106 protein-coding genes, 5 pseudogenes and 1 CRISPR repeat array are annotated in these 115343 nt (G+C 55.0%); of the genes and pseudogenes, 29 read left to right on the top strand and 82 right to left on the bottom strand.

Features of this window, described 5'->3' with window-relative positions; genetic code table 11:
• Window positions 1-691: 691 nt before the first annotated feature.
• The 27 genes and pseudogenes from KQI26_RS15685 to KQI26_RS03980 form a co-directional block, all read right to left on the bottom strand.
• Window positions 692-781, bottom strand: coding sequence for a putative holin-like toxin (locus KQI26_RS15685; protein ID WP_345941594.1), 90 nt, complete (start codon window positions 779-781; stop codon window positions 692-694).
• A 167-nt stretch (window positions 782-948) separates the two neighbouring features.
• Entirely contained in the window at window positions 949-1905 is a 957-nt protein-coding gene (locus KQI26_RS04105) for a radical SAM protein (RefSeq protein ID WP_216503330.1), read from the bottom strand.
• Window positions 1902-2579, bottom strand: coding sequence for a ribonuclease III (rnc, locus tag KQI26_RS04100; protein WP_216503329.1), 678 nt, complete (start codon window positions 2577-2579; stop codon window positions 1902-1904). The genes KQI26_RS04105 and rnc overlap by 4 nt, the downstream gene beginning before the upstream one ends.
• Before the next feature lie 81 nt (window positions 2580-2660).
• Window positions 2661-2897 carry an acyl carrier protein gene (acpP, locus tag KQI26_RS04095; RefSeq protein ID WP_216503328.1) on the bottom strand — a complete coding sequence of 79 codons (237 nt, stop codon included), beginning with the start codon at window positions 2895-2897 and terminating at the stop codon, window positions 2661-2663.
• Window positions 2898-3025: 128 nt separating this feature from the next.
• Window positions 3026-4057 carry a phosphate acyltransferase PlsX gene (gene plsX, locus KQI26_RS04090; RefSeq protein WP_216503327.1) on the bottom strand — a complete coding sequence of 344 codons (1032 nt, stop codon included), beginning with the start codon at window positions 4055-4057 and terminating at the stop codon, window positions 3026-3028.
• Window positions 4054-5382 (bottom strand): methylenetetrahydrofolate--tRNA-(uracil(54)-C(5))-methyltransferase (FADH(2)-oxidizing) TrmFO, encoded by a 1329-nt coding sequence (gene trmFO, locus KQI26_RS04085; RefSeq protein WP_371744074.1) that lies wholly within the window; start codon window positions 5380-5382, stop codon window positions 4054-4056. Before trmFO ends, plsX begins: the two co-directional genes overlap by 4 nt.
• Window positions 5379-7772: a type I DNA topoisomerase gene (gene topA / locus KQI26_RS04080; RefSeq protein ID WP_216503326.1), complete on the bottom strand. Its 2394-nt coding sequence runs from the start codon at window positions 7770-7772 to the stop codon at window positions 5379-5381. Before topA ends, trmFO begins: the two co-directional genes overlap by 4 nt.
• Window positions 7773-7871: 99 nt before the next feature.
• Window positions 7872-9011 (bottom strand): DNA-processing protein DprA, encoded by a 1140-nt coding sequence (gene dprA / locus KQI26_RS04075; RefSeq protein WP_216503325.1) that lies wholly within the window; start codon window positions 9009-9011, stop codon window positions 7872-7874.
• A gap of 27 nt (window positions 9012-9038) precedes the next feature.
• Window positions 9039-9785 carry an RNA methyltransferase gene (locus tag KQI26_RS04070; protein WP_216503324.1) on the bottom strand — a complete coding sequence of 249 codons (747 nt, stop codon included), beginning with the start codon at window positions 9783-9785 and terminating at the stop codon, window positions 9039-9041.
• Between the two features lie 2 nt (window positions 9786-9787).
• Window positions 9788-10435 carry a TrkA family potassium uptake protein gene (locus KQI26_RS04065; RefSeq protein ID WP_118746632.1) on the bottom strand — a complete coding sequence of 216 codons (648 nt, stop codon included), beginning with the start codon at window positions 10433-10435 and terminating at the stop codon, window positions 9788-9790.
• Between the two features lie 13 nt (window positions 10436-10448).
• A complete protein-coding gene (locus KQI26_RS04060; RefSeq protein ID WP_216503323.1) occupies window positions 10449-11861 on the bottom strand; it encodes a TrkH family potassium uptake protein in 1413 nt (470 codons plus the stop codon).
• Window positions 11862-12037: 176 nt separating this feature from the next.
• A complete protein-coding gene (lysS, locus tag KQI26_RS04055) occupies window positions 12038-14008 on the bottom strand; it encodes a lysine--tRNA ligase (protein ID WP_216503322.1) in 1971 nt (656 codons plus the stop codon).
• A 63-nt stretch (window positions 14009-14071) separates the two neighbouring features.
• Window positions 14072-14548, bottom strand: coding sequence for a transcription elongation factor GreA (gene greA, locus KQI26_RS04050; RefSeq protein WP_118427023.1), 477 nt, complete (start codon window positions 14546-14548; stop codon window positions 14072-14074).
• An 81-nt stretch (window positions 14549-14629) separates the two neighbouring features.
• The gene (locus KQI26_RS04045) at window positions 14630-15418 is read right to left on the bottom strand and encodes a hypothetical protein (protein ID WP_118746639.1); all 789 of its coding nucleotides are present in this window, start codon (window positions 15416-15418) and stop codon (window positions 14630-14632) included.
• A gap of 401 nt (window positions 15419-15819) precedes the next feature.
• Window positions 15820-17022, bottom strand: coding sequence for a S41 family peptidase (locus KQI26_RS04040; RefSeq protein ID WP_216503321.1), 1203 nt, complete (start codon window positions 17020-17022; stop codon window positions 15820-15822).
• 32 nt (window positions 17023-17054) lie between these two features.
• The gene (locus tag KQI26_RS04035) at window positions 17055-18344 is read right to left on the bottom strand and encodes a murein hydrolase activator EnvC (protein WP_216503320.1); all 1290 of its coding nucleotides are present in this window, start codon (window positions 18342-18344) and stop codon (window positions 17055-17057) included.
• A 25-nt stretch (window positions 18345-18369) separates the two neighbouring features.
• Entirely contained in the window at window positions 18370-19257 is an 888-nt protein-coding gene (ftsX, locus tag KQI26_RS04030; protein WP_253292666.1) for a permease-like cell division protein FtsX, read from the bottom strand.
• Window positions 19244-19960 carry a cell division ATP-binding protein FtsE gene (ftsE, locus tag KQI26_RS04025; RefSeq protein WP_118427035.1) on the bottom strand — a complete coding sequence of 239 codons (717 nt, stop codon included), beginning with the start codon at window positions 19958-19960 and terminating at the stop codon, window positions 19244-19246. The genes ftsX and ftsE overlap by 14 nt, the downstream gene beginning before the upstream one ends.
• A gap of 121 nt (window positions 19961-20081) precedes the next feature.
• The gene (locus tag KQI26_RS04020; RefSeq protein ID WP_118427037.1) at window positions 20082-21167 is read right to left on the bottom strand and encodes a CdaR family transcriptional regulator; all 1086 of its coding nucleotides are present in this window, start codon (window positions 21165-21167) and stop codon (window positions 20082-20084) included.
• 192 nt (window positions 21168-21359) lie between these two features.
• On the bottom strand, window positions 21360-21839 hold the full coding sequence (locus KQI26_RS04015) for a DUF4830 domain-containing protein (protein ID WP_216503318.1): 480 nt from the start codon (window positions 21837-21839) through the stop codon (window positions 21360-21362).
• A gap of 803 nt (window positions 21840-22642) precedes the next feature.
• Window positions 22643-23446: pseudogene (locus KQI26_RS15260) on the bottom strand (stage 0 sporulation family protein); the annotation flags it as partial.
• A complete protein-coding gene (locus tag KQI26_RS04005) occupies window positions 23418-24374 on the bottom strand; it encodes a DNA polymerase III subunit delta' (RefSeq protein WP_216503316.1) in 957 nt (318 codons plus the stop codon). The gene KQI26_RS04005 and the pseudogene KQI26_RS15260, both read right to left, overlap by 29 nt.
• Before the next feature lie 6 nt (window positions 24375-24380).
• Complete coding sequence (locus KQI26_RS04000) at window positions 24381-24704, bottom strand: cyclic-di-AMP receptor (RefSeq protein WP_118746647.1); 324 nt, start codon at window positions 24702-24704, stop codon at window positions 24381-24383.
• Window positions 24705-24829: 125 nt separating this feature from the next.
• The gene (gene alr / locus KQI26_RS03995) at window positions 24830-25924 is read right to left on the bottom strand and encodes an alanine racemase (protein ID WP_216503315.1); all 1095 of its coding nucleotides are present in this window, start codon (window positions 25922-25924) and stop codon (window positions 24830-24832) included.
• A 22-nt stretch (window positions 25925-25946) separates the two neighbouring features.
• Window positions 25947-27077: a peptidoglycan bridge formation glycyltransferase FemA/FemB family protein gene (locus tag KQI26_RS03990; RefSeq protein ID WP_216503314.1), complete on the bottom strand. Its 1131-nt coding sequence runs from the start codon at window positions 27075-27077 to the stop codon at window positions 25947-25949.
• Between the two features lie 157 nt (window positions 27078-27234).
• Window positions 27235-27669, bottom strand: a complete 435-nt coding sequence (locus KQI26_RS03985) for a CBS domain-containing protein (protein ID WP_216503313.1) — start codon at window positions 27667-27669, stop codon at window positions 27235-27237.
• A gap of 94 nt (window positions 27670-27763) precedes the next feature.
• Entirely contained in the window at window positions 27764-28603 is an 840-nt protein-coding gene (locus tag KQI26_RS03980) for an epoxyqueuosine reductase (RefSeq protein ID WP_216503312.1), read from the bottom strand.
• Window positions 28604-28681: 78 nt separating this feature from the next.
• Between KQI26_RS03980 and KQI26_RS03975 the strand changes: the two genes are divergently transcribed.
• On the top strand, window positions 28682-29215 hold the full coding sequence (locus KQI26_RS03975; protein ID WP_216503311.1) for an AAA family ATPase: 534 nt from the start codon (window positions 28682-28684) through the stop codon (window positions 29213-29215).
• Window positions 29216-29228: 13 nt separating this feature from the next.
• Window positions 29229-29507: a hypothetical protein gene (locus tag KQI26_RS03970; protein WP_216503310.1), complete on the top strand. Its 279-nt coding sequence runs from the start codon at window positions 29229-29231 to the stop codon at window positions 29505-29507.
• 240 nt (window positions 29508-29747) lie between these two features.
• Here KQI26_RS03970 and KQI26_RS03965 read toward each other — a convergent pair whose 3' ends face one another.
• The 3 genes from KQI26_RS03965 to KQI26_RS03955 are packed head-to-tail and all read right to left on the bottom strand — an operon-like array spanning window position 29748 to window position 32892.
• Window positions 29748-31058: an amidohydrolase gene (locus KQI26_RS03965; RefSeq protein WP_216503309.1), complete on the bottom strand. Its 1311-nt coding sequence runs from the start codon at window positions 31056-31058 to the stop codon at window positions 29748-29750.
• 18 nt (window positions 31059-31076) lie between these two features.
• Window positions 31077-31874, bottom strand: coding sequence for an NYN domain-containing protein (locus KQI26_RS03960; RefSeq protein WP_216503308.1), 798 nt, complete (start codon window positions 31872-31874; stop codon window positions 31077-31079).
• A 16-nt stretch (window positions 31875-31890) separates the two neighbouring features.
• A complete protein-coding gene (locus tag KQI26_RS03955; protein ID WP_118746656.1) occupies window positions 31891-32892 on the bottom strand; it encodes a GntR family transcriptional regulator in 1002 nt (333 codons plus the stop codon).
• A gap of 302 nt (window positions 32893-33194) precedes the next feature.
• On the opposite strand from KQI26_RS03955, the gene hutH reads away from it, so the two are divergent.
• The 5 genes from hutH (at window position 33195) to KQI26_RS03930 (ending at window position 39634) form a co-directional block, all read left to right on the top strand.
• Window positions 33195-34718 carry a histidine ammonia-lyase gene (gene hutH / locus KQI26_RS03950; RefSeq protein WP_216503307.1) on the top strand — a complete coding sequence of 508 codons (1524 nt, stop codon included), beginning with the start codon at window positions 33195-33197 and terminating at the stop codon, window positions 34716-34718.
• Between the two features lie 12 nt (window positions 34719-34730).
• Window positions 34731-36752, top strand: a complete 2022-nt coding sequence (locus KQI26_RS03945) for a urocanate hydratase (protein ID WP_216503306.1) — start codon at window positions 34731-34733, stop codon at window positions 36750-36752.
• Between the two features lie 92 nt (window positions 36753-36844).
• Entirely contained in the window at window positions 36845-37741 is an 897-nt protein-coding gene (ftcD, locus tag KQI26_RS03940) for a glutamate formimidoyltransferase (protein WP_118427067.1), read from the top strand.
• 12 nt (window positions 37742-37753) lie between these two features.
• Window positions 37754-39001: an imidazolonepropionase gene (hutI, locus tag KQI26_RS03935; protein WP_216503305.1), complete on the top strand. Its 1248-nt coding sequence runs from the start codon at window positions 37754-37756 to the stop codon at window positions 38999-39001.
• Between the two features lie 6 nt (window positions 39002-39007).
• Window positions 39008-39634 (top strand): cyclodeaminase/cyclohydrolase family protein, encoded by a 627-nt coding sequence (locus KQI26_RS03930; protein WP_216503304.1) that lies wholly within the window; start codon window positions 39008-39010, stop codon window positions 39632-39634.
• A gap of 60 nt (window positions 39635-39694) precedes the next feature.
• Here the strand turns inward: KQI26_RS03930 and KQI26_RS03925 are convergent, their stop codons facing one another.
• From KQI26_RS03925 to KQI26_RS03905, 5 genes are all read right to left on the bottom strand, one after another.
• On the bottom strand, window positions 39695-40513 hold the full coding sequence (locus tag KQI26_RS03925; RefSeq protein ID WP_216503303.1) for a PHP domain-containing protein: 819 nt from the start codon (window positions 40511-40513) through the stop codon (window positions 39695-39697).
• A 2-nt stretch (window positions 40514-40515) separates the two neighbouring features.
• Window positions 40516-41664: an adenylyl-sulfate kinase gene (locus tag KQI26_RS03920; RefSeq protein ID WP_216503302.1), complete on the bottom strand. Its 1149-nt coding sequence runs from the start codon at window positions 41662-41664 to the stop codon at window positions 40516-40518.
• Between the two features lie 12 nt (window positions 41665-41676).
• Entirely contained in the window at window positions 41677-43662 is a 1986-nt protein-coding gene (locus KQI26_RS03915; protein WP_216503301.1) for a hypothetical protein, read from the bottom strand.
• A 117-nt stretch (window positions 43663-43779) separates the two neighbouring features.
• Entirely contained in the window at window positions 43780-44982 is a 1203-nt protein-coding gene (locus tag KQI26_RS03910) for a flagellin (RefSeq protein WP_216503300.1), read from the bottom strand.
• Between the two features lie 117 nt (window positions 44983-45099).
• Window positions 45100-45336 carry a carbon storage regulator gene (locus KQI26_RS03905; RefSeq protein WP_118746664.1) on the bottom strand — a complete coding sequence of 79 codons (237 nt, stop codon included), beginning with the start codon at window positions 45334-45336 and terminating at the stop codon, window positions 45100-45102.
• Between the two features lie 259 nt (window positions 45337-45595).
• Here KQI26_RS03905 and KQI26_RS03900 point away from each other — a divergent pair, with 259 nt between their 5' ends.
• Entirely contained in the window at window positions 45596-46201 is a 606-nt protein-coding gene (locus tag KQI26_RS03900) for a recombinase family protein (protein WP_216503299.1), read from the top strand.
• Between the two features lie 177 nt (window positions 46202-46378).
• Window positions 46379-47098, top strand: a complete 720-nt coding sequence (locus KQI26_RS03895) for a ThiF family adenylyltransferase (RefSeq protein WP_216503298.1) — start codon at window positions 46379-46381, stop codon at window positions 47096-47098.
• A 55-nt stretch (window positions 47099-47153) separates the two neighbouring features.
• Here the strand turns inward: KQI26_RS03895 and KQI26_RS03890 are convergent, their stop codons facing one another.
• Genes KQI26_RS03890 through KQI26_RS03880 form a run of 3 tightly spaced genes read right to left on the bottom strand, consistent with a single transcriptional unit; the run spans window position 47154 to window position 50495 of the window.
• Window positions 47154-49238, bottom strand: a complete 2085-nt coding sequence (locus KQI26_RS03890) for a DUF6449 domain-containing protein (protein ID WP_216503297.1) — start codon at window positions 49236-49238, stop codon at window positions 47154-47156.
• Complete coding sequence (locus KQI26_RS03885) at window positions 49213-50112, bottom strand: ABC transporter ATP-binding protein (RefSeq protein WP_216503296.1); 900 nt, start codon at window positions 50110-50112, stop codon at window positions 49213-49215. The genes KQI26_RS03890 and KQI26_RS03885 overlap by 26 nt, the downstream gene beginning before the upstream one ends.
• Window positions 50109-50495 (bottom strand): GntR family transcriptional regulator, encoded by a 387-nt coding sequence (locus KQI26_RS03880; RefSeq protein WP_216503295.1) that lies wholly within the window; start codon window positions 50493-50495, stop codon window positions 50109-50111. The genes KQI26_RS03885 and KQI26_RS03880 overlap by 4 nt, the downstream gene beginning before the upstream one ends.
• A 180-nt stretch (window positions 50496-50675) precedes the next feature.
• On the opposite strand from KQI26_RS03880, the gene pepD reads away from it, so the two are divergent.
• From pepD to KQI26_RS03865, 3 genes are all read left to right on the top strand, one after another.
• Window positions 50676-52130 (top strand): beta-Ala-His dipeptidase, encoded by a 1455-nt coding sequence (pepD, locus tag KQI26_RS03875; protein WP_216503294.1) that lies wholly within the window; start codon window positions 50676-50678, stop codon window positions 52128-52130.
• Window positions 52131-52299: 169 nt separating this feature from the next.
• The gene (gene cls / locus KQI26_RS03870; RefSeq protein ID WP_216503293.1) at window positions 52300-53799 is read left to right on the top strand and encodes a cardiolipin synthase; all 1500 of its coding nucleotides are present in this window, start codon (window positions 52300-52302) and stop codon (window positions 53797-53799) included.
• Between the two features lie 33 nt (window positions 53800-53832).
• Window positions 53833-54120: a hypothetical protein gene (locus KQI26_RS03865; RefSeq protein ID WP_216503292.1), complete on the top strand. Its 288-nt coding sequence runs from the start codon at window positions 53833-53835 to the stop codon at window positions 54118-54120.
• 274 nt (window positions 54121-54394) lie between these two features.
• Here the strand turns inward: KQI26_RS03865 and KQI26_RS03860 are convergent, their stop codons facing one another.
• The 5 genes from KQI26_RS03860 to KQI26_RS03840 all read right to left on the bottom strand — a co-directional run bounded on the left by KQI26_RS03860 (window position 54395) and on the right by KQI26_RS03840 (window position 61313).
• Window positions 54395-55585, bottom strand: a complete 1191-nt coding sequence (locus tag KQI26_RS03860) for a M20 family metallopeptidase (RefSeq protein WP_216503291.1) — start codon at window positions 55583-55585, stop codon at window positions 54395-54397.
• 667 nt (window positions 55586-56252) lie between these two features.
• The gene (locus KQI26_RS03855) at window positions 56253-57761 is read right to left on the bottom strand and encodes an S-layer homology domain-containing protein (protein WP_216503290.1); all 1509 of its coding nucleotides are present in this window, start codon (window positions 57759-57761) and stop codon (window positions 56253-56255) included.
• 128 nt (window positions 57762-57889) lie between these two features.
• Window positions 57890-59818 carry a clostripain-related cysteine peptidase gene (locus KQI26_RS03850; RefSeq protein WP_216503289.1) on the bottom strand — a complete coding sequence of 643 codons (1929 nt, stop codon included), beginning with the start codon at window positions 59816-59818 and terminating at the stop codon, window positions 57890-57892.
• 13 nt (window positions 59819-59831) lie between these two features.
• Window positions 59832-60779 (bottom strand): SHOCT domain-containing protein, encoded by a 948-nt coding sequence (locus KQI26_RS03845; protein WP_216503288.1) that lies wholly within the window; start codon window positions 60777-60779, stop codon window positions 59832-59834.
• Between the two features lie 171 nt (window positions 60780-60950).
• Window positions 60951-61313: a hypothetical protein gene (locus KQI26_RS03840; RefSeq protein WP_216503287.1), complete on the bottom strand. Its 363-nt coding sequence runs from the start codon at window positions 61311-61313 to the stop codon at window positions 60951-60953.
• A 73-nt stretch (window positions 61314-61386) separates the two neighbouring features.
• Between KQI26_RS03840 and KQI26_RS03835 the strand changes: the two genes are divergently transcribed.
• Both KQI26_RS03835 and KQI26_RS15680 read left to right on the top strand, forming a co-directional pair.
• Window positions 61387-62433 (top strand): hypothetical protein, encoded by a 1047-nt coding sequence (locus KQI26_RS03835; RefSeq protein WP_216503286.1) that lies wholly within the window; start codon window positions 61387-61389, stop codon window positions 62431-62433.
• Window positions 62434-62475: 42 nt separating this feature from the next.
• A pseudogene (locus KQI26_RS15680) lies at window positions 62476-62637 on the top strand (transposase); the annotation flags it as partial.
• 93 nt (window positions 62638-62730) lie between these two features.
• Here the strand turns inward: KQI26_RS15680 and KQI26_RS03825 are convergent.
• Window positions 62731-63060 carry a hypothetical protein gene (locus KQI26_RS03825; RefSeq protein WP_216503388.1) on the bottom strand — a complete coding sequence of 110 codons (330 nt, stop codon included), beginning with the start codon at window positions 63058-63060 and terminating at the stop codon, window positions 62731-62733.
• On the opposite strand from KQI26_RS03825, the pseudogene KQI26_RS15255 reads away from it, so the two are divergent.
• Window positions 62965-63180 (top strand): annotated as a pseudogene (locus KQI26_RS15255) (transposase); the annotation flags it as partial. The gene KQI26_RS03825 and the pseudogene KQI26_RS15255 overlap by 96 nt on opposite strands.
• Before the next feature lie 156 nt (window positions 63181-63336).
• Here KQI26_RS15255 and KQI26_RS03820 read toward each other — a convergent pair.
• From KQI26_RS03820 to KQI26_RS03795, 6 genes are all read right to left on the bottom strand, one after another.
• Window positions 63337-63987, bottom strand: coding sequence for a hypothetical protein (locus KQI26_RS03820; protein ID WP_216503387.1), 651 nt, complete (start codon window positions 63985-63987; stop codon window positions 63337-63339).
• A gap of 32 nt (window positions 63988-64019) precedes the next feature.
• Window positions 64020-65690 carry a DUF2207 domain-containing protein gene (locus tag KQI26_RS03815; RefSeq protein ID WP_216503285.1) on the bottom strand — a complete coding sequence of 557 codons (1671 nt, stop codon included), beginning with the start codon at window positions 65688-65690 and terminating at the stop codon, window positions 64020-64022.
• A gap of 4 nt (window positions 65691-65694) precedes the next feature.
• Window positions 65695-66243, bottom strand: coding sequence for a LemA family protein (locus KQI26_RS03810; RefSeq protein ID WP_118748356.1), 549 nt, complete (start codon window positions 66241-66243; stop codon window positions 65695-65697).
• Window positions 66244-66335: 92 nt separating this feature from the next.
• Window positions 66336-66662: a hypothetical protein gene (locus KQI26_RS03805; protein ID WP_216503284.1), complete on the bottom strand. Its 327-nt coding sequence runs from the start codon at window positions 66660-66662 to the stop codon at window positions 66336-66338.
• Window positions 66663-66789: 127 nt separating this feature from the next.
• A complete protein-coding gene (locus KQI26_RS03800) occupies window positions 66790-68061 on the bottom strand; it encodes a sensor histidine kinase (protein ID WP_253292658.1) in 1272 nt (423 codons plus the stop codon).
• Entirely contained in the window at window positions 68058-68792 is a 735-nt protein-coding gene (locus KQI26_RS03795; RefSeq protein ID WP_216503283.1) for a LytTR family DNA-binding domain-containing protein, read from the bottom strand. The genes KQI26_RS03800 and KQI26_RS03795 overlap by 4 nt, the downstream gene beginning before the upstream one ends.
• Before the next feature lie 161 nt (window positions 68793-68953).
• Between KQI26_RS03795 and KQI26_RS03790 the strand changes: the two genes are divergently transcribed.
• Window positions 68954-69754: a MerR family transcriptional regulator gene (locus KQI26_RS03790; protein ID WP_216503282.1), complete on the top strand. Its 801-nt coding sequence runs from the start codon at window positions 68954-68956 to the stop codon at window positions 69752-69754.
• A gap of 94 nt (window positions 69755-69848) precedes the next feature.
• Here the strand turns inward: KQI26_RS03790 and KQI26_RS03785 are convergent, their stop codons facing one another.
• Window positions 69849-70628 (bottom strand): S-layer homology domain-containing protein, encoded by a 780-nt coding sequence (locus KQI26_RS03785; protein ID WP_216503281.1) that lies wholly within the window; start codon window positions 70626-70628, stop codon window positions 69849-69851.
• Between the two features lie 169 nt (window positions 70629-70797).
• Between KQI26_RS03785 and KQI26_RS03780 the strand changes: the two genes are divergently transcribed.
• Complete coding sequence (locus tag KQI26_RS03780) at window positions 70798-71541, top strand: GntR family transcriptional regulator (protein ID WP_216503280.1); 744 nt, start codon at window positions 70798-70800, stop codon at window positions 71539-71541.
• A gap of 147 nt (window positions 71542-71688) precedes the next feature.
• On the opposite strand, the gene KQI26_RS03775 is transcribed toward KQI26_RS03780, so the two are convergent.
• Window positions 71689-72036: a DJ-1/PfpI family protein gene (locus KQI26_RS03775; RefSeq protein WP_216503279.1), complete on the bottom strand. Its 348-nt coding sequence runs from the start codon at window positions 72034-72036 to the stop codon at window positions 71689-71691.
• Window positions 72037-72218: 182 nt separating this feature from the next.
• Here KQI26_RS03775 and KQI26_RS03770 point away from each other — a divergent pair.
• A pseudogene (locus KQI26_RS03770) lies at window positions 72219-72350 on the top strand (sporulation transcriptional regulator SpoIIID); the annotation flags it as partial.
• A gap of 127 nt (window positions 72351-72477) precedes the next feature.
• Window positions 72478-73735: direct repeats of the CRISPR family, unit length 32 nt; unit sequence ATTTCAATTCACGCCCCTGCGTGAGGGGCGAC.
• A gap of 173 nt (window positions 73736-73908) precedes the next feature.
• Here KQI26_RS03770 and cas2 read toward each other — a convergent pair.
• From cas2 to KQI26_RS15675, 8 genes are all read right to left on the bottom strand, one after another.
• Window positions 73909-74199, bottom strand: a complete 291-nt coding sequence (gene cas2 / locus KQI26_RS03765) for a CRISPR-associated endonuclease Cas2 (protein WP_216503277.1) — start codon at window positions 74197-74199, stop codon at window positions 73909-73911.
• A gap of 3 nt (window positions 74200-74202) precedes the next feature.
• Window positions 74203-75210 carry a type I-C CRISPR-associated endonuclease Cas1c gene (gene cas1c / locus KQI26_RS03760; RefSeq protein WP_216503276.1) on the bottom strand — a complete coding sequence of 336 codons (1008 nt, stop codon included), beginning with the start codon at window positions 75208-75210 and terminating at the stop codon, window positions 74203-74205.
• On the bottom strand, window positions 75207-75872 hold the full coding sequence (gene cas4, locus KQI26_RS03755) for a CRISPR-associated protein Cas4 (RefSeq protein ID WP_216503275.1): 666 nt from the start codon (window positions 75870-75872) through the stop codon (window positions 75207-75209). Before cas4 ends, cas1c begins: the two co-directional genes overlap by 4 nt.
• Window positions 75862-76851, bottom strand: coding sequence for a type I-C CRISPR-associated protein Cas7/Csd2 (gene cas7c / locus KQI26_RS03750; protein WP_216503274.1), 990 nt, complete (start codon window positions 76849-76851; stop codon window positions 75862-75864). The genes cas4 and cas7c overlap by 11 nt, the downstream gene beginning before the upstream one ends.
• A gap of 3 nt (window positions 76852-76854) precedes the next feature.
• The gene (gene cas8c / locus KQI26_RS03745) at window positions 76855-78654 is read right to left on the bottom strand and encodes a type I-C CRISPR-associated protein Cas8c/Csd1 (protein ID WP_216503273.1); all 1800 of its coding nucleotides are present in this window, start codon (window positions 78652-78654) and stop codon (window positions 76855-76857) included.
• On the bottom strand, window positions 78648-79298 hold the full coding sequence (gene cas5c / locus KQI26_RS03740; RefSeq protein ID WP_216503272.1) for a type I-C CRISPR-associated protein Cas5c: 651 nt from the start codon (window positions 79296-79298) through the stop codon (window positions 78648-78650). The genes cas8c and cas5c overlap by 7 nt, the downstream gene beginning before the upstream one ends.
• Before the next feature lie 146 nt (window positions 79299-79444).
• On the bottom strand, window positions 79445-81667 hold the full coding sequence (cas3, locus tag KQI26_RS03735; RefSeq protein WP_216503271.1) for a CRISPR-associated helicase Cas3': 2223 nt from the start codon (window positions 81665-81667) through the stop codon (window positions 79445-79447).
• Window positions 81668-81835: 168 nt separating this feature from the next.
• Complete coding sequence (locus tag KQI26_RS15675; protein WP_216503270.1) at window positions 81836-82984, bottom strand: DUF6076 domain-containing protein; 1149 nt, start codon at window positions 82982-82984, stop codon at window positions 81836-81838.
• Window positions 82985-83138: 154 nt separating this feature from the next.
• On the opposite strand from KQI26_RS15675, the gene KQI26_RS03725 reads away from it, so the two are divergent.
• From KQI26_RS03725 to KQI26_RS15670, 6 genes are all read left to right on the top strand, one after another.
• Window positions 83139-83369, top strand: a complete 231-nt coding sequence (locus KQI26_RS03725; protein ID WP_371744073.1) for a helix-turn-helix domain-containing protein — start codon at window positions 83139-83141, stop codon at window positions 83367-83369.
• Complete coding sequence (locus KQI26_RS03720) at window positions 83359-84378, top strand: AAA family ATPase (protein WP_216503269.1); 1020 nt, start codon at window positions 83359-83361, stop codon at window positions 84376-84378. Before KQI26_RS03725 ends, KQI26_RS03720 begins: the two co-directional genes overlap by 11 nt.
• Before the next feature lie 182 nt (window positions 84379-84560).
• Window positions 84561-84866, top strand: coding sequence for a hypothetical protein (locus KQI26_RS03715; protein WP_216503268.1), 306 nt, complete (start codon window positions 84561-84563; stop codon window positions 84864-84866).
• Between the two features lie 110 nt (window positions 84867-84976).
• Window positions 84977-86239, top strand: coding sequence for a relaxase/mobilization nuclease domain-containing protein (locus tag KQI26_RS03710; protein ID WP_371744079.1), 1263 nt, complete (start codon window positions 84977-84979; stop codon window positions 86237-86239).
• 44 nt (window positions 86240-86283) lie between these two features.
• A complete protein-coding gene (locus KQI26_RS03705; RefSeq protein ID WP_216503266.1) occupies window positions 86284-86448 on the top strand; it encodes a hypothetical protein in 165 nt (54 codons plus the stop codon).
• Between the two features lie 265 nt (window positions 86449-86713).
• Window positions 86714-86956 (top strand): transposase, encoded by a 243-nt coding sequence (locus tag KQI26_RS15670; protein ID WP_371744072.1) that lies wholly within the window; start codon window positions 86714-86716, stop codon window positions 86954-86956.
• Window positions 86957-87337: 381 nt separating this feature from the next.
• On the opposite strand, the gene KQI26_RS03695 is transcribed toward KQI26_RS15670, so the two are convergent.
• The 12 genes from KQI26_RS03695 to KQI26_RS03640 form a co-directional block, all read right to left on the bottom strand.
• The gene (locus KQI26_RS03695; RefSeq protein ID WP_216503265.1) at window positions 87338-87979 is read right to left on the bottom strand and encodes a corrinoid protein; all 642 of its coding nucleotides are present in this window, start codon (window positions 87977-87979) and stop codon (window positions 87338-87340) included.
• A gap of 29 nt (window positions 87980-88008) precedes the next feature.
• Entirely contained in the window at window positions 88009-88848 is an 840-nt protein-coding gene (locus tag KQI26_RS03690; RefSeq protein WP_216503264.1) for a uroporphyrinogen decarboxylase family protein, read from the bottom strand.
• A gap of 32 nt (window positions 88849-88880) precedes the next feature.
• Entirely contained in the window at window positions 88881-90629 is a 1749-nt protein-coding gene (locus KQI26_RS03685; protein WP_216503263.1) for an ASKHA domain-containing protein, read from the bottom strand.
• Window positions 90616-91653 carry a uroporphyrinogen decarboxylase family protein gene (locus tag KQI26_RS03680; protein ID WP_216503262.1) on the bottom strand — a complete coding sequence of 346 codons (1038 nt, stop codon included), beginning with the start codon at window positions 91651-91653 and terminating at the stop codon, window positions 90616-90618. The genes KQI26_RS03685 and KQI26_RS03680 overlap by 14 nt, the downstream gene beginning before the upstream one ends.
• A gap of 58 nt (window positions 91654-91711) precedes the next feature.
• On the bottom strand, window positions 91712-92119 hold the full coding sequence (locus tag KQI26_RS03675; RefSeq protein WP_216503261.1) for a DUF4418 family protein: 408 nt from the start codon (window positions 92117-92119) through the stop codon (window positions 91712-91714).
• An 8-nt stretch (window positions 92120-92127) separates the two neighbouring features.
• Window positions 92128-92841 carry an ABC transporter ATP-binding protein gene (locus KQI26_RS03670; protein ID WP_216503260.1) on the bottom strand — a complete coding sequence of 238 codons (714 nt, stop codon included), beginning with the start codon at window positions 92839-92841 and terminating at the stop codon, window positions 92128-92130.
• Window position 92842: 1 nt separating this feature from the next.
• Window positions 92843-94042, bottom strand: a complete 1200-nt coding sequence (locus KQI26_RS03665; RefSeq protein ID WP_216503259.1) for an ABC transporter permease — start codon at window positions 94040-94042, stop codon at window positions 92843-92845.
• 24 nt (window positions 94043-94066) lie between these two features.
• Window positions 94067-95155 (bottom strand): uroporphyrinogen decarboxylase family protein, encoded by a 1089-nt coding sequence (locus KQI26_RS03660; protein ID WP_216503258.1) that lies wholly within the window; start codon window positions 95153-95155, stop codon window positions 94067-94069.
• A gap of 108 nt (window positions 95156-95263) precedes the next feature.
• Window positions 95264-96025, bottom strand: a complete 762-nt coding sequence (locus KQI26_RS03655; RefSeq protein WP_216503257.1) for an ABC transporter permease subunit — start codon at window positions 96023-96025, stop codon at window positions 95264-95266.
• Between the two features lie 106 nt (window positions 96026-96131).
• A complete protein-coding gene (locus KQI26_RS03650; RefSeq protein ID WP_216503256.1) occupies window positions 96132-97268 on the bottom strand; it encodes an ABC transporter substrate-binding protein in 1137 nt (378 codons plus the stop codon).
• Between the two features lie 102 nt (window positions 97269-97370).
• Window positions 97371-98174, bottom strand: coding sequence for an ABC transporter ATP-binding protein (locus tag KQI26_RS03645; RefSeq protein WP_216503255.1), 804 nt, complete (start codon window positions 98172-98174; stop codon window positions 97371-97373).
• A 562-nt stretch (window positions 98175-98736) separates the two neighbouring features.
• A complete protein-coding gene (locus KQI26_RS03640; RefSeq protein WP_216503254.1) occupies window positions 98737-99420 on the bottom strand; it encodes a Crp/Fnr family transcriptional regulator in 684 nt (227 codons plus the stop codon).
• Window positions 99421-99902: 482 nt separating this feature from the next.
• Between KQI26_RS03640 and KQI26_RS03635 the strand changes: the two genes are divergently transcribed.
• Window positions 99903-101438, top strand: a complete 1536-nt coding sequence (locus tag KQI26_RS03635; protein ID WP_216503253.1) for a recombinase family protein — start codon at window positions 99903-99905, stop codon at window positions 101436-101438.
• A pseudogene (locus tag KQI26_RS03630) lies at window positions 101425-101577 on the top strand (sporulation transcriptional regulator SpoIIID); the annotation flags it as partial. The gene KQI26_RS03635 and the pseudogene KQI26_RS03630, both read left to right, overlap by 14 nt.
• Before the next feature lie 60 nt (window positions 101578-101637).
• Here the strand turns inward: KQI26_RS03630 and KQI26_RS03625 are convergent.
• From KQI26_RS03625 to KQI26_RS03580, 10 genes are all read right to left on the bottom strand, one after another.
• Window positions 101638-102606, bottom strand: coding sequence for an ABC transporter ATP-binding protein (locus KQI26_RS03625; protein ID WP_216503252.1), 969 nt, complete (start codon window positions 102604-102606; stop codon window positions 101638-101640).
• The gene (locus KQI26_RS03620) at window positions 102603-103625 is read right to left on the bottom strand and encodes an ABC transporter ATP-binding protein (protein WP_216503251.1); all 1023 of its coding nucleotides are present in this window, start codon (window positions 103623-103625) and stop codon (window positions 102603-102605) included. The genes KQI26_RS03625 and KQI26_RS03620 overlap by 4 nt, the downstream gene beginning before the upstream one ends.
• On the bottom strand, window positions 103625-104521 hold the full coding sequence (locus KQI26_RS03615; protein ID WP_253292656.1) for an ABC transporter permease: 897 nt from the start codon (window positions 104519-104521) through the stop codon (window positions 103625-103627). Before KQI26_RS03615 ends, KQI26_RS03620 begins: the two co-directional genes overlap by 1 nt.
• Window positions 104522-104532: 11 nt before the next feature.
• Window positions 104533-105483: an ABC transporter permease gene (locus KQI26_RS03610; protein WP_216503250.1), complete on the bottom strand. Its 951-nt coding sequence runs from the start codon at window positions 105481-105483 to the stop codon at window positions 104533-104535.
• A gap of 223 nt (window positions 105484-105706) precedes the next feature.
• Complete coding sequence (locus KQI26_RS03605; RefSeq protein ID WP_216503249.1) at window positions 105707-107302, bottom strand: ABC transporter substrate-binding protein; 1596 nt, start codon at window positions 107300-107302, stop codon at window positions 105707-105709.
• Window positions 107303-107662: 360 nt separating this feature from the next.
• Window positions 107663-108640 (bottom strand): ABC transporter ATP-binding protein, encoded by a 978-nt coding sequence (locus KQI26_RS03600; protein ID WP_253292655.1) that lies wholly within the window; start codon window positions 108638-108640, stop codon window positions 107663-107665.
• Window positions 108633-109622, bottom strand: a complete 990-nt coding sequence (locus tag KQI26_RS03595) for an ABC transporter ATP-binding protein (RefSeq protein WP_216503248.1) — start codon at window positions 109620-109622, stop codon at window positions 108633-108635. The genes KQI26_RS03600 and KQI26_RS03595 overlap by 8 nt, the downstream gene beginning before the upstream one ends.
• 8 nt (window positions 109623-109630) lie before the next feature.
• Window positions 109631-110554, bottom strand: a complete 924-nt coding sequence (locus KQI26_RS03590; protein ID WP_216503247.1) for an ABC transporter permease — start codon at window positions 110552-110554, stop codon at window positions 109631-109633.
• Window positions 110555-110566: 12 nt separating this feature from the next.
• Window positions 110567-111529, bottom strand: coding sequence for a nickel ABC transporter permease (gene nikB, locus KQI26_RS03585; protein ID WP_216503246.1), 963 nt, complete (start codon window positions 111527-111529; stop codon window positions 110567-110569).
• Window positions 111530-111620: 91 nt separating this feature from the next.
• Window positions 111621-113282 (bottom strand): ABC transporter substrate-binding protein, encoded by a 1662-nt coding sequence (locus tag KQI26_RS03580; RefSeq protein ID WP_216503245.1) that lies wholly within the window; start codon window positions 113280-113282, stop codon window positions 111621-111623.
• 307 nt (window positions 113283-113589) lie between these two features.
• Between KQI26_RS03580 and KQI26_RS03575 the strand changes: the two genes are divergently transcribed.
• The 3 genes from KQI26_RS03575 to KQI26_RS15665 form a co-directional block, all read left to right on the top strand.
• Window positions 113590-114483, top strand: coding sequence for a MurR/RpiR family transcriptional regulator (locus tag KQI26_RS03575; protein WP_216503244.1), 894 nt, complete (start codon window positions 113590-113592; stop codon window positions 114481-114483).
• 299 nt (window positions 114484-114782) lie between these two features.
• Window positions 114783-115136: a transposase gene (locus KQI26_RS03570; protein ID WP_216503243.1), complete on the top strand. Its 354-nt coding sequence runs from the start codon at window positions 114783-114785 to the stop codon at window positions 115134-115136.
• 89 nt (window positions 115137-115225) lie between these two features.
• A partial coding sequence (locus tag KQI26_RS15665; protein ID WP_216503377.1) for an IS3 family transposase occupies window positions 115226-115343 on the top strand: 118 nt, incomplete at its 3' end.

The following is a 115343-nucleotide window of genomic DNA, read 5'->3' as shown; positions in this document are numbered from 1 at the left end:
CTTCACAATCCCCCCGGCATGGCAGCGGGGCCACCACCGGGGCCAAGTGGATCGAATGGGCAACAGAGCACGGTTTCTTGCAAAAAAAGTCGCATTATGCTATATTGAGATCAGGCACTACCAGTAACGGTAGGCGGTTAACCCCCTGACACAGGGGACAGCTTCTTTGCCCCCTGACCCTATTCAGGAAGGGGGGATGACCATGGTTACATATTCTGATTTGATTCAAATCGGCATTTTGACCGTAGCCATTATCAGCCTGTTTTTTCAGGTTAATGATAAAAAGAAGTAACCGCCTCGGCTCCCAACTGATGCGGTTACTTCCGTAATCTAGTAAGGGGCTAACCGTCTACCGGTAGTGCCCTTTTTCTATCTCTATTATATCTCCCTGCGCTTCCCCTGTCAAGCAGCGTGACGCTGCACCCATACTGTGCTCCCGCACCCGGTCATGCAGCCTGGCTAACTGGTGCGCTGGGCTTCACAATCCCCCCAGCATGGCTTTGCCACGCTGTCCCCCCTTTGCACAAGGGGGGCTTTTCTTTGCCCTGCGGCATACAACGGACTTGGGGCATTGACACAGCACGGCAAAGGGTTGTATAATATAACATAGAAAAAGGGCGCTGCCGGTAAGTCGGTCAGTTCCCTTGTTGGTTACGAAGAAGTAACCGCCAAATGTGGGGACATGGGGCGGTTACTTCTTTTTATTATTGACCTGAAAAAACAGGCTGATAATGGCTACGGTCAAAATGCCGATTTGTATTAAATCAGAATATGTAACCATGACCATCCCCCCTTCCTATACACAGGGTCGGGGGGCAAGAAGTTTCCCCCCTTTTTTGAAACAAGGGGGACTAACCGCCTACCGTTACTGGCAGCGCCTATTTGCAGTATAACATATTATGACATTCTCCGCAATAGACAAGCCCCGGCCAAATGGCCGGGGCTTGTCTATTGCGGAAGTTCTTCAATATTGACAATCCTGTCGGGGTAGTGTTCTTTGAAATACCGGAGATTTTCATTTTTTTGGCCTTGGAGCGTGGAACGCTGGCCCTTCCTATAATATAAGGTAACCGGGCCGGGGGGTGCATGGCGGAGAACTTCCTCGCACCGGCGGCGCAAAATGCGGCTTTGCACCAGCTGGCCCAGGGCCGGGTGATAGACCCCGGCGAGAGCCTGCTCTTCCAGCTCCCGGCTGGGGTTCAGCCCCAGGCGTATGACGGGGATCTCCTTTTCCTGAAAAACCTCCAGGGCGTCGGCACTCCACTCCACCCCCTCTTCCAGGGTGAGCGGGGTGTATTCCCCCCGCTCCATCATGGCAAAAAGGGGCGTGCCACGGAGCACGCAGACGGGATAGAGCCGCACCCCCTGGGGGCCCAGGGCCGCCACCGCCCGGGCCGAGCGCAAACTTTTTTCCCGGCTGTCTCCCGGCAGACCCACCATCAGCTGCAAAATCAGCTCAAAGCCCTTTTCCTGCACCAGGCGGGCTGCCCGAAGGGTGTCCTCCGCGCGGTGGCCCCGGCCGGAAAGACGCAGCACTTCATCGTCCATGGACTGGGCCCCCAGCTCGATGGTCCGGACGCCGTATTTTTTCAAAAGGGCCAGCCCTTCCTCTGTGATGCAGTCGGGCCGGGTGGACACCCGCACCCCCTGGGCCTGCCCCTGCTGCACATATGGAAAAGCCGCCTCCAGGTACTCTTCCTGTAAGGCGGCGGGTATGGCGGTGAAGCTGCCTCCATAAAAGGCGATCTGGGGGTTCTTCCCCAAGCGGAGCCCCTCCTTTAAGATACGCTCCACTTCCCGGCCAGTGGGGGCTTTCTGCCCGGTGATGGCCTTTTGGTCGCAGAACACGCACTGGTGGGGACAGCCCACATGGGGAATGAACACCGGCAGGATGTGCTTTGTCACTGCCCCATCAGCTCCAGCGCCTGCCGGGCCGCCTCCTGCTCCGCTTCCTTCTTGCTCCGCCCTTCCCCTTGGGCGATCACATTGGAATTGATCAAAAGCTCGATGAGAAAACGCTTGTCATGATCCGGCCCGCTTTCGCCCTTGAGCCGGTAAGTCAGGGTCTCCTCCCGGTTCTTCTGCACGATCTCCTGGAGGGCCGTCTTATAATCCAGAGGGTGCCGGGTGCGGGACACCGTCTCGGCCTTTTCCTTGATATAGTCCAGGATGAACCCCTTGGCCGCTTCCATGCCGCCATCCAGGTAGATGGCCGCCAGCATGGCCTCCACCGCGTCGGCCAGCACCGAGGCCCGCTTCCGTCCCCCGCCGCTCTCTTCTCCGTGACCCAAAAGCAAGTGCTCTCCCAGGTTCAGACGCTGGGCATATTCATACAGCGACTTCTCGCACACGATGGACGCACGCAGCTTGGTCAGCTCCCCCTCCGGCATATGCCGGAAGTGACTATAAATATATTCCGCACAGATGAAGCCCAGCACCGCGTCTCCCAAAAATTCCAGCCGCTCATTGCTGCGCACGCCCTTCTCCCGGTTCTCGTTGGCATAGGAGCTGTGGGTCAGCGCGTTCTGCCGCAGCTGATCGTTGTGAAACCGATATCCCAGCTTGAGCTGTGTTGCCATGGATTCTCCCTCCTTCTTCCCTTCCAGCAGAAAAGGGCCGGGACACAGATGCCCCACGCCCCTTTCTTCCGGTTTGCTCGATCATTCCCCGATCCGCTCTTTGATGAAATTCACCACATCGCCTACGGTCTTGACATTCTCCAGGGTGTTGTCCTCCACCTGGCCCAGTTCAAAAGCCTCTTCCACGCTCATGATGAGCTCCACCAGATCCAGGGAATCAGCGCCCAGGTCGCCCACAAATGTGGTCTCCTCGGTGATCTCGTCCTGATCCACCCCGAACTGCTGGGCGATGATGCCCTTCAGCTTCTCCAGTACCATCTTTGCCACCTCCTGCTGATCGAGATTTTCTATCGATCTCATTATATACTTTTTCCCCGGCGAGAGCCTGCCCCCGCCGTACAGTCAGTGATTATAGCAAACCCCTAAAGCCTTGTAAAGTGGCAGTTTCAATTTTTTCCCGGGGCCGATACCGTCATGTGCTCGATATTCTCGGTGATGTCCCGGATGATGCCGCTTTCGGCGTACTGCACCGCCTGGCGAATGGCGCTCTTGAAGGCCCGGGGATCGCTGGAGCCGTGGGCCTTGATCACCGGCTTGCAAATGCCCAGAAGGGGTGCGCCGCCCACTTCCTTATAGTCCATCTTCTTTTTCAGCGCGCCCAGACCGTTCTTCACCAGCAGCGCCGCCAGCTTGGTGCCCAGGTTTTTGAAGAAGATCTTCTTCAGCTCGCCTACAAAGTACAGGCCCACGCCCTCATAGGTCTTGAGCAGCACATTGCCGGTAAAGCCGTCGCACAGAATCACATCGGCCATGCCGAAGGGCACATCCCGGCCTTCGATGTTGCCGACGAAGTTGAGCCGGCCCGCTTCCCCGGCCTGCTTCAGAAGGCCGTAGGTCTCTTTGATCATGGGAGTGCCTTTGCTCTCCTCAGCACCGTTGTTGATCAGGCCGATGCGGGGCGAGGCGATCTTCATCTGCTTCTGGCAGTAGAAGGAACCCATATAGGCAAATTGCAGCAGATATTCCGGGGTGCATTCCACATTGGCACCGCAGTCGATGAGCAGCGCGCCGCCCTTGTCGGTGGGCAGAATGGGGGCCAGCGCCGCACGGCGGATGCCCCGGATACGCTTGACATACATGGTGGAGCCCACCAGCACTGCGCCGGTATTGCCGCCGGAGACCATGGCGTCCCCTTTTCCTTCGCTCAGCAGCCGCAGCGCCACGCCCAGGGAGGAATCTTTCTTCTCCTTGGTGACGCTCATGGGGCTGTCACACATATCGATGACTTCCGGGGCGTTGACCACTTCGATCTTCCCCGCCACATCATCGCTCTTCACTTTTTCCAAACAGGACAAGATGGCTTTCTCCTGTCCCACCAGAACGATCTCCACGCCCAGTTCCCGGGCGGCCAGCACGCTGCCTTCTACCGTGCTCTGAGGGGCGTTGTCACCGCCCATGGCGTCTACAATGATCTTCATTCCGTTGTCCCCTCCATTACTGTGTTCCGATATGCTTCGATTTGTTCCAGAGAGCGCCGGGAGATCTCCATGTACCGCTCCCGCTTGCCCTTGACCCTTCTGTCCAGCCCGTCGATCAGGCCGAAGTTGATGTTCATGGGCTGAAAATTCTTGCCTTCATAACAGCTGATGTGCCGGCTAAGGGCGCCGATGGCCGTCTGGGTGGAAAACTCCAGCAGCGGCAGGCCCAGCATGCTCCGGGCCATATTCAGACCGCAAGCAAAGCCGGAGGCGGTGGATTCCACATACCCTTCCACCCCGGTCATCTGCCCGGCAAACATCACCCGGGGATCTTTTTTCGCCCGGTAGAACCCATCCAGTACCCGGGGCGAACACAGATAACTGTTGCGGTGCATCACTCCATACCGGAGAAATTCCGCTTTTTCCAGTCCCGGGATCATGGAAAACACCCGCTTCTGCTCGGGGAAGCGAAGATGGGTCTGGAAACCCACCAGGTTGTACATGGTGCCCTGGCTGTTTTCCCGCCGCAGCTGCACCACGGCATAGGGCTCCTTCCCCGTCTTGGGGTCGGGCAGGCCGATGGGCTTCAGAGGGCCGAAGCGCAGGGTGTCCTCTCCCCGCCGGGCCATCACTTCCACCGGCATACACCCTTCAAAGACCCGCTTGTCCTCAAAGCCGTGGACCGGAGCTTCCTCGGCCTGGCACAGCTCCTGCCAGAAAGCCAGGTACTGCTCTTTGTCCATGGGGCAGTTGATGTAGTCCAGGCCGGTGCCCTTGCCGTAACGGGAGGCAAAATAGGCCTTGTCCATATCCAGGCTTGCTCCCGAAACGATGGGAGCCGCGGCGTCATAGAAGCTGAGGGCCTCTTCCTCCCCCAGCCATTCCATCATGTTCTGGGCCAGGGGACCTTCGGTGAGCGGGCCGGTGGCCACGATCACATGGCCGCTTTCCGGGATGGCATCCACCCGCTCTTCCTCAATGTGTATCCGGGGATGCTGCCGCAGCCGCTGGGTCACCAGGTGGGAAAAGGCCTGCCGATCCACCGCCAGCGCCCCTCCCGCGTCCACCTGGGTGGTGTCGGCACAGGCCACGATCAGGCTGCCCAGCCGCCGCAGCTCTTCTTTCAGAAGCCCGGCGGCATTGGTCAGTTCCCCCGAACGGAAGGAGTTGGAGCACACCAGCTCGGCAAAGATATCCATTTTGTGGGCCGGGCTCTTCTGCCGGGGCTTCATCTCCAGCAGCCGTACTTCAATCCCCCGGCAGGCCAGCTGCCAGGCTGCTTCACTGCCGGCCAGACCCGCTCCGATCACTGTGGCTTGCATCATTCTTTGTTTTCCTCTTCCGCTTCCGGCTTTTCTGCCGCCTTTTTGGCAGCTGTTTTCCGGGTGGTCTTCTTTTTGGGTGTTTCTTCCCCTTCACCGGCGGCCTTTTTGGTGCTCTTCCGAGTGGTCTTCTTGGGCTTTTCCTCCCCGGCTTCCTCCTGGGCCTTGGCTTTGGCCGTCTTGGTGGTCTTGGCAGCCTTTTTGGCCTTGGTGGCTTTTGCAGTCTCCGGGGTCTCCGCTGCATTTTCGGCAGCCGTCACCACATTCTGCTCTGCCGCCGGAGCTTCTTCATCCTTTTTCTTGCTCTTCCGCTGAGGCAAATCTTCCTCATAGCCGCACCCCGGCTTGTAGCACACATACTTTTTCTCTGCCTTGGTATAGCGCTTATAGAGAGGCTCGCCGCAGTTGGGGCACTTTTTGTTGGTGGGCTTATCCCAGGTCATAAAGGTACAGGTGGGATTTTTCTCGCAGCCGTAATAGTAATAGCCGCTGCGGGACTTTTTCTTCACCACCTTGGCTCCGCACAGGGGACACAGCACGCCGGTGTCCTCGGTGATGGGCTTGGTGTTTTTGCACTCGGGATAACCGGGGCAGGCCAGGAACTTTCCGAACCGGCCGGATTTGATGACCATCTTCCGGCCGCACAGCTCGCAGACCACATCGGTCTCCTCGTCCTTGATCTTGATGCGCTTTTTCTCCAGGTCCTTTTCCGCCTTCTCCAGCTCGCCCGAGAAACCGGTGTAGAACTTGCGCAGGATATCCACATAATTGGTGTTGCCCTGTTCCACTTCGTCCAGCTGCCGCTCCATACCGGCGGTGAACTTGATGTCGATCACATCGTGGAACTTGTCGATCATCAGATCGGTGACGGCCTCACCCAGTGGGGTGGGACGCAGGGACTTGCCCTCCTTCACCACATAATCCCGGCCCAGAACCACCGAAATGGTGGGGGCGTAGGTGCTGGGACGGCCGATGCCCTTTTCCTCCATGGTGCGGATGAGGGAGGCTTCGGTATACCGGGCCGGCGGCTGGGTGAAGTGCTGCTTGGGCTCGGTCTTTTTGTGCTTGGGCTCGTCGCCTTCGCTGAGGGGCGGCAAAGGCGCCAGCTCATCGTCGCTGCGCACTTCGTCCAGTCCCTCTTCGTACAGGGCCAGGAAACCGGGGAATGCCACCGTCTGACCAGTGGCCCGGAAAATATAGCCGTTGCAGCCAATGTCCACCGATGTGGTGTCCATCATGGCATCGGTCATCTGGCTTGCGGTGAACCGGGACCAGATCAGCTTATACAGCTTATACTGATCGGCAGACAAACTGCTGCGGATGCTCTCCGGGTCCAGCAGAGGATTGGTGGGACGCACCGCTTCGTGGGCGTCCTGGGCGTTCTTCTTGGTTTTGTAATGCCGGGGTTTGGCGGGGAGATAGTCATTGCCAAACCGGCCGCCGATGTAATCCCGGGCGGCGGCCAGGGCGTCATCGGAGACGCGGAGGGAGTCGGTACGCATATAGGTGATCAGACCGGTGAGCCCCTGGCCCTCGATGGACACGCCTTCATACAGCTCCTGCGCCACCATCATGGTGCGCTTGGCCGTCATGGACAGCTTCCGGGAAGCCTCCTGCTGCAAGGTGGAGGTGATGAACGGAGGCGCAGGCGTCCGCTTCTTTTTGGCCTTCTTCACCTTTTCCACCCGATAGCCCGCCCCGTCGATGGCGGAGAGCACCTTTTCGGTCTCCTCCTGGCTGGAAAGCTCCATTTTGCCCTCTGCCGTTCCATAAAAACCGGCGGTGAAATTCTTCCGCCCGGCGGTGAGGGTCACATCAATGGACCAATATTCCTTGGGCACAAAAGCCTGGATCTCCCGCTCCCGGTCCACGATCAGACGGGTGACCGCCGACTGGACCCGGCCGGCCGACAGCCCGGCCCGCACCTTCCGCCACAGGAAGGGGGAGAGCTGATAGCCCACGATCCGGTCCAGAATCCGCCGGCCCTGCTGGGCATCCACCAGATTCATATCGATGTCCCGGGGATGTTCCACCCCGGCGAGCACCGCTTTTTTCGTAATTTCGTTGAAGGTGACCCGCTTGGTTTTGCTGTCGGGCAGATGGAGCATCTCCTTGAGATGCCAGGAAATCGCTTCCCCTTCCCGGTCCGGGTCGGTGGCCAGGTAGACGAAATCGCTTTCCTCCGCCGCTTTTTTCAGCTCGTCGATGATTTTGTCCTTGCCCTCGATGGGCTCGTATTGGGGGGTAAAGTCCCCGTCGATGTCGACGCCCATCTTCTTTTTGGGCAGATCCCGCAAATGCCCCATGGATGCCTTGACCACATAGTCAGCCCCCAGGTATTTGCCGATGGTTTTCGCCTTGGCCGGCGATTCCACAATGAGTAATTTTGACATTGCGTTCCTCCCGGCGGCTCCTGCTGCGGGCCGCCCATTTCTTTGGCCTCCCCCATTCTGGGGCAAGGCCCATCTATCTACAATATGATACTATGGTTTTCATATGATTTCAAAATATTTTGCGCCCCGCTCCCGCACCACACCCCGGATCTGGAGCATGGTCAGGCTGGTGAGCACTTCCCCTGTGGCCAGACCGGTGTTCTGACAGATCACATCGATGTGGGTCAGGCCGTCCATGCTGTCCACAATGAGCTTTTCCCGGCCGGTCAGTCCTGCTGGCGCCGGTTTTCTCTTGCCGGAAGCAGACTGGGGCATCTCCTGCTCAGGCTCTTTCTCCTGGGCTTTCTCTTCCAGCCCCATCACAATTCCAGGAAAGCGCCCGGCATATTCTTCACAGATTTCCACCGGGTTTGTGCACAAAATGGCCCCCGAGCGGATGAGCTGATTGCTGCCTTCGTACTCCGGCCTGTCGATGGAACCGGGAACGGCAAACACATCCCGCTCCTGTTCCAATGCGGTGGCCGCCGTGATCAGACTGCCGCTTTTCCTGGCCGCTTCCACCACCAGCACCCCCAGGCTCAGGCCGGAGATGATCCGGTTGCGCCGGGGAAAATAGCCGGGATAGCCCCGACGGCCCGGAGGATACTCGCTGAGAACGGCGCCCTCTTTCTCCAGAATCCGCCGCAGCAATCCGTTGTGGGAAGCGGGATAACACTGGTCAATGGCCGTGCCCAGCACAGCTACCGTGGGAGTGGGACCTTCCAGCGCCCCTTGGTGAGCCGCTCCATCCACACCCTGGGCCAGGCCGGAAACGATGAGAAAGCCATGGGCCGACAGCACCTGGGCAAAGCGGCGGGCGGTCTCCAGCCCCAAAGGGCTGGCCTTGCGCTTTCCCACAATGGCCAGGACCGGCATCTCCTCCCACTGGGGCATGGTGCCCCGCAGATAGAGCACCGCCGGCGGATCGTAGATCTGCCGCAACGCCTCCGGATATTCCGCCTCTTCAAAGCAAATCGCCCGGGCCCCTGCCTTCTGGCAGTTCTCCAGCACCTGCTCCGCTTTTTCCCAGACGGCTTTGGCTCCCTGCTCCCGCTCCCGGGGCGTGAAAAAGGGATCGCCCTCTTTCAAAGCACGGCAGGCTCCCAATGCTCCTCCGAAACGCTCCCGGGCCTCCCGGATGCGGCGGGTGGGCAGCCTGGCCTCTTCCCGCAGCCAGATATGGACCAGCACAGCTTCCATCGGTTTTCCTCCTAACGGCCTAACGGCCTAACGGCGCATCTCCCACATACACAGGGCAGCCGCCACTCCGGCATTGAGGGACTCGGCCCCCTGGATGGGGATGATCACCTGGCCCCGGCTGTGCTCCAGAAGCTCCGCACTGACGCCGTGAGCCTCGTTGCCGATGGCCACCGCCGCCCCTTTCAGATCCACCTGCCGGATGTCCTGAGCGCTTTCGCTCAAGGCGGCGGCATACAGGGGGATGTTTCTTTCCTCCAGCGCCTGCCAAAGCTCCGGCCGGGACAGGCGGAACACTTTGCACCGGAACACGGAGCCCATGGTGGAGCGAACCACCTTGGGGTTATACAGTTCGGCACAGTTTCCCGTCAGCACCACCGGCAGGGAAAAAGCCTCGGCCGTGCGCAAAATGGTGCCCACATTTCCCGGGTCCCGCACATCTTCCAGCACCAGACAGGCTCCTTCCGGCAGATCCTTCCGGGGGGCGGGAATACGGCAGACAAACAGCACGCCCTGGGGGCTTTCCACGCCGCTCATCTGGGCCATGAGAGAGGGTGGCACCAAAAAGGTGGGCACGCCTCTGTCCCGCTGCTGCTCCAAAGGCAGGTCCCGGCTGAGAAAGACCTGAACCACTTCCACGCCCGCCGCCAGGGCCTCCCCCAGCAGCTTTTCCCCTTCGCAGCAGAACAGCCCTTCCTTTTCCCTTGTCCGTTTGCTGTCCATCAGGCGGCAGACCCGGCGGATGCGGGGATTGTCCCGGCTGGTTATCTCTTCCATAATTACCCCAATTTCTTGATATCGTCGTTGGCGCCGATGACCACCAGCGCATCTCCCCGGCGGATCACATAATCCGGCTCGGGAGAAACATGGATGGTCTCGCCGTTGTGGGTCTTGACTGCCAGGATGTTGATGCCGTAACGGGCCCGCACATCGATCTGACGGATGCTCTTGCCGCCCCACCGGTCGGGGGCCGCCACTTCCACAATGGAATAATCCTCAGAAATATCGATATAGTCGATGATGTTGTTGGAGGCCACCATCTGGGCGAACCGGGCGCCCATATCGGCCTCGGGGAAGACGATCCGGTCGGCGCCGATGCGTTTGAGCACCTTAACATGCAGATCGTCGTTGCCTTTGGCAATGACATTCTTCACCCCCAGCTCCTTGAGCATCAGGGTGATGAGGATGTTGTCCTGGATGTTGTCGGCAAAGGCCACCACCGCATGATCGAAATTCCGCACGCCGATGGATTTGAGCACCTGCTCATCCCGGGCGTCGGCGGTGATGGCATGGCTCACCGAGTCGGACACCCGGTGCACCGCTTCTTCGTCCTTGTCCACCGCCAGCACTTCATGGCCCAGGCGGTACAGTTCCCTGGCCAGGGTCATGCCGAAACGCCCCAGGCCGATGACCACAAACGATTCCATCTTGTTTCCTCCTTTAGCCGATCATCACCCGTGCTTCGGGGTATTTGATCTTGGCGTCCTTTTTGCCGCGCATCATGGCGGCCATGCCGATGGTGATGATACCCACCCGTCCCATATACATCAGCGCCGCCAGCACCAGAAGCGAGGGGGTGGAAAGCTCCGTGGTGATGCCCAATGTGAGGCCCACCGTGCCGAAAGCCGAAGTACATTCAAAGAGGGCCGAGCTGAGGGTGACTCCGTCAAAGGCCGACAGCAAAAAGGTACCGACGGCCACCGAGCAGATGCCCAGCAGAAACACCGACAAAGCATCCATCACCAGCTTATAGGAAATGGACCGGCCGCCCACAGTGGTCTGGTAAGTGCCCCGCAAAGAGGACAGCGCCGCCATGAGAAGCACGGCCAGTGTCACCGTCTTGACACCGCCTGCCGTACTGCCGGGGGAACCGCCCACAAACATCAGCGCCACACTCATGGCCTTGGAGGCCCCGGTGAGATAGGCCTGGTTCAGCTGGGCAAAGCCCGCCGTACGGGTGGTGGTGGATTGGAAAAAGGCGGACAGCAGCCGGCCGAAAAAGCCCTGATTGCCCATGGTCTGGGGATTTTCGTATTCTGCGATGAAGAAGAACACCGTGCCCAGCAGCAACAGCAGGGCGGTGGAGCGCAGCACGATCTTGCTCTGGGTGTGGAGCCGGCCCTTGTTGTCCCGGGCCGAATAGATGTCGCTCCAGACAAAAAAGCCCAGGCCGCCCAGAATGATCAACAGGCTGATGGTCACCGTCACCGCGAAATCCCCGGTATAGCCCCCCAGGGAAATATAGGCGCCCTGGTCGCCCAGAATATCAAACCCGGCGTTGCAGAAGGCCGAGACCGAGTGAAAGATCCCTCGGCCGATTCCGCCCAGGATTCCATAGTCCCGGGCAAAGCGTACCGACAGAATCAGCGCTCCCATGCCTTCAAACAGCAATGTGCCGCAAAGCACCCGCTTCACCAGACGCACCATACCGGAAAGCCCGTCCATATTCAGCGAGGTGCTCACCAGCCGCCGCTCCCGCAAAGAGATCTTCCGCCGCAGCAGCAGGGACAGGGCGATGGCAATGGTCATAAATCCCAGCCCGCCGGTCTGGATCAGGCAGAGGATGACCGCCTGACCAAAGGGACTCCAGAACAGATAGGTATCTTCCACAACCAGCCCTGTGACACAGGTGGCCGAAGTGGCGGTGAACAGCGCGGTGACCGCACCGGCGCTTTCCCCGCTGCGGGTGGCAAAGGGCAGCATCAGCAGCAGGGTGCCGATCAAGATCACGGCGGCAAACCCCACGGCCATCACCCGCACCGGTGCGGCCCGGCGCACCGCGGCGTTGCGCCGCTGAATGCTTTTCAAATGCTCTCTGCCAAAACGCTTTAGCTTGCTTTTGAATGACTGCATATTGGTCTCCCTCCGGGACCTGCGTCCCGTCGATCCTTTGGACTTTTCCCAAAATCCGGCTTTCTGGAAAAGCGCAGACAGACCTGACGCCATTGGCGTCAGGCCCGCTTGCGTTCTTCGTCCAAAAGGGAAAGAAAGGTTTCTTCCTGTTTTCCCCCAGCGAAAGCTGCGTTTTTTTAATACAGCTTGGCGCCGGCGGGGATATGGCTGTCCACCATCAGGCAATGGAGCTTCTCCACGCCATTTTCATGATGAACCGCCGAAATGATCATACCGCAGGAATCAATGCCCATCATCTTGCGAGGGGGCAGGTTGGTGATGGCGATCAAAGTCTTGCCCACCAGTTCCTCCGGCTCATAGGTATCGTGAATGCCGCTGAGGATCACCCGGTCTTCTCCCGAGCCATCGTCCAGCACAAACTTCAGCAGCTTCTTGCTCTTGGGCACCGCAGTGCATTCCTTTACCTTCACCGCCCGAAAATCCGACTTGGCAAAGGTTTCAAAGTCCACAAAATCGGCAAACAGAGGCTCTACTTCCACCTGGGAGAAATCGATCTCCTCCACCTTCTGCTCTACTGCGGGAGCAGCAGCGGCGGGCTCCTCTTCCTTCTTCTGAGAATCGTTCTTGTTGTCCAATGGCTTCATTGTGGGGAAGAGCAGCACATCCCGGATGCTGGCAGAATCGGTGAGCAGCATCACCAGCCGGTCCAGGCCAAAGCCCAGGCCGCCGGTGGGAGCCAGGCCATACTCCAAAGCGTTGATATAATCGTAGTCCACCTGGCTGGTGTCCTTGGGGTTGGCTGCTTTCCGCAGGGCCACCTGCTTTTCAAAGCGCTCCTTCTGATCGATGGGATCGTTCAGCTCGCTGAAGGCATTGCCGAATTCCATGGCGTTGATGAAATACTCAAACCGCTCGGTGAAGGCCGGCTCGTCCTTCTTCCGCTTGGCCAGGGGGCTGTTTTCCACAGGATAGTCGTAGATGAAGGTGGGCTGGATCAGCTTCTCTTCCACAAAGGCATCGAACAGCTCCACCAGCACAGCGCCCTTGGTGGCATTGGCAGGCACCGGCACATTCTTCTCCTTTGCGGCCTTCCGGGCGTCTTCGTCGGTCTCCCAGGTATAGTAGTCGCAGCCGGAATACTTTTTCACCGCTTCCACCATGGTCAGACGCTCCCAATGGCTCATATCAATGGTCTGACCCATATAGGGGATGGTCAGGCTGCCGCAGACGGTCTTGGCCAGGTGCTTATACAGATCTTCCACCAGGTCCATCATGCCCTTGTAATCGGTGAAGGCCTGGTACAGCTCGATGCTGGTGAATTCCGGGTTGTGCTTTGTGTCCATGCCTTCGTTGCGGAAGATACGGCCCACTTCATACACCCGGTCAAACCCGCCCACGATGAGCCGCTTGAGGGCCAGCTCGGTTTCGATGCGCAGGTACATATCCATATCCAGTGTGTTATGATGGGTGACGAAAGGACGGGCGGAAGCACCGATCTCCAGAGGCAGCAGAATGGGGGTATCCACCTCCAGGAAGCCCTGGCCGTCCAGGTAAGCGCGGATCTCCCGCAGGATCTGACTGCGCTTGATGAAGGTGTCCTTCACCTCGGGATTGACGATGAGATCCACATACCGCTGGCGGTAGCGCAGGTCGGTATCCTTCAGGCCATGCCACTTTTCCGGCAGAGGACGCAGGCTCTTGGACAGCAGCTGGATCTTCTCCACCTTGATGCTGATCTCGCCCATTTTGGTGCGGAAGACTTCACCTTCCACGCCTACCACATCGCCGATATCAAACTTTTTGAAGGCGGCATATTCTTCTTCGCCCACATTGTCCCGGCGGACATAGAGCTGGATGTCTCCGGTGGAATCCCGCAGATCGGCAAAGCTGGCTTTGCCCATCAGCCGCTTGCTCATCAAACGGCCGCCCAGGCGGACGACCTTGCCGGTCTCCTCCTCATTGGCGATGCCGGCAAACTCTTCCTTGATGTGGGCGGCGTAATGGTCCACAGGGTACTTGGTGATGGCAAAGGGGTTCTTGTCCTCCTGCTGCAAAGCGGCCAGCTTGTCCCGGCGGATGCGCAGCAATTCCCCCATTTCCTGCTGAGCGGCCTGCTCGGCTGCCACAGCGCTCTTTTCTTCCTTCATAATCTTCCTCCATATCAAAAGACAGCCGCAGCCATTTCCGCTGCAGCCGTTTTTTCTTCCTTTTTACCGATCGATGGCCACGATCCGATAGGTGATGGCGCCGTCGGGAGCTTCCACTACCACGGTATCGCCCACGCCATGGCCATAAAGAGCCTTGCCCAGCGGGGACTCATCAGAGATGCGGCCCTGGACAGGGTTGGCCTCCTGGGAGCCCACGATGGCATATTCCTCAGGCTCATCCTCAAAGCCCTCTTCCACCACGGTGACCCGGGTACCCATGCTCACATGCTGGGTGGTGATGGAGTCCTCGTTGATGATCACCGCGCCGGCGATCACATTCTCCAGCTCGGCGATGCGGGAATACAGCTTGCCCTGTTCGTTTTTGGCCTCGTCGTATTCACTGTTCTCCGAAAGGTCGCCGAAAGAACGGGCTTCCTTGATCTGCTCGGCCACTTCTTTCTCCCGGACGGTCTTCAAATATTCCAGCTCATCTTTGATCTCTTTGAGCCTTTCTTCGGTCAGCATAAATTGCTTTTGCATAGTTTCCTCCCCTTTGCCCCTGGAAATGGGCATAGATATTCAGGATAATACTTCACATTATATGGTGCTCGTTCCCATGTGTCAAGCGTGGTTTTCCCCAGGATGGGGGAAAGAGGCCTGGGTTTCCCCCTCCTGGCTGCCTTCTGCTCCCAGATCTTCCGGACGGCACAGGCCGCTTTCCAGCAGCATGGCTGCATACAAAGTATCCCCCATCCCAGACGGTTTTTGCTCCCTGGCCCACTGGGGGGATACAAACCGCAGCCCCGGCCAGCCGCCAGGGGCCAGCATCAGCAGATCCTCCCCTGTCTCCCCCTTCTCTCCCGGCTGGGGAAAACAGATGCGCAGGCAGGGGTATTCCGGCGGTGCACTTTGCTGGGGGGCAATGCCGAACTGTTCATACAGCGCCTCCTCCAGCTCCTGCTGTCCCACTTTGACGCTCACCGACAGATACCGCACCTTTCCCCCCAGAATTCTGGCGCAGCGCACCACATCCCGATCACATCGGGCGGCCTCCAGACGGCAGAAGGCCTGCTCCAAAGGAATCCCCCGGCTGTGAAGGGCCCACAGTGCCCCCAGTCCGGCCCCCTGCCGCCAGGCCGTCCCTTCTTCCACCGCCAGCATCCCCATTTCCAGCGCCTTGTTCCGCCACTTCTCCCCTGTGGCCAGGCGGTGAACCCCTCTTTTCTTCATCTGTTCCATGGCCCATTCCACCCGTTTTTCCACTTTATGTTCTCCCGTGCCGGAGGGCACCGGCAAGCGGACCGTCAGGAAAGAAGCCCTCCCCACCGGCCGCAGCTCCGTCTCCAGATGTTTTTTCCAAAAAAGGCCCCGCTTCTTTTCTTCCTCCACCGTTTCAAAATATGCGATCATATCCGGCACCCTCCCCTTTTTCATTATATTTATGTTCCGGGAGGGGCTGCTATGTCCGGCGCAGCAAAACGGGCAGCCATGAAAGGCCGCCCGTTTTTGAGCGTGTCGAAAAAGTGGCTTAGGCCACTTTTTCGAGTTTTTGCAAGGGGCTGGCGGAGTGCCTCCGCTCCCATACTGCGCTCCCGTGCTGGGCAGGTCCGATGCAGAAAGGCAAAGAAAGTATGGCCGTCCGGCCACCGGACCAGCGGGGCGCCCCGCCCTTGAGAAGTGCAAAAAGCCACGCACAGGTCGCGGCTTTTTGCGGATTTATAGGGGTAGGGCGGACGACCCTTTTCGTTATATAGGTTTTTCGACAGTCTGAACGGGCGGCCATGAAAGGCCGCCCGTTTTTATTGCTTCATTTAATTTTCGCTCATCTGCTGCCGCAGCACTTCCAGAGCTTTTTGGAGCTGGTCGTCCTCTTCCGGCTGGAGAGTATAGAACCGGTTGAGCTTGTCCTCGCTGAGGGAGGACTCCACATCCGGGGTAATACCCACACCGGCCAGGCTGACGCCCTTGGCGGTGTAATACCGGCTGGTGGACAGATTGAGAGCTCCGCCACCGGTGAGGGGAATCATGGTCTGGGCATAGCCCTTGCCCAGGGTATGCTCGCCCACCACAGTGGCCACGCCATATTCCTGCAAGCTGGCGGCGAAAAACTCCGCAGCGCTGATGGAATACTCATTGCACAGCACAGCCATCGGCAGCTTGACGCACTCTTCATCGGAAGAATAAGTGGTGCTCTCTCCGGCCTTGTCGGTGATGCTGATGACAGTACCCTTGGGCAGAAGCTCATCCAGCATATTCACCAGCACATCCACAAATCCGCCGGGATTGAAACGCACATCGAACACCAGAGCCTGGGCCCCGTCATCCAGCAGCTGCTGGAGCTTCTGGGAAAACTCCTGTTCCACATTTTTGGAGAAGGACTCGATGCGTATCAGGCCGATGTTGCCTTCCAGCATCTGAGCCTTGACCCCAGGGGTCTGCACCTCTTCCCGCTGGAGGGTGTATTTCTGCTGCACCCCTTCCCGCAGAATGGTGAGGGTAACTTCGCTGCCCGGCTCTCCTTTGACCCGGTCGCTCAGATCGTCAAAGGACATTTCGGCAGCGCTCTCCCCATCCACGGCCACCAGCAGATCCAGGGGCTGGATACCGGCCTTCTGGGCGGGAGAATCCTCGGTGACAGCAGTGATCACATAATAGCTTCCGTCGGTAGCGGTGGAAATGGTGATGCCCACGCCGGCATACACCCCTTCCCGCTTTTCCATCACCGCTTTGTATTCTTCTTCGGTGAGATAGGAGGACCACTGATCCCCGGTGCCCTGGATATAACCTTTCAGGGCCTGATCCATCATTTCCTGCTTATCGTATTCTCCCACAAAATATTTATCTACCAGCTGGGAGACCTCTTTCAGCTGCTGGTATTCCCCTTCCATCTCCTCGAAGTTGCCCAAGCGGGCGTTATAATACTCCGAAGCCACATAGAAGGTGATATTGAAGGTGGTCACCACCGCCAGCATCAGGAGCATCAGGGTGGAACCCAGGGTGAATCTTTTCTTCATGAACAGGGCTTCTCCTTGCGATGATTTGTTGCTTAGTACAGGCCCAGGATCCGGCCGCCATCCTGGTAGCTGCCATTCTGGCGCACCTCAAAGTGCAGATGGTTGCCGGTGGAATAACCGGTGGAACCCACCTTGCCGATCTGCTGGCCGGCGCTGACTGCGGCGCCCTTGGTGGTGAGGATCTTGCTCATATGGGCATAGAGGGTGGTAATGCCATTGCCATGGTTGATGACCACATAATTGCCCCAGGCGCTGCTGTAACCGGCGATGATGACGGTGCCCGACTGAGCGGCATAAATGGGTGTGCCGTTGGGGGCCGAGATATCCACACCGGTGTGGAGCTTATATCGCCCGGTCACCGGATGGTTCCGGTAGCCGAACCTACTGCTGACAGTGCGATAGCCCGAAGGCAGAGGATAGGTGTAATTTCCCACCTGGGTGGTGCCGGAAGAACTAGAACCGCCGCCACCCCGGGCCGCCTCTTCCCGGCGCTTCCGCTCGGCCTCTGCTTCCCGGCGCTTCCGCTCGGCCTCTGCTTCCATCTCCTTGACGATCTTATCGATCTGGGCGTTGATGGAATTCTCTTCCGCTTCGATTTCCGCAAAAGAGGCCTTCACTTCTTCTGCGGCACTCTCCAGTTCCTTCATGGCCTGGGAGCGATTGGCCAGCTGGGTATCCAGCTCGCTCTTGGACACTTCCAGCTCTTTGCGGGCATTTTCCGCCTGCTGACGGTCCTCTTCCAGCTCAGCCTTGGTCTGGGCGATCTCCTCTTTCAGGGCCTTCAGCTCTTCAAACAGGTTTTTATCGTATTCCGCGATCTGGCTGACGATCTCGTATTTGGACAGGAAATCCGAAAGGTCATCGGCAGAGAGCAGCACTTCCAGATAGCTGGTCTCTCCCTGCTCATACATCACCCGCACACGGGTCTTGAACTTTTCGTACTGTTCTTCTTCCTTCTGCCGAGCCTCGACCAATTCCTCTTCCTTCTGGGCGATCATCTCTTCCAGACTGTCGATCAGGTCGTTTTGCAGTTCGATCTGTTCTTCCGTGCTGTTGATCTGGGCGTCCAGCGCTTCGATCTGCTCTTTCACGGTGGCTTTTTCGCTGTCGATGCTGTTCAGTTCAGCTTGCAGCTCCTTCTTTTCCGCCGCCTGCTCCTCCAGCTTGTCTTTCAAAGCATCCACATCGCTCTGGGATGCCGCCGAAGCGCTGACACGGAAAAACAGATCGGCCACAAGGCCGAAGAGCATCAGCCCGGCCAGAAGTCCGGCAATGGCGCCGGCCACCACCCGGGTGATTGTTTTTTTCTTGGCTCGTTTCATCTTCCTATCCTTCCTTTCTGGTCCGTTACACTTTCAGGAATTTGCGGATGGTGAGCACGCTGCCCCCGGAGCCCAACACCAACCCTGCCGCCAGCATCAGCAGCAGCAAAGGCAGGGCGAACTGGGGAAAGGCCACCATTTCCATCAGGCCGGTGCTGCCCACCACGCCTTCCGCGATATAGTCATAGATCAGCCATTCCAAACCAAAGGCCACAAGGGCTGCGATCTCTCCCAGCACCAGACCTTCCACAATAAAAGGGGAGCGGATAAAGTGATTGGTGGCGCCCACCATGCGCATGATGGCGATCTCCTCCCGCCGGGCAAACATGGCCAGCTTGACGGTGTTGGAGATGATAAAGATGGACACTGCTCCCAGCATGGCGATCAGTGTATAGCTGATGGCGTTGACCACGCTGCGCATCTTTACCAGTTTATCGGAAAATTCCTTTTTGCTGGTGGTGCTGGCGATGCCGTCGATCTTTTCCAGGGCATCCACTGTCTCCTGGTGGAGAGACACATCCTTCATAACGATCCGGTAACCATCCCGCAGGGGATTGTCGTTTTCCAGACCTTCCAGTATGTAGGCGTCGTCTCCCATCTGCTCCTTATAATCCTCCAGGGATTCTTCCTTGGGGATAAATTCCACCGTCTCCACATTGTCCACTTGTTTGATTTCCTCTTCCAGGGCCTGGGCCTGGGGACGGGTGTAGGTCTCATCCACCCACAGCATGATTTCGCTCTGGGTCTCCAGATCGGCCACCTGGATTCCCAGGTTGTAGGCCACCAGGCTGAAGCTGGAGGTGATGAGCAGGCAGGCGGCAATGACCGTGATGGCCGCCACCGACATCAGCCGATGGGAAAAGAAATTGCTGATGCCCTCTTTCAGATAATATCTCAGATTAAAACGCTTCATCAATTTGATACCCGCTTTTCTCCAAATCGTCGTAATAACCGCCGGTGTGGTCCCCCACTACCTGGCCCCTGTCAATGCTGATGACCCGCTTGCCGAACTGATTGACCAATTCTTTTTCGTGGGTGACCACCAGCACAGTGGTACCCAGGGCGTTGATCTTGCCCAGGAGGGTCATAAGCTCCAGAGAACGGGCCGGGTCCAGGTTGCCCGTGGGCTCGTCGGCGATGATAACACTGGGGTTATTCACCAACGCCCGGGCGATGGCCACTCTCTGCTGCTCACCGCCGGACAGCTCATCGGGATGGCGCCGGGCCTTGTGGAGCACGCCCACCAGGTCCAGCACATAGGGCACCCGCTTTTTGATGATCCGGGGAGGTGTGCCCACGGCCCGCATCACAAAAGCCACATTTTCAAACACTGTCTTTTTATCGATCAGGCGAAAATCCTGAAAAACCACGCCCACCGTCCGGCGCATATAGGGCAACTGCCGGTTCTTGATGGTGGTCAGGTCGAAATCGTTTACATACACCTTGCCGCTGGTGGGACGGATCTCCCCGATGAGCAGCTTCATCATGGTGGATTTGCCCGAGCCCGAAGGGCCCACAATAAAGGCGAATTCCCCGTCTGCTATCTCCAGATTCACACCGTTCAGGGCTTTGGTGCCGTTGTCATAGGTCTTGTAAGCATCCACTAACTTAATCATGGTCCGGCCTCCGCCTCCCCTCTTTCTTTTTTGCCCCTTTTGGGCAGCATAAGGACAAGGGCCGTCTCGTCCCCCTCCCCCTCAGAGGGGAAGGGGGACAAAGCGGTCCCTGTGATTTTTTTTACGCCATGGTCTCCCGGGAGCGGAGGTACTGCTTGACCATCAGGGCCACTTTGAGCACGATGGCGTTGTCAAACTCCCGCAGATCCAGCCCGGTGAGCTTCTTGATCTTTTCCAGCCGGTAAACCAGGGTATTCCGGTGGACAAACAGCTTCCGGGAGGTTTCGGAGACATTCAGATTGTTTTCAAAGAACTTCTGGATGGTGAAGAGAGTCTCCTCATCCAGAGAGTCGATGGAGCCTTTTTTAAAGACTTCGGACAAGAACATTTCGCACAAGGTGGTGGGGAGCTGGTAGATCAGACGGCCGATGCCCAGGTTTTCAAAGTTCATCACCGTCTTGTCCTCATTGAACACATGGCCCACATCCACGGCGATCTGAGCTTCCTTGAAGGAGCGGGCGATGTCTTTCAGCTGGCCCACCACCGAGCCGATGCCGATCACATGGGGAATACCCACCTCTTCGTCCAGAGCCTTGTCCATCTGTTCGGCAATGCGGGAGACCTCCCGGGCATCGCCGTTTTTCAGCTCTTTGATCAAAGCGATCTCGCTTTCACTGATAGTGATGACGAAATCCTTCTGCCGGTCGGGGAAGAGCTTGACCAAGGCCTCCATGACGGCGGCATCCTGCCGGTCCTCCATGCGCACGCTGTAAGCCACCCGCTTGCAGTCGCTGACGAAATGCATCTCCCGGGATTTGATATAGATATCCCCGGGGAGGATGTTGTCCAAAATAATCTTTTTGATAAAGGTCACCTTGTCATGCTTTTCATCGTACTGGGTCTTGCTGTTCTTGATGGCTACCGCAGTGAGGGCGCACACCAAGGTGGCCCGCTCTCCGATACTGCCGGCAAAAACAGCGTTTTCGGCCCCGGCTTCATACCCGCCGATCATATGGAAAGTATAGCCGCCGGCCTGGCCTTCTTCCAGGCCCATTTTGAAAAATTCCACGGCGGCTTCGATGCTTTCGCCGATAAATTTCAGTTCAGTGCAGGCGGTGATCACACCGGTGTTGTCCACCACTCCGAGGATAAAATCCACATTGTCCTTCACTTCCAGCAAGATGCTCTGAAACAAGCGTGCTGCCATCAAAACCACCCTTTGTCTAATTTCAATAAATTGCGAGAAAGCGCTATGTCTATTTTAATGTATTTTTCTATGAATTTCAACAATTATTTGCAAAATATTTTATAGAACTTTTCTCCAGCTGCTTTGTTTCCGTCATTTGTAAGGGAAAGGGCAGGCAAAAAAGGGGAAGCGGGCCATGGCCCGCTCCCATTTTCACGGATTGGAAGAGCTATCCTGAGCGTCCGATACCGGGCGCAGCCCGTGCATAAAACCGTCCAGAGCGGCGGAATACACTGATCCGCCCACCACCTTCTCCCCTTTCAGAAGCACATCGGCCATGGCCTCCGGCTCGCCGGGGTAGTTTGTCAGGCGATAGGTGTACAAAGTGAGATTCTTCCCCTTATAGGGGGAAAGATCGAAGCCGCATTCCTTTTGCAGGTTGTTGTATTCCTCATAGACCGAGTCAAACTTCTTGGGCAAGGTGATGTCCTCCTGGCGCACCGGCTCCTTTTCCAGTTCGTACCCCAGGGACTGGAGATAGTTCCCCGCTCCCTCCAGACTTCCCATACTGGAAACAGGAGCTCCCTCCTCCTTGTGGGGCCACAGCAAAATCACCGCTCCTATCAGGACAAAGGCCCCGATCACCAGGGCGAGCAGCTTCTTTTTGTTCAGCTTGGTGGTGAAAATCAGCATAAAGCACCTCCATGTGTTCCTCATTGTGCTTTATACCTATGCCCCTGTCCCACTTCTTATGCCTGATCCATGGAAAAGCGCCCTGGCATATTTCCGAGGCGCTCAGACTGTCGAAAAACCTTGTTATGTAAGAGGGCTTTTCGCTCTTCCCTTCATCCATCCGCAAAAAGCCGCGACCTGTGCGCCGGTTTTTTTACACTCCTCAAGGTGCTGGGTGCCTCCGTAAGCAAATATTTTTTGCCCTGCCTCATACGCCCTACCTGGGTAAAGAAAAGAATGGGAGCGGCGGCTCGCCGCCAGACCCTTGCAAAAACTCGAAAAAGTGGCCTGAGCCACTTTTTCGACATACAAAGCGCCCCGGCGTATTTCCGAGGCGCTGTGAATCAATCTTCAGTTTTGCCCTCCGGCTTTCCTTCTCCGTTTTTCCGGGGGCGGCGAGGGGGATAGCGGCGAGGCGGACGGCTGCGGTTTTCCCGATTCTCCCCGTTTTCCCGGCCTTCCCGGTTCTCACGGCTCTCACGGTTATTGCGGCCCTCCCGCTTTTCTCTGTTCTCTCTGCCCTCCCAGTTCTCCCGCTTCTCCCGATTTTCACGATTTTCACGGTTCTCCCGGGGACGGCGAGGCTGGGGCCGCTGAGGCTTTTCCCGGCTTTCTCCCCGTTCCTCTTCCACTTTGAGGGCAAGAGCGGGCTCCGCCTTCTGGGAAACCGGTTCCGGTTTGGGGCCGGTCTCCTGGGCCTTGGGGGAAGCTTCCCCATGGTCTGCCGACTTGTTCTTGGGGCGGCGGGCCCGGATGCGCCCGGGGCGCAGCACCGTCAGCTCATCCTTGCGATAAAGCCGGGGCGCTTCGTTGCTGTCCTCCAGCCGGACCTTGCAGAATCCCCGCAGCAGGCTGATCTCGGTGACCACGCCCTGGCCGTTGGGAGTCTCCACCAAAGAATCCACCGGCGGCGTGGTGCGCAGCAGATCCTGATATGCCTCGTTTTCATATTTCAGGCAGCACATCAACCGGCCGCAGCTGCCGGAGATCTTGGAAGGGTTGAGGGACAAGCCCTGGTCCTTGGCCATGTTGATAGACACCGGGGCAAAATCATCCAGGAAGGTGGCGCAGCACAAGGGGCAGCCGCACACACCCAGTCCTCCCAGCATTTTGGCTTCGTCCCGCACGCCGATCTGCCGCAGCTCAATACGGGTGCGGAACACCGACGCCAGATCCTTCACCAGCTCCCGGAAATCCACCCGGCCGTCAGCGGTGAAATAGAAGAGGATCTTCCCCCGGTCAAAGGTGTATTCCACCTCCACCAGCTTCATTTCCAGCTGATGGGCCCGGATCTTCTTTTCGCAGATGGCGAAGGCCTCTTTCTCCAGGCGCTGGTTTTCCTCCACCGTTTTTTTGTCCTCTTCGGTGGCGGCCCTGAGCACCCGGCGCAAAGGTTTGACGATCTGATCGTCCTCCACTTCGTGGTTGGGCGTGGCCACCTGACCGTACTCCACCCCTCGGGCGGTTTCCACGATCACATAGCTGTCCTTGTCCACCTTCAGATTCACCGGGTCAAAATCATATACTTTTCCTACTTTTTTAAAACGAACTCCGATAACTTCCGTCATATTTCCTCCCTTGGGGCCCGGCAAAGAGCAGCTGGCCGCAAGTGGCAGCCAGTCCCCCGCTCATGGCGGACACCGAAGCGTTCCATTGGACGCGGGCCGAAAGGCCCCGCACATATTCATACAAGGACAAAATCCAGTCTTCCCCGCCCTTTTCCCGGGCCAAATGCCACAGGCCCACGCAGGCCTCATCGCAGAAAAGGGCAAACTCCTCCCGATTCAGGCTCCCTGCTTCCACACAGGCGGTGAGCACCTGCCATTCTCCCTGGTGCAAAGCCGCGAGAAAACGGCGGGCCACAGCGCTTCCCTTGCCCTCGGCTCCCTCCAGAAGCTGAAGGGCCCGGCCCAGAGATCCGCCGCAGTTTTCCGCCGCCTGGCGTCTTGCTTCCGGCTCTTTCTCCGGCTGGCGCTTTTCCAGTTCCTCTTCCACCACCTGCCGGGGCAAAGGCTCCAGAGCATAGCGGACACACCGGGAGCGCACCGTTTCCAAAAGCTCCTCGGCCTGACGGCACAGCAGGATAAACACCGTCTCCCTGGGCTCTTCCAGCACCTTGAGCAAAGCGTTCTGGGCCTGGGGATTCATTTTGCCGCTGTCGTTGAGCACAAAAACCTTCTGGCTGCTTTCACTGGGGCGGATGAAGGACAGACGGCGGATCTCCCGCACATCGTCCACCTTGATCAGCCCTCCCTCCGGATTAAACAGCCGGTAGTCCGGATGGGAACCGGCCTCCATGCGCACACAGGGGCCGCAATGGCCGCAAGGCCCGTCTTTTTCCTGGCACATCAGGGCTTTGGCCATAGAAAAGGCGGCGGTGCGCTTTCCCAGGCCCTCCGCCCCCTCCAGAATCACAGACTGAGGAAAATCCTCTTTGAAAAGGGGAGCGAGCGCCTCTTTGAGACGCTCGTTCCCCAACAAATGCGAAAGACGCATAATCGATCAGACTTTCTTGAACTGTTCCACATCCAGCACGAAGATGGTGGCGCCGCCCACAACCACTTCCACAGGCATGGAAGGATAGAAGCTGATGCCGGCTTCGGCGCTGCTGGGAATGAGCTGCTTGCGGCTCTTGGAGTACTTGCCGATGATCTCCAGGCAGTGCTCCAGCTTGTCGTCCTCCACGCCGATGAGCACCGTCACATTCCCGGCCCGGAGAAAGCCGCCGGTGGTGGACAGTTTGGTGATCTGATAACCTTCCTTCATCAGGTTATGGATGACGGTGGAAGCATCGTCCGAATTGAGGATCGCAATAATCATTTTCATATGTAGCCGCCTCCTTGGTGGTTTTTATTAAAAATATTGGTGGAATCCCCCTTTGGATTGTTCTTATTATACCCCATCTGGAAAAAAGATTCAATGGATATTTCGTGAACGAGCGTCCTTTTTCCTCACCGGTAGACCCGGAGAATGGAGGGGGGCACGAACATGGGGGATACATCGAACAAAGCGATTTCCCCCGGCTGGCAGTCGATGTCGGTCACATCCACCGTGGTATGGTTGAGACCCACATGCCCCAGCACCCGCACCCGGCGATTTCCCACCGTTACATAGAATTTTTTCCGCCGCAGCCATTTGGCCATATCTCCAAGGGCATAGCGCAGGCTGTCCCGGAATCGGAAGGCGTCCCGGCCCTTTTCCACCATGAATCCGTCGGAATAGCCCACCGGGATGACGGCGATTCTGGTGGGACGCTTTGTGACAAAGGCCGGGCCATAACCCACTCCGTGGCCTACCGGAAGCCAACGGACTTCGGCCACCTGGCTTTCCAGCCGTCCGGTCTTCTGCAGCCCGGTGTCTCCCTTGGCCGTGGTGCGGCCGCCGATGGCCGAACCGATGCGCACCCCGTCCAGAGAGGGCAGGTCACAGCGGAACAAGGCGGCGCTATTGGCGGCGTGGAGCATCCCTGGGTCAAAGCCCGCCTGGCGCACCTTGGCCGCCATTTCCACCAATTTGTCATACTGGGCCCTGGTAGCCTTGGGGCTGGCAAAGGCCGAGGGGAAATGGGTGAACATACCGGTGACATGGAGATTTCCCATAAAGCGGAACACCGAAAGCACCCGCTCCAGTTCCGAAGGCTCGAAGCCATAGCGGCCCATGCCGGTGTCGATCTCCACATGGACATCCACCACCATTCCCGCTTCTTCCGCCATGCCGTTTACCGCCACGGCCGCATCATAGGAACCGATGGCCGCTGTGGCAGTGGAGGACAGAATCTTCTCAATATCCTCCTTGACGGCGGTGGAGCGGAGCATGAGAATTTCCTCATCCAGAAATCCTCCGTCCCGCAGGGCCACGGCATCTTCCGGCTCGGTGACGCCGAAGCGCTTGACTCCCTGACGGCGGAGCAGGTCGGCCATGGGAAGCATCCCCAGGCCGTAGGCATTGGCCTTGAGCACAGCGATCAGCGGGGCCCCGCCGGATTTTTCCCCGATGACCTCCAGATTGTGTATGATCTTTTCTTCTTCGATCACAAGCCGTTTCATCTGTTATCCCCTTCCCCAAGGGCTATTTGTTTTCCTGTTTTTCTTCCTGCTTCTCTGTCTCTTTGGCGTTTTCCTGGGGCTTGTCCTTCTTGGTTTTCCGCACATAGGCGGCATGGCGCAGGGTGCGCACCATTTTCATTCCGGCGCCCACGGCCAGATTGACCACAGGCTTATAGATGTATTCCAGCTCCCCGCAGAACTCCACCAGCTCTCCGCTGAAGCCCTTTTTGAACAGGTACAGGCCATAGAGGGGGTTTTCCGGGGTCAAATCTCCGGAGACGCCCCGGAAATCATAAATATCGCAGCCTTCTTCCACGGCCCACTGGATCATGTTCCACTGGAGCAGATAGTTGGGCATTACATTCCGGTACTGGTTGGAGGAAGCGCCGTAGAGATACCAGACTTTGTTGCCGAAGTGGATGGCCAGGGTGCCGGCCACCGGCTTGTCGTTATAGATGGCCATATACAGCCGGGCGTCCTCTCCCATCTCCCGCAGCAGCTTTTCAAAATAGCTCTGGGGTCTTGTGATGAAGCCGTCCCGCTGACCGGTCTCTTCCATGATCCGGGCAAAATGGGGCAGCATCTCTTTCACCTGCTCCTCGTTGCAGCAGATGACCTCCACCCCTTTCCGCCCGGCCAGGCGGATGTTATAGCGGGTCTTCTGGTGGAAGGCGGCCATCAGCTCATCCAGGCTCTTGCCCGCCACATCCAGGCGGAACACATAGTTGGGCTGCACCCCTTCAAAGTTCTTGCCGCTCTCTCTGTGCTTGTAGCCCAGCTCCTTCATGATGGAGATGAACTCCTTATCCTCGCTTTTGATGTCCGGGTCCATCATGAGAGAATAGGCATGGTATTTTTTCGCCAGCTCTTTGGCCCCCTGGGTCAGTTCGGCCAAAGTCTCCTTGTCGTGGCTGTCGCACACCGGGCCGCGGCCAGCGTACATCAGGGTATAGGGCGCGGCGGGAACCTTGCGGATGAGCACCGCCAGGCTGCCCCGGATCTTGCCTTCTCCATCCCGGCTGACGATGGCCTCCCACTTCCAGCTGTCCTTCAGCCGTCCCCATTTGGAGGACTGGAGGAAATGGCCCTTGGGATGCCCCTTGATAAACCCTTCGTATTCGGCCAGGGTAGCCGTTGTCACTGTTTCGATCATTGTATCATCCATCCTTTTTCTGAAAGGGCGAAAAAACCGCCCCGGTGATGCCGAATCCTACTTTTTTCCCAAAGGGAAAAGATATATGGATTCAGTATAGCACCCCTTCCAGGCGGGTGTCAAAATGATTCTGCTTTTTCCCGGTTTTTAAAGTGCTTCACCCTTCCCCCGGCGCTCCCTCCCGGCAGATCTCCTCCAAGGCCCGCAGGGTCTCCAGATGGCAGGCCTGGCATCTGGCCACATCCCCCAGGGAGATCACCCCCTGCAAAACACCATCCTCCACCACCGGCAGTCGGCGCACCTGCCCCTGGGCCATGAACTGGGCAGCCTGACGGGCGTCGGCCCCCGGCGGGATGGTGAGCACATGGCGGGACATGATCTGCCCCACCGCCGTTTCCTCCGGGCTTTCTCCCAGAGCCACGCAGCGCACCGCCACATCCCGGTCGGTGAGGATGCCCTTGACCCTCCCCTCTCCGTCACACACCGGCAGGGCCCCCACGCCGTGACGCTCCATCAGCCGGGCCGCTCTGGCCACCGACTCCTCCGGCCCCACCGTCACTGCACCAGGGCTCATCAAATGCCAAACCTCCATGGCTTCCTCCTTTTTCCACACCCTTTTCTCCCTCTGTCCAGGCCCGGATTCTAATTTTGAGCTTTGGCATTAGTTTCACTCCCCCAGGGGGAGATTATTCCTTCTTTTCCTTCAGTTCCAGGTTCCGTTTCAGGGGTTTGATCCCCCGGAAAGAAAAGGCCTTCCCAGCATATTTTTTCCGGAAGGCCCGGTCAGAAAGCCCCTCCAGATCCTGTTTTTCTATACTTTTCGTAATATTCTCTGTAAATTCTGCAATATAGCTGGTTTTTACCCCTTTGTTTTCCGGGCACACCTGCTGGCAGATGTCGCAGCCCCATATTCGTTTGCTGCGGGCAATCAGATCTTCCTGCCAGGGGGACAGCTCTCCCCGGCTTTGGGTGAGGGCGGAAAGGCACCGGCTCTCCATGAGCTTTCCCTCTTCCGTCAGGGCCCCACCAGGACAAGCGGCCCGGCACAGGCCACAGCCCCGGCAAGGCTCCGGCTCCTTCCCCCCTGTGAGAGGCAGGTCACAGGCGATCAGACAGCAGAACACATAGCTTCCCCACTGGGGCGTGATCAGCAGGCCGTTTTGTCCGATTTTCCCCAGCCCACTCCGGGCACAGGCATAGACCTCGGGATAGGGGGAAATATCTGCATAGCCCCGGAATGTATGGCCGGGAAACAGCTCCTCCAGCTGCTTGCAGCTTTCTTCCAGATAACGCCCCGCCACCTGGTGATAGTCTTCCCCCCGGGCATACAGAGACAGGTTCCCCTCTTCTTCTCCGGCGTAATAGGGCAGAACGCAGCACAAAAGAGCGGAAAGGCCCGGCATCTGCTCCAGGGCCTTTTTCCGTTTTTCCTCCCTCATGCGCCCCAGCACCGGCTGTGCCTCGGTGATGCCCCAACCCCCGCTCCAGCTTTCCAGTATTTCCTTGATTTTTTCCACGCCGTCCATCTGCACCCCTCCTTGTTTCTCCCCTGGCCTTATGATAAAATATCCCTATCCAAATTGCAACGGAAAGGGGGAAACACCATGATCCTTCAGCTTTTGGGGGCCTCCGGGGCGGGGAAAAGCACCCTGGCCAAAGCCCTCTCTCAAAAAACCGGCCTGCCCCATCTGCAAAGTGACCACTATCTGTGGCCCGATGAGAAGTTTGACATTCCCCGGCCGGTGGAAGAGCAGCGGCGGATGCTGGAAGAAGATCTCAGGCAGTTTCCCTCCTTTATCCTGGATGGGGATGTGACCCGCTGGTTTCCCGCCCCTCCCTTTACCCCCGACCTGCTGGTGCTGCTGCGCTGCCCGGAAAAGAAACGGATGGAGCGGCTGCGCCAAAGGGAAACCCTGCGCTATGGTCAGTGGGAAGACCCCCGACACCCTCACCACCAGCTGACCCAGGAGTTTCTGGAATGGGCCGCCTGTTATGACACCGCCGGGGAAGAAGAACCCAACTCCCTGTGTTCCCATCTGAAAAAGATCGCCCAGGCTCCTTGTCCCGCCCTTATTTTATGGCCGGAAAGCACCGAAACCCTTCTTCGGCGGGTGCTGGGAGCGGCCAACCTGTTGTGAAAGGAGAATGGATATGCTGTCCAAATGGAAAGAGCAAATCAACCAGAAAAACCTGGGCCGGTTTTCCTCCCTTGCCAATGTGGTGCTGTTTTTGTGCATGGCCGGGCTTCTGCCCTCGGGAGCAAAACAGTTCACCCTACTCACCATCCTTGTGTACATCCTTCTGGGGCTGTGGGCCGTCTTTACCCTTCTGTATTTTGCTATGAAAAAACGGTATGTCAGCCTTATACTGTTCCTTCTGTTCTTCCTCTTTTCTGTCGCCTATTTTACCGCTCCGTTGTGGTCCAATTAACCCATTCCAGACAACAATCCCCCATCTCTCCATGAGAGATGGGGGATTGAGCGTGTCGAAAAAGTGGCCAAAGGCCACTTTTTCGAGTTTTTGCAAGGGGCTGCATACACGCCTACGGCGCACACTTGTCCCTTGATCGGTGCAAAAAGCCGCGCACAGGTCGCAGCTTTTTGCAAATTCATATGGATAGGGCAGAATCCTTTTTCCCTATGCAGGTTTTTCGACAGTCTGGAATATTTTTCATTCTGTCCGTCCGGCCAGGCGCAAAGCGCAGCTGGCAAAGACCTTGGCGCTGAACACCAGCACATCTTCTCCAAAATCAAACCACTCGTTGTGGGCCGAACCCCAACGGCGGGTGCCCAGGAACATATGCATGGCCTTGCCTCCATGCCCCTGCACGGTGCGCATCATATAAGTGAAGTCCTCCGAACCGCCCAGATCCTGGCGAACGGTGTCCGGCTCCATCCCCAGGCTGTCCCGCACCACCTGCTCCACCACCTGGCGCAGGCTCTCATCGGACTGGGCGCTGGCCGCGCCGCCCATTTTTGTCACTTCATAGGTGCAGCCGTACATCTTGGCCGCCCCTTCGATGCTGTCCACGGCATGGCGGTAGATGTCCTGAGCAATCTCACTGGTGGAGCCCCGGGTCTCGGCCTTCAGGGTGGCCTGGGCCGGAATCACATTCCGCCCGGTGCCCGCCGTCAGCAGGCCCACATTGCACCGGCCCATGCCCCGGCCGTCCTGCACCTGGGTCTGCATTCCCAGGGTGGCCAGTGCCGCCGCCAGCAGAGCGTTGCGGCCCTTTTCCGGCGATCCGCCGGCGTGGGAAGCTTCTCCTTTGAAGGTCACATCGAATTTGTCGGTGGCCAGGTATCCGCCGGTGTTGGTGCACACCTGCAAGGAACCGTCCGAGGTCTCGGCGATGTGCCCACCCAGCACAAAGTCCACATCGTCCAGAATGCCCGACTTACACACCGACAACGCGCCCCGCACTCCTTCTTCCGCCGGCTGGAAGATCACCTTCACCTTGCCCTGCAGCTGTTCACGGATGCGGTAAAGGGACAGGGCGGTGATCAGGCCGATGACCGCATGGCCGTCGTGGCCACAGGCATGCATGGCCCCTGCGTTGCAGGAAGCAAAACCCTCCTTCTGAGGACGGTGAGCATCGGTGCGGTTTTCTTCCACATCGTTGCTGTCAATGTCCATGCGGATGGCCACCACCGGCCCTTCCCGGCCGGTGTCGATCACGGCGCACAGACCGGTATAGCCCTCGGTGCGCTGCACATAAGAGGGGTCGGCCCCCTGCTCCACCGCCCGCTCCATGGCGGCCTTGATCACGCTTTCTTCCGGATAGCCCATGGCGTATTCCGGGCAGACCACCTGCTTGCCCATGAGCACAGGGACCCCCGCTTCCTCCAGCGTCTTGGCCAGAAAAGCGGTGGTGCGGAACTCCGTCCAGGCCGGTTCCGGGTGCCGGTGCAGATCCCGGCGCCACTCCACCGCCTTCTGAGCATATTCCTCACAGATTCCATTGAGTGCCTTGTAATCCATTTTCTTTCTCTCCTTTGCTCATTTTCCCCGCCGGTTCCGGTTGCCCGGGCGGGTGCGCACATAGATCTTCTTGGTGTTTCTGTCTATGGGACTGGGTACTTCCCGCACCTCAAAGGCATCCAAAGCCTTGACAAAGGTGGTCAGTTTCCGGTGGCCGTAGTTGCGCACATCGAATTCGGGGAAGCGCTTGATCAGAGTATCTCCCACAATGCTGAGAGGCACCCACTGATCGTCGTCTTCGCTGCTGTCGTCGATGATGGTGCGCACCGCCCGACGGATCTCCCGCAAAGAAGTGCGGGCGGTGTTCTGGCCCCCTGCGGCGGAGTCATTTTCCATGACCTCTTTCCGCTCGGGGCACTCAGGAGCCTCCGGCTCGGAATTTTGCAGGACTTCCAGGTATTTGAATTTATTGCAGGCCGCGATAAAGGCAGACGGGGTCTTCCGTTCCCCCATGCCCACCACGATCTTCCCCGCTTCCCGCAGGCGGGAGGCCAGGCGGGTAAAGTCGCTGTCGCTGGAAGCCAGACAGAACCCCTCCACATTGCCGGCATAGAGGATGTCCATGGCATCGATGATCATGGCGGAATCGGTGGCGTTTTTGCCGGTGGTATAGCTGTATTGCTGAATGGGCGTCACGGAGTTTTCCAGCAGCACATCCTTCCACCCCTGCATATTGGCGCTGGTCCAGTCCCCGTAGATCCGTTTGTAGGTGATGACCCCTTCGTTGGAAAGTTCCTCTAAAATGCCTTTGATGTATTTGGCCGACACATTCTCCCCGTCGATGAGCAGGGCGAAGCGCTTGTCTTCTTTTTCCATCCTTTTCTCCTCTTCCTTACAGCGTCTCCGGCAGGTGATATTTTTCCTCCATCAGAGCGCCCACCTGTTCCTCCAGGTGGATCAGGCTGCCCCGCTCGATGAGATAATCAAAGGGGATCACCCGTCCCCCCTGCTGCCGGTATCGGTCCAGTGCGTCCCCGGCCGCCTGCTTGTCAAAGAGCAGGGAATCGGGGGAAACCACAATGGCTCCATACCGGCCCATAAAGCCGATGGTGCTCTGCAGGTCTGTTTCAAAATTCACCGGATAGCTTTTTTCTTCCTCCCGGAAATAACACAGCTGCTCGGTAATGAGATTAGCAAACTTGTTGCTGGAGCAGATGATGCCGATGGGCGTTTCCCGGGGCAAGGTGGTGATGCTGACGATGGTATGCCGCGAAGGGGCCATGGCCACTTTCAGAAGTTTTTTCCCAAAACCGGCCAGGCTCTGGGCGATCTGGTCATAGTGGGTCTCGGTGGTGACCACCAGATCGAAATCGGCCAGAAGGGCCCGGGGATCGTCGTCCAGAATGATGCTGTCCACCATAAAGAGGGACAGGGAAACCCCGGGCAGGTACAAAAGCTGCTTTTTGAAAATGGCCAGGCTCTCCGGGTTGCAGTCGATGACGGCCAGGCGGAGGGTCTTTTCCCCCGGGCTGGCCTTGTCCAGCACGATGCGCATCATGTTCAGGCTCTCCTCCGGCGAAAAGCCCCACAGGTCCAGCCGGTCGGCGGTCTCCTCCAGAAGGGCCATGGCCAGCTTCCGCTTCTCCCCTTCCGCCCCCTGGCGGTGGGAATGGACATAGGTACCGCTGCCCTGGATGACTTCCACCAGGTTGTTGTCGGCCAGTTCCCGATAGGCCTTTTTCACCGTGCCCCGGGCCACCCCCAACTGGGCCGCCAGCTCTCGCTCGGTGGGCAGCCGGTCCCCCGGGCGCAGCTTTCCCTCTTTGATGTCCTGCAAAATCTGCTGGGCCACCTGCTGATAAATGGGTTTGTTTGGATCCAGATTGAAGGTCATAGCTCCTCCTTCCGGGGAAATTGGTTCATTCTCTCTGTTGTTTTACCAGATTGAACCGTTGGCACAGCCTGCTCCCCGGCAAATTGGTCTAGTCAAAAGCATACCATATCTTTGGGGAAATTGCTAGTTTTTTTCTCATTTTTCGGTGAGAATGTACCAATTCTTTCGGGAGTCATTGACTTTGCGTTTTGTTTTTTATACAATGACCCTGTACCTTTATGATTTTTAGTGTACCAATTTGCCAAAGATCGTCTTTTTACGAAAAATTTTTCATCCCTACGGAGAGAAAGGAAGGAACAGATATGGCTCTTATGATCGACGGCAACCATCTGACCATCGAAGATGTGATCCAGGTGGCCCGCCATGGGGAAAAGGTGGAACTGACCGAGGAGGCCAAGGCCAAGGTCAACAAGGCCCGGGCTTATGTGGACCAGAAGCTGGAGGACGGCGCTGTGATTTACGGCCTGACCACCGGTTTCGGCAAATTCAGCGATGTGCTCATCTCCGCTGACGAAACCAAGGAACTGCAGCGCAATCTGATCATCAGCCACAGCTGCGCCATGGGCGAGCCTCTCAGCGAGGAGATCAGCCGGGCCGTGATGCTGCTGCGGTGCAATGCGCTGAGCAAAGGCAACTCCGGCATTCGCCTGAGCACCATCCAGACCATGATCGATATGCTCAACAAGGGCGTTCATCCGGTCATCCCCCAGAAGGGCTCCCTGGGCGCCAGCGGCGACCTGGCTCCCCTGAGCCACATGGTGCTGGTGATGCTGGGCGAAGGCGAAGCCTGGTACCAGGGCGAAAGAATGCCCGGCGCCGAAGCCATGAAAAAGGCCGGCATCCCGGTGGTGGAACTGGCCGCCAAGGAAGGCCTGGCCCTGATCAACGGCACCCAGATCATGACAGCCATCGGCTGCTTCGTGGTGGACGGCGCCGTCAAGCTGATGAAAACCGCCGACATCTGCGCCGCCCTCACCGGCGAAGCACTCCTGGCCATCAAAAAGGCCTATGATCCCAAAGTCCATGCCGTGCGCGGCCACCAGGGCCAGATCGACTGCGCCGCCAATATGCTCCGCCTGCTGGAAGGCAGCGGTCTTGCCGCCGATGTGCAGCCGGGTAAGGTGCAGGACGCCTATTCCCTCCGCTGCGTGCCTCAGGTGCACGGCGCCTGCCGGGACAGCATCCGCTATGCTTACGATGTGATCTCCCGGGAGATCAACGCCGTCACCGACAACCCCCTGATCTTCCCCGATGAGGACGATGTGATCTCCGGCGGCAACTTCCACGGCGAGCCGGTGGGCCTGGCCATGGACTTTATCGCCATCGCCATTTCCGAGCTGGCCGACATCTCCGAGCGCCGCACCGAGCGCCTGGTCAATCCCCAGCTGTCCGGTCTGCCCGCCTTCCTCATCGAGCACGGCGGCGTCAACTCCGGCCTAATGATCACCCAGTATGCCGCCGCCTCCATGGTGTCGGAAAACAAAGTGCTGGCCCATCCCGCCTGCGTGGACAGCATCCCCTCCTCGGCCAACCAGGAGGACCATGTGTCCATGGGCACCACCGCCGCCCGCAAGGCCCTGTCCATCCTGGACAACAGCCAGAAGGTGCTGGGCATCGAGCTGTTTGCCGCATCCCAGGCCATGACCTTCCGGGACGAAAGCAAGCTGGGCAAGGCCATGAGCGCTGTGTACAAGCACATCCGCAAGAGTGTCCCCGCCTGGGAGCACGACCAGATTTCCTATATTGAAATGAACAAATTTGACAAGATGGTCAAGTCCGCCGAGCTGAATGAGCTGGTGGAAGAAACCATCGGCGCACTGAAATAAGGAGGAACACCCATGCTGAGCAACAAAGAGATCGGCCAGGCCATGCAGATCAAGCTGGATGCCACCTTGCCGGAATATCCCGCTTTTGTAGAGGGCATCCGCCGGGCCCCTGACCGCGGCTATCGCCTCACCGAGGCCCAGACCAAGCTGGCCCTGATGAACGCGCTGCGTTATGTTCCCGAAGAGCTGCATGAAACACTGGCTCCCGAATTTCTGGAGGAGCTGAAGACCCGGGGCCGCATCTATGCCTACCGTTATCGTCCCGAAGGCCGCCTGTCCGGCAAGCCCATCGACGAATACAAGGGCAACTGCATCGAGGGCAAGGCCTTCCAGGTGATGATCGACAACAACCTGGATTTTGAAGTGGCCCTCTATCCCTATGAACTGGTGACCTATGGCGAGACCGGCAGCGTCTGCCAGAACTGGCTCCAGTACCGTCTGATCAAAAAATACCTGGAAGAGCTGCGGGACGACCAGACCCTGGTCATCGAATCGGGCCATCCTGTGGGCCTGTTCCCCTCCAAGAAGGACGCTCCCCGGGTTATCCTCACCAACGCTCTGATGGTGGGTATGTTCGACAACATCGACGATTGGGAGATTGCCGAAGAAATGGGCGTGGCCAACTACGGCCAGATGACCGCCGGCGGCTGGATGTACATCGGGCCCCAGGGCATCGTCCACGGCACCTTCAACACCATCCTCAACGCCGGACGGAAATTCCTGGGCATTCCTGCCGAAGGCAACCTGGCCGGTAAGCTCTTTGTCTCCTCCGGCCTGGGCGGCATGAGCGGCGCTCAGCCCAAGGCGGCGGAAATCGCCGGGGCCGTGGGTGTGTTCGCCGAAGTGGACGAAAGCCGCATCAAGACCCGTCACGATCAGGGCTGGGTCAGCCAGGTCAGCGACAACCTGGATCAGGTATTCCAGTGGGCCAAGGAGTACATGGAGAAGAAAGAGCCTATCTCCATCGCCTACCACGGCAACATCGTAGATCTGCTGGAACACTGCCTGGCAAAGGACATCCACATCGACCTGCTTTCCGACCAGACCTCCTGCCACAACGCCTATGACGGCGGCTACTGCCCGGTGGGCATCACCTTCGAGGAGCGCACCCATATGCTCCACAACGACCGGGAGAACTTCCACAAGATGATCGACGCCACTCTGCGCCGTCATTTTGAAGCCATCAAGGCTCTGGTAGCCAAGGGCACCTATTTCTTCGATTACGGCAACTCCTTCATGAAGGCCGTCTATGACAGCGGCGTCAAGGAGATCTCCAAGAACGGCATCGACGAAAAAGACGGCTTCATCTTCCCCTCCTATGTGGAAGACATCATGGGCCCCCTGCTCTTTGACTTTGGCTACGGTCCCTTCCGCTGGGTGTGCCTCAGCGGCAAGCCGGAAGACCTGGACGCCACCGACCAGGCGGCCATGGACTGCATCGATCCCGACCGCCGGTATCAGGACCGTGACAACTGGGTATGGGTACGGGATGCCAAGAAGAATAAGCTGGTGGTTGGCACCCAGGCCCGCATCCTGTACCAGGATGCCGAAGGCCGTGTGAAGATTGCCCTGCGCTTCAACGAGATGGTGCGGGAAGGCAAGATCGGCCCTGTGATGATGGGCCGGGATCACCACGATGTGTCCGGCACCGACTCCCCCTTCCGTGAGACCTCCAACATCAAGGACGGCAGCAATGTGATGGCCGATATGGCAGTGCAGTGCTTCGCCGGCAATGCAGCCCGTGGCATGAGCCTGTGCGCTCTGCACAACGGCGGCGGCGTGGGCATCGGCAAAGCCATCAACGGCGGCTTCGGCCTGGTGCTGGACGGCAGCGAGCGCGTGGACGAGATCATCCGCTCTTCCCTGATGTGGGATGTTATGGGCGGTGTTGCCCGCCGCAGCTGGGCCAGAAACGAAAACTCTGTGTCCACCAGCGTGGAATACAACAAAAACTACGCCGGAAAGGGCCATATCACCCTGCCCTATGTGGCCGATGAAGCCCTTGTGGAGCGGGTCATCAAAGAGAGCAAATAATCATCTTTCCCTGGTTTGGGGCGGAAATTTTCCGCCCCGAACCCCGGTCTGCCACTATTTCAGAGACATATAGAAAAAGGAGAACAATCACCATGGCTAAAATTTTGGAATGCGTCCCCAATATCAGTGAAGGCCGCCGCACCGAAGTGATCGAAGCAGTTGTGGATGTGGTGCGCCACACCCCCGGCGTAGCCCTGCTGGACTATTCCTCCGACCCCAGCCATAACCGCACCGTCATCACCTTCCTGGGCGAGCCCTCCGCCGTAGCCCAGTGTGCCATCGATCTGGCCGGTAAGGCTGTGGAGCTCATCGACCTGACCAAGCACGAAGGCGAGCATCCCCGCATGGGCGCTGTGGATGTCATCCCCTTCATTCCCATCAAGGATGTGACAAAAGAAGAAGCCATCGCCATCAGCAAGGAAGTGGGCCAGAAGATCTCCGACAGCTTCGGCCTGCCGGTGTTCCTCTATGAGGATTCTGCCAGCGCTCCCCACCGTGTCAACCTGGCCAAGATCCGCAAGGGCCAGTTCGAAGGCATGGCAGAAAAGGTGCAGCAGGAAGAGTGGGAGCCCGATTTCGGCGGCCGGAAGATCCATCCCACCGCAGGCGTGGTGGCCGTGGGCGCCCGGATGCCTCTTGTGGCCTTCAACATCAATCTGAGCACTTCCGATGTAAGCATCGCCAGCAAGATCGGCAAGATCATCCGCCGCAGCTCCGGCGGCTTTGACTGCGTCAAGGCCCTGGGCGTCATGCTGGAAGACCGGAACATCGCCCAGGTCTCCATCAACATGACCGATTTCAACCGCACCCCGCTCTATCGCGTGCTGGAGCTGGTCAAGGCCGAAGCCGCCCGCTGGGGCGTCCATGTGGTGGGCACCGAGATCATCGGTCTGACCCCCATGAAAGCCCTCATCGACTCTGCCGAATACTATATGCAGATCGAGGACTTCGATTTTTCCAAGCAGGTGCTGGAAAACCACATCCTCTAAGGGTGATTTTCTATGGAAAAAACACTGGTACAGAATATTGGTCTGCTGTGCACGCCCCTGGGCTCCTCTGTCCATGCCGGTGAGATGCAGGGGCAGATGGAGAAGATCCCAGAGGCCTGCGTGCTGATGGAAGACGGCATCATCACCTATGCCGGAAGCCAGGCCGATTTCCCCATGGAAAAGGCCCAGGGAGCCCAGGTGATCGACGCCAAGGGGAGCCTGGTCACCCCCGGTCTGATCGACGCCCACACCCACCTGGTCTTTGGCGGCTGGCGGCAGCATGAGATTCCTCTCAAGCTGGCGGGGGCCGGGTATCTGGACATCCTGCGCATGGGCGGCGGCATCCTGAGCACAGTTCGCCACACCAGAGAGGCCAGCGAAGAAGAGCTCCTCCAGCGTTCTGAGGGCTTTCTGAATGAAATGCTCTCCATGGGCGTCACCTCCTGCGAGATCAAAAGCGGTTACGGCCTGGACCTGGAAAACGAGCTGAAACAGCTGCGGGTGATCAAAAAGCTCCAGGAGACCCATCCCATGGACATCGACGCCACTTTCCTGGGCGCGCATGCCGTGCCGGAGGAATACAAAGACGATCCCGACGGTTTTGTGGATCTGCTGGTGGAAAAGATCCTCCCCGCCGTGGCAGAGGAGAAGCTGGCCCGGTGCTGCGATGTGTTCTGTGAGACCGGGGCCTTTGATGTGCCCCAGTCCCGGAAGGTGCTCATGGCCGGCAAGGCCCTGGGCCTTGTGCCCCGCATCCATGCCGACGAGATCGACGCCATCGGCGGCGCTGAGCTGAGCGCCGAAGTGGGCGCCCTCTCCGCCGAACACCTGATCGCCTCCAACGAAGAGGGGATGCAGGCCATGGCCAAGGGCGGGGTTATCGCCGATCTGCTCCCCGCCACCTCCTTCTATCTGGACAAAACCTTTGCTCCGGCCCGGCGCATGGTGGAACTGGGTATCCCGGTGGTCATCGCTTCGGATTTCAACCCCGGCTCCTGCCCCTCTCTCAACCTGCCTTTTGCTATGAATCTGGGGCTGCTGCGCTACAAGCTGAAGCCGGAAGAGGTTCTGTGCGCCGTCACCCTCAACGCCGCCTGTTCGGTGGGGATGGGTGACAAAGTGGGCACCGTGGAAGCGGGCAAACAGGGTGACCTGGTGATCTGGGACGCCCCCGATCTGGATATGATCCTCTACCGGTTCGGCTCCAACCTGTGCCGCACCGTCATCAAAAAGGGCCGGGTGGCCCATGAGAAAGGATAACGCCTTATGAAACTGGCTGAACTGACCATCAAGGATTTTGTGGATGTGCTGGGTTCCGATGCTCCCGCCCCTGGCGGCGGCAGTGTCAGCGCCCTGTGCGGGGCCAACGGGGCCGCGCTGTGCGCCATGGTGTGCCGCCTGACCCAGGGCAAGAAAAAATACGCCGAGTTTGACGAGCTGATGGCCGAGATCATTCCCCAGGCCCAGGCTCTGTATGAAAAGCTGATCCTGTCCATCGACAAGGACACCGACGCGTTCAACCTGGTTTCCGCCGCCTTCAAGATGCCCAAGGAAACCCCGGAGGAAAAAGCCGCCCGGAGCCAGAAGATCGCCGAAGGCATGGTGGAGTCCACCAAGGTTCCCTTTGAAACCATGGAGCTTTGCCTTCAGGTTCTGCGCCTGGTGGACAAGATGGAAGGCAAATTCAACCAGAACGCCGCCAGCGATCTGGGCGTGGCCGCCCTCAACCTGGGCTGCGCCATGAAGGGGGCCTGGCTGAATGTGTGCATCAACCTGGGTTCTTTGAAAGACACCGCCATGGCGGAGGATTACAAAGCCCGAGGCCAGAAGATGGTGGAAGAAGGAGAGGCACTGTCTCAGAAGATCTATCAGACCATCCTCCAGTCCCTGTAAAAAAACAAAAAACCTGGTGTGGGATCCCACACCAGGTTTTCTTTTTGTCGTTATTCACTTCTATGCTTCCATAAGCCAATCCAATTCCAGGGAGACCGGAGTCAAAACGGTATCCGGCCGAGGTATTTCTCCATGAAAATCACTTCCTGCGCTCATGTGCAGATCATAACGCCGAGCCAGCTCTAAATATTTTTTCACCATCTCCGGAGTATGCCGGGGATAATAGCATTCCAAAGCATCCAAACCACATTCTTTTAGCCATCGAACCGTGGACTCAAGCCGATCATCGGAAAATCCCAGCTGATAGGGATGTGCCAAAACCGCTTTGCCGCCGCCTTGATGGATCGCTTCAATACAAGCGGGGGCCTCCGCCTTATAGCGCTCGATTCGTTGATATTCATCGGTATCCAGATAGCGGTCAAATGCCTCCCGTGTGGCAGCCACATAGCCGTGGCGCACCATAACCTGTGCAAAATGCGGACGGGCGATCACATTGCCCCCGGCCAGTTCTTCCACCTCTTTCAAATCAATGGAAATTCCTTTTTCCTTCAAGAAATCCACAATACGGTATTTCCGCTCATCCCGGCTTTCTCGCAATTTACGGCATAGCTCTGCCAACTGAATACAGTCCGGCCGAAGCGCCAGACCCAGAATATGCATATGACGGTCTTCGCTGGCCCCCAGCTCTACCCCTCGCAGCACTTTCATGCGCAGATCCTGTCCTGCGCAAATGGCCTCTTCCACTCCGTCGATGGTATCGTGATCGGTGAGAGCCAAAACTTCCACACCGGCCTTCTGGGCTTTTTCCACCAGGTCTGCCGGTTTATATTGTCCATCAGAGGCCGTAGAATGGGTATGCAGATCCGCTCTATATTCCATATTTACACCTGCGGTTTTGCCGCTGCGATACGGATCACCGGCGGATCATCGTTGCCATAGGGGGCAAAGCCTGTCTGTTCCTTGACATATTCCACCCGGAATCCGCAATTTTCCAGCCCATGGGCCAGCTCATCCCGAACAATGAACCGGCGATAATGATTATCATAGAAAAATGCATTGCGCTCCACGGCCTTCCCTTTGCCATAGAGAGGGTCATTGACGCTGCGCACTTCGATGAAAAATTTACCGCCTGGCTTCAACGCCCGGAACATGGTTTGCAGCAGCATGGTTTCTTGTTTTTGATTGATGGCATGAATTGTGAAGCGGCTATAAGCATAGTCGTAACTGTCCGGTTGATGCACATCGCTGGCGATAAAATCACCGCACACAAAGCGGGCATTTTCCACCGGCTGCTGGTTCAGCTGATCGATGGCCGACCTGGACAGATCGATGGCCACCACCTGCATTCCCTGCTTTGCAAAAAACAGAGAGTCTCTGCCGTTGCCGCATCCCAGATCGATCAATGTTTTGCCCGGCTCCACCAGCGTGGCCACATACTGGGCAAAGGGAGAGGGCTGAGTAGAACAGATCTGGTTGCGATAATATTGATCCCAATAATCGGTATTGTTGATGGGATTTTCCACAATGTTGGGATAAAAGATCCGCTCCACTTCCTCCACCAGTTCCAGAGGAGTGCGATCACCGTCGTTTTGCAAAATCAGGTCAGGAGACTTGGGTTCATCAAAGGGCAGATCGACCCCCACCACATTGCTTCCCGAGGTATACAGTCCCTTCTGGTTGCGGCGGAGCAGGGTCTCTTTTTTCACCCGGATATAGATCTCCTTATAATTGAGGATATTCTCCCGGTTCCACCGACGCACGGTATCAAACATGGCGATGGAACAACAGACCACATCAATGCCCTGATCGGACAGGAGCTTGCACACCCGGAAGATCCGCCCGGCCCAGCGCAGCCGTTCCTCTTGAGTATACCCCACATCTTCACCAAAAGCTACCCGGATCTCATCTCCATCCAAATAAACCGCATTGGGCTTGGTGTTTTTCAGACGGCGATAAAACAGGCCGCCCACTGTGGATTTGCCCGCGCCGGACAGACCGGTGAAAAAATAGACGGTCCCTTTGTTCTCCATCCTCATTCCTCCTCAGTGATACAGCGGCTGCTCCAGCAGCCGGGGGTCCAGCTCCAGCTTTTTCATCAGGCGCAGGGGCTGGTTGTCCCGGTTGACAAACATCAGGTTTTTCAGCAAAAGTTCTGTCATCTGCAAGCGGCCTTTATGAATATCATCCAATGCGTGCTGAGCTGCCAAATCGCAGCCCTCCTCGCGCTCATAGGTGACCCCGTCGGACACAATAATACCATTTTTACTTTGTCGATCTATGGCTCTGCGGTAGGTCTCCCGGATGCGGCGGTCCAGGTTGTGCACCCCTTCCAGCTTTTCCTTCACCCAGTCCATATCCACGGTTTCCCCATGGTAATAATGGAAATCATATCCATATTCCTCATAGGCATCCCGGAGGAAATATTCCAGCAGGCTCCGGTCGGCATCGTTCACATAGTCATCATAGGTGCGGTAGATGGCGGCCGGGTCAAAGCCCAGATCATTGCCCGCCAGCGATTCCGGGTTCAGCCCGCTTGCGCCGGAGCAATAGGTCATGCTCTCGGTGTAGGGGATATCGAGAAATTCCGCCAAAGCGGTGAAGGTGGCCTTGGGGTTGAGCTTGCCGTCTTCAAAGCGAACCAATACACTATCTCGGTATAACCGATCCCATCGGTCCACCATAAAGCTGCGGTTGAGCAGGCGGACGGTGAGGACATCCCCCACCACTTTCTCTCCTTCCAAATCCTCATTGACTTTCCGCTCCATAAAGCGCACGGTGGCCCCATAGCTGGTGGTGGGGCGGCGCATGGGGGTAAATGTCTTGATGTATTTAAACTGCTGGAACAGGGGGGAATTGCGGATGGATTCATATTGCTCCGAAACCAAAATGGCCCGGTCCCCGGTCTGGTTCAGCTGGGGGCGATAAACCATGTTGGAAAAGTGGGGCTGGAAAAACAGGGCGGGCACGATCCGCTCGCCCCCCCGGTTGTCGCCGCTGACCTCATCGTTGGCCAGGAACGTGGCCACCAGCAGATCCTTGTCGGTGGGGCTGGGGATGTCCAGCAAGGCCTTCAGGGCCGGCGGAGGCGCACACTCCCCCCGTCGAACCTTCCGCAGTTCCCGGCGCTGCTCCCGAATCATCTCCTCCGCGCTGTCAAACATCAAAGATTCATAGGCGATCAAATTGGGGTGGCCATAGAAGATCTCGTTGAAAAAGTCGCCGCCGTTGTGGGTGGCCAGCTGGGTGTGCCAGATCATCTTTTTCACTTCCCGGATCCCCACGGGCTTTATGGGGTACTGGCTGTAATCCATGCCAAACCGGGCTTTGAAATCGATGGGATAGCGGTCGATCTCCTCTTCTATGAGAAAGACCAGCTTTTTTTCCTTCAGCAAAGCGGTGAAATCCAGACACTGGAGGTAGGCGCAAAACCGCTGCCACTGGGCATAATGGAGATAGATGTGGTTGTCCCGGGCCACCCATTCGCTTTTGCGCACATTGTCGTTCAAATATTCCAGCTGATACTGGGAATAAACATCCTGGGCCAGGATGGGTTTTTCCAAATCCTTAAAAAAGTACCGGTCGATCACCGGGTCATTGAAATCGATGTAATCGCCAAAGCGATCCTCCCCTTTGAAATAAGGGATATACCCCTTTTCGTTAAAGGGGAAAAAGAGAATGGGCAGCTCTTCCCATTCCAGAAAACCCTCGTGGAAAAAATAGGGGTATTTGCCCAGCGCACGGCAGTTGCGCTCATATTGCTTCTTCTGCTTTTGCACATTGGGCAGATAAAAGGCCTGCTGCATCAGGTTCATCAGCTCCGCCCGGAAGAACCCCCGGTTATACAGCGAAACAAAAACGCTGAAGGGCAGCTTATGATCCCATTTGGAAAAAAAGAGATAGCTGGCCGCTTCCAATTCCTCTTTTGGCTCCAGGTCTTCCTCTTTTTGCAGGGCCAGGAAATACCCCTTCTGGGCGTCCTCCTTCTGGCCCATTTCGGCCAGTTTTCTGGCCAGTTCAATGGTTCGCATGACTGTGCTTCCTCCTGTTCCCCATTGTCATGATTAAAAAAAGGGGGGCTGGGCATTGCGCCCAGCCCCCTTTCTTGCAATCGGGCTTATTCTTTTTTCTAAGCCGCTTTCCAGAAATTACTGGAGCAGCTGGAGAACGCCCTGAGGCACCTGGTTGGCCTGAGCCAGCATGGCCTGAGCAGACTGCACCAGGATGTTGTTCTTGGTGTAAGCCATCATCTCGTCGGCCACGTCGGTGTCGCGGACGGTGGACTCGGCGTCCTGAATGTTCTCGGTCATGACGCTCAGGTTGTTCTGAGTGTGCTCCAGACGGTTCTGGATGGCGCCCAAGTCGCCGCGGGTGGAGGAGACCTTGTTGATGGCATCCTTGATGTTCTGGATGGCGGCGGCAGCGCCGGTCTGGCTGGAGATGTCCAACTTGTCGATCCCCAGACCCTTGGCGTGCATATCGCCCACATTGACCTTCAGCTTGTTGAACTTGTCAGCGGTGTCGCCGATCTGCAGGGTCAGGGAACCCGTCTTATTGGTAGGGTTACCGGTAGCATTTTGGATGCCTGTGCCATTACCATCTTTAGTGGTGGTACCAGAGAAGGTGACACTCTTCAGTGCCTTCTCAATGGCAGCCTTATTATCACCATTGGCAACAGTGGCGCTGCGGATGGCCTTGTTGATTACATCAGCGGTAGCTTCCTCACCCTTCTTCAGGGTAATGGTTACCTTACCACCGCTGCTAGCAGCTGCCTTGGTCTCAGCACCATCGCCATTAACAGCAAACTCGAAGGTCAGCTGCTTCGTGGTACCGTCCTTGGCTTCGTAGCTGTCCGCAGTGATGGTACCATTGACTGCAATTTTATTAGTAGAAGCGGTGCTAGCAAACGCAACGGAGGTGCCGCTATACAGAGAACCGTCGAGCAGGTTCAGGCCGTTGAAGTTGGAGCTGTCAGCAATGCGGTCGATCTCGCTGCGGAGGGCATCGACTTCCTTCTGCAGGTTCAGGCGGTCCACCCCGTCATCATAGGTGCCGTTGGCGGACTGGGTAGCCAGAGAGTCCATGCGGTTGAGCATATCGTGGACTTCCTGCAGAGCGCCTTCAGCGGTCTTCACCAGAGAAACGCCGTCCTTCACGTTCTTGGTGGCGGTCTTCAGACCGGTGATCTGAGCGCGCATCTTCTCGGAAATAGCCAGACCGGCGGCGTCGTCACCGGCGCGGTTGATCTTGTAGCCGGAAGACAGCTTCTCCAGGTTCTTAGACAGAGCGCTGGTGTTGTTGTTGTAGTTCCGATAGGCGTTCATCGCCATGATGTTGTGTTGAATACGCATAATTTTTTCCTCCTATTGGTGTGTTGACCGGGGGTATCCTTCCCCCCGCACAATTTATTCCAGCCATCCGCCGTTGGTACCGGACGGCGGAATGGAAGAAATCAAAAATCATTCGGCTTATTCAGCCTGAGCGGCTGCTTTGGCTTTGGAGCGCTTTTTCCGATCCCGCTCCTGCAGGCGGACAATGCACTCCGGTGTGGGATGGGTCTGTTCATACACCGCTTCCCGCAGAATCGCCATATCCCGAGGGGCCTCAATGGCCAGCTGCACCTGGTTATCCACCTGCACCGCCTTGATGACGATGTTATCACCAATGACGATGTATTCTCCCGAACGGAGACCCAGTGTCAGCATAAAAAAGCCCTCCTTGGCGCTGTCTGTTACAGGTTGTATGCAACTTGTAACAGCCTATCCTCATGTTCCTTTTTTTCCGTACACTATGTTTATCGGCACCCCAAAGGGGAAATTAAGTCTTTTTTCAAAAAAATTTTTTCGTTACAAAAACTATACAATATGTAACGGTCCCTTTGCAAAGTCTGCCAAATGGGCAGGCTTTTTTATTTTGGGCCTCGTTAAAATGAAACCAACTATCTTTTTATAGGAGGCTCTCATTATGAACGGAAAGATCTATGGCTATGCCCGGGTTTCCACCAGAGAACAAAACGAAGCCCGGCAGATCAAAGCTCTGCTGGGCTTCGGTGTGGAACAAAAGAATATTGTGGTGGAAAAACAGTCGGGAAAGGATTTCGCCCGCCCTCTTTATCAGAAACTCATCCGCAAGCTGAAAGCCGAGGACACCCTGGTAGTGACCAGCCTCGACCGCCTGGGGCGGGACTATTCCCAGATCCTGGACCAGTGGCGAAAAATCACCAAAAGCATACAGGCCGCTGTGGTAGTGCTGGACATGCCCCTTCTGGACACCCGCCGGAGCAAGGACCTGACAGGCATCCTCATTGCCGATATCGTTTTGCAGCTCCTTTCTTATGTGGCCCAGACCGAGCGGGAAAACACCCGCAAACGCCAGCGGGAAGGAATTTTTGCCGCCCAATCCCGGGGCGTCCACTTCGGCCCTCAGCGGATGGAGCTGCCGGAAAATTTTCCCGCTTTGGCCGATCTGTGGCATCAAGGAGGCATTTCCTCCCGCCAGGCCGCCCTCTCCCTGGGCATTTCCTACCAGACATTTCTCCGCCGGGCCAAGGAGTGGGAGCCGGCTCAATAAGCAAGCCTTTCGAAAAAGTGGCAAAAACCGCCGCACAGGTCGGCGGTTTTTGCAGATCGATGAAGGGTAGGACAAACGCCTCCTCTAGGCTGATCCGTTTTTCGGCAGTCTGAAGCCTTGCCTTTTTCCCCGAAAATGGGGTATCATAAAAAGAAAAATACCCGGAGGGCTTTTGTTATGACCGATCTTCCCTTTTCCCGCCAGATGCTCCTGCTGGGAGAGGAATCCCAGAAAAAATTAGAACGATCCGCCGTTTTGCTCTTTGGCGTGGGCGGCGTAGGCTCCTATGCGGCCGAGGCCCTGGCCCGGGCCGGAGTGGGGCGCATCACCCTCATAGACCCGGACGAAGTGGCCCTGAGCAACTGCAACCGTCAGCTGGCGGCTCTTCACAGCACTCTGGGCCAGAAAAAGGCCCAGGTGATGGCCCGCCGTATCCAGGACATCAATCCTCAGTGCCAGGTGGAAGCCCTGTGTCTGTTCTATGGACCGGAGACCCGGGGTCAGATCCGGATGGCCGAATACGACTACATTGTGGACGCCATCGACACGGTGAGCTCCAAGCTGCTTCTGGCCGAGGAGGCCCAGCGGGCCGGGGTCCCCCTCATCGCCTCCATGGGCACGGGGAATAAGCTGGACCCCTCCCGCTTCCGCATCGGGGATATCAGCAAGACTTCGGTCTGCCCTCTGGCCCGGGTGATGCGCAGGGAACTGAAAGCCCGGGGCATCTTCCATCTGGAGGTGCTCTGGTCCGATGAAAAGCCCCTGACTCCCCTCTCCGGCGGCGAGGCTCCTCCGCCGGGCCGCCGCCAGACCCCCGGCAGCCTGTCCTTTGTCCCCTCGGTGGCCGGGCTGATGATCGCCGGCCATGTGATCCTTCGTTTGGCTGGAATCAAATAAATAGCCAGCAAAAAACGCAGGCAAATGCCTGCGTTTTTTGTGTTTTCAGCCTTATTTACTTCTTTTGCAGAGGAAGCTCTCCTGCGGGGAACACACAGTCCACACTGTAACCCATGTTTTCATCCAAAACAAACCGGGCCCGCACAGGATCTTCTTCAAAATAGAGGTTCTTGTCGGCCAGCGCGGTAAAGACTGCCTTTTCCAGCATCCGAGCGATCTGATCTTTATCGGTGATATACACATCCCCATCGCCGCTGACCTGGACATTCGCGGTGCCGATGTCCTCTTCCAGATTCAAAGCATGAGCGCCTTCCTTATCCCAGCTCCACAGCCATACGCCCTGGACCTCATCCAGATTCAGCACGGCCCCTGGCTGATAGATGCCGTACTCTTCCATAAGGGCCAGCGTCTTTTCCATGGAGGGGTACACCGGCATCTGGGTGACCATGGGGCTGTAATTGCCCTCTTTGCCGTAATCGGGATCGTCCCCCCATTCCAGGATCGCCACCGGCACCTGATGCTTCAGCTGCTCCACAGTGAGATTCAAAGTCTCTTCCCGCAGGACCTCGGCCAGCGCAGCCGCCTGCTCCTGCTTCCGCACAAAGCCGGTATAATCCCCTTCGCTCTGCCAGCAGCCTGCGCTTTGCAGCTCGTTGTCCTTCACCTGGAAGATGGGATAGTAATTTTCTTTATACTCCCGGCTGTCATAAAGGACGGCCCATTGTTCTAAAAACGCCTCCCGGGGGCGGGCAAAGTAGCTGCGGTAGACCTTCCGGCCACTGTTCATCTGATAGCAGACCCAGATTCGGGCTCCATCCCAGCCGCTTTCCTCTGAGGCCGGCTCAATGGCGGAGGCACACAGTTCCAAAGCGGCCTGGATGTTCTCCGGCTGACGGTAGGTCTGCCGGTACAGAGTGTCCAGCTGGGTTTCATCCACGCTCAGCACATAATCCTCATTCACATTGCTCATCAGGCTCACGGCCTTCACCTGATCCGCCGTGGGCAGGAACTCGTCATATCCAAAAAGATCCATATGGCAGCCAGTATACAAGGCGGCAAAGCACACCCCGCAGATCCCCAGACCCTTGATATGGCAGAAGATCTTTTTGAAGTCCAGGTTGTAGATGACCTCCAGCACACAGTGGGAAATGATCCCGCCGCAGAAAAAGCCGAAGATCTGCCAGCCCAGGCCCACACCGATCACACGGAAGAGCATGCCGCCAGCCAGGGTGCACAGAATCACGGCCATGTATTTGAGCACGGCGGCCGGACGAGCAAACGCCACGGCTTTTCCCGCACTCTCCGAAGGACGGCGGGTATAGAGGAACATCCCCAGGCCTGCCAGCACCAGCGCCCACAGAAGCCAATACAACACCATTCCCGCCCGGATGGAATCATTGTAGAAAAAGGACATGGTAAAGTAGCTCCACAAAGGGGAGAGCCACTGCCCCATGCGATTGAAGATCTCATCGGGAAGATACCAATGACGATACAGCAGCTGACCATAGACGATGGTCAGCCCCAGGGCTGCGGGGAAAAGGGCCAGCAAAAACCCGTTGCAAAGAAGTCCGGTGGCCGTGGTGCCCGCCAGCTGGTGTGCTGCAATGGAAAGGGCATAGACCGCCAGGAAAAACACCAGATGCAGCGCCATGGTTCCCAGCACCTGCGGCCCGCTCAGCGCCTTACCGAAGCCGGAACAGAAGATGATACCCAGAGACAACACCAGGTTGAACAGATAGGCAAACAGGAACCCAAACATCCCCGCCAGGAAATTGGCCAAAAAGAGCCAGGGACGGCGAATGGGCAAGCTGTGATAAAAGTCTACCTGCTTTTTGTTGTGCATATAGCGGAAACTGACGGCCGCCAAAAGCACGGCCATGGCCACGGTGGCCAGGGTGACAAACACATTGTGCCGGCCCACGATGGTGCTCAGCATGGAATAGATGGATTCCATGGCCTGGGGATCTAGCTTCCGCCGCTCCAGCTCCTGCTGCACTCCCATGATGGTGGGTACCGTGAGCATGAAGAAGAAGGCCAGGGTACACAGGCTGATGGCCCACAGGCTGCGGCACATTTTTTCCTTTGTCATCATCCGCAGCAGCCGGGATTCTTCTTTAGAACAGAAGCTTCTTGATGTCATAGCCCTGCACCTCCGTTTCGCTGATAAAGATCTCCTCCAAAGACAGGGGGAGCACTTCATAAAACACCGGGCCCATGGACCGGACTTTCTCTTCCAGCTCCTCCCGGGACGAGCGGGCCGTAATGGTAAAAAGACTTCCCCGCTTGTCAAAGCTCATCACTTCCAGGGGCGCAAAGTCCCCCCGCTCCACCGGCTCCTGGAACACGCACTGGAGCTTATGGATACCCAGTTTCATATCCTCCAGATCCCGGCTGAACAAAATGCCGCCCCGGTGCAGAAGCCCTACATGATCGCAGATGTCCTCCAGCTCCCGCAGATTGTGGGAAGCGATCACCGGGGTCATGTTCCGCTCGGCCACCTCTCCGGCCAGAAGGCTCTTCACCGCCTGCCGGGCCACCGGGTCCAGTCCGTCAAAGGTCTCGTCGCACAGAAGATAGTCTGCCCCAGAACAAATGCCGCAGATCACAGACACCTGCTTTTTCATGCCTTTGGAAAAGGTGTTGATCTTCCGCTCCATCTGAAGTTCGAAGCCCTTCATCAAAGTCTGGAACCGGCCTTTGTCAAAGCCCGGATAGATGCTGGCGTAAAAATCCCGCAGCTCCCGAGGGGTGGCGTTGGAATAAAAGTACTGTTCGTCGGAAATATAGAAGACCCGACCCTTCACTTGGGGGTTTTCGTAGATCTCCATGCCATCGGCCATCAGACTGCCGCTGTCCGGCCGGAGAATACCTGCGACCATACGCAAAAAGGTGGATTTTCCGGCGCCGTTGGAGCCGATCAGCCCAAAAACGCTGCCTTCCCGGATCTCGGCCGTCACGGCGTCCACCGCCAGGATATTGCCGAAACGCTTGGTTACATCGGTGGCCGTTATCATGCCTTGTTCCCTCCTTCTTCCTTCTCCAGCAGGCTGTGCAGCCAATTTTCCATTCGCTCCCGTCCGACGCCCAGGGCCAAAGCCTGACGCAGCAGCTTCTCCATCTCCTGCAAGATCTGTTCCATTTTTTCCTCCCGCAGCCGTTTGGGATCGGCCGCCACAAAATTCCCCTTGCCTTTGACCGAATAGATCACCCCGGTCTTTTCCAGCTGGGAATAGGCCCGCTGGATGGTGTTGGGGTTGATGGAAAGCTCCACCGCCAGCTGCCGCACCGATGGCAGCTGACTGTCCGACTCCAGCACCCCTCGCACCGCCAGGTCTTCTATGCTGCTGACGATCTGCTCATAGATGGGCCGCCGGTCTTTATAATCTATGGTGATCAATCCGTACCCTCCTTTCCCAAGGTGTGTTATCTGTATTATGTGTGTTAGTACAGTTGATATTTTATGCGAACTTCTCCCTTTTGTCAAGAGGGGAAAGCATGGACAAGGAACGGTTTTTTTTATATAATGGAAAAAAGGGCCTGTCCCTTTGATTTAACACAAAACAGAGGAGGAAATACCATGGAATATCTGCTGGAAGGCCGGGAGCCCAAAATGGCGCTCCGGTATTTTGAGGAGATCAGCCGCATCCCCCGCAGCTCGGGAAATGAGGAAGCCATCAGCCAGTACCTGCTGGACTTTGCCAAGGAGCAGGGACTGAAAGCCTGGCGGGACGAACACTTCAATGTGTGCATCACAAAGCCCGGCTCTCAGGGCTGTGAAAACCTGCCTCCCCTGATGCTTCAGGGCCACACCGACATGGTGTGCGAAAAGAACCGGGATGTGGACCATGACTTTTTGAAAGATCCCATCCAGTTGGTGGTGGAAGGCAATATCCTGCGGGCCAAAGGCACCACCCTGGGCGCTGACAACGGCGTGGCCGTTGCGTGGATGATGTCCATTCTGCAAGACCGTACCCTGGTGCATCCTCCTTTGGAATGCGTCTTCACCGCTTCGGAAGAAGTGGGGCTCATCGGCGCTCATAACCTGGATTACAGCCGTCTCCAGTCCCGCCGTCTCATCAATCTGGACTGCGGCCCGGAAGGTGTGTTCTGCTGCGGCAGCGCTGGCGGCCAGGTCACCGACTTCACCCTGCCCCTGACCATGGAAGAGGGAAATGGGGCTCTGCTCCGTCTGGCCATCCGCGGTCTGTCCGGCGGCCACTCCGGCGGACTGATCCACATGGGGCTGGGCAATGCCAATGTGCTCATGGGCCGCCTTTTCCGCCGTCTGATGGAAGAAATGGAGTGCCGGGTCCAGTCCTGCCAGGGCGGTGACAAGGACAACGCCATTCCCCGGGAATGCGATGCTGTGCTGCTTGTGCCCCAGGACAAACTGGATGCGGCCCAGGCTCTGGTCAAGCAGACCGAAGAAGAAATCCGTTCTCAACTGATGCCCGCCGACAAGGATTTCCGGGTGGAAATCGCAGCAGAAACGGCCGGAACATATCAGGCCGCTTCCCTGGAGCAGAGCCGCCAGATGATGCGCCTGATGGTGATGCTGCCCTGCGGGCCCCAGCTGCGGGACCTGACCATGAACGACCGGGTGGTGGCTTCGGAGAATTTCGCCAGTGTGTACACCAGTGAAACGGAATGCAAGTGCATCGTCTCCATGCGCAGCAGCAACGACGCCTACCGTCAGGATATGGCCGCCCGTCTGGATATTCTGGGCGATCTTCTGGGAGCAGCGGTACGCCATCACGACGACTACGAATCCTGGGAGATCGAAAAGAACTCCCCCATCCGTCAGACCGTGCTGGACTGCTACAAGGCCCTCACCGGAAAAGAGGGAAAAGTGGTGGCCACCCACGGCGGCCTGGAATGCGGCATCTTCCAAAAGAGAATGCCCGGCGTGGACATGGTGACCATGAGCTGCAACAGCGAAGGAGCCCATTCTCCCGAAGAGCATATGGAGCTGGATTCCTTTGCCCGCACCTATGACCTGCTCAAGGCGGTTCTCCAGAAACTCTGCCAGTAACCAAGTAACCAACCTGCGGGGGAGGGAGGATTTACAATCTATTGCTTTTTCCCCTCCCCCGGTGTGTTATGATACATTCGACCTTTTTCAAGAAAAAGCGTCAGGCCGCCAAAGGAGGTGGGGCGTTATCTTAAAAAACCTGCTGAAAAAGCTGCTGAAGCTGCTCACCATGCGGGTAACCCTGGTGGGCGTGTCCATTCTGGTTCAGGCAGTGTTCCTGGCTATTGTCGTAATGTCTTTCGGCAGCTATTTCGTCTATTTTTATGCCCTATCCCTGGTCATCAGTCTGATCGTGGTGCTCATCATTGTCAACGGCCAGAGCAATCCAGCGTACAAAATCGCCTGGATCGTGCCCATTTTGCTGTTCCCGGTGTTCGGCGGGCTGTTTTATCTGCTGCTGGGCGGCAACCACATGGGCCGATGGAGCCGGCAGAAGATGCAATCGGTACAAAGGCAGATGGCCAACAGCCTGCGGAACAACGACCCCTTGATCCAGCGGGTCAAGACCCGGGCTCCCTCCGCCGCCGGACTGATGCGCTATGTGCAGAAATACGCCTACTGTCCCCCTTGTGAAAACACTCACACCAAATATTTCGCTCTGGGCGAGTTGGCCTTTGAAAACATGAAGGCCCAGCTGCGAAAAGCCCAGCACTATATCTTCCTGGAGTATTTCATTGTGGAAGACGGAAAAATGTGGGGCGAGATTCTGGAGATTCTGCGGCAAAAGGCGGCTCAAGGGGTGGATGTGCGCCTGATCTATGACGATCTGGGCTGTGTGATGACCCTGCCTTACCGGTATGATCTCACTCTGGAGCAGATGGGCATCCGCTGCTGTGTGTTCAATCCCTTCCTGCCGGTGCTCAATTCCCACTTCAACCACCGGGATCACCGGAAGATTTTGGTGGTGGACGGCCACACCGCCTTCACCGGCGGCATCAACCTGGCGGACGAATACATCAACGCCCGGAAAAAATACGGCCACTGGAAAGACAACGCCATTCTGATCCAAGGCCCCGGGGCCTGGAACCTGACGGTGATCTTCCTTTCCATGTGGAATTACCTGCGGGGCAGCAAAGAGGACATCATGTCCTTTTTCCCCGTCTTTCCCGAAGTCCACTCCGGCGGCATCGTTCAGCCCTTTGCCGACAACCCTCTGGATGGGGAGCCGGTATCGGAGACCGTCTATCTCCACCTGATCAACAGCGCCAACCGGTATCTTTATATCAACACCCCCTATCTGATCATCGACAACGAAACGGTCATCGCTTTGACAGCGGCGGCCAAGCGGGGCGTGGATGTGCGCATCATCACCCCCCATATTCCGGACAAATGGTATGTCCACGCCGTCACCCGGGCCAACTATACCACGCTGCTCCAGGCCGGGGTGCGGATCTATGAATACACCCCCGGTTTCAACCACGCCAAAACCATTGTGGTGGATGACCGGTGGTGTGTGGTGGGCACCATCAACATGGATTACCGCAGCCTGTATCTCCACTTTGAATGCGGTGTGCTTCTCTACGGCACCGATACGGTGGAAGATGTGCGGGATGATTTTACCAAGACTCTGCGCCGGTGCCAGATCATCTCTCTGGCCGACTGCCGCCGGGCGCCCTGGTATATCAAGACGGGCCGGGCTCTTCTGCGGATGTTCGCCCCGCTGATGTGATAATTTTACCTTGCTGACCGAGGAGGAATGGTTATGAAAAAGAAAACCAAATTCGCTTTGTTTGCCGCCGCTTCCGCCGGCCTGGCCCTGGCCGGGGCCAAGCTTTGGCAGATGATCCGCTGTCAGAATGACGAGCTGAACGAAATGATCCGTCAGGAGCCGGGCCACTCTGCCCCTCCCATGGAAGAGCCCGATCCGGAGGATTATGTGATCCCCGTCCATCCCGCCGCCGGGGCTGTGCAGCCCTCGGAAGACCTGGACGAAGATGACTTTGTCCGTCCTGAGGACGATGACGAGGAAGAGGGCAACGAACCTCTGTAAAAAGAAAACCTCAGACTGTCGAAAAAAACGCAAGGCTGAAAAGTCTCTGCCCCATTTTGAACCAATTTGCAAAAACCGGCGACCTGTGCGCCGGTTTTTTGCACCTCTCAAGGGGCCAGTGTGGCCGATTGACTGCTGAAAGCGGCCAATCGGCTGCATGCAGACCCTTGCAAAAATTCGAAAAAGTGGCTTTCGCCACTTTTTCGACACGCTCAACGCCCCCGCTTCATGGAAACATTCCCATGAAGCGGGGGCGTTTTCTATTTTCGCGGATTTATGCCTGTTTTTTGGCTTCTTCCCGAGCTTTGACCTGCTGGGCAAATTCCTCATCCACCTGGCTGCGGAACTCCCCATCGGACAGAATACGGCTTCCGGCCCGGGCCATAGCCAGGGCGGCCTTCATCATCTGCTCATAGGCATAGGGGGTATCGGATGCCTTCTCAAACTCCGGTGTGTGACTGGCCACACCCTTGGGAGCGATCTTGAAATAGGTGTGCACTGCCGGCATTTTCAGCGTCACATTGCCGATATCCGAAGAGCCATAACGGCCCATCAGCGGCGCCCGTTCCACTTCTTCTCCCAGCTCTTCCAGGGTCTTCTGGATCTCCCGCTCGATGTGGTCATTGGGATACCGCTCGGCATATCCCGGCTCCAGCACATACTCCGCCCGGGCGCCGGTGAGCTGCTCCACGCCACGGATCACCCGGCGCAGATGCTCCATCACCACTTCCCCTTCGGCCTGGGTGCGCACCCGGACGCTGAACTGGGCATGGGCATAATCGGGGATCACATTGCAGGCCTTGCCCCCATCCAGAATGACACCGTTGATATTGGTATCGGTGGGCAGCAGCGGCCGCAGATTGTCAATGGCGTTAAAGAGCAGAATCACTGCATTCAGAGCATTGATTCCCTTTTCCGGCCCGGCGGAATGACAGCCTTTTCCGTGGAAAGCGATGTCGAACTTCACCGTGGCCCGGCCGCCCCGACCCACCAGGTTCTCGGTGGAGGGGTGCATCATGATGGCATAGCCCACATCGTCAAAAGCCCCATTTTCCAGCATAATCACCTTGCCGCCTCCCCCTTCTTCTGCGGGGGTGCCCATGACCACCACTTCTCCGTTTACATCCCCGGCCAGACGGCGCAGCAAAATACCGGCCCCTACTGCTGCTCCGGCGATGAGATTGTGGCCGCAGGCGTGGCCCAGACCGGGCAGGCAGTCATATTCCGCCAAAAAGGCCACCCGGGGACCTTGACCGTTGCCCAAGGGGAACCGGGCCTTGAAAGCGGTTTCAATACCTCCCGTCCCCTTTTCCACCGAAAATCCCTCTTTTTCCAAAAGGTCGGTACACAGGGCCTGGGCCTTGTGCTCTTCAAACCCCAGTTCCGGGTTTTGATGGATGGTACGGCTCATCTCCTGAAGCACGCCTTCCAGTTCCTTGGCCGTCTGTGTCCATTTTTCTTCCATTGCACCTTCATCCTTTCCCTTTGTAGTCTGTGACATCATTTCTCTTGCTTCTATCATGCACCAAGCCGCCGCCTTTTGCAAGAGATCTTTGCCATTGTTTTGATCTATCGGGAAAAAATAATTTTCTTTGCATTTATTTGGAAAAACAATTCAGAGTTTATCAATGTATGTGCTATTCTATTACCGGTTTTGTCGAAACTTTGTCAAATTTATTCAAAAGAGGAACCATGATGAAAGTCACTGTTTTGGTGGACAACGACACCCTGGTGAGAATTAACTTCCAAGTGGAACCGGCCCTCAGCTTTTATGTGGAGGAAGGAGAGAAAAAGATCCTATGCCCTCACCCCTCATCTCACCTTCCTGGGGCAGATCCCCCGGGTGCTGGAGTTTGAAAACACCCACTCCAAGGTGGTCACCAAACTAAATGGGGATTGGGAAGAGGACAAGCTGCTGGACGACACCTCCCTGGTCTTTGACGGCGAAGAAGGCCTTGTGATCCTCTCCAGCTGGGCCCACGCCGGCATCTGCAACACGGTGGAGGCCGCCAAGGCCATCACCGGAAAAAACAAAATCCAAGATATTGTGGGCGGCTTCCATCTGCTCCATCCCTCCGAAGAGCGAATGGACAAAACGGTGAACTATCTCTCCCAGCTGGGCCTTTCCCATATCACCCCCTGCCACTGCACCGATTTCCCTTCCCGCTGGCGGTGTTCTCGGTGCTGCGCCCCTGTTCGCCGATCTGATACAGCCCGGCGAACACCGTGTCCTCCAAGCCCTCGGTTTCAGTGACCGGGATCTGCTTCACCCCATCGTTCAGTTCGGCGTTTTTCACCTCATCCTTTGCGGTGAGGAGATTCAGATAGCGGATGGACGCGCTCTGCTCGCCATCGTCCAGTTTGAACCGCACCGCCTCGTTCAGCAGCTCCACCTGGTAGGTCTGACCGGCCTCCAGCACAGCGGACACCGTGGAACCGCTGACGGTGTAGTCCACGGCCATATTGCCGCCTGTGATATTGATGAATTTCACGGCAGCTTTTATATTGCTGTCTCCGGTCACACCCACCATGTCAAAGGAATATGTACCTGCCTGAAGTTTCGTGCGGGTCACATAGTTTGGCGTTTCCATGGACTGCGCTTCTTCTCCCGCTGCCGTCTTGGCATAGAGGGTCATGTTTTTTGTCACGGTGTCGCCCGTTTCCACCCCGCGGGTCAGTTCGGCGTCATAGTACCAGCCCAGGAAGATCACCCCGGCCTTGGCCGGCGTAGGCAGGCTGCTGATGGGGGTGTCCTTCGCGGCGGTCTGGGGTTTGGGAAGGCTGATGTCCGTCTGACCGCTGCCCAGCACAAATTGCACTTCGTAATAGGTGGTCTGGCTCGTCCCTCCGCCGGAGGAGCCGCCTCCGCCAGAAGATCCGCCGCCTGTGGAGGGCGTTTCCGGCTTGACGGCTGGATCTCCGGCCTCGGGATCGATGCTGACCCGCTCGGACGGCATGCCGGGTTCCTGATACCAGGTCTCCACCGTTTCGTCCGTCCGCATACACAGTGTGGCCGCCTGGGCGCGGCTGGCATTGCCCGCCGGATTAAAATTTACTCCGTCGCCGTTCAAAAGGCCGGTTTTCCACAGCTTCAAGACTGCGTCCCGCGCATAGGGGGAAACCGTGTCGATGTCCGCAGGTGTGGTGGTGATCACCGTGTCAGTCGTATAGTCCACATCAAATTTCTCAAAATAGCGCACAAAGAATACTGCCATCTGCTCCCGGTTGATGAACGCATCGAGGGAGAACTTCCCGCCGCCTGTACCAGCCGTGACCCCGTGCTTCACCGCCCATGCCACATAAGGGGCATAATAGGCGTCTGCCGGCACATCGCTTAAGCTGCTCTCACCCTGATAGCGATCGGCATCCACTCCAGCCATCCGTCCCAGCACGGTAACGAACATCCCGCGGGTCATGGTCCCGTTGGGTTCAAAGGTCGTCGCGCTGGTGCCACTGAAAAACCCATTGACCCGCGCGTACTGCACAGCGTCATAGAACCAGTCTGTTTCCTTCACATCGGCAAATGGGTCTGCCTGCTCCGCAGATGCTCCCTGTGTATCCGCAACGGCCAAAGCCGTGGATGGGATCAGCGAGAACACTATGGCGAATACCAGCAGCAGGCTGAGTATCCGTTTTTTCATATCGTGCGTTCCTCTCGTGCGTTCCTCCTTTTCTTCTACTGGGGAAATCCCATTTCAATCACAACAGCAGCGCTCCTCTTCTCCCAGCGCAGCAGCCGAATGTGTCCCCTTTCCCTGAACACCTCTGCTCAGTCCTTATAAACGGTGGTCGAGATCTCGCCGCCCACGCAGTCAAAGGTCACGGCGTCGGAGTAGGCGTAATTGCCCGCCGCATCCCACATCTCAAAGACCATGGAGTAGCTGCCGTCGAACAGGGGCGCCTCTCCAAAGGCCGTGTCGGCGGTGACAGTCAGTTCCTCGGCGGCGTACATCTCAAAATCATCATCCCCGGTGAAGGTGGCGGCTTTCCAGATGGTGGTGATGACATCGCCCTCGGCCAGCAGGCGCAGCTCTTTGCTGGCCATGCCGGACTCGTCCAGCCCCTGGGAAGCGCCCAGGATGCTCCATTCCTCAGCGGTAAAGTCGTAGACCACCTGCAGATTGTACGCCTCGCCATTTAACAGGATGGGAACGGAGTAGAGGTTGTAATCATCGCCCCCGAAGGACAGCTCCATATAGACCAGATGACCGTCCAGCGCGCCCCAGACGCCCCGGAAATTGTCGTAGAACACGCCGTTTTCCCAGTCAGCGTTCAAATCGTTGTCGGTACCCAGCAGGAACATCTGGTCGCCCGCCTCGTCCACATAGAACAGGGAGAAACCGATGCCCGCCAGAACATCGTTGGCCTCCGGGCCGAGGGTCAGGAAGGAGATTCCCTCGTCATCCAGATCCAGCGGTGCGCCGTCCCAGTCCATATTGGCCAGCGTGACCCGCTCCGGCAGCTCCCCAATACCCAGGGAGCTGAGGTATTCCTCGCCGCCCTCGGCCAGCTCACCGGTGAGCTCGTAGGCGTACAGATTCTTGAATGCGGTGCTCTCGCCCACGGTGATATATCCGTTCAGATCATCCACATCGCCGTTATAGGAGTAATAGCAGCTCAGCCCTGTGGCCTCAGCCCGGTAGGGGCCGCTCACCTGATAGAGCACACAATCTGCCAGCGCATCGCAGACATTCTGGGCGGAAGGCAGCATCCACGCAGTCTGCCGGGCCAGATGGCCCAGGTCCACCATGTTAGTATAGCCCTGTTCACGGGTGTTACCGCCGTAGTTCTCGCTCTGGACGGCGGCCCGGCCCAGTTCGGCAAAGAAGCCGGGATCCTCCGCCGAGGCCGCGAGCGCCTCCTGCCCAAAAGACTCGTAAGCCTCCAGCAATGGATCCAGTTTGGAGAGGTCGGTCACGGACAGGGTGGTCTGATCCTGGGTGCCTACCGCCTCGCAGCCCTGGTAATAGGTGTCGCAGATGGCAACGCCCAGCGCCGCGCCGTCCATATCCGTATTTTCCGCCAGCGCCCCAAGCCAGCCGGAATAAAGCCAGCCGTTGCCCGGCTCCACCTCCTCGGAGGCCACTAAATATTTGGCAAAACCCTGGAAGGTGGACGCCACATCCACCGTAGCCATCAGGCAGGTGTCGAAGCCCACCAGCTCCAGCGCAGGGTGTTCGGCGTCTGCCGGCCATACGGCGTCAAAGGCCTGATACATCTCGGCAAGGTCCAGGGAATCCAGCCCGTAAAGCTCATCAAAGGCTGCGCCGCCCACCGAGCCGCCGCCATGGTTCCAGAAGGTCACCGCCACCTTGTCGGCGGGGTAATTCTCATTGGCAAAAGCTAGGAACTCATAGAGGGTCTGGGCGTCGCCCATATTGGCGGTGTCCTGCTCCTCGATGAGCTGAAGCCCCTCGCTGTTGTAGAGCCAGCGCTGGAGCTTTTCCGGGTTCATCTGGTCGTTCTGCCAGACGGCGGCTCCGCCGGTCTGGATGACTACATTGACGTTTTCGGGGAGCTGTACCTCCATCATTTCGGAAAGGTCGGTGGTGGCGAAGCCTCCGTCGGTCTCCAGATCGCTGCCGCACAGATACCAGTACACCGCCCAGCTCCCGTCCCCGGCCTCGTCCCCGCCGCAGGCGACGAGGGACAGGCACATAGACAGTGCCAAAAGAAATACGAATATTTTGTTCTTCATCCCTGCCTCCATTTCAGATCCCCAGAAGCTGCCGCTTCTTGGCCGCAAATTCTTCCTCCGTCAGCACACCCGCATCCAGCAGGGCCTTGTACCTCTGAATCTCATTCACAGCATCCACCGGCGCCGCCGGACCGCTCTGCGCGGCCTGCGCTGCAGCGGAGGAATTGAGATGTACTTCGCCCGCATTGGGATCCATCATGTACATCAGCTTGGAGGCCAGGAGATGCAGCTCCTCCGTCTGCTCCCGGTAACTTTTCAGATAGTCCTCCGCGCGGGGGTAGTCTCTGTCAAATTCCGGGCCGGAGAACTCGTCCTCGATTTTCTGCCAATAGGGGTGGTCCAGTATGATCTCAATACGGAACTTCTGCACCGGCGCAGACGCTTCAAAACGGGGGCGGTACAGATCGCTGGTGCGTTGGCGCTTCCGGCGCTCCTCGCTGCTTTCATCCATACAGTTCCGCAGATCCTCCATGGCCTCCCGGCGCTCATACTCCTGTTTGTGCATATGGAACTGAGCGATGATCTGTGCCATATCGTTCACCCGGTCGGGAACGCTGCTGGCGTGGCAGTTCAGGACCCCATCGCCGCTTTCAAACAGGGTTTCACCGTCCTCTGAAATGCGGAAGGACTTCAGGTCCTTCCCCTCAAAGACCCAGCCGCTGCCCTCCTTGACCCGGAGAAGGCCATGGGCCTCATCCACATACAGCGTGCCGCTCCAAAAACCAATATGAAATTGATAGCTGCTTTGAAACTCACTCTGAAGGCTCTTGTTTTCCGCAAACGCGGCGAGGTACTGCCTGAAATCGGTGAGGGACATCCTGTTCACTGCACCGTCCGGCAGGTCGATCTGGCTGTCACATTCCTTACAGATGGGCTGCCCCTCGATTTTGGTCGCCAGCAGGCGGGGCGTTGGGCTGCCGCAGATGGGGCACAATTTTTTGTTGTTGGTGAATAATCCCATGGTAGGCTCCTTCCTGGGACCTGTTGACAGGTCCCGTCAAGATTTATGCGCAAAATTGTTTGCAGGCTCGGCTGAGTGAAGTCAGCCGGCAATAGAGGCGTCGTCCATGACCGCCTCCAAGTGCTTCATGTTCATGTATTTCTTGCTACCCCACAGTGCCCTTATTGTACATTATCCCGCGAAAACATCGATATCAAGATAAGCCTTCACCGCGTCGAGGTATTCCTCATCAGCGGGGAGGACGAGGGTGTAGTCGGGCTTTCCATCGACACGCAGCGTCATGCGGAGCATTTCATCCCGATTTTCATTGCGCCAAGGCTCTGCAGGCGAAAGATAGCTGCGGTCGATCCCCATATCCGGCGTCAGCAAGCTGCGGGCGTTGGGGACAAAGGCACTGTACCGAGCATCCTTTTGAACACAACTTGTTTTTCGGTCTCGCTCAGAATCTGCGGTGCCGTCATCGGCGCATTGGGAGCAACTGTGTTCGTGACATCGGTGGTGACGATGCGGTACAGCCGGGCGCTTGACGAACATATATCCGATACTCTATACTAGAAGAAAACCTTAAGGATACCAAATGTAGGTTGAAAAGGATAGAATAAAAAGCATGGAGAAATTGATCTTTTCGCTGGTTTTGCTATTGACTGCAAAAATCATTTATCTGATCACAGGAAGAAACCGACGGCAGATCGCGCGTATCCCCAAAGGGATGGCAATCTTATGCCAGCCGCCAGGACAACGGTATGTCGTTTATGCAGTAGGCGTATTCCAACTTCTTTTTGTTGCCTTTTTCCTCGTACTTTACATAAAAGACGGCGCACCTGCAGAAGCGCGGCTGATGTGGAGCCTGCTCGTCATAACTTCAATCTTGATCTGCATGCTTCTGATTTTCTGCGGGAATGTGGCAGGTCGGGACTGCGTTTATTTTAACAGCAGGGAAGTCCGGATTGAAAAGCCCTTTCGCAAGTCCAGAACCTTTCAGTGGGAGGAAATCCGAAAAGTAGACGGTAACTTTGACAATGCAGTCAACTTATATCTTCTGGATGGAACCAAGGTTCTTACCGCAAGGCTCGGAATGGTAAATTATGATGTATTTTGCGATATGATCAAGAAAACATGCCCAGAAAAGATTGCCAGCTACTATCGTTCCCATATGTACGAAGAACCGCAAAAATGCATTCTGCGCTATGGCTCCGAGTATTATCTTCTGGCAGCTATGGGCATCGGCATTCTCCTGATTTATATGGCAATTCTGGTGCCCGCAGCAGCGGAAAACAGCATCATACAGCAGTTTCTGCAGGGTGATTTCTCCCAGAGGTTTACGCTTTGGTTTGCACCTGTCTGCGGAGTCATCAGTATCGTGTTCCTGGTCGTGATGCTCAATACAAATATCCGGTATTCACAAGAAAAAATGACCATCAAATACCCACTGCACAGAAAACATGAACTTTACTGGAGAAACATCCAAAGAATCGAAATGGCTGCAGTGGAAAAAACGGAAAAAGCGGAATGGATGAAGCTGCGGCTGTACACACGGGAAGGTACTTACAAGATCAGTTTCAAATTCCTGACACATGGAAAAGATGAATTTTTATCCATACTTTTCATGATGATTCAAAAATATGGAATTTCCTGCATGCAAACAGATAAATAAACAGAGTAATGGAGAAAAAACAATGAAGCAAATTTCGGATACCTGTATGGCATCAAATCAGAGCGGCGGTTGGTGGAGGAAGTTCAGCTCAACATCGCCTACCGATGGTTTTGCGGATTTGAACTGGATGACACGATCCCAAATCACTCCACATTCAGCAAGACCAGAACGCGAAAATGGCAGCAGAGCAGCCTTTTTCAGAAAGCCTTTTATGAAATAGTCAAGCAATGCATAGACAGCGGGCTGATCGACGGAGAAGCGATGGCTGCGGATGGAAGCTACATTCCGGCCAATGTATCAAGAGAAGGCTGGATCAATGTAGAAACAGAAGTTGAACAGAGTATGCAAAGCTATCTCGATTCTTTGGATGAAGAGCTTTCCAATCAGCCGGGTTTCAAAAAACCACCAACAAAAATTGTAAGGAAGTGCCATACCACCAGCCAAACGGATCCAGACAGCGGTTATATCAATCACGGCAGCAAATCGACGGGCAAATATCTGCGGTGCTACCAGGTCGAGGGCGATGCCTGTATGCGCTGTCCAAAACGGCCGGGCTGTTTTGACAAGGCTGGAATTCGGCGCAGAGTGTTGGCCAGCAGCTGCTATCCGGCATTTTTCAGAGGGCATCAGCGCGTGGGAACTCCTGAATACCTGTCCATGATGCGGCTTCGCAAAATCTGGGCCGAAGGCAGTTTCTCCGTCTTGAAACGGGAACACTGTATTTCAAAGATTCGAAAAAGGGGCATTCTCGCGGCTACGGAAGAATGCCTCCTTGCTGCCATGGCCCTAAATCTTAAGCGGATGGCAAAATGCCATCTTTCGCTATCCCCAAATTTATTATTCTGCTGGGGCCACGATGGGTTTCAGCTGAATTTTTATGTTTGTCAACAGGTCCTTCCTGCATCAGCAAATGGCGACAGGTTCCCTGCGAGCGGCGCTCTTGAGCACCTGACACATCCGTTCCAAATCGTTGCCAAAGCCACCAAAGCCGTAAATGTCATCGGGGCTGTTGAAGTAGATCTCCAGCTTCAGTTTCGGCCAGTAGGGCTCCGTGGTGGTGATCAAAAGGCGAAAATAATCGTTGCTGTTCTTATCCTTATCCAGTATTTTTGCAATGCCGGACAGGGCGGAAAGGGCGCTTTCCAATGCCGTTGCGCCGGGCGTATCGGAATCATCCACTTTCTGATTCAGCCGGTACAGCTCATACCGGGTGATCTGATCAAAAGAAAACACCACCGGATTATCCGAATCATCCATATCCGCATCGACGAGATACAGAAAACCGGCGCCGGGATCTACGCCCATCTTCGTGCCGCGGGCGTCGTACTCTGCCTCCCAGTGCAGCGCGTTGTATTTCAGGGCATTCTCCCTGCGATATTCCAGATGTTCCTTTATAAACTCCGGCGTTGCGTCCTTCAGCAGCTCCTTTGCCATAGAAACCTGAGCAGAGCAATCCTTGCACAGAGCCTTCTTGCCGCCGATTTTTTTGTGAAACAGTCCCTTGACCTCGCCCCCGCATACCGGGCATGCTTCTTTCTTGCGAAACAGTCCCATCATGTCCCTCCTTGTAAAACATTCATCTATTTTCAGCGGATCCCGCCGCGGCCTCCGCCGGAGAAACCGCCGCCTCCGCCAAAGGACACCCTGCCGCCGCCTCCGCCTGCTCTGCGGTTCGGTGCTCTGCGCAGTTTTTCACGGCTGTACGCACCGTACATCACGCCATTGTAACAGCCGGTATAATGGACATAGCGGCGATATTGGTTTAACTGGGGAAGCTGATCCGGATATAACTCCTGAATCTGTGCCTCCAGCTTGTCCGCGATGCCCAGTATCAGGGCATATATCATATAATCCTGCCAGATGACCGCTTCCTTGACGCCCCGTTCGTGGATCAAAGAGAAATCCAACAGGAAATGCTTCAGGCCGTATATCTCGTCCAGTTCCTGCTGCCCCTTTTTTGTCAGGTCCTTGTCGTGATTCAGAACAGCGCCTTTCAAACAGCCGCTCCTGATCAGCGTCTGCTTGCCGCTGCGCTCACAGGACTCCATAAAGCGGGACAGGGGGATGTAGTTCTGCCCACAGTAGCGTTCCAGCTCGTTGGGGTCCAAAACGCCGTCTGATCCGGCGGCAGCTTCCAGAATGGTGTAGAGCGCGTCGTCGTACACATTTCCGCTCTGAGGCCCATGGCTCAAACGCAAACGGACCGGTTCCGCGTCAATGGAATCATCTGTGCTTTCCAGGCAGCCCTGGCTGATCAGCCGCATCAGATAAGCGCCCAGCAGGGCGTCCTCTTCACACAGGCCGCTGCAACGGCCCAGCTGATAGGTCACATTCAAATCGCCGTTATTGGGCGCGTCACGAAAGTAGCCAACCCGCTCCATTCGCTTTTTTCTCCTGGCTTTTCCCACTTTTACGAGCAATACAACCAGCAGAAGGATGAGCAAAACCGGTGTGAGAACGATGGCGGCAAACAGCAGGGCATCCCCCGCCGTAAGGGGTTCATCATCCCACGCCGCGTCCTCACTGTCCCCATAGTCGCTGCCCTCAAGGGCACGCTCCTTCACCGATTCAAAGCTATCCTCCACGACGCGCCTGGGTGAGAGGACGCCCTTTTCCAGAGCCACCATAACGGTCATGTGCGCACCGCCCTCCAGCGGCGCTTCGCTCCACGCCCGGATAACGCCGTCCTCAAACTGGATCTGCCCGTCAAAGCCAAAGGCCCAGATGTCACAGTTCTCATCCGTCAGCGGCGTGCCGTCCTCGTTGCGGATGGTCAGCGCCACATCGGTGGGGAAAAAGCTCATCTCGTCCACAAAGCGGTGGTTGAAGCCGTCTGCGTCAGAGTAGCTTCCCACCAGATCGTGGAGCACATATTCAATGGTATAGCGGTTTTCTCCGTATTCGCTGATGCCCCAGCACAGCTCCACGCCCTCGTCGATTTCAAGGATCCCGCACCGGTTCGCTTTCTCCTCAAAGGAGGCGTCCACATCCCAGTCCTCCACATAGACATAGGGACCGTTTTGGTCGGAAACGGAAAAATCGGTGATGGTCAGATAGCCGCTGTCCCTGCATCCGAGATAAAATTCCGTCCCCTCATCGGTATCTGTGGTCCAGACCTGGGTAATATGGGCCGAGCCGTCGGGCCGCAGGGCCACGTTCAGCTCCATCTCCGGCACCCGGCTGGCCGCCAGAGCCGGCGTGCAGAGCAGGATCGCGCAGAGGAAGGCCACAATGATGGCCGCAATCTTCTGTTTCATTGGCTCACTTCATACTAGGCATATCCGCCTTTTCTTCCACCATCTCCAGATAGTCCCGCTGACGGAATCCGAACATACCGCCCAGCAGGGAGGTAGGGAACATCCGCAGTTCCCGGTTCAGCTTGGTCACGCTGTCGTTGTAGATAAGGCGGCTGGTGCGCACCATTTTTTCATAGCTGTCCACGGCGTCCATGCACTTTTTATAACTCTCGCTGGCCTTCAGCTCGGGATACCGCTCCGCTACCATGGAGATGCGGCCCAGAGCCTCGGAGATGATTCCCTCCTGCTTCAGTACATCGTCCGGGGTGGATGCGGCTGTGATGACGCTGCGCCGGGACTTGATGGTCTCGATCAGGGTCTGGGATTCGTGAGCGGCGTAGCCCTTGGCCAGATCCAGCAGGGCGGTGAGCGCGTCGAACCGGGAGGAGAGCTGTACCCCGATCTGGCTCATGGCGTTGTTGACATTCTCGTCCATGACCACCAGCCTGCGCTGGACGCCGATCCCCCAGATCACGAAAATGGCGATCAGTCCGCCAATTATGATGAACGGCATAAAAATAGCCCCCTTCAAAGCTCAAGGCGGATGCGGACTGGCGCATCCGCCTTGAGCAGAATCAAAATGACATCCTGTATCGTTGTCTTGGATTATTCTTCGTTCTCCAGATATTCCTCAATGACGCCGTTGAACTCATTGCACGCCTTAACCATCTCGTCGAGCTGCTCCTGCGTCAGCTCATCATCGCTCTCCAGCTGCTCGCCGTACTTCGTGATTGCATCGGCAATCGAATTCATGTAGTCGATGTCTTCTTCACTCCAGCCGCTCAGATCCTCATTTGAGATCTCCACAAACTTGTTGTAGTTCTTGGCAAGCTCGTTGTAAGCGTCGATGGCAGGCTGCTTATCCGGGCCGCCGCAGGCCGCCAGAGAGAGGCACAGCACCGCTGCCAGCAAAATGGTAAGTAGTTTTCTCATGTTCGTATTCCTCCTATATTTCATACAGCCATTTGGCTTATTTGTATCATAAGCCCCATGAACGAAAAAAGGGGGCGCACGGCCGGAATCGTACGCAGAATGTACTGAATCGACCGCGCACCCACCTTCAAAGGGACAGCCGCAGGAGAAATATTCCGTTGTTCGCCGAGAATGAGCAGACGCCGCCGTACCGCTTCACGATGGCGCAGATGCTCTGAACACCCAGACCGTGACCGGGCCGGCTGGAGATGGGAACGCCGTTTTCAAATCGGACCGGTTCGGCGCAGGGATTGGCCACCTGCAAAAAGAGCCTGCTGTCCTGTTCATAGCCCTCCACCGAAATAACGGGGGCTGTTTCCACAGCGGGCAGGTTCCGACAGGCGTGGAGGGCGTTTTCCAGTGCGTTGGACAGCAGTACGCACAGATCGCTGTCGGAGATCAGGAGAAAGGGTGGGAGCGTCACCGCCGCATTCAGGGAAATGCCGTCCCGGCTGGCGCGCTGCGCAAAGGCGGAGAGGATGAGATTGGCCGTTTCGTTTTCACAGTACCATTGCACCTTCTGCGCCTCAATCTCCGCGCAGATGCCGGAGATATAGGACTGCGCCCGCTCCGTCTGCCCCTCTGCCATACAGCCCGCCAGATATTGCAGGTGGTGACGCAGGTCATGGCGATAGGCACTGGCCTGCTTTTGGGACTGGCGCAGCGCGTCGATCTCCCGGACAGCCTGGGTCACCTGCATCCCCAGGCCGTTTTGAAGCTGCTGGAGCCGGTTCCGCTGCTCCTCCTCAGCCACATAATACAGAAGAAACACCAGATATGCTCCACAGCAGACAAAGGGCATAAACTCCACCACCACAGGTCTGCCGCTGGTGAGAATGCCTGTGTAGACGACGGTTGCGTAGTCAAACACATAGTACACCGTTGGGATCACGCCGAATACCAGCTTCAGTTTGATGGAGTGATCCGCCAGCCTCCGGATGGACGGTGCGGCAAAGCGCAGCAACAGGGCAAGCAAGGGCAGCGTAACGGCAAGTTCCACCACATTCTGCATCACATGGCCGCCGGAGGCCAGCGCCACCACAAACAGTGCAAGCCAGCGCCGGAGCTGGCAGCAGAGATAGGCTGTCAGGACGGAAACCACTGCCCACCATGGCTTTTTGGTGAGTACGGACATGAGTAGGATCAGGGGCAGGTGGATGATCAGCGGGTAGATCATCCGGAGGAAACTCGCATCCCATGTGGCATAGATCCAGCCCGACACAAGAGGGATCACCACCATGCAGCACCAGAATACCACCCGGTTCCGGCGGGAGTCCAGTGCGCCGCAGAAGCTGGCCGCCAGGATGCTCCCGAACAGGCTCACCGCAACATCGTTCAGCAGGGAGACAGCCGTGCTCATACCATCACCCGCCTGTTCCGAAAGGCGTAGTCCAGATATGCATCCTTGATCTCATTATACTTCCCCCGTGGGAGTGGGATTTCTGTCAGGCAGGACATGGTGATCGCCCTGGCGGAGATGTTCCGGACATATTCCAGATTCACCAGATAAGAACGGTGGGGCCGCAGGAAGCGCCGGTACGGCTTCAACTGAGCGCTCAAGGCATCCAGACTGCCGATGCTCTCCAGCACCTTGCCGGAGGTCAGATGAAAAAACAGCGTCCGGTGGATGACCTCGCAGTATTCCAGCTCCTTGAGCCCGATCCGGGCGACGCCGCTTTTACACCGCAGGACGATGCTGTCCGCCTGCTCCTTTTCACACGCTGCAAGGGCGGAGTCCATCAGCCGGAAAAAGCCCTCCTTCCAGATAGGCTTTAACTGGTAAAAGTAGGCTCCCACTGCATAGGACTGCACTGCGAACTCCGCCGAGGAGGTCAGGAAAATGATTTTTACATTGTTGTCAAGCTTTCGGATCTCTGATGCCGCATCGATCCCGTTTTCCCCCGGCATCAGGACATCCAGGAACAGAATGTCAAACCGGGTTTTGCACTCCATGACATGAAGCAGCTCCAGTGGACTGTGAAACATGGCGCAGTCGAGATCTTCGTCCCGATCCGCGCGGTATTGGTCAAACAGCGTCTGAAGCTCTTGCAGCATGGAAATATCATCATCACAAAAGGCGATTTTTTTCAAAGGAATTCCCCCTTTCGCAGGGTTCTCATAGACCATAGGTGCATTTATATTTTATCCGGCTGCTCTTGCAGGAGCGCTTCTGTAATGCTATATTCATATTATTATAACTCGCCCCTCAAGGGGCGAGTCAAGAAAATACATTATAAAAACTGGTGACTAAAATGAAAAAATATGGTGATAACCTGTTTCAAATCGGGGAGGCGGCAAAGATCCTCGGCGTGACCCGCAAAGCGATCCTGGTCTATGAGGAGATGGGACTTTTGACCCCGGCGGTCAAGGATAAGGACAGCGGGTTTCGATATTATTCAGCGGATAACCTGGCTCAGATCCGCTCCATCCGTTCCTTGCAGACTCTCGGCCTGTCCCTGAAGGAGGTGGCGGAATATTACTACGATACGGAAAATATAGATGCTCATTTACAGCGCCTCCTGGAACTGCGGGCGGGCCTGGACCGGAATATCCAGACCCTTCAGACCCGCGCCGTCCGGCAGGGCGACCTGACCGTCCACAGTACGGCGCTTCCCCGGCAGGTGTGCTTCTGCCGACGGTACCAGTGCCGGGACACCGCCGAGGCCGCAGTCAATCTGCGGAGTACCTATATCGCCGCCGCCCGGACGGGGCTTATGTCCAAGACATTGAGATTTTTCACCATGCGCATGACGCCGGACCCCAATGTGCTGGATCTCATGTGCTGTATTCCCGTGGAGGAGCACTTCGACGGGCCGGAGCGGATGGAGTTTGCGGAAACATCCGCACTGTGCGTCTACTACCGGGGCCCCTATGAGGGGATAGGCGACGCTGTCCGGGCGCTGGCGGTATATGTACAGGAGCATGGCGTCCAGACCACTGGGCCGTTCCGCTCCATCTACCTGGAGGGGCCGCCCAACCGCGGTGAGAACAGCGGCGACTATATCACGCAGGTCTCCGTGCCGGTCAAGGATCTGCGGGGAGAGCAGCGTTGATGCTCACAAGTTTTTTGGAGAGACAATAAAGCAGGAATCTATCATTTTGACCCAATTGTAGAGTTGGGGCGGTCTTGAAAACCGCCCCAACTTTTTATCTTTGCGGGTGGATACCTTGCCCCACAAAGCCTGTATTTTTCCGTCTGGTTAAAGGCAGGCAGTTTTCGGAGATTTTCCTCCGAAAACCGCCTGCTGTTCCTAATCCTATTATCAACCCGGCGGGGCGGGCTGGCCCGCCCCGTCGATAATCCGGATATTGCGCTGCGTCCGAAGCGTTTTTCAGCATCTGCACCATCTGGGCCCGGGTGCAGGAGATGTTGGGACTGAAGGTGGTGTCCGATGTGCCGGAAGTGATTCCCTGCTCCACCGCCCATGCCACCGCACCGGCGTACCAGGAATTTGCGGGTACATCGGTGAAACCCATGACCTGTTCGGTGTGGACCAGCAGGTAGTGGGAGAGGTGGTCAGTCTCAAAGACAAAGCAACCGCTCTTGGCATCATAGCTGCCGCCCTTGTTCTCAATGGAGCCGTCGTCCCGGATGTGCCAGACTGCCAGTGTGGACATGTCCTCGCCCTTCTCAGGGGTGTAGGGGATGGAGATGGTCAGCCGCCCACCGCCGAAGGCGGACTGCTTCACCTTCCCGACCACGATGTCTACATCCACCACCACGGCCACCTGAGCCAGCGCGCTGACGGCCTCCTGCTGGGCGTCGGTCAACTTGGCCTGCTGGACGGAGACGGTCACGGTTTTGCCGGAGGCAATGGATTCCAGCGCCGCTTCGTCCAGCTCCACGGCGCCATCAGGGAGGCGGACCGTCAGGCCTGTGTCCTCAGCCTCTTCGGTTTTGGCGATGACCGAGGCGGGCAACTTCACGCTGTCTACCTTGGAAAGCCCGGAGAGATCTACTCAGTGACCAAAGAGCAGATCGGCAAGGTAGTGGCCACCATCACCGCCGCCCTTGACAAGTAGTTTGTTTCCCCTTACTATTTAAGGTATCAAAGTATCGATCTCCCAGAATGGGAAAAGAAAGGGAAGTGATGCCGTGGACCGGAAGATCGAAAAGGATTCCCAGGTGCCCATGTACGAGCAGATCGCCGCCCGGCTGAAAAACGAGATCCTGGAAAAGAAGTTCGGTTCCAGCGGCAATATCGGCACCCATACCCAGCTAGCCGAGGAATTTGGCGTCAGCCTGATCACTGTTCGGAAAGCAGTGCAGCTTCTGGTGGACGAAGGGCTGCTGGATGTGGTGCAGGGCAAAGGGACTTTTGTGAAAAACACCGTTTTGCAGGATGACCTCACCCGGCTCACCGGCGCCAGCAATATCATTTCGGAAAGCCATCTTTCCGCCAAGGTGGATGTGGCCGCTTTCGAGATCATCGACACCCCCTCCTCCTTCGGCCCTGAGCTGGAAGAGGGGTTGGGCCAGCAGTGCCTCCACATCCAGCGGGTGCATCTGCTGGAAAAGGCCCGCACTGCCTATGCCGAGATCTATATTCCTGGCAAATACGGAGCCAATTTCACCAAAGCTGATGTGGAAAGCCGCACCATCTACCAGCTTTATGAGAAAAAGCTTCATATGCAGCTGGGCCGGGGCAAGCAGACCATCCGGGCCGACCGGGCCTCCTCCCAGGCAGCCAAGGCTTTGCAGATCCCCGAAGGCTGGCCGGTGCTCTCCATCCGCCGCCGGGCCTATAACGCCCAGGAGGAACTGGTGGAATACATGATCATGACCTATGAGTATACCCAGTATTCCTTTGATGTGGAGCTGAACCTGAGTTCCCGATAAAATCAAAAGAGGAATTTCCTAAATTTTGAAGAAAAGAAGGATCTGTATGAAAAAAGCAAGACATTGGGTCCAGGCTGCACAGTTGGTCACCATTGTGGAATAACCCCCTCAAAAATCAAAAGAGACGGCTTTCCGCCGTCTCTTTTTTCATTCTCTTTTGGCAAAGGGGTCCCGATGGGGGTCTTCATTCCACAGGTATTCCATATCCTTTGCAATGGCCAGAGCCTGCTGCCGTCCATAGAGCCGGGCCACAAACCCCAACGCCATGTCCATCCCTGCGGAAATACCGGAAGAAGTAAAGAACTTTCCATCCTCCACCCAGCGGGCCGCAGGCTGCCAACATACATTCTCTCCTTGCTTTTTTACCCAGGCAAAGGATTTTTTGTTGGAGGTGGCCCGTCTGCCGTCCAGCAGGCCGCAGCGGGCCAGCAAAGCCGAACCGGTGCACACCGACAAACAGTATTGCGCCCTTGCTCCCTGCCGGGCCAAAGGCATCCAAAGTTTCAAACTGAGAAAAGAGCAATAAAACGATCTTCATCCAAACCCCTCCTAAGACTTAGTATACACCCGGAAAAAGTCAAAGACCATCCCTGTGCTCTCTTTCAAAGAAAAGAATGAAACCCCATCCTGCCTGCATAGAATGAGGTAAAGACGAAAAGAGAGGGAGGGCAAAGAGGGTGAAAGGTCTACCCGAGGAACGGTGTGCCGAGCTAGCCCGATATATCGTGCATAACAATGCCACCGTACGCCAGGCCGCTCAGCGGTTCGGCATTTCCAAATCTACCGTACATGCAGAAGTAACAAAAAAGAATTTCTAATTTGGATGATAACATAAAGCCGCCTGGTCAATTTAAACATTGGCCAGGTGGCTTTTTCACTTCGCCCCTTATGTAAGGGATGAAAAATCACACTCATGTAGAGCTGAGCCATCGCGTTATTTCAATTCACGCCCCTACATGAGGGGCGATCAGTGACGGGTTCCAGCCGGTAAAGGGTGGTTGTATTTCAATTTACGCCCCTGTGAGAGGGGCGACCAGTGCCAGAGGCGAAGCCAGGTTTCCCGCAATATTATTTCAATTCACGCCCCTGCGTGAGGGGCGACACTCAGAAGATCCTGGACAAGCTGTGCGCCGACCAATTTCAATTCACGCCCCTGCGTGAGAGGCGACCGAGGAAACTGGGGCTGATTTGATGCAGGAAGTATTTCAATTCACGCCCCTGCGTGAGGGGCGACTCGCAATTCCTGTTTCATACTCGCCACTGTACACATATTTCAATTCACGCCCCTGCGTGAGGGGCGACCGATCACTACGGCCTGAACGCCCAGCTGCATAAATTTCAATTCACGCCCCTGCGTGAGGGGCGACTCTACGACACCACCACCGCCCACCTTGTGGGCAGCTGGATTTCAATTCACGCCCCTGCGTGAGGGGCGACTGGCCTGGACACCCAGTTGAACCCAATCACACAAATTTCAATTCACGCCCCTGCGTGAGGGGCGACCCGATGGCGCTTCCCAGAATATCGCCCTGCCCGTTCCAATTTCAATTCACGCCCCTGCGTGAGGGGCGACGCGGAAGTCAACGGCACGGAGATCACCGAGGGAAACGGCCTATTTCAATTCACGCCCCTGCGTGAGGGGCGACGGGGCCTTTGTGGACCAGCCTTCGGAAGGGGGCAAATTTCAATTCACGCCCCTGCGTGAGGGGCGACACGAAGATCTCCAACAGCCTTTACGAGGTGAACAAATTTCAATTCACGCCCCTGCGTGAGGGGCGACCGGCAACCGGCAGATCGGATACATGATAAACGGCCAATTTCAATTCACGCCCCTGCGTGAGGGGCGACCCAAAAACCTTCTCACCAATTTTGATAAGCGGCAGGTGATTTCAATTCACGCCCCTGCGTGAGGGGCGACGGGGACATCACCGGGAAAAAGATGAACAATGTGTTTATTTCAATTCACGCCCCTGCGTGAGGGGCGACACGGGGCAAACCGCACGGCAGCAGAGCCTTTTGCAAATTTCAATTCACGCCCCTGCGTGAGGGGCGACTGGGGCAGAAGCTGGGGAGAAGAGTAACCTGGACAGATTTCAATTCACGCCCCTGCGTGAGGGGCGACGGAATGGTCTGTTTTTGAAAAAACAGAAAAGAAAGAACCGATTTCAATTCACGCCCCTGCGTGAGGGGCGACAGCAAAATTAGACAAATACATGTAGCTATTTTGCTGCAATTATAACAAAATTTAAATGAGTTTTTTAAAATATAGCTCGGACTAATGAGAAAACCTCCATTTTTCAGCTATATTTTCCTGTTTTTCTGCGCCTACCTCCCCAATTTTTCTGTGTTGGCACGATAGGCGCACTATCACAACAGCAGAGCTTCGCCTGCTTGCACCAAAGGGGTACGCCCCATGGTTTCAATCTTATGCTGATAGGAATTCCCCAAGCGATAAAAGCGAATAGAATCGCGCTCATGATCAATCACTTTGGAAAGTTCCTCTTTCAGAACTACCCATTGTGCAGCATCCACCAATACCTCGAATACGGAATTCTGTACCCGCATACCGTTGTGTTCACACAGTTTGGCCACCTTCCGTAGGCGTTTTGCCCCCTGTGCATCGGTGGTATCCACATCATATGTAATGACCAACAGCATGTGCTACCTCCAAATAAACGGCGGATACCGATCCAGATCCCCCCGCAAAACCCGGGCAAACAGCATCGCTTGAGAGTAAGGGATCATCCCGATGGGGATTTTTTCTCGGAGAAACGGATGCTGCACCGTTTCCCCTTTTCTCTTTTGCCAGCTGCTCAACACAGTGCGTCGGCCCCGCTCATTCAGGAAAACTGCCTCAAAATCTTTTTCCCCCAGCTGTCCCAAATTGAACAACGACAACACAAACCGATCGCACAGCGGTGCTCGCAATTCTTCAATGAGATCCAACGCAAATGAGGGTCTGCCCGGACGCAGCGTATGAAGATACCCCGCTGCCGGATCCAACCCCACCGTTTCCAGCGCAGAGCAAATCTCCCGTGTCAGCAGCGTATAAACAAAAGACAGCACCGCGTTCACTTCGTTTGCGGGTGGCTTTCGGCTTCGTGTTTCAAACCGAAACCCAGCTGGACTATGCAGCATAAAATCAAACTGAGAAAAATAGATGGTGGCCGCTGCGCCTTCGACTCCCCGCATGGAGTCAATGGATTCACACGATTCCAGCTGAATCGCCAGCTGGCTGAGATGATTGGACGCCTGTGTCAGCGATTGGGCTGTCTCTTCATTTTTTCGCGCAGCACGCATAAGGACGGTCTTGCTGTTTTTGATTTTCCCCAGTAAAATATCCCGAACCAGCAGGTTTGCAAATTCCGGGCAAGCAATGCTTTCGTACTGTTTTTTCCGCAATAGCACATTGCCGCTGACCGGACCGTAAAACCGCCCGTAAAAATGGCCATGAGACGATAAAAAGGTAATGGAAATACCCCGTTCCCCACAAAACCGGAGCAAAGGCGTGGAAACTGTCATCTGTCCAAAACAGACAATCGCTTCAATGTCCTTGGCCGGTACAGCAGTTTTTTCCTCTCCACCGATCTTTACCGCAATGGTTTCATTTCGACAAAACAAGTAGCTATCCGGTGTAAGAACATAGAGGGTATTGAGCAATTTTTTCAAACCATTTCCACCTCCTTGGCCTCCTGGGCCAGCTTCTGGCAGTATGCCCGAGCCGAATGTCCAACAGTAGGCATACAGTATTCCAGCAAAGAACACCGCCTGCATTTTTCAGAATATGGGGCCACGGGAACCATGAGAGTTTCCCGAATACGGCGAAGCTCCTTGGCTGTTTCCAGCACTAAGCGGCGCAGCGGCTCATCCAGCATCACCCTTTGCCGCCGGTGAGATGAGATGTAAAAGAGGGCTCCTTCTGGTATCGAAGTATGATACATCTCTTCCAGGCACATGGCCTGGGCACAAAGCTGGATTTTATATTCTTTTTCCTCCCGCAACTTTCCATGTTTATACTCTACCGGATAGAGCAGAACCGGGAAATCCACTGCGGGAATCCGGCACCCAGAGGGATCTCCCCGTGCTTCAATCAAATCACATTTCCCTGAAACGCCCAGATTATTGGAAACAACCGGGTATTCAAACAGCTTCAGTTCCTGACCTCGCCGTTCAATTCGCTGAGTGTGGACGCTCTCGTGTTCCTTGCGCCCTTTTGCTGTATCGGAACTCTCCAGCCAAATCCGCTCATTCAACAGCAATCCCACTCTTCGGGGGCAATATCCCAGCTGTGATAGATAGGAAAGGGGCAAATATTCCACATCACACTTCATGGAACCAATTCTCATTCTCTGGAAGTTTACCCCAGGTAATTCCCGTGTAGGTTTGGAAGCCCACTTCCACCCCTGCCGGAATGTGTTTCAAATCAATGGCCGCATCATAGTCACGGTAGGAACGGGGAACCTCTACATCCGGCTTTTTTGTAACTTTCACCAGCTCAAACAGCTTATGGGCTGGAGCGCATCCCAACTTTGCCTGCCGGATACGCTGCTGCTCATCGGTGTCTGTTCCCACATGCCGAAACAGGATCAGCGGAGACACCACGGACATTTCTCCTTTGCTGGCCGAATGGTCATGCTCATACATATTGAGAATTGCTTCAAACAAAATCCTCAAATCTTCTTGGTCAAAGCCAGTTTCTGCCGCAAGGTTGGCGCTGATAAATCCTCTTACCTCATAAAGCCCAAAGGGGATCAGCTGCTTGCGCCCCATCGTGCGCAGAGAATCCACATCCCGCTTCTTCTCATCTTCCAAATAGGCTTCCACCGTTTCTCCTTTGACACTGTCTGCAATAGCCATGCGAGTGATGGAAATATCCAGAGGCAAAATGGGATCCATGCTTTTTCCGAAGGTGATTTGGACCGGTCCCCGCACCTGTCCGGCGTTAGGACCAGTGGACATCACAGCGCCAAAGGTGCGCACATCGTAGAACATTTCACAAGCTTTCTGCCGTCCCTTGTAAACCGCTTCCGTGGTTTTGGCGCACTCTTCCACCTGGGCAGCACGCTTGGCAGATGCAATATGCCGGTTGATGTTGGTGCCCTGCTGGATGATGATGCCCATACCAGGACGGTCTCCATAGGCGGTTTCCACATAATTGCGGATCCGCCGTTTGGTGGCCACATCGGTGATATATCCCTGCATCGTCTGGGGATCAATGCGCGGTGTGTTACCCATATCCGGGTCGCCGTTGGGATTTGCATTGGTGCAAGCCACATAGTACAGAAACTCATATCGATTTTGAATAGCCATGATTTACTCTCCTTTGTTTTGATCGGCAGAAACAGAGCTGTTTTCATACCGTTGACGGCGTTCCGCGTTCATCGCAGCAGACATCTGATAATATCCCAAAGCAAACAAGGACTGCTCCGGCAAGTCCAGTACAGTGGGAATGCTGTCGCCGATTCGGGTGCTGATCTCCGCAAGACGGGCTTCATATTCCTGCACCAACCATTTGTTTTCCAGTTTTGCCAAGTAATGAGTGGACATTTTAGCCAATCTTCCCAACACCAGTGCTGGAGTCTGCTGGGCCGAAGCAAAAAAGCGTTGTACCACGGTGACATTCACATCTGGATATGCCTTTTTCTGCAGCGCTGCATAGACCGCCACCATGGCACCAATATGGTAGGCGGGGTTGGGATGTTTGGGATTGTATTCCGGCATAAGATCATCCTCCTTGTGATTTCGAATCAGCCAAACCTTAAGCCACTGACAGGCGATGGGGTCTGGAAGCAATGAACCATGACGATCCGGCTCTTGGGTGAGCATCTGTGAGCGAATATATTGCAATGCACGGACGGCAACAGAATCCGGAAGCCTTGACCCATAAAGGATTGCTTGCAAAATGGGGGCACTTAAACCAGATAGCTCTTCATTCAATCTCTTGAGTACATTTTTATCAGCATTCTGACGCTTCAATAAACGAATCAAACGAGCCGTTAGTTTCGCTGGTCTTAAATTCCCCGTGCCTCCCGGATTTGCCAACTGCAAATCAACATACCACCGGTCCAGACTGGCTTTCAGCTTCTTATAACAACCCTGGGCGAACCGGCGGACCATTACCCGACCATTCACTCCACTGAGCAATAAAATGTAGTAGCTGTTGGGGAGATCGGTTACTGCCTGTCCGCTCTCCACTGACCGAACCATCCGATCAGCATCTCGTCGGGCCTGCTGCATTATTGCTGTATCTTCTTCGGGCCTATTATTTCCGCCTTCTTCGTCTTCCTCATCCTCTTCTTCTGGCGTCAAGCTTCCAAAGATGGGAAAGATAATATCCTGCTCTTGTTTTTGCAGCGGCTTATCATACCAATGAACGAACTTCATCCCCGCCAGAACAGGAGCATCCTGCAGCAGGGTATCCAGAGCGACTCGCACTTGGGCAAAGGCTTCCTCGGAAACCGGGGCGTTAGCGCTTTTTTTCAGCCCATAGGAGCAAAAGGCCGATTTGTCAAAGCAAATCAAGGCATCGCCGTTGGGATGTCCCCCTACCACTCGAAGGCCGGTACTTTTGGGCACTGTGGCCATAGGGGCGGTGGGCTCCCCGGTAATCAGGCAGAGGGACAGGCGGTCGTCCTCCACAGGCGTTTGAAACTGACGCCGGTAATCCTGCCACCAAGTTTCCACCGCAGGGCACTCCACCAAATAAGTATTTTCCACTATAAAAGAAACCCGATCTGATGGTTTAAGTTTGTGCTGTTCCAGCGCAGCCGCCATGTCAGCGCAGCACTGGGGATTCTCCAGTGCTTTCCAGCAAATTTCTGCCAGCGGTTCTGTTTTGCTAAGATCCTTCATCCCCTCCCGAAAAAAACGGCTCTTTGGAGTAGGCTCCGACGGGAAGATCACGCTGCACTTTTCCACCAGCATGTTGCATTTATTACCTTGATTCAGGCTCCCAATATCAGGACATCGAAAGGGATTCACTCCGTCTATCCGCACGCCCACAAAATCTCCATCCTCCGTGAGACACAGGAAGGCCTTAATGGTTTTCTCTGCATATCCGACGGGCAGCGTCAAGTTCATCCGCTGGGCATAGTCATACAGGGCTTTCAGCACAGGAAGCCACCTCCTGTTTTCAGCACACGCGGATCGTCATAAGGCGGCACTTCAACCACACCTTGCTTCATCACAGCATGAAAAAGAGACAGCTGTGGACGGGTCTTTTTCCGAAGGGCAAAATCATGGAGATCAAATACATCATAAACCATCAGCCCTGCATCATAATCCCGAGAAATGGGAGGACGGCTACCATCACTTTCTTCAAAATAAGCGACAAATTCGCGAAGCCCCAAACAAGGCTGCATAAAACATTTTCCACCCCTGATCCTACGCAAAGCCTGCTGATAAAGCGACTCTACCTTGCCAACATAATCAGGACGGGGACAGATCTCAGCCGTGATACGATAGCGTACATCCCGCAATGCTATCGTCTGGCGTTGGGTACGACAGTCATCGGTGTTTATCGGTTTATCAGAGGTAGTTTCCTTCACTTCATTCCGCTTAAAGCTGGAATAACGAATAGGAGACAACACTTCGATCCGGGTAACCTGCCAATAAAACTCTTTCGGTTTACAATAAATAGAAGAAAGCATCCCTCTGGCCGCCGATGGCGTGGGAAAGAGATAAGATAAACGCTCCACCTTCTCATAAGGCGGAGAAAAACAAGCAAAATCCCCCCAAAATTCCACACATACTTCCAAAATCATTCCCTCCTTTTTCGCTTTGCACATCATTGTACAAAGCGCTCATACTATAATTATTTCAATTCTTCCCCCGATTCATTTTATCAGGTCAATTAAAGTATATAAATTCTTATTATTGATGTCAACGGATATTTTTCTACAAATCACCAAAGAAGATTTTGTAACTCTTCTTCAGGAGGACAAAATCCCATTTTAGAATCATAGCACTCCTCTCTACCGGAAAGAACCACATAATAAGGACTTTCCCATGTTCCTGCACAGCCTTTACCGGCGGGGAAAAGTGGTTCGCAGACCTGTTCTACCAATTCCCGATCGTAACAGGTGACAGTCAGGGGGGCGGCCATCCGCAGTAGGGATTTGGTCAGGCCGGTTTTCAGCGCTTCGTCATATAGCTTTTTGTATAGCGCTTTCCGTTCTTCATAGGGAACAATGATTTGAACTCCCTGCTGTTCAATCAGCCGGTAGGTTTGTGAAACCGCCGGAAAATCCCGCTCAGTGATGGCTTTTTCCAATGCCCGAGACTTTTTATCCCCCCGGAACATACCCAGCAGCTGCCGGTAATACTGGCGAATGCTCTCCGGATCGTGAATGTCAATGGGCCGTTGCATCTGCATGGTGCGGACGATTGTGGCTCCATTTTCATAGTGGGAATCAGGATACAGCCGATCTTCCGCTGGAACAAAAACCACCAGCTCCCCACAGGTGGACTTACCATTCCGGTTACAGCGTCCGGCGGCTTGAATAATAGCTTCCAGCGGAGCCAGCGCCCGATACAAACAGTCGAAATCCAGATCCACACCGGCTTCGATGCACTGTGTGGACACTACCCGGCAGGGAAGCTTTTCTTTCTGCCGCCGATGGATAGCTTGAATCACTTCCGTTCGGTGTGCCGGGCACAGGTCCGTACTGAGCAGAAACAGTTCTTCTTCCTGACAGTATTGAGCCAGTGCTTGATAGAGCTTTCGGGCATGGGCGCGGAGATTGACGATGGTACACACATTTTGCTGCTGTGCCATTCGCCTGGCAATCTCCTCCAATGGAGTAGAGGTGTCTATTTCCCAATGGGCTGATGTGCGGCGCAAAGCTCTGTAAAACTCGCAGTGCTCCGGCAAAAGTTTCGACGCAGACCAGTTGATTTCCCTGAGCCCGGTATAGTCAGGCTGAGTGGCAGTGGAAAATACCACGCTGCACCCATAACGGGCACAAAGCTCCTCCATCACTTTCAGAGTGGGAGACAGTAGGGAAACCGGCAGGCTCTGGGCTTCGTCAAAAAGAATCACGCTCTTTGCCAGATTGTGCAGCTTTCGGCAGTCGGCGGGATGATCAGAAAACAAGGATTCAAAAAAGCGTACCGAGGTGGTGATGAGAAAGGGTTGATCCCAGCGGGCAATATGTTCTTTCATCTCTTCAGGCAGTCTGGACTGACTGTGGTCCTCCATCACATGGGGAAGAATCTTCCGGTACACTCCGGCACTCTGCTCAATCAGGCTGAGAAACGGCAATACCACAATGATTCGTTCTTTTCCAGCATACTGGCAATGGTGCAGTGCAAAATGAAGTAAAGCCAGTGTTTTTCCGGTGCCGGTAGGAGCCGTCAGAGTAAACAATCCTCCCTCCTGTTCTCCTGCCTCTCCACAGCGTTCAAACAACCGATTACGAAACTGATTCAGCACCGGATCCGCACCGGATTTTGCTCCAAGAGTTTGGCGATAGGCATAGAGATTCTTCAGTCCATCGGAAACATCCAATGTTAACTTCTCTTCCTGGGAGACACCAGAGGATACCGTATAGTCGGCGTCCACCAGACAGGAAAAGAGCATTCGGGTATACAGCATGGATGCTTCCTGACCGTCCAAAGCCGGGAACGGTAAAAGGTCTTTTCCCTTGGGAAAGCGGAAATCCGGAAACTCTGACTGAAAAACCTCTCCCGCTTCTTGATAAGCTTGTCCACCCCACAGAGCTGCCTGCATTCCACAAAAAGTCGTGACCGGATCCTTCGTCCGTAAAACCGCATCCAGCACTCCGGCCAAATCCTCCTGGCTCACCAAATAAGAATGATGGGCAGCAATGGCTTCTACCATGGGGCGAAAGGGCTTTTTTGCAGAATTTTTCTGGAAATTTTGATAAAAATATAAAAATGCAGCTCCGCAAATAGCATGATCGATCCCTGTCTGTGCTCCCTTTAATACATTTTGAAATGCCAAGCTATATTTTCCAAAATCGTGAAAAAGCCCACATAATTCGGCCGCTTTTTCCTCTCCCCAAACTCTCCCGTACTCTCCCGCAAGAGTTTTTACTGCCTGCAGATGTGCTTGCACCGTTTCTTGTATGCCATCTTTATCAGGAGATTTTGCATAATATGCCATAGTCATCATCCACCTCTTGAATTATTTTCTTTTCCCGCTTACTATCAATCCCATTTTATGGGAATTTCTGCATTTATTATAGCGTACTTTTACCTGATCTACCATGCAACTGTATCAAAGAACATTGTTAGTTGGTTGCTTCCCAGGGCACAGGATGGCAAATCCCTCTCATTTTACCCCCAGCAATTCCCCAGGCTTTTTATCAAATTTCTCTTGGAACTCTTCAAAGGTTATCGTTCCCTCCTCCACCTGCTCCAGTAACTCCTTGCCATACAGCTGTACTTGATTATATCGCCGCAGAATATCCGGATGCTGCTCTTTTCTCCGATGGGCCGCCATCTGTGTCCGGTTGCACACTCTTCGATACAGCTTCTTCGCTTCATCCTGGCTGACTTTCTGCTGATGCTTGGACATGGCTCCGATATCCTTGCATGTTTTTCCCTCTTTTCCTTCCACAGGCCGGTCACAATAACAACTGATCACGGAATAAGGCTGAAAATAACGATTGCAGTAGGTGCACCGGCGAAGAAAAACCTCTTGAGAACAGACCATATCAAACTCCCAGACAGTGAGCGCAACCAAGCTGTTTGTGACCATATATACATGGCCTTCCAGGTTCTGTCCAGCTGGCACTGGACCCGCAATTCCGGTATAGTCATAAAGTTTGTAATTGCATGAGAGATGAAACCTTGGTGACAACGCCTGATAGTTGTTTTCCACCCAACCCCGATATTTCCAATCCTTATAGTGCAACTCAGCATACCGATGCAGAATATCGCCTCGCTTCCCAGCATCGTCACCCATAACCTGATCCAAAAAGCATGCAAGATCTTTCTGATATTTTTGTAGCTGGACAAAAATTTCTTCCACACAGCCCAGCCATTTTTGCAAACGCATGTGTGAAATAAGAATCTCCGTCCCATACTCCCGTGTCCCGTCCAGCACCCCCATGTATTGCAGTTCCTCGTCAGTCATATTTACATTGATCAACTGATTTCTGATCTGCTGCTCTACCAATATTTTCAGCAAAGGATGCTTCTCCGATAATTCCGCTTTCAATCCGTAATACCAGGAAGCCACCCGCTGACCATATTCCACCTTCCACTGTTTTTCCTGTTTTTCTCGTTTCCAGCTTATTTTAGACAGAGCACATATGCGTTCTTCACGCAAGTGCTCTGTCTTTTCTATTTGTGCACCCCAGTCCACATCCAAAAATATAACCAACCACGAACCCAATGGCGTCTCTGCCACAGAAAAATTATTTTGACACACATATTCTCGCTTACTTTCCAAGCTCATTTCATAATATGACGGCACTGCAACCCCTCCCACTGTGTGTTGAACTATTTATCACAAAAATAATTTAACACATATTGCATCCTGTTTCAACCCGTTATATCCTGTTTTTGTACAAAGGAATATGGCCAATTCCTCTTAATTCAAATCGATTCTGTACAAAGGAGGATATTTTGTGAAGAAGGAAGAACTTCAAGAGCGCTACTCCATGCTGTTTTCCCAGTACCCCGACATCATCAATATTTCTCAGCTCCAAAAGATGCTGGGGATCAGCCGCCATCTGGCCTATGACCTCATCAATCAAGGTCGTCTCACTGGAATCAAAATTGGTAACGCATTTAAGGTGCCCAAGATCAGCGTCATTCGCTATATTATGGAACAGGAGGCAAATTCCCATGACTGTTGAGCCATTATCCACTGTGGATGCTGATACGCTGCTGTCCTCACCTCTGCCTCAAACTGTGTTTCTGGTAGAAGAATTGCTGCCGCAGGGAGTGCACATCCTTTGTGGCGCTTCCAAAATCGGAAAAAGCTGGCTGGTGCTTTGGCTGGCTTTGCAAATAGCCCAGGGGCTGCCTGTCTGGGGACTGAAAACGCTTCCCTGCAAAGTCCTGTACCTTGGCTTGGAGGACACTCTCAGCCGCATTCAAGACCGGCTCTTTCGCCTGACAGACCAAGCTCCCCCAACCCTTCGGATTGGTACCTTGTGTCATCAACTAGACCATGGACTTCAAAATCAGATAGAACAATATCTTTACAATTTTTCCCATACCAAACTTATCATCATTGATACCTTCCAAAAAATACGGGACAACACTATAAGTCGTGGCAGTCTTTATGCCGCAGATTACAAAGACATGTCCCTTCTCAAGCAACTGGCGGACCGCTACAATCTCTGTATTCTGTTGGTACATCATCTACGAAAGCTGACCGATACCGCAGATCCCTTTAACGAAGTTTCCGGATCCACAGGCCTTCAGGGAGCTGCCGATTCCACATTCATTCTAAAGCGCAGCAACCGGGCCAGCGACGAAGCCATCCTTTTGGCAACTGGCCGGGATATTGAGTATCAACAGCTCACACTGCGTTTTTCCCAATTTCGTTGGCATTTGGTGAGCCGAAAAAATGCCACTACTCTGGCCAAAGAAGAAATTCCGTCTTTTCTTTTTCGGCTTGCTGATTTCGTCCGGCAACAGAAACACTGGGAGGGAAGCGCTACTGCACTGCTGGCAGCCATGGGAGAAACAGAGGTCACCGCCAACAATGTGGTCAAGCTTATCGCCCGCTACTGGGAACGCGCCCTGGATCCAATGGGAATCACCTATACTTCTCATCGTACTGCGGCAGAACGCCGCATCTCCCTCACGGTCACCCATGACGGCAATGACAGCAATGACGGCAAATACCCTATATAAAAACAGCTGTCACAGTCGTCATCGCTGTCACACGGAAAAGGAACTGCCTTCTGAAAACCAGGACACCCTCACGGGTGTCCTGGAGGATAGCGAGCATAGGCTTTGTATTGCCATCAAAGCCGGCGGCATAGCCGAAAGGGGCTGTGCCCCTGTCACCCCTATAATGAAGGAGGACTCATTTTTTGAGACATAGAACCTGCGCTATTCAAATTCGCGTAACCGAAAAAGAAAAACAGCATGTTATCCGCAACGCCCATCGCTGTGGGCTGAGCGTCTCCACTTATTTGCGAAAACTCAGCCTCGGAAAAGAAATCCAATCCGCTCCGCCCCTTGCTCTCTACCGGGTCTATGCCCAGTTGACACAGCTGCAGCAGGAATACCCCAATTTGTCATCTGCCTCCATAGCGGAACGGTTGAAGACCATTTCACAGGCCCTGATGCAGGCCTGCTGCCACACAGAGAGAGGGGATGATCCTCAGTGGCCGTAACAAAAATCTGGCCCATCAAAGACAGTATCCGCCGTGTTGTAGAGTACGCTGAAAATCATGAAAAAACCCAATGCAGCGATTTGGAGACCGTCATCCATTACGCCGGAAATATGGAAAAAGCCGAACAAGACCAGACCATATTCGTCACCGGCATCAACTGTGGACGGGACACAGCTTTTCAGGAGATGCTGGCTGTCCAGGAGCGGTTTGACAAAACAGATGGCAATGTAGCCTATCATGCCTACCAAAGCTTTCCTCCCGGTGAAGTTTCGCCGCAGCAATGTCACCAGATCGGCGTTGAACTGGCCCGCCAGCTATGGGGAGAACAACATCAGGTGCTGGTCGCCACTCATTTTAATACGGGTACCTATCATAACCACTTTGTGCTGAACTCTGTCAGCTTTGTAGACGGCAAAAAATTCAACTGTAATCGCTCCGCCTACCGTGCGCTTTTTCAAGCTTCCGATGCCCTATGCAGAAAATACGGTCTGTCTGTGATCGAACACCCCGATGGAAAAACGCCCCGCAATCTTTATTTTGCTGAAAAACAGGGGGAACCCACTCGATACAATCTCATGCGTCAAGCCATTGACGAGTGCATCGGACTCAGCAGCAATTTGGATTATTTCCTGAAAAGCCTTGCCCGGCGTGGTTATATTCTGAATTGTGCCCCCAACCGGAAATATCCCACTATCCGCACCATCAACAGCAAAAAATCTGTACGGCTGTATCAATTAGGCAAGGGCTACTCCATGCCTAAAATCCAGAAACGCATTCACCAACTGAACTGGGAGATCCAATATCCATCCTATCAGGCAGATTACCACTATTACAAAACTCTCAAGCATTCCCCCGTCCGAAAAATGAAAGTGCGGGGAAGTTTTAAAAAATCCAAAAAAATCACCGGATTTTTTGCCCTCTATCTCCACTACTGCTTTTTTCTCGGTTTGCTGCCCAAAAAGAAAAAACATACTCCCCTATCTCCTCAGATGCGTGAGGCCTGCCGTCATCTGCAGCAATTCTCCCAGCAGCTTGAATTAGTGCACCGTGCGCATCTCAACACACCGGAGGATGTGGAGCATTTTCTCGATCGGATTGCACGACAAATTCAGCAGTTGCAATCCCAGCGAACCCACTGTTACAATCATCTTCGGCGTTGCAGCAATATAGAAAGTCGGACTGCACTATTGCAGGAACGGGACCAATGCACTGCGGAATTGCTGCCTCTGTACCGGCAGCGGAAAATTGCCCTTCGAATTCTCCACACCCGGGAGTCCATGTGTGCCAACCTGCGTGCAGAGCAGAAACTCCGGCAATATCTGACCAAGCCAAAAGAACGCCAACATCACCGCAGTCAGTCCTATTCTCGCTGACCTCCGCATAGATTGAAACAGATCACGAGGAGGTGGCTGTGACTGTGGCAACACGCAAGCTAAACTATCGCTTTCATGACCCGAACCCATCGGCGGAAGCCGTCAACATTCTGCTGCAAATCTGTATTGATGCCAACCGCACCAAAGTAGAAGCCGCCATGAAACATATCGCTTCCCATCCCATAAAACCGCTACATACAAAACCATAATGCTTTGACCTACCGCAGAATTTTACAATTCTACGGTAGGTTTTCTGCTATCATTGGCAGTCGGAATAGCTAAAATTTCTATAAAAATTACGACTTTTTCGAAAATGTGCATCCCCCCCCCGATACCAACTGTTGGCCAGCGCCTATATGGATAACCTTTTCAGTTTTTAGGATGCTATAAGGTCATTTTCTCAAGCACACAGGTCTAGGCCTTATTTGAAAAATAAAAGTTGCACAATAGGACGCAATATGTAAAACTAAGGGCATGAAACGCTATGAATTAACAAAAGAACACTGGGAGCGGATCAAACCGATGCTGTCACTAGAAGAAACAGGAAATCTATATCGCCCGCGCAAGGACCATCGGACGATGCCGAATGGAATACTCTGGATTGCCCGAAGCGGCGCCCAGTGGCGGAAGCTGCCGGAGGCCTACGGCCTGGCAGACTGCGCTTACGGTGCACAAGTTATCGGGAATATATCTCAGAGCGTGGTGCCAGTTATGTGATTCCGCCCCAGAAAAATCTTTCCCGGCTCTGGTCGATAGATTGGCATCTACAAGGAGCGGCGTCTGATTGAGTGTTTCTTTCAGAAAATCAAGTGGTTTTGAAGAGTTGCTACCAGATATGAGAGTTGCTACCAGATATGACAAATTGGATGCCTCTTTTCTGGTCTTCGTTTACCTTGCCGCTATTGCTATCTTGTTGCTTTAGAACAAGACTACATATTTTTCAATCAAGGCCTAGTCTTACTTTTTGGTTTTATGCACAAATTGGCCTTAAAAAGACAGACTGGGCAATCATTTTGGATTGCTCAGTCTGTCTTTTTTACTATCCTATTTTACAACAGGCCCTGATAAAAATGATCCGATCAACAACTACAACAGAGATCAAGCCAGTTCCTGGGCCCGCTTGGCGGCTTCCGCTGCATTAGTGGTATATGCATCAGCACCGATCTTGTCAGCAAAAAACTGAGAAATAGGGCCGCCTCCCACCATCACTTTGAAATGATCCCGAATTCCTTCCGCTTTCAATCGTTCAATGACTTTCTGCATATTGGCCATGGTTGTGGTCATCAGGGTGGACATACAAACAATGCCGGTGCCAATCTCCTTGGCTTTGGCGATAAATTCATCCACAGGCACATCACGACCCAAGTCAATTACATCAAATCCAGCGGTTTCCATCATTGTCTTCACCAAATTTTTGCCGATGTCGTGAGTATCACCCTCCACAACACCAATAATTGCTTTGCAGCCGTGATCATCAGTGTTATGCTTCAGATGAGGTTTGAGCACATCCAGTCCATTGTACATCGCATCGGAACAAATCAACAGCTCTGGTACAAAGTACTCCTCTTCCTCATAGAGTTGACCCGCTTTTTCCATTCCTTTGGACAGGCCTTCTGTGATTCCTTCGTAAGCATCATAGCCACAATCTACATACTCCTGGGCCACGCCCACCACCGCTTCGTCCTCCATCTCCAAAACGCAGCGTTCCATTTCCTTTAACAATTTTTCTTTTTCTGCCATGTAGATCGATCTCCTTTCTTTTTGTGGTTTTATAACTGAATTTCATACAGCCAATTTCGCTTGGCAGAAAGCATGTTTACACAAAAATGCCCCACGATTCCTCCTTGGGGATGGGCCTGGCTGAACTCCCACAGGGTCTCCCCATAGGTCTCGACCGACTTCTCCGGCACCCAACGCGTTACCAGAGCATGCTGGGTGTCCAGCAGACTCTGGGTGAGTTTTCCACAGAGATGAAGTACCACGCCAGGGTTTTCCCTGCATAAACGCACCACTAGACGCCGACAGCTGGGCAGAAAGTTTTGCTCAAACACCTTGCTTCCCAGAATGTCCACCGTGGCCACCGGATCAGAAAAGGAAAGAACTCGGGCTCCATGCTCCATGGCCATGTGGCTATACTGACAGATCCAATCCTCCGCTCGCAAGAGCAGGGCCTCCCCCTGAGGCTTGCGGAGAGCGGCAAACATCCGACTCATGGGTACCAGTGAACTGAGGATTGTAAAGGGGCCTTCCACATTATAAATCATGTCCAGCCCTGCCTCACCACACCGATCCATAGCCTGCTGCATTGCCTCCATGCGAGGAAAATTCAATGACAGCTGTTCCGGCAATTCATCGATGCGCTGGTAAGGTTGCTCCCGCACCCTAGCGCCTTCCAGCGATAGGCTGGGATGAGCGCCCAACCCTTCACTGCATAATGTGTTACAAAAGGGTAATGTGACCCATCCACTCTTTTGCAGTGCCTGAGCCACCTGCCACAGCTTTTCTCCTCTGCAATGCAGCTCCTCCGGGCTGTGGATTCCCATTTCCTCCACCATTTCCGGCCGTAGCTGGGCGTGAAGATTGTTTCCGCCACATACAAATCGTTCCATGTTGTTTCATTCTCTCTTTCCCATATCCAGGATCAAATCCCGGCCTGCTGCCCGCTTTCAAACCGCAGGCACTGGGTAAACAACCTTTCGTACCCCGGCGAAACCGACAACTCCACATAGGAGATTTTGCGGGCGATCTCCCTGGCTCGCAGGCGCTCCTCCTGGGAGAGCAGGCACATTTTCGCCCCAGTCATGGACGAATTTCCAATATAGGTAATCTTCTTTTCCAAGCATCGGGGCACCAGTCCTGCACCGGTGAGGCTGGCCGGGTCCAGGTGCTTGCCGAACTGTCCTCCTACCACCACCCGGTCCACTTCCTCCTCTTTCAGCTCCAGACGCCGAAGCAAGGTGAGAATCCCGGACAAAATGGCACCTTTGCACAGCTGCACCTGGCGTACATCCCCCTGAGTGACAAATAATCCCCGCTCCCGGTCCAGCACAATACGCCGTTTTCCCTTCTCATCGGTATCGGTAAGAGAGGACTCTTTGGAAAGGCGGCCACTGGGGGAGATGACTCCCTCCGCCACTCCCTGGCTTACCGTTTCCAAAATACCGCTGCCGCAGAGGCCCCGGGGTGGCTGATCGCCGATGACATCCAAATGGGCCGTTCCCCCGGCAAAGGACACATGCTCCACCGCACCGCCCTCCGCCCGCATGCCACAGGAAATATTCATTCCCTCCAAAGCTGGGCCCGCAGCACAGGAGCAGGCATACATCCGGCCCCGGCGGCTGAGAATCATCTCTCCGTTCGTTCCAATATCCAGAAAGAGGACGGTATCCTCAGCGGTGTCCAGACGGGCGGCCAGTGCACCAGCTACAATATCCCCGCCGATATAAGCCGACACCGAAGGAATACAATAGATCTGAGCCGCATCGGAAAAGGGAAAACCCAGCTCCCGGGCGCTCACTTCTATAGGACGGTTAAAAACGCTGCTGTACGGAGCACGGCCCAGACTTCCCAAAGGCACCCTCAACAGGGAGTGCAGCATGGTAGAATTACCTCCTACCGTCATCTCATATACGGCGTCCAAAGGCACTCCCGCCTGGGTGGTTAGCTGCCGGGCGCTTTGGCTCAGGCGTTGAACGATGGCTTTTTGCAGCTCCTCCACACCGCCAGGATGCTCCATATCGTAATGGATGCGGGAAAGCACATCCAGGCCATAGGCCTTTTGAGGATTGATAAAGCCATCTTCCCCAATGCATTGACCGGTGTGCAGATCAATTAAATTCACCGCTACGGTAGTGGTACCGATATCTACAGCCAAGCCATAAAGGCACCCATCCGTCCGCAAATCCACCGGCTGCCCCTCTCGGCATACTACTTCCAGTGGTTTTTTCCCCATCAGTTCTGGAAGTTTTCTCAAAAGGGACAGAGGCAGGGGGCCTTCCTGATTCAGGCCGTCGCACAAGGCCCGCTTCTGCTCCAAAGTGGGTGCTTCCAGCCGGATCTCCCGGCCCGATACCGGAGGATCAAAGAGGAAGGGGGGCATATCCCCACCGCCCAGCACATCGCTTTGCCCTTCTCCCAGCAGCCCCAGCGGATCTAGGGTGATGGAGCCCCGGGGCACCGTCAAGCAGGCCAGCCGGACGCCCTGCGCCCGCTCCTCCGCTGTGAGAAATCGTTCCTCCTGGGGTGTGAGCGGGTGCACTTCCCCAGACACAATGCGGATCTTACACTTGCCGCACAACCCCTGGCCATTGCAGGGACTCTCCAACAAAATCTCCTTTTTCCGCAATAGCTCCAGCACATTCTGTGCTCCCTGGGGCTCAACACACAGCATGGTTTTCCTCCGCCCGCTCTTTGGCGGCCTCCATCAGCAGCCGGATGCTGCTCACCTCTGTGGTAGTTCCCAGGCCACAGGCAGGGGCCAGGATCTGCACCCCCTGATCCAGACAGGTGCGGCACAAATTTTGAATCACTTTCTTCTGCCCCCCCGCCAGAGCGAAGGTACTCACATTGCCCATGATCACTTTATGGGGCAGGGCCTGCCGCAGCTGCTTGATGTTCACAATGGCATCCACGCTTAACGCACTGCACTCCAACCGTTCCAGCTGCGGGAAGATGGGCTGAAGCTGGCCGCAGATGTGGACGATGACCCCTTTGCACAGCGGCTTAAGCTGGCGGCACAGCCGGTTAATGCTGGTCAGGGCAAACTGCTCAAACAATTTGGGGCCCAGGATCTCCCCAGTACCGCTGGGATCTGAAATAGTAATAAACTCCGCCCCAGCCTCAATCTGTGCCATTCCGAAAGCCAGCAAATTGTCGGTGACTATATCCATCACCTTTTGGGCCTCCTTGGGCTTTTTCCGCAGTTCTTTGTAAAAGTGGCTGGCATCCACCAGCGAAGAAGCTAAGCTCACCGGGCCGGTGAGGTTTCCCATCACCGCCGCCTGAGGGTATTTTTGCCGAATGAGGGCAATAGCCTCTAACACCGTTTTGGCACGGCCCTTTGTCAAATCCAGTGTATTCAACTGGGCCCATTCCTCCACTGAGTGAATGGCATATTCCGTCACCCTGGGCTCTGTGTACCGATCGCCCAGATCCACCTGAGCCCCCATCCCCTGGGCCTCCACTGTCATACAGAAGGGTACGCCAATGTTGTCAAAAAGGCCGTTGACATAGGCGGCACCAGCCAACTGTGCCATGGTCTCCGGGTCCTGATGGGCCTGGGGCCAATAGACCCCTGCCAGCTCCATCAAAGACACTGACAGCATATTCATCATACCCCCCGGGCAGATGCAGGGAATCCGGGGCGGTTTTTCGCCCCGGAGTGTGGTATCCAGAATCTGTTCCGATGTATACATGGTTCTCATCCCCTGTTATCACAAAATAGAGACTGCTGCAACGACCAGGTACCTGTGATCAGTTGGGAATCTGGCCCTTCTTACCGGCAAGCAGGTCCACAACCGCTGCGATGATGATGACGATGGCAGCTCCTTTTCCCCAGAGGGCGGTAGTATGGCAGGACATCTGGGTGTTGGCACAGATGCCGATGAGGGAAGTGAAGAGTAAAAAGAGCATTACAGCACCCACAATGGAGATCACCTGGACCAGTTTGTGTGCGCTTTTCGCAAAAAAGGTAATCCCTGCGCTCACCAGCAGAATCACGGCCACCGCTATGGCGGCCTGGCCGGCATAATGGCACTTCATGGCCACTTCCTTCCCAGTTTCCAGCGTCAGCATGCCGCTGCACACCGGAGCCCAGATTTTTACCGCTCCCAACACGCACAGTGCGGCCACCACCTGAATGGCCGAAATAATAGCAGTCATCTTGTTCTTTATCTTTCTTCTCCTGTTCTCTCTGTTGATTTTTTCTCGATTTGGGCATCGGGCGCCATCAGCACCCCATCCCGCAGCAAGAGCCGGCAGGTGGTATAGGGAGTCCAGCGACTGTCGTGAGTCACCATGACCACCCCTGCCCCCCTTTGGCTCTCTTCCTTCAGCTGACTGACAATCTCCTCCGACCAATGAGCATCCAGGTCGTTTGTAGGCTCATCGGCCAAAATGAGCAGAGGATTGTGGATCAGGCACCGGGCCGCCATGGCCCGGCGGCGCTGGCCGCCGGAGAGCTGATAGGGAAAAAATCCTCCCCGGTCACTCAAACCGAACCGCTCCAGCAGTTCATCCACCCGCTTTTTGTCCGCCCGCTTCTTTTCTCCTACCCGCTGGGCAAAGAGCAGATTTTCCCGCAATGTGAGGGCCTGGATCATGGTGGAATCCTGAAACAGAAAACCGATCTTCTTTGCCCGCAACCGGGATCGCTCTTTATCTGTCAATCGGCTGATATCCTTTTCTTCAAACCGGTATACCCCGCCGTCTCCTTGTAGTAGGGTTCCCATCACATAGAGCAGCGTGCTTTTCCCAATGCCCGAAGGCCCTTCCACTGTGATGAAATCCCCCGTATTCACTGTGAGGGAAACATCCTTCAGAGGACAGACCAGCTCGCCCATGCGGTATTTCTTTTTGATATGTTCCAGTGTGCAGATTTCCATATCAGTTCACCTCTCCCTGGGTGATGGCGGCCTGGGGGTCCATGGATGCACTTTTCAGTGCCGGCCCCAGAGCGGCAAAGAACCCCAGCAGGCAGGAAAGCCCCACCCCGGCACCGGCACACAGCAGTGCCAGATCCCATGTCCACACCGACGGAGACAGAGAAAACACCCCTCGCAGCATCTCGATGAGAGGCTTCATGCAAAGCAGAGCGGCGCCGCTGCCCACGACACCTCCTATGAGTGCCATGACGCAGGCTTCGCCAATGACCAGCCCAAACACCTGCCCTTTTTCCACTCCAATGGCTCGCAGCAAGCCGATTTCCTTTTTCCGGCTTTTTGCCAGAGCACCGAACCGACCGTAAAGCCCCAAAGCAGCAATGATCATGGTGGACAGCCACAAAGCCAGCAGCACCACCAAAATGGCTTCCAGCTGCTGCTGCAGATCCGATATGGTGCTGCTTGTGAGAATGCACTGCACATCCAGCCCCGAAGCATTGATCTGAGCAGAAAAATCTTCCGGTTCCGTCTGGGGGTCCAGTTTCACCATGACCACTGAGATGTAATCATAAGGGTCCTTTTCTTCCCAAAGGGTCTTGAGCACATCGGACTGGGCGGAGATTTTCCGAGCCACATCGATATTCATGAAAATGGTGTCATCCATGCCGCTTCCAGTGGGGTAGAGCTGACCCACTACTCTGAACCCATTGCCCAAAACAAAGAACCGGGAGCCCATGAATCCCCCGAAATTGCCCCCCAGAATGATCTCATCATCCTGAAGCTGCTCATAGGATTTTTCACTGAAATAGGGCTCAAGGATAAAATCGCTCCCGGGATCAAATCCCACAATCCGGGTTTCCTTGCCCAGATCACAGCAAGAACCCTCCAGGGTCTGGGAATAAAACTGGGGCGTGGCCGCCGCCACTCCGTCCATTTGTCGCACCTGATCCAATATCTCATTGGACATATAGACATTTTCCGGCACGGCACTGAAAAGCAGATCTTCACCATCCACCGTGACCCCGGTGCTCACCACCAAAGCGTCGGCTCCCAGGCGCTGCTGAGAAAGGCCAATTCCCTTGCGAGCCAGCAGAAAAACTCCCAGCACCATCACAAAGGTCAAAATGGTCAGGATGGTGATGGCGATGGTGAGTACCGATTGAGCCCGACGGCGGGAAATATTGTGCCAGATCAGCATGTGCATCGATGGTTTTTCTCCTTTTTCCGGTTATTTCTTCCCTTTTTCGCAGGCATGAAGAAGTTCCCGCACCCGGTCGGGGCACACCGGATAACCCACATCCCGCACGGCGTCCATCATGGCCTGGATGTTTTCCTGCGGGGTGTCCACCGGCAGACTACAGCCGGACATAACCATATAGCCCTTGGGGCTGTCATAGGCATCCAGAATACACTGCAATGTGCTCTGGCGCACCTCCTCCGGCGTGCCGGAGAACATGGTCACACCCGGGTCCACATTGCCCAGGATTTTCACCTTGTCGCCCACCATGCGCTTGCAGTCGGCCAGACTGGCCACATTGTCGATGCTCAGACCGGCAATGCCCAGACCGGCCACATCTTCCCAGATCTTATTGGTCTGGCCGCAGATGTGCACTACAACACCCTTGCCTTTGCTCTTGATGAAGTCCACCAGCTCTTTCAGATAGGGCAGGGAGAACTCACGGAAAGCCTTGGGGCTGACCACAGTACAGGAGGACATGGGCTCGGAGATCGCCGGTGTGATGCCGATGTCGATGGCTGCGGCAGCATAAGCCTTGATAGTTTCCAGGGAAACCCGGCACAGCCGATGAACGGCTTCAGGATCTTTGTAGATCATACTCAGAGTCTTGTTGACGCCCATGAGGAAAAAGGCGTTGGTGAAAGCGCCCACTATGCCGCAGGAGCAACCGATTTCCCCCTTCACTTCATCCATCAGATACTTCATGGCATCCAGCTGCAGGGGAAGGCGGCCATCCTTATAGGGATCTGCCGGCCGGAGAGAGTCGATTTGGCTCACATCGGTGATGGCGGGCTCGGCCAGGTCGGCAGTCTCATCCTCTGGATATTTCACCTTGGCTCCCATGGCCTCCGCCCAGGGGAACAGGTCGGTGAAAATGCGGATGCTGTCATAGCCGAACTTCCGGTAAGCCGCCACTTGGGCTTTGGCCAGGGTTTCGGCGCTCTGGCTCAGCTCCAGGATTTTGCAGCCGTAAATGCGGGCTACGCCGTTTGCCACATTGGGATTGCACTGCAGCCGGTCCACAGGCAGCCCTTTGGCCAGAGCAGTGGCCCGTTCCATCGGGGTCATTTGATCTTTCATTTGTCAAACCTCCTTGAAAATGTCAGTACAGCGCTGTCTTTGCCCTGCATCGGGGCAAAACAGGCCCTTTTCCATCACAAAAGACAAGAGACCTTGAAAGGGGAGAGCTCAGTTGTTGATGGTCCAGTGGAGGATCCGGTTTTTGATCAGATCGAACACATACATCAGCAGCACCAGCACGATCGCCATGAAGATGAATCCCACAGCCACTACATCAAAGCGGCCAAAATCGGAATAGTACTGGATAAAATAGCCCATACCGGAAGTGGCACCGAACATTTCGGCCACAGCCAGCAGCATGAAGGCCAATTTCAGAGCAATCTGGCATCCGGTGAGGATGGCTGGCGCCGCAGCAGGCAGGACGATGCGGAACAGCCGGTGGCTGGCCGGAATCTCCAGCGTGGCGGCGTTTTCCAGATACCGGCGGTCGATGGTCAGCACCGCCGTGATGGTGGAACCCAGAATGATCCAGAAACAGCCCAAAAAGATGATAAACACCGAGGCCACCCAGAAAGAGGGAAACAGATTGATGGCATAAGGGGTGAGCAGGGTCACCGGGATGGCGCTGAAGGCATTGATATAAGGCACCACATTTTTTCGAATTTTCCGGCTCAGGCCGATGAGCGACCCCAGGGAAATGCCGAAGACCAGCGCCATGGAATAAGCAATGACCAGCAGCTTCATAGAGCTTTTTAAACCTTCCAGCAACTGGGGCAAATATTCTTTAAATCGGCTGGGCACCGTGGTGATGCTATGGAACAAAAACGAATTGAGCACATGAAAAACATCGGTCAGCAGGACATATCCCACCAAAACGGCGATGAAAATGACGATGACGCCCAGGCGTTGTTTCAGAAAATTTTTAAGCACCGTAGTTTTCTCCTTCGTTACCAATGGGGATCAGACCAAACGGAAGTGCGCAAATGGCACAATTCCTTTCTGGGATTTGTGCCATTTGCTGTACTTCAGTGGTCTATTATGCGTTATTGCTTTCAAACTGAGCCATCTTATCCTTGAAGAACTGGCTGTCGGGGTATTCCTCGATGAGGGATTCTAAAGCCCGCTTGTAAATGTCCGAATTCATATGATCGTCGATCTTGATGTCTCCTTCGGTGAGGTAGCCGTAGTCGGCCATCTTCTCCCACATGGTGCGGACACTGTTGGTGTAAGGATCGGTGTCATACTTCATGTGGGGACTCAGTACAAAGCTCTCGGCAGTTTCCCGAGTCAGATCCAGATTTTCTACCACCAAGTCTACCACTTCATCCATGTGATCCTGCATATATTCCTCCGCCCGCAGATAGGAACGGAGCAGACGGTACAAGACCTCTTCATTTTTTTCCAGATATGTGTTAGTGCACAGCATCCGGCAGCAAGAATGGTTAGGCCAGTATTCATCGGGCCACATCTTTACTTCCAGTCCCAGATCGCGGGCCTGGATCTGATAGCCCGTGGCCGTGGCACCAAAGTCCACTTCTCCCTTCATAACGGCCTGAAGCACATCAGTGTTTTTCTTGTATTCCACAAACTCGATCATATCCGGATCGTCAGGGTCGCCAATCACTGTTGTGCCACCATAGGTATAAGAGTAGCCCTCATCATACAAAATGCCCTTGAGCACGATATCTGGTGTACCGCCGCGGGTGATGCCGATCTTCTTGCCCTTGAAGCTGTCCAGGCTGGTCCATTCGGTCTCCGGCTTGCCATAAACCGGGGTTTCACCGATGATCATATAGCCGGCAAAGGAATTGAAGTCCTGGCCGTTGGCGATCTGGATCAACGGGCCGCCGGTGCCATAGGTGGAGATGATATCCACCTGGCCGGCCGTCAAAGCGGAAGCTGCGTCAGACAGATTGCTCAACCAAGCCATTTCCACTTCCACGCCCTCTTCCTTGTTAAAGCCATGTTCCTCAGCGATAAACTGGAACACCTGGCCGGAGGTGGGCTGGGCCGCCACGGTGACCTTCAGCACATCGGAGTTGCCCGATTTTCCCCCATCCGACTCCTGCTGAGATCTGCTGTCATTCTGACTGCCGGCATTGCCACTGCTGCATGCAGCGAGGGAAAACAGCATGGCAGCCAGGAGTGTAAGACTGATCAACTTCTTTTTCATTCGTTCAAATCCTTTCTTCTTTTCTGTTTTTTCGACTCTGCTTTTATGGCTCAAGCCGCTGAAGCGGCTTAGCAGACTTCATTAGTCGGTGCAGCAAAAATCCTATTCGCTGACATCGTTGGCCGCCCGGTCCTGCGCATCCTCAAAAATCAGCTTGATCAGGTGGGTGCGCAAAGCGGTGATGTTGGGATCGGTATACATATTGTTCCGGTTGGGATGGACCTCGTTTTTGAAGGAATGGCTGTACATGATATTGGCAGGCGCCTGGCTGAGCACAAAAATATCCGTAGCCAGCAGCAGGGCCTCGTCCACCTCGTGGGTGACAAAGAAAATGGTTTTCCGCTTGTCCCCCTCCTGATCCCACAGTTTGAGTACCAGATCCTGAAGCTTTGCCTTGGTCACCGCATCCAGGGAGCCAAAGGGCTCGTCCATCAGCAGAATGGGAGGATCGATGGCAAACGCACGGGCGATGCCACAGCGCTGTTTCTGGCCGCCGGAAAGCTCACCAGGAAGCTTGTCAAACAATTCCGCTTTCATCCCCACATTGTTCATCCAATGCAGAGCCAATTCTTTTCGTTCTGCCTTACTCATTTTGGGAAAGGCATATTCCAGGGCGATGGTGATATTTTGGCCGGCAGTCATCCAAGGGAACAAACCGTAGTCCTGAAAAACTACCCCCCTCTGCAGCCCAGCACCTTTAACAGGCATACCGTCCACCAGCACCTGACCTCGGTCGGGCGTCTCCAGGCCGGCGATCAATCGCAGAAGGGTGCTTTTGCCGCATCCGGATTGCCCTAGCAGGCAGACAAAATCGCCAGCCTTCACCTGAAGATTGATATTGTCCAACACTACATTGGGACTCCCGGAATAGGAAAAACCCAGATTCTCAATAGCTACATCCAGCACAGTTCACTACCTTCTTTCTCTTTTTTGTCAGATGGCTGCACGGGCACGCCCTTTGTCTTAGCTAAGCTGTCAAAACACAGGCAAAAAAAAATAGGAGTATGCCTCCATGCAAACCTCACTCATCTGGAACCTCTGAACAAGTTGCAAAACTAGTCCTGTAAATAGACCGCTGCATACTTCCTGTTTGATTTTCCCTGTTTCATTCCTCGCCAAGTGATTACGCTGTAGACTGTTTCTCCAGCGCTTCTCACACTTTGCATCAAAAACAAAACAGGCAAATTTTTTGGCCGAAGACCGGCATCTCCTTTGGTATCCCTGAGCGAATGGTGAAAAGTCAGAGGAATCGCCTCCACCCATCCTGGATTGCAGAAAATCGGGCGAAGGTCGACTGCACACGATTCAAATTCTTCCGCTGTAGGAAGAATAACCTTGACAACACGACGGATTATACCATTGGTCCTGGTTTTTTTATAGCTCATATGCACATATTTTTTAAAAAAATAGTACACAGTCTGTTTATTTGTTTTTCTGATAAAAATATAGAAAAAAATATTCCGGCTTTTCAGCCGGAATACCATTCCAATATTGATTCTGATATATGCTTTTGCAGTGCTTCTTTATCTATAATTTCCAAACGACGGTATCGAGTCTGGATCAATCCCTGTTGCCGCAGCTGCAACAGCACCCGAGTAAGCTGGCTTTTGGACAACAGAGTTTTATACATAATTTTATCCTGCGTTATGTGGGGAAACCGGTTGTCTTTTGTACGCAAGGCATCATAGTACCAAAGAAAGTTGCACACCCGCTCAATCCCGCTTCCTGTGTGAAACAAAGTGGTATTAAACATCAAAATCTGCATCATTTCCCTGGTGGCCTGCCAGCAAGTTGTCAACAGAACGGGATGCTGTTTCAACAAATTATTCAGATTTTTTTGTGGAAGCAGCAGGCCCTTCAAAGGCGCAGAATAAGAAATCAACTCCCAAGAGTGCTTCATTCCCTCAGCACCTCTTAGAATAGAATAGAGAAAGCTGCCCTCTCCAAAAGTGGTAGCTTCATAGACTTCCATTCCAGATGTGGTCATTCGCATATCCAACCAACCGTCATCAATATAAATACATAAATTATTCTTCTGCAAATAGGGAAATACATCAATACCTTTGGGAAATGTTGCTGCAACACCACCAGCCTTCTCAAATAAATCCCTATAGGATCGAAAATAGCCGCTGTAAAGGAGCAAATTTTTCATGAAAGGCCCTCCATTTTGCGCAAACGCGCATTTTATTCATATAAAATTTACAAAATGCGCAAAATTTTACATTTTGCTCCTTGACTTGTTCACCACTTTGCAAATTATATATTCTTTTTAAAAATTTTGCAATTATATTTTTCTAGGAAACAATGTCTATCTTCATAAATTTAGACTGTATTTTTATATCTAGTCCTCTACTTCTCCCCGATGATACATAGGAACACACCGGGCCCCGTACCTGTACATCCTGAAGAATGGCTTCACTGCAAATTGAAACTTGAAGCCATTTCCACCAAGGTACAGGGAAACCGTTTGATTCAAGCCTGTGCTCGCTTGAGGGAAACACTGAAAAATTTCACACAAATTTTTTATCTTTTCAATTTAGGAAAAAATCGCTAATTTTTCTACTTGCCTTTCCTTTATCGCAAGTTTATAATAGTCGTAACAGAATGACCATCATCGTATAGAGAGGTATTCCCATGAAACTTGCCGCGTACTGTCGTGTTTCCACAGACAAAGAAGATCAGCTCAACAGCCTGGAAGCTCAAAAACAATTTTTCACTGAGTATACCCAACGCACTGGCGATGTATTGGTACGGCTTTATGCCGATGAAGGAATTTCCGGCACCAAAATCAAAAACCGCAAGGAATTTCTACGGATGATGAAGGACGCTGAGCAGGGTCTGTTTGATATGGTCGTGGTCAAGGACATCTCTCGCTTTGCCAGAAATACTGTGGATCTTTTGCAGAACATCCGCAAACTGAAATCTCTCGGTATTGAAACTCAATTTCTGACAGCCAATATGACCAGCATGGGCAACAGCGAGTTTGTACTGACCATCTTTGGTGCATTGGCCCAAGAAGAAAGCGCCAATACTTCCAAGCGAGTCAAATTCGGAAAAAAGCTCAATGCGGAGAAGGGACGGGTCCCCAATCTTGTTTATGGCTATGACAAAACCATCGGAGATTACTTCCACCTCACCATCAATGAAACCGAGGCCAATGCCATCCGACAGATCTATCAATGGTACACTCAGGAGGGGTATGGAGCGTCAAAAATTGCTTCCATGCTCAACGATCGTGGCCTGAAAACAAAACGCAACTGTCAATGGAGCCAGAATGCTGTCTGCCGCATCCTTACCAATGAGCTGTATACGGGAAAAGTGATCAATGGAAAAGAAGAGGTAGCGGATTTTCTCACGGGACGCCGTGCCGAAAAAGACGAAACGCAATGGCTGGTAGTAGACAAGCCTGCGCTGCAGATCATCCCGCCAGAGATCTTTGAACAGGCCCAGCAGATCATGCAGGCCCGGGGGAAATCTTTTCGGGTGGACAAGCAGCGGCAGAGCAACAAGTATCTGTTCTCCACGCTCATTAAATGCAAAGAGTGCGGTTTGTCTTTCCGGCGCATCGTCCGCACCTATAAAAACACCTATGTCCGCTGGGTCTGTTCCGGCCACAATGGAAAAGGCACCCATTCCTGTCCTAACGCTGTGACTGTGGAAGAAGATGAGCTGATCGATGTACTACAAGAATATTTCACCCATCTTCTCCAGTCCAAAAAACAGGTAATCCGTCATGTGGTCGGAGAGTTCCAACGAATTTACAAAGCCAAGGATGACAACCTGCATTACGAAAAAGAATTGACCTCTCAACTGGCCAGACTGCAAAAGACCAGGCAGAAATATATGGATATGTATGCCGATGACCTGATTTCCCGTGAGGAACTCAACGAGAAAATCGGCGGGATGCGCAAAGAGGTGGATCGGCTGGAAAATGAGCTGAAAATGGTGTCCTATCACCTCACCAAAGGCGATCAGCTGGAAGCCATTCTTCAGGACACCTTCCGGCAGATCGAAGACATCGCCGATGTGCGGCAGATGACCAACGCCCAACTGAAACGGATCATTCAAAAAATCGAAGTGGACAAGGATGGGAATGTGGACATCTATCTCCGTCTGCTGGGCGATTTGGGCTTGGACGATACCATTCTAATTCATAACGACGAAACATAAGGATGTCACTGAGCGGCTTCGGCTGACAAACCATCAGCTTTATGAAGAGGTCAAAGCCGTTTTAGAGGAAAACAAGGCCGAGCGCCACATTCGCGGCGGCATGGCTACCAAGCGAAAATACAAGGAGCACCAGAACTGAAGAAGGACTGTCCCAGAGCTTCTTTACTCTGAGACAGTCCTTTTATTCTGGGAAAAATCCTTATACTTTGTGACAGGCCACCCGATGTCCCGGGGCCACTTCCCGCATCTCCGGCTCCTCCTGGCTGCACCGCGCTTCTGCATAAGGACAGCGAGTATGGAATACACAGCCTCGGAACTCATCGGTGCGCACCGGCAGCTCACCCTTTAATTCTTCCCTTCTCTGCCCCCGCTTGGACAGATCGGGAATGGACGCAAACAATGCCTGGGTGTATGGATGAAGAGGCTGGGCAAACAGCGCATCCGTGTCACATTCTTCCACCATGGCCCCTAGGTACATCACGCCGATCCGATCGCACAGATAACGCACCACACCCATATCGTGGGAAATGAACAACAGCGTCAATCCCATTTCCTTTTGCAGTTGGGTGAGCATATTGAGAATCTGCGCCTGGATGGACACATCCAAGGCCGACACCGGCTCATCGCACACAATAAGTTTGGGCTGAATGATCAGGGCCCGGGCAATGCCCATGCGCTGCACCTGACCGCCTGACAGCTCATGAGGATAGCGGAAGTAGTGTTCTTCCGAAAGCCCTACCTTTTTTAAAATGGACAACACTTTCTCCCGGCGGACCGAAGCATCCTTTTCCCCTTGAATGATGAGCGGTTCTTCCAGCAGCGCACCAATGCGCTGCCGGGGGCTCAGGGACGAGAGAGGGTCCTGAAACACCAGCTGGATGTCCCGGCGCAGGGAACGAAATTCCTTGTCTGACAGCTGGGTCAGATCTTTCCCATTGTACCAGATCTCTCCGCTTTCCGGCTTGGTCAGTCCCAGAATCGATCGGCCGGTGGTGGTCTTGCCGCATCCCGATTCCCCCACCAGGCCATAGGTCTCTCCCGGATAAATCTGCAGGGACAAGCCGGAGACGGCATTCATATAGGTCTTCGGCGGAAACAATTTACCCAAGGGGCCATAAATGGGATAATGTTTCCGTAGATTTTTCACTTCCAACAGAGGGGCGCTCATCTGGTTTCCTCCTCTTCTGCTCCATGGGGGGCGGTATAATTCCAGCACTTGACCCGATGGCCGGCCGACACCTCCACCATAGGCGGCTGGGATGCCTTGCACCAATCGGTGGCATGGGGACAGCGGGTACAGAAATGGCATCCTTCCGGCACGGCCGACAAAGGCGGCACTGCCCCTTCAATTACCGGCAAAGGCTGATCCCGCTGTACATCCAGCCGGGGAATACAGGCCAAAAGCCCTTGGGTATAGGGGTGCATGGGATGAGCAAACAACTCTTCGGTTTCCGCTTCCTCCACGATCTGCCCCAAATACATCACCCGTACACTGTGGCAAAGCTGAGCCATGGCGCTGAGATCGTGGGTGATGAACAACACCGACATTCCCAACTTTTCGTTGAGTTGGGCGATCAGATCCAGAATCTGCTCCTGGATGGTCACATCCAAGGCGGTGGTGGGCTCATCGGCGATAAGCAGGGCCGGCTCGCAGGAAAGGGCCATGGCAATCATCACCCGCTGCTGCATCCCGCCGGACAACTCATAAGGGTATTGCCCCAAACACCGGGCCGGATCGGGAATACCCACCAGTTTCAGTAATTCTCCGCTCTTTTCCAAAGTGGCCTTACGGGGCAGTTTCTTATGCAGCCGCAGCACCTCTCCCATCTGTTTGCCCACGGTATGCACCGGGCTGAGGGAAGTGAGAGGGTCTTGGAAGATCACCGAGATCCGGTTGCCCCGGATGCGCCGCAGATCGGAAAGAGGCAACTGCAAAAGATCCTCTCCCTCAAAGCGGATACTGCCTTCATAACGCACGCTGGTTTCATATTCCCGCAGCCGGAGAATGGACTGGGACATAACGCTTTTCCCCGATCCCGATTCTCCTACAACGCCGACGATCTCCCCAGGGTAAATGGACAGATCCACTCCATCCACAGCGGCCATAGGGCCTTTTCGCCCGGGAAAGAGGACGCGGAAATCCTTCATCTCCAGGAGGGGAGACTGATTCTCTCTTGTGTATCCCATTATTTTCTTCTCCTCCCTGCTGTGCGGGGATCCAGATAATCCCGCAATCCATCCCCCAGCAAACTCAAACTGAGCACACACAAAATCACGGCACCGCCAGGAAAGATCACGGTCCAGGCGGCTTTCTGCACCACCTGTTTGCTGGCCTGGAGAATATTTCCCCAGCTGGCGGCAGGAGCCGGGATGCCGGCGCCCAAAAAGCTGAGGGATGCCTCGGACAAAATAGCTTGGGCAAAAATGAAAGAAGCCTGTACGGTCAGAGGAGAAATGACACTGGGCAGGATGAGTTTCCACAGAATCCGCCGGTTGGTTGCCCCTTGGACCTTGGCCGCTTCCACATAGGTCTGGTTTTTGGTCACCATGGCGCTGGAGCGTACCACCCGGGCCACGCTGGGTGTATACACAATGGTCAGTGCCAAAATCACATTCCAGTTGCTGGCGCCCAGAGCGGCCATCAGAGCGATGGCCAGCAAAATGCCAGGGATAGCAATCAGGCCGTCACAAATACGCATGAGAATATGATCCATTACCTTGAAATAGCTGGCGTACACCCCGATGATGGTGCCCAGCAAACAGGAAAGCACCGCCACAGCTCCGCCTACGATCAAGGAAGAGCGGGCGCCATAAAGCACCCGGATAAACAAATCCCGGCCAAACTCATCGGTGCCAAAAATATGCTGGGCACTGGGAGGCTGTAACCGCTGGGTCACGGTCATGGCATTGGGGTCCGTTTTGCTGACAGCCGGGATGATGATGGCCGCCAAAACAATCAGCAGAAACACGCAGGCCCCGATGATCAATCCGGGGTTGCTCAACAGCCGCTCCCGGCGCAGCAGACGCTGCTCCCGCAGAATGGAAGCTCCCAGGTCAGAGGTTTTGTTTTTGTTTGACATCATTGCCTCCCTCCTTACTGCCGGCCCAGCTGGAGACGGGGATCTACCAGGCCATAGAGAATGTCCACCGCCAGATTGACCAGCACATAAATCACTGTAACAAAGAGCACCACACCCTGGATGACAAACACATCCCGCTGGTTGATGGAGCTCATGGTGAGCATACCCAGGCCAGGAATATTGAAGATGGTCTCGGTGACGATGGTGCCGGTGACCAAGCTGCCAAAGGACTGGCCTACTACGGTGAGGATGGTGGGAGCGGCGTTTTTCAAAGCCTGTCCGAACAAAACGGCGCTTTCCCGCAGTCCCTTGGCGCGGGCCGTGCGGATGTAATTTTTATAGAGCACATCCAGCAAAGCCGAGCGGGTCATCCGAGTGATATAGGCAGCCTGCACCACCCCCAGGGACAGAGCGGGCAAAATCAAATAGCGCAGATGTTCCCACAGGCCCCGGCTGAGCGGCTCATACCCTGCCACCGGCAGCCACTGAAGATGTACGCCAAAGAAAAGCATAAAGAACATACTGAGCAAAAAGCCGGGAATGGCCGTACCCAGCAGAGAAATGGATACGGTGGCCAGATCCACCGCTGTGCCTCGTTTGTAAGCAGCCAGCATTCCCATGGGGATGGCAAAGACCAGCGCCACCACCTGGGCCAGTACGGCCAGGCTGAGGGTGGGGATAAAATATTCGCCGATGGCCTGCAAAACAGGCATATCCAGAAAATAAGACTGGCCCCAGTCGCCCCGGAAGACTCCGGTGAGCCAATCGGCATACTGAACCAAAAACGGCCGGTCAAAGCCCAGTTGGGCATTGAGTTCGGCGATCTGCTGGGGGGAAGCTTCCAAGCCCAGCATCGCGGTGGCCGGCCCGCCGGGAATAAGATAAACCACCAGGAAGATGACCACCGATACCACAAACATCACCGGCAGCAGAGAAAAAATGCGCTTGAGGATGTAGGAAAGCATATCGCGTTACCCCTTCGATGCTTGAAATGAAAAAGAGAGCGGGGTGCCGATGCACCCCGCTGGCCTTCGGAAAGATGGTTGCCTTTCCCGGCCTTAGCGTCCCTCCAGCCAGCGATCCTGCCGAAGGAACAGCCCATTCGCAGTCCAATGCAATTTCCCGCCTCCCCCAAGGGAGGCCGGGAGATTGCTCATTGCGTAGAACCAGTATGATGAACAGTCCGATTTATTTCGGAACTTTCACATTCCAGTAGATGGGATAGCGCAGATAATCGAACCCTTCCACACCGTTTCTCAGACCATACACACCGGTGTAATGGCCCAGAACGGTGGCGGCGCCATACTCATACAAGAAGCCCTGCAGCTCCTCCCAGGCGGCCGAAGCCTCCTCGGTGGTGGCGGCGCTGCGGATAGCGTTGATTCCTTCCGTGACTTCCGGAGCGTCCAGCCCGGCCCATTCCTGGTTGAGCACGGAAAGCTGCACCGGCAAGGGGTTATAAGAGTTGCTGGTGATGAACAGATCATACTGAGCGGGATCGGCCCGGTGCTCCATAAAGGTGCTGAAGTCATACTGCTCCACTTCGGCATTGAAGCCGGCCTGCTTCAGCTGCTCCTGTACCACCAAGGTGGCGTTATACATTTCGCTGTAATCGGGAGTGGTGACCAGCACAATGGGTTCGTTGTTGTAACCAGCTTCCTCCAGCAACTTTTTCGCCTTTTCCGAGTCGTTCTGGTTGTAATAATCACTGCCGGCCTCGCTGCCCCATACGGCGTCATCCGGGGGACACCAGCCGGGGTTCAGCGTGTACAGGCTGGCATCGCCATAAGCCGCCAGCAGAATGTCATCACAGTTGAGGGCGGCCAGCACAGCCTGACGCAGTGTCTCATTCTTCAGAGGACCCTGGGTGGTATTGAAAAACAGGTTCAGCGTACCGCCAGTGCGCACATCCATGGTCAGATTTTTGTCAGCGGACAGATCCTCATAGTATTCCAGAGGCAGATCTTCGATGATGTCATATTGTCCGGTCTGCAAACCCGCAACCCGAGTGGCATTGTCGGCCACCACACGGAAATAGATGGTCTCGGTGGCGGCCGTCTTTTCACCAGTGAGACCGCTGCTCTCTCCGGAGGGAGACTGATAATCGGCAAAACGGGTGAGTTTCACATACTGATCCTGCTTCCACTCATCCAGCTGATAGGGGCCTGTGCCGATATACTCAGTGATGCCATCCGGGCCTGCCGCTTCCACCACAGACTGGGGATAAATCGCAGCAAACTGGATCGGCGCGGCCAGCACCATCAGGATATCGGAAGATGCCGAAGGCACTGTGAGAGTGACGGTGTAGTCATCCACCTTGGCAAAGGTGGAGCCGGCAATGAGCTGAGCCTTGGAGCACCGCTCCAGCCACATGTTCATAGAGGCCACCACATCATCGGCCGTCATTTCCTGGCCGTTGTGGAACTTAACCCCCTGGCGCAAAGTGATGGTATACACCAATCCGTCCTCACTGACGGTGTAGCCCTCGGCCAGGACAGGCTGCACTTCATAATTCTGATCGAGAGAGAACAGAGGCTCGTAGATGTGCACGCCAATGCCACCCACGATGTTGGAATTGATGCCATGAGGGTCCATGGAAGGAGGATTGGCCGCAATGGCAATGTTCAGCTCGGTTTTATAGCCAGTGCTCTGGCTGGAATCCGCCGGGTCCTTGGAATTCTGGTTCCCAGCGTCATTGCCGTCCTTGGGTGCGCTGCAAGCGGTGAGAAGCATCGCCATGCTCAACGCCAAAGCGGCAAAACGGGTGCGGGAAAAATGTCTCATAAGATTGTCATCCTTTCTGTCATATATTGGGCGTCCCAAATTTCGTGCCCGATTATAGCAGTCTGTTTATTTTCTGTCAAACTTTCTGCCTTTGTCATTATATTGTCCATTTTTCCCCACTTGACAGATCATTTTTATGGATGTTCTGCAAAAAGTTTTATCCTTTTTTTTACATATCGTTAAATTTTTATCCACCTCTCCATAGAAAGCATTCCTTTAAATTCCAAATAATTCCTATCTTTATTCAAAAAAACAATATTGCCCAAAATTCTTATCAACGCTTCCTATGCAAAAACAGCCAAAAAGCGTCGGGAGAAAACCGTCGCTTTTTGGCTGTACAATAGAATTTTCCTGATTTCGCTATATTTTGTGGCAAGCGGCCCGATGGCCAGGGGCCACTTCCCGCAACTGAGGCTCCTCCTGGCTGCACCGCTCTTCCGCATAGGGGCAGCGGGTATGGAACCGGCATCCGGGGGGCACATTGGCCGCCGAGGGCACCTCGCCCTTGAGGACGATCCGCTCTCTTTTCTTCCGGCCGGACAAAATGGGAATGGCCGAAAGCAAAGCCTGGGTATAGGGATGCTGGGGATGATCAAACAGCTCTTCTGTGGTGGCCATCTCCATGATCTTGCCCAGGTACATCACCACCACCCGATCGGAAATGTGTTCCACCACATTGAGGGCGTGGGAAATGAAGAGATAGGTCATGTTGCCGTAGTTTTCCTTCAGATCCATCAGCAGATTGATGATCTGGGACTGGATGGACACATCCAGAGCCGATACCGCTTCGTCGCACACCAGGAACTCCGGCTGCAAAGCGATGGCTTTGGCAATGGCCACGCGCTGACGCTGGCCGCCGGAAAATTCGTGGGGATACCGCTGGGCATACACTGGGCTCAGACCCACATCCGTGAGCAGCTCTGCCGTTTTATCAAAGGCTTCCTTCTGGCTCATGCCCATCTGCACCGTCAGCACTTCGCTGATGAGCCGTTTCACCGTCTGCCGGGGGTTGAGAGAAGAATAGGGGTCCTGGAAGATGATCTGGAGCTTTTTCCGCAGCTGCCGCAGCTCGCTGCCTTTCAGCTTCAGGATGTCGTCCTTTTGGTCAAAGACGATGCTGCCTCCGGTGGGCTGATTCAGCCGCACAATGGCCCGGCCGATGGTGGTCTTGCCGCATCCGGACTCACCTACAAGGCCCACCGTCTCGCCCTTGTTGATGTCCAGACTGACGCCGTCCACCGCCCGCACCACGCCCACGGTCCGCTGCATCAGACCGGCTTTGATGGGAAAGTGCACTTGCAGATCATCTATTTTCAAAATGGAATTTTGATTATTCATTCGTATTTTCACCCCGCTTCAAAAAACAGCTCACTCTCCGTTTTCCTACCACCAGCTCTTCCGGGGCCTGCTTGTGACAGATGTCCATGGCATAAGGGCAGCGAGGGGCAAACCGGCACCCTTCCGGGAAATGCAGCGGATTGGGAACCGTGCCGGAGATGGATTCCAGCCGCCCGCCTCTTGTCACCTTGATGCCCGGGATGGACAGGATCAGAAGTTTGGTATAGGGATGCCAGGGATCTTCGAAGATCTGCTCCAGCGGCCCTTCTTCCACGATCTTGCCGGCATACATCACTGCCACCCGTTCGGCGATCTGGGACACCACGCCGAAGTCGTGGGTGATGAGCAGAATAGACATATTCAGATCCTTCTGCAGCTGCTTCATCAGATCGATGATCTGGGCCTGGATGGTCACATCCAGGGCAGTGGTAGGTTCGTCGGCGATGAGCATCTGGGGATTGGAGGCCAGAGAAATGGCGATCATCACCCGCTGACGCAGGCCGCCGGACAACTGGTGGGGATAGACCTTCAGCCGTTCCTCCGGTTTGGGCACGCCCACCTTTTTCAGAATCTCCACCGATTTTTCAAAAACCTGCGCCTTGGTCAGATTGGGCTCATGGAGCCGGAACACCTCGCCCAGCTGCCGTTCAATGCGGTACACCGGGTTGAGGGAGGTCATGGGCTCCTGAAAGATCATGGAGATCTTGGAACCTCTGAGTTTGCGGGCTTCGTCCTTTGTCAGCTCCAGAATCTTCTGGCCGTCCACTTCCATGTAGTCGGCCTGGACCCGGGCGGTGTCGGCCAACAGCCGGATGAGGGACAACGAAGTCACCGTTTTGCCGCAGCCCGATTCTCCCACCAGAGCCAATGTTTCCCCTCGGTTGATGGAAAAGGACACACCGTCCACCGACTTGACCATGCCTTCCGGGGTATCAAAATATGTGCGAAGATTTTTCACTTCAAGGAATTTTTCGCCTTTCATCTTTGCACCTACTTTCTCATCTTCGGGTCGAAGGCGTCCCGCAGGCCGTCACCGATCCAGTTCATGGCCAAAACCGTCACCGAAATGGCAAGGCCGGGGATGATGGTCAAATACGCTTCCGATTGGAGATACTGCCGACCCTGGCTGAGCATGACGCCCCAGTCGGGAGCTGCAGCATCGGCTCCCAGGCCCAGATAAGTCAGGCTGGCCGCCGACAAAATGGCGCCGCCCACAGCCAAAGTGGCCTGGATGATAATGGGGCCCATGCAGTTGGGCAGAATGTGATTCAAAATGATCCGGGCATTGCCGAAGCCTGCCACCTTGGCCGACTCCACATACTCGGAGTTCTTCACCGCCAGCACCTGGCCGCGGGTCAGACGGGCAAATCGGGGCCAGCCCACAATGGCCAGGGCCAGAATGATGTTTCTTTGGCTGGAACCCAAAGCGGCCATAATGGCAATGGCGATGATCAGGAAGGGGAAGGACAGCATGATGTCGGTCATGCGCATGAGGATGGTCTCCACGATCCCTCCAAAGTAGCCGCTGATCAGGCCGATGGCCACGCCGATGGCACCGGTGATCAGGGCTACCGTCAGACCGGTGAGCACCGAAGTGCGGCCGCCGTACAGCAGACGGCTCCAGATGTCACGCCCCAGGTTGTCGGTGCCCAGAATATGGTCTCCCGATCCGGGGGGCTTTAGCTGATTCAGCAAGTCCATATCCAAAATGGGATCGTACTTTGTGAAGAGAGGAGCGCCGGCACAGAGAATGACGATGATCAGCAGCATCACCAGCCCCACCACGGCGATCTTGTTTTTACGGAATCTGCGTACCACATCGGTCCAATAGGTGGTGACGGGCAAGGATTCCAGACCGATCTCCCCAGAGGCGCCCTTTTGCACAGGGTCGACTTTTTTCTTTTTATCCCGCATAACAGGCCCTCCTTAGGATTTTTTATCCAGGCGAATCCGGGGATCCACCCAGGCATAGACGATGTCGATAAGCAGATTGACCAGCAGATAGCTGATACAAAGCATCAGGGTGATGCCCTGGATCATGGGATAGTCACGCTTGGAGATGGAGTTCATCATCAGCCGCCCTACGCCGGGCCAGGAGAAGATGGACTCGGTGACCACCGCGCCGCCCAGCAGGCCGCCCACTTCACCGCCAATGACGGTGATGACCGGGATCATGGCGTTTTTCAGCGCATGGCCCCAGATGACCACCCGTTCCCGCAAACCTTTGCTGCGGGCATAGCGCACATAATCCTGGTTGAGCACATCCAGCATGCTGGAGCGGATCATACGGGTCTGAGTGGCGGCCATGCCCAAAGCCAGAGAAGCAGCCGGCATGATGATGTAGCTGAGAAAGGTGCCCAGGCCCTCACTGAGTTCAGCGGAACCAGTGGAGGGCAGCCAGCCCAGACGCAGGGAGAAAACGATCATCAGCACCAGGCCGAACCAGAACTTGGGCAGGGACACGCCCACAGTGGCCAGAGCCGTGGCCAAAGAATCCCAGATGCTGTTGTGTTTGAGAGCGGCCAGAATGCCCAATGGAACCGAAACCACAAGGGCCAGCAGCATGGAGAAAGCGGCCAGTTTCAATGTGGCGGGCATGCGGGTCATCACACTGTCGAACACATCCTGGTTCGTGGCATAGGAGGTGCCCAGATCGCCTTTGCAGGCATTCACAACAAAATTCACATATCGGATCAAAAAGGGTTTATCCAATCCCCACTGCTCTTCCACCACCGCTCTCTGTTCTTCGGAGACGGTGCCGTCTTCTGTGCCCAAGATCAGGTCCACCGGGTCGCCGGGGGTGACATAGAGCAGAGAAAAAATGAGCAAAGAGATGATGAGCAGTGTGGGAATGGCTTGCAATAGTCTTCTCAGAATGTAAGTCCACATAGCGTTCTCCTCTTTACGAAACAGGCCCTGTCAGGGTGCCTGACAGGGCCCGCCCCGGTTCTCTCACGGTTGCTCTGACAGTTTGTTTGCTTTATTTGTGATTGACGCCCACATTGCGGAACTCGTTGCACAGGGAACGATAGACGCTGGCCTGCTTAAAATCGGTAACCGCTTTGCTCACGCCCATCTGGGAGTATTCGAAATAGCCGAAAATATGAGGAGCATCGGCGATAAAGATCTCAGCGGCCTGGGTCTGCAGTTCGCTGCGTTCGTCGATGTCGACGGTCCGCCAGGCTTCATCCAGCAGCGCATCCACTTCAGGATTGGAATAGCCGCAGTTGGGGCTCATGGTGTCGCTGGTATGCATCAGACGATAGGGGCCATCCAGGTTGGAATAGCCGCCCAGGATGTACATCTGCACATTGCCGTTTTTGATATCATCGGTATGAGTGCCCCATTCCACAGTCTGGGCGGTGCAATCCACGCCGATGGCCTTCATCTGGGAGGAGACCACCACAGCCAGGTTTTCACGGTTGCTGTCGTTGTTGCCTACCTGGAGGGTAAAGCTGAGCTTCTGTCCGTCCTTGGCACGGATGCCGTCGGAACCCTTCTTCCAGCCCAGTTCATCCAGCAGCTTTTCGGCTTCTTTCGGATCATACTCGATGCACGCTGCCTTGAACCGCTCCTCGTCGCCGCCGGGGCGTTCATAGGAGATGGGGCCATAAGCCCGCTTGGCCAGGGTGACGCCGGCGTCATTTTTGAAGATGGCTTCCACAGCGCTGTTCATATCCACCGCCATGGTCAAAGCCCGGCGCAGCTCGGCATCCTGGAAGAACTCATACTTACAGTTAAAACCGATCCAGCGGTAAGAACCTATTTCCGAGGCTCTCAGCTCCAGATGGTCCTTGTTTACGATGTTGCCCACTTCGGTGGGAAGCACCGACAGACACATATCGATCTCCTGGTTCTGCAATGCGATGGCAGAAACCGATTTGTCGGAGATGATCTTGAAGATCACTTTATCCAAAGCAGGTTCTTTATAGAATTCGTCGTTGCGCTCCAGCACTACCTGGGAGTCGATCACATGCTCCACAAATTTGTAAGCGCCCGAGCCCACCGGCTTGTTTTCAAGATCCCAGTTCTGCTCCACGGCCTGCCGGGGGATGATGTAGTTTTGATACATCTTGTACTCCCACAGCACATCGATGTCGTTTGTCACAAACTGAACGGTCTGCTCATCCACCACATTGACCTCTTTCAGAGTTTTGGACAGTTCGGTGTAACGCACCGAGCCATTGGCCGGGTCCAGATAGTACTCGTAGGAAAATTTCACATCTTCCGCAGTGACCTTGACCTTTTCGTCAAACAGGCCGTTGCCCGTCTGCCAATATACATCGTCACGAATCTTGACAGTCCAGGTCAGGCCGTCTTCACTGCACTCCCACTCTGTAGCCAAAGAAGGTACAAAGTTGGAATCCTGATCCATTTCCACCAGTGTGTGGTAGATCTGACGGAGGATATAGCCGTCGCCGTCGGAAGTGGTCTTCCAGGGTACCAAGGTGGTAACCGGCATGTAGGTGCCGATGACCAGCTCATTGGCGTCTTTTACCACTTCACCACCGGTGCTGGTTCCGCCGCCGTCATCGTTGTTGTCTTTCTTCTGGTCATTGCCGCCATTTTTGGCGCAGGCGCTGAGCAACATCACAGAGGCCAAAGCCAGCGCAATCAGGGACATCCATTTTTTCTTCAGCATAACCTTCTCTCCTATCTCTGTGTTCTCCTCGGCCCAGGTTGTCTCCCAGGCACTTCTTCTGCGGTTTTGCCTCCATCTGGTCTTGCTCTATGCCTCCGCCCCCTTCTGTTCCTTTGCTTTTATCTGCTGACACTATATCTTTATGTCAGAGATTATCATAAACTTTACAAAAAATAAAGCCAATTTTAGTAATTTTGTAAAGTTATACAATATATTAAACGGATTTTTAGTGCATTTTTAAATTTATTATTTTGCACTATACATTTTAGTGGAAAGTATGCTATACTTTTCACAAAGAAAGGGGCTGATGGGTTTGATCGATCTTTCGGTTTTGTTCGACCAGAATTCCACCCCAGCGGATTGGATGCTCACCCGCAAACAGAAGCAGATCGTCACATATATACGCGACCATCCAGGGGAAGTATGCTATCTCCCCCTGAAAGAGCTGAGCCAAAAGGTAGGCTGCACCGAAGTCACTCTGCTCCGCCTGTTCCAGAGGCTGGGCTTTGGCGGTTACTCCGATTTCCGGCGGGAATACCGCCAGTCTTATGAGGTGTTCCGCTCTCCGGAAAACACAGCCCTCACCCAGGATTTCCAACGCTCCCAGCAGCAGAATCTGCAGCTTCTGGGACACATCTGCCAGCAGGAACGGCAGCATCTGTACACCTTTATGGACGCTATGGATCTGCGCCCCATTATGAAGGCGGCCCAGGCCATCCACAGCGCCGATTACACTCTGCTCATGGGCCGGGGCATCAGCCATACCATGACGGAAGTGCTCTCCTATCGGCTGGGGGTCCTGGGGGTGCGGGCCGTGGTGGTCAATCCCGAAGAGAGCACCTCACTGGAAGGCCATATGAATACCATCGATGAACACACCACGCTGGTTGCCCTCACCTTCCCCCGGTATCTGAACGAACTGGGAGCAGTCACGCAGCTGGCGGCGGCCAAAGGGGCCAAGGTGGTGGCCATCACCGATTCCCCGGCCTCCCCCATCGTTCCCTTCAGCCATACGGTGATCTATTGTCCCATGGCCCGAGGCACTCTGTACAATTCTTTTGTGCCTGTTCTTACGGTGATCAATCTGATCGCCCACTCCATCGCCATCCAGCGGGGAGGCGGCAATCAGAGCCAGAAGCTGGAACGGCTGCGGCTTACATTGGAAGGGACCCATCCTTCGGCTCTGGAGGGTCTCCTATAACACTTGCAAAAAACCCCCGGACAAAAATCCGGGGGTTCAGACTGTCCAGAAACCTGCATAACGAAAAAAATCATTTGTCCTACCTTTCATCAATCCGCAAAAAGCCACGACCTGTGCGTGGCTTTTTGCACTTATCCAGGGGCAAGTGTACGCCGAAGGCGTGCATGCGGCCCCTTGCAAAAACTCGAAAAAGTGGCTTTTACCACTTTTTCGACATGCAAAAAACCCCCGGACCATCTGAACTGCACCCCATTTGTTAGACAGTATGATATACTATCTAACAGATGGGGTGATTTATTATGTCAAGAGGAAAACCAAACAAACGATACACGCCGGAATTCAAGAAGCTGGTCGTAGAAACTATGCAGCAGGAGAAACTGAGCTATCGAGAAACGGCTCGACAGTTTGAAATCAGCGATCATCACAGACTACAAGACTGGGAACGAATCTATCTGATCGAAGGTCCGGAAGGGTTCGCCATCGAACGGCGCGGCCGCGAAAGTAAAGGTCGTCCGCCAAAGCAGTTGCCGAAGCAGGTAGAAGAAGATCTGCTGGCAGAAGTTCAGCGGTTGCGTGCGGAGAATGACTACCTAAAAAATTTGCAAGCCTTGGTTTTGGAAGAGGAGCGGCGCCAGCACAAAAAACGCTGGTAGTTCAGAAGCTAAGGCAAAAACACGCACTCAGCATCCTGCTCTCAATCGCTCAACTGCCCCGTGCCACCTTCTACTATCATCTGAAACGGATGCAGAAAGCAGACAAATACGCCTCTATCAAAGAAGAAATCGCAGCAATTTACCACGAAAACAAGGGAAGATACGGCTATCGCCGGATTACGGCAGAGATTCGAAAGCGTAAATGCT

The organism is Intestinimonas sp. MSJ-38 (assembly GCF_018917925.1).
Lineage (GTDB): Bacteria > Bacillota > Clostridia > Oscillospirales > Butyricicoccaceae > Pseudobutyricicoccus.
The sequence above is the reverse complement of the archived record's forward strand: the minus strand, read 5'-3'. Positions and strand labels throughout refer to the sequence as shown.

Bases quoted from the DNA above. Each gene is read 5' to 3' on its own strand.
- KQI26_RS03685 (WP_216503263.1), bottom strand. From the start codon at position 90,629: ATGCTGTGTGTTGAGCCCCAGGGAGCACAGAATGTGCTGGAGCTATTG.
- KQI26_RS04040 (WP_216503321.1), bottom strand. From the start codon at position 17,022: ATGAAGAAAAGATTCACCCTGGGTTCCACCCTGATGCTCCTGATGCTG.
- KQI26_RS03845 (WP_216503288.1), bottom strand. From the start codon at position 60,779: ATGGGATTATTCACCAACAACAAAAAATTGTGCCCCATCTGCGGCAGC.
- KQI26_RS03570 (WP_216503243.1), top strand. From the start codon at position 114,783: ATGTCAAGAGGAAAACCAAACAAACGATACACGCCGGAATTCAAGAAG.
- nikB (WP_216503246.1), bottom strand. From the start codon at position 111,529: ATGTGGACTTACATTCTGAGAAGACTATTGCAAGCCATTCCCACACTG.
- KQI26_RS04060 (WP_216503323.1), bottom strand. From the start codon at position 11,861: ATGCAGTCATTCAAAAGCAAGCTAAAGCGTTTTGGCAGAGAGCATTTG.
- alr (WP_216503315.1), bottom strand. From the start codon at position 25,924: ATGAAACGGCTTGTGATCGAAGAAGAAAAGATCATACACAATCTGGAG.
- KQI26_RS03890 (WP_216503297.1), bottom strand. From the start codon at position 49,238: ATGACATCAAGAAGCTTCTGTTCTAAAGAAGAATCCCGGCTGCTGCGG.
- KQI26_RS03810 (WP_118748356.1), bottom strand. From the start codon at position 66,243: ATGCCGTTCATCATAATTGGCGGACTGATCGCCATTTTCGTGATCTGG.
- KQI26_RS03980 (WP_216503312.1), bottom strand. From the start codon at position 28,603: ATGGACGGCGTGGAAAAAATCAAGGAAATACTGGAAAGCTGGAGCGGG.
- KQI26_RS03670 (WP_216503260.1), bottom strand. From the start codon at position 92,841: ATGGAAATCTGCACACTGGAACATATCAAAAAGAAATACCGCATGGGC.
- KQI26_RS03895 (WP_216503298.1), top strand. From the start codon at position 46,379: ATGACCGATCTTCCCTTTTCCCGCCAGATGCTCCTGCTGGGAGAGGAA.
- hutH (WP_216503307.1), top strand. From the start codon at position 33,195: ATGGCTCTTATGATCGACGGCAACCATCTGACCATCGAAGATGTGATC.
- lysS (WP_216503322.1), bottom strand. From the start codon at position 14,008: ATGAAGGAAGAAAAGAGCGCTGTGGCAGCCGAGCAGGCCGCTCAGCAG.
- KQI26_RS03915 (WP_216503301.1), bottom strand. From the start codon at position 43,662: ATGCGAACCATTGAACTGGCCAGAAAACTGGCCGAAATGGGCCAGAAG.
- KQI26_RS04035 (WP_216503320.1), bottom strand. From the start codon at position 18,344: ATGAAACGAGCCAAGAAAAAAACAATCACCCGGGTGGTGGCCGGCGCC.
- KQI26_RS03640 (WP_216503254.1), bottom strand. From the start codon at position 99,420: ATGAAAAATTTGCTCCTTTACAGCGGCTATTTTCGATCCTATAGGGAT.
- KQI26_RS03805 (WP_216503284.1), bottom strand. From the start codon at position 66,662: ATGAGAAAACTACTTACCATTTTGCTGGCAGCGGTGCTGTGCCTCTCT.
- KQI26_RS04020 (WP_118427037.1), bottom strand. From the start codon at position 21,167: ATGGCAGCACGCTTGTTTCAGAGCATCTTGCTGGAAGTGAAGGACAAT.
- ftcD (WP_118427067.1), top strand. From the start codon at position 36,845: ATGGCTAAAATTTTGGAATGCGTCCCCAATATCAGTGAAGGCCGCCGC.
- KQI26_RS03800 (WP_253292658.1), bottom strand. From the start codon at position 68,061: ATGAGCACGGCTGTCTCCCTGCTGAACGATGTTGCGGTGAGCCTGTTC.
- KQI26_RS03625 (WP_216503252.1), bottom strand. From the start codon at position 102,606: ATGAGCGCCCCTCTGTTGGAAGTGAAAAATCTACGGAAACATTATCCC.
- KQI26_RS03960 (WP_216503308.1), bottom strand. From the start codon at position 31,874: ATGGAAAAAGAAGACAAGCGCTTCGCCCTGCTCATCGACGGGGAGAAT.
- KQI26_RS03930 (WP_216503304.1), top strand. From the start codon at position 39,008: ATGAAACTGGCTGAACTGACCATCAAGGATTTTGTGGATGTGCTGGGT.
- KQI26_RS03825 (WP_216503388.1), bottom strand. From the start codon at position 63,060: ATGCCCTCTGAAAAATGCCGGATAGCAGCTGCTGGCCAACACTCTGCG.
- cas3 (WP_216503271.1), bottom strand. From the start codon at position 81,667: ATGGCATATTATGCAAAATCTCCTGATAAAGATGGCATACAAGAAACG.
- KQI26_RS04000 (WP_118746647.1), bottom strand. From the start codon at position 24,704: ATGAAAATGATTATTGCGATCCTCAATTCGGACGATGCTTCCACCGTC.
- KQI26_RS03920 (WP_216503302.1), bottom strand. From the start codon at position 41,664: ATGGAGAACAAAGGGACCGTCTATTTTTTCACCGGTCTGTCCGGCGCG.
- KQI26_RS03850 (WP_216503289.1), bottom strand. From the start codon at position 59,818: ATGAAGAACAAAATATTCGTATTTCTTTTGGCACTGTCTATGTGCCTG.
- KQI26_RS03710 (WP_371744079.1), top strand. From the start codon at position 84,977: ATGGAAAAAGCCGAACAAGACCAGACCATATTCGTCACCGGCATCAAC.
- KQI26_RS03790 (WP_216503282.1), top strand. From the start codon at position 68,954: ATGAAAAAATATGGTGATAACCTGTTTCAAATCGGGGAGGCGGCAAAG.
- KQI26_RS03680 (WP_216503262.1), bottom strand. From the start codon at position 91,653: ATGTATACATCGGAACAGATTCTGGATACCACACTCCGGGGCGAAAAA.
- KQI26_RS04005 (WP_216503316.1), bottom strand. From the start codon at position 24,374: ATGCGTCTTTCGCATTTGTTGGGGAACGAGCGTCTCAAAGAGGCGCTC.
- KQI26_RS03590 (WP_216503247.1), bottom strand. From the start codon at position 110,554: ATGCGGGATAAAAAGAAAAAAGTCGACCCTGTGCAAAAGGGCGCCTCT.
- KQI26_RS03885 (WP_216503296.1), bottom strand. From the start codon at position 50,112: ATGATAACGGCCACCGATGTAACCAAGCGTTTCGGCAATATCCTGGCG.
- KQI26_RS03695 (WP_216503265.1), bottom strand. From the start codon at position 87,979: ATGGCAGAAAAAGAAAAATTGTTAAAGGAAATGGAACGCTGCGTTTTG.
- ftsE (WP_118427035.1), bottom strand. From the start codon at position 19,960: ATGATTAAGTTAGTGGATGCTTACAAGACCTATGACAACGGCACCAAA.
- KQI26_RS03605 (WP_216503249.1), bottom strand. From the start codon at position 107,302: ATGAGACATTTTTCCCGCACCCGTTTTGCCGCTTTGGCGTTGAGCATG.
- KQI26_RS03775 (WP_216503279.1), bottom strand. From the start codon at position 72,036: ATGCCTTTGGCCCGGCAGGGAGCAAGGGCGCAATACTGTTTGTCGGTG.
- KQI26_RS03575 (WP_216503244.1), top strand. From the start codon at position 113,590: ATGGGTTTGATCGATCTTTCGGTTTTGTTCGACCAGAATTCCACCCCA.
- KQI26_RS03835 (WP_216503286.1), top strand. From the start codon at position 61,387: ATGGAGAAATTGATCTTTTCGCTGGTTTTGCTATTGACTGCAAAAATC.
- KQI26_RS03720 (WP_216503269.1), top strand. From the start codon at position 83,359: ATGACTGTTGAGCCATTATCCACTGTGGATGCTGATACGCTGCTGTCC.
- KQI26_RS15685 (WP_345941594.1), bottom strand. From the start codon at position 781: ATGGTTACATATTCTGATTTAATACAAATCGGCATTTTGACCGTAGCC.
- KQI26_RS03970 (WP_216503310.1), top strand. From the start codon at position 29,229: ATGCTGTCCAAATGGAAAGAGCAAATCAACCAGAAAAACCTGGGCCGG.
- KQI26_RS03660 (WP_216503258.1), bottom strand. From the start codon at position 95,155: ATGAAAGATCAAATGACCCCGATGGAACGGGCCACTGCTCTGGCCAAA.
- ftsX (WP_253292666.1), bottom strand. From the start codon at position 19,257: ATGAAGCGTTTTAATCTGAGATATTATCTGAAAGAGGGCATCAGCAAT.
- KQI26_RS03985 (WP_216503313.1), bottom strand. From the start codon at position 27,669: ATGGAGGTTTGGCATTTGATGAGCCCTGGTGCAGTGACGGTGGGGCCG.
- KQI26_RS04015 (WP_216503318.1), bottom strand. From the start codon at position 21,839: ATGCTGATTTTCACCACCAAGCTGAACAAAAAGAAGCTGCTCGCCCTG.
- topA (WP_216503326.1), bottom strand. From the start codon at position 7,772: ATGTCAAAATTACTCATTGTGGAATCGCCGGCCAAGGCGAAAACCATC.
- KQI26_RS03635 (WP_216503253.1), top strand. From the start codon at position 99,903: ATGAAACTTGCCGCGTACTGTCGTGTTTCCACAGACAAAGAAGATCAG.
- KQI26_RS03965 (WP_216503309.1), bottom strand. From the start codon at position 31,058: ATGGATTACAAGGCACTCAATGGAATCTGTGAGGAATATGCTCAGAAG.
- greA (WP_118427023.1), bottom strand. From the start codon at position 14,548: ATGCAAAAGCAATTTATGCTGACCGAAGAAAGGCTCAAAGAGATCAAA.
- plsX (WP_216503327.1), bottom strand. From the start codon at position 4,057: ATGAAGATCATTGTAGACGCCATGGGCGGTGACAACGCCCCTCAGAGC.
- KQI26_RS03955 (WP_118746656.1), bottom strand. From the start codon at position 32,892: ATGACCTTCAATCTGGATCCAAACAAACCCATTTATCAGCAGGTGGCC.
- KQI26_RS03600 (WP_253292655.1), bottom strand. From the start codon at position 108,640: ATGAATAATCAAAATTCCATTTTGAAAATAGATGATCTGCAAGTGCAC.
- hutI (WP_216503305.1), top strand. From the start codon at position 37,754: ATGGAAAAAACACTGGTACAGAATATTGGTCTGCTGTGCACGCCCCTG.
- KQI26_RS04065 (WP_118746632.1), bottom strand. From the start codon at position 10,435: ATGGAATCGTTTGTGGTCATCGGCCTGGGGCGTTTCGGCATGACCCTG.
- KQI26_RS03855 (WP_216503290.1), bottom strand. From the start codon at position 57,761: ATGAAAAAACGGATACTCAGCCTGCTGCTGGTATTCGCCATAGTGTTC.
- trmFO (WP_371744074.1), bottom strand. From the start codon at position 5,382: ATGATGCAAGCCACAGTGATCGGAGCGGGTCTGGCCGGCAGTGAAGCA.
- dprA (WP_216503325.1), bottom strand. From the start codon at position 9,011: ATGGAAGCTGTGCTGGTCCATATCTGGCTGCGGGAAGAGGCCAGGCTG.
- rnc (WP_216503329.1), bottom strand. From the start codon at position 2,579: ATGGCAACACAGCTCAAGCTGGGATATCGGTTTCACAACGATCAGCTG.
- KQI26_RS03820 (WP_216503387.1), bottom strand. From the start codon at position 63,987: ATGGGACTGTTTCGCAAGAAAGAAGCATGCCCGGTATGCGGGGGCGAG.
- KQI26_RS03840 (WP_216503287.1), bottom strand. From the start codon at position 61,313: ATGTTCGTCAAGCGCCCGGCTGTACCGCATCGTCACCACCGATGTCAC.
- KQI26_RS03650 (WP_216503256.1), bottom strand. From the start codon at position 97,268: ATGAAAAAGAAGTTGATCAGTCTTACACTCCTGGCTGCCATGCTGTTT.
- KQI26_RS03690 (WP_216503264.1), bottom strand. From the start codon at position 88,848: ATGGAACGATTTGTATGTGGCGGAAACAATCTTCACGCCCAGCTACGG.
- cas7c (WP_216503274.1), bottom strand. From the start codon at position 76,851: ATGGCTATTCAAAATCGATATGAGTTTCTGTACTATGTGGCTTGCACC.
- KQI26_RS03815 (WP_216503285.1), bottom strand. From the start codon at position 65,690: ATGAAACAGAAGATTGCGGCCATCATTGTGGCCTTCCTCTGCGCGATC.
- KQI26_RS04045 (WP_118746639.1), bottom strand. From the start codon at position 15,418: ATGATCGCATATTTTGAAACGGTGGAGGAAGAAAAGAAGCGGGGCCTT.
- KQI26_RS03905 (WP_118746664.1), bottom strand. From the start codon at position 45,336: ATGCTGACACTGGGTCTCCGTTCGGGAGAATACATCGTCATTGGTGAT.
- KQI26_RS03615 (WP_253292656.1), bottom strand. From the start codon at position 104,521: ATGATGTCAAACAAAAACAAAACCTCTGACCTGGGAGCTTCCATTCTG.
- KQI26_RS03975 (WP_216503311.1), top strand. From the start codon at position 28,682: ATGATCCTTCAGCTTTTGGGGGCCTCCGGGGCGGGGAAAAGCACCCTG.
- KQI26_RS03945 (WP_216503306.1), top strand. From the start codon at position 34,731: ATGCTGAGCAACAAAGAGATCGGCCAGGCCATGCAGATCAAGCTGGAT.
- KQI26_RS03620 (WP_216503251.1), bottom strand. From the start codon at position 103,625: ATGGGATACACAAGAGAGAATCAGTCTCCCCTCCTGGAGATGAAGGAT.
- KQI26_RS03595 (WP_216503248.1), bottom strand. From the start codon at position 109,622: ATGAAAGGCGAAAAATTCCTTGAAGTGAAAAATCTTCGCACATATTTT.
- KQI26_RS03675 (WP_216503261.1), bottom strand. From the start codon at position 92,119: ATGACTGCTATTATTTCGGCCATTCAGGTGGTGGCCGCACTGTGCGTG.
- acpP (WP_216503328.1), bottom strand. From the start codon at position 2,897: ATGGTACTGGAGAAGCTGAAGGGCATCATCGCCCAGCAGTTCGGGGTG.
- KQI26_RS04070 (WP_216503324.1), bottom strand. From the start codon at position 9,785: ATGGAAGAGATAACCAGCCGGGACAATCCCCGCATCCGCCGGGTCTGC.
- KQI26_RS03925 (WP_216503303.1), bottom strand. From the start codon at position 40,513: ATGGAATATAGAGCGGATCTGCATACCCATTCTACGGCCTCTGATGGA.
- KQI26_RS03990 (WP_216503314.1), bottom strand. From the start codon at position 27,077: ATGATCGAAACAGTGACAACGGCTACCCTGGCCGAATACGAAGGGTTT.
- KQI26_RS03860 (WP_216503291.1), bottom strand. From the start codon at position 55,585: ATGGAAGAAAAATGGACACAGACGGCCAAGGAACTGGAAGGCGTGCTT.
- KQI26_RS03865 (WP_216503292.1), top strand. From the start codon at position 53,833: ATGAAAAAGAAAACCAAATTCGCTTTGTTTGCCGCCGCTTCCGCCGGC.
- KQI26_RS15670 (WP_371744072.1), top strand. From the start codon at position 86,714: ATGAAACGCTATGAATTAACAAAAGAACACTGGGAGCGGATCAAACCG.
- pepD (WP_216503294.1), top strand. From the start codon at position 50,676: ATGGAATATCTGCTGGAAGGCCGGGAGCCCAAAATGGCGCTCCGGTAT.
- cls (WP_216503293.1), top strand. From the start codon at position 52,300: ATGCGGGTAACCCTGGTGGGCGTGTCCATTCTGGTTCAGGCAGTGTTC.
- cas4 (WP_216503275.1), bottom strand. From the start codon at position 75,872: ATGAAGTGTGATGTGGAATATTTGCCCCTTTCCTATCTATCACAGCTG.
- KQI26_RS03610 (WP_216503250.1), bottom strand. From the start codon at position 105,483: ATGCTTTCCTACATCCTCAAGCGCATTTTTTCTCTGCTGCCGGTGATG.
- KQI26_RS03900 (WP_216503299.1), top strand. From the start codon at position 45,596: ATGAACGGAAAGATCTATGGCTATGCCCGGGTTTCCACCAGAGAACAA.
- KQI26_RS03910 (WP_216503300.1), bottom strand. From the start codon at position 44,982: ATGCGTATTCAACACAACATCATGGCGATGAACGCCTATCGGAACTAC.
- cas2 (WP_216503277.1), bottom strand. From the start codon at position 74,199: ATGCTGTTGGTCATTACATATGATGTGGATACCACCGATGCACAGGGG.
- KQI26_RS03665 (WP_216503259.1), bottom strand. From the start codon at position 94,042: ATGCACATGCTGATCTGGCACAATATTTCCCGCCGTCGGGCTCAATCG.
- KQI26_RS03580 (WP_216503245.1), bottom strand. From the start codon at position 113,282: ATGCTGAAGAAAAAATGGATGTCCCTGATTGCGCTGGCTTTGGCCTCT.